Source organism: Cellulomonas sp. CW35, assembly GCF_052378485.1.
GTDB classification, from domain to species: domain Bacteria; phylum Actinomycetota; class Actinomycetes; order Actinomycetales; family Cellulomonadaceae; genus Cellulomonas; species Cellulomonas uda.
On the sequence record NZ_CP199000.1, the window covers coordinates 2,453,513 to 2,568,855 of the forward strand.

Genomic DNA, 115,343 nt, shown 5'->3' on the forward strand with positions numbered 1-115,343 from the left:
CGAGCGCGGCCCGGTGCCGATGTCACCCGTCCGGTGCAGGATGTCCCCTATGCGCCTGCCCGTGATGCCGCCCGTCGCGCCCATGCTCGCGAAGTCGGTCAAGGAGATCCCCGACACGGGACACGTCGAGCCCAAGTGGGACGGCTTCCGCACGATCGTGTTCCGCGACGGCGACGAGGTGGAGCTCGGCAGCCGCAACGAGAAGCCGATGACGCGCTACTTCCCGGAGCTGGTCGAGCAGATCAAGGAACACACGCCGCCGCGGTGCGTGCTCGACGGGGAGATCGTCATCGTCTCGGGCGACCGGCTGGACTGGGACTCGCTGACGAACCGCATCCACCCGGCGGCATCACGCGTGACGCTCCTCGCGGAGCAGACGCCCGCGAGCTTCGTGGCGTTCGACGTGCTGGCGCTCGGCGACGACGACCTGATGTCCACGCCGCTGGTCGACCGGCGCGCGCGCCTGACGGAGGCGCTGGCGGACGCCGGCGGTCGCGTGCACGTGACGCCCGCGACGGCGGACCTCGACGAGGCGCGGCGCTGGTTCACGCAGTTCGAGGGCGCGGGCCTCGACGGCGTGGTGGCCAAGCCGCTCGACGGCCGCTACCTGCCCGACAAGCGCTCCATGTTCAAGGTGAAGCACGAGCGCACCGCGGACTGCGTGGTCGCGGGGTTCCGGTGGCACAAGTCGGGTCCGGTCGTCGGGAGCCTGCTGCTCGGGCTGTGGAACGACGACGGCCGGCTGCAGCACGTGGGTGTGGTCGCGTCGTTCCCGATGGCCCGCCGCGCGAGCCTCGTCGACGAGCTCGCGCCCCTGCGGGACGGCGTCGAGGACCACCCGTGGGCGCAGTGGGCGGACGAGCAGGCGCACGCCGGTCAGCGGCTCCCGGGGGCGGTGAGCCGGTGGAACGCGACGAAGGACCTCAGCTTCGTGCCGTTGCGGCCCGAGCTCGTCGTCGAGGTCGCGTACGACCACATGGAGGGTGACCGGTTCCGGCACACGGGCCAGTTCCGGCGGTGGCGGCCGGACCGTGACCCGGCGACGTGCACGTACGCCCAGCTCGACGAGCCCGTCCGGTTCGACCTCGCGGACATCCTGGGCCTGCGCCCGTAGCGGTCCGCGCGGCCGAGGACGTCACGACGAGGGTGCGGTCACCAGCCGCCGCCTCCGCCTCCGCCCACGCCGCCGCCCGAGAACCCCCCGCCGGAGAACCCGGAGCCGCCCGACGAGCCGGGTGTGGGCGCGGTGAGGGACTCGGTCGCCACGGTCTGGAACCGGTCCATGGACGAGGCGAAGCCCGAGGCCCAGAACATCCCGGGCAGGGGGTCGTAGTAGCCGACGTACCAGCCGGGTGCGTCGAGCGCGCGCCCTTGCGCGGCGAGCTCGGAGAACACCCGCGCCCACCGCTCGGCGACGCCGAACACGATCGCGTAGGGCAGGTACCGGCTGAAGACGTCCTGCCCCTCCTCGAACCGGATCTGGTCGGCCTCGGCGGTGGTCAGGTACGTCCTGAAGCCGAGCGCCTGCGCGAGCACGGCCGTGCCGTCCTCGGTGCGCGCGGGTGCGTACCTGGCGCACACGAGCACGACGACGCCGACGACGCCGATCGCGAACGGCAGGAGCGCGAGCCCGCGCGCGGAGGTGGCGAGCGAGCTGTCCCCCACGCCGATCGCGACGGCCAGGACGAACCCCGCGGCGACGATCAGTGCGATCCCCGCGGCGATCCACCGGGCGCGCACGGACTTCGGGTTGGCGCGGAACCAGCCGAGGCGTGTCACCTGGTCGTACAGCGCGTCCTGCACCTTGCTCATCGACGTCGCGAACGTCTGCTTGAGGTCGGACAGCTTGACGGTCGAGCGCGCATCGAAGATGTCGCGCAGCAGCCGGGACTCGTACTCGAGCAGCGCGGCGTCGGGCGCGCGCAGCTGCACGAGCGTCCAGTCGTTCGGCTTCTTCTTCGGGTTCGAGCGCGGCACCTCCTCGATCCGCAGGTACCCGCGCACGGCGAGGTCGATGAGCGTCGCGGTCACGTCGACGGGGTCGGCCTTCTCGTCGACGAGCGTGCCGAGCTCGCCGGGACGCACGTCCTGCGGCGGGGTGAACTGCACGCTCACGGGCGTGCGCTTGTCGCGGTACCCGGAGCCGACCTCCTGACCGTGCACCGGGCGCAGGCCGGGCGTCAGGCCGAGGTAGGCGCGGTCACGTCCGGTGCGCCGCACGCGTCGCACGGCCAGCGCGCTGCCCCCGAGCGCGGCGAGGACCGCGAGCCCGCCCAGCGGCGACGCGGGCGCCCAGACAGCCGCCGGGTCGGGGCGCTCGACGAGGAGCGGCTCGGCGCCGACGAACGTGCCGCCGGGCCAGCCGGTGACGGTCGTGAACGGCTCCCGGGCTCCCAGCAGGTCCTGCGTGAACGTCGCGCTGCTCCCCCGCACGTCGGCCGACGTGCACGGCGTGGTCGAGCCCGACGGGCCGGCGAAGCAGACCGCACCCTCGACGGGTGCCGGTCCGGTCACGGTCGCGCTGACGTCCCCGATCGGGATCTCCCAGCCCTCGCCGATGACGCTCCAGTACAGCTCGTCGCCCGAGTGCTGCTCGTTCGCGGGGTTCACCAGGCCGTCGACCCGGTAGGTCAGGCGGTAGGTCTGCACGCCCGACACGTCGTCGACGTCCTCGTCGCCGATCCGCAGCGTGAGCCAGCCGTCGCTCTCCTCGCGGTGCAGGTCCGCCGGCGCACCGGAGGGGCTCGACACGCTCACCGCGCTGTAGCTGAACACCCGGTCGCGCGTCTCGTCGTACCCCTGACGCGTCGGCAGCGTGAGGTACGGACCGTGGCCGGGGTCGTCGCCGAAGTCGAAGTCGAAGTCGACGCTCACGTCCGCGGTCCCGGAGGAGTCCAGGGTCGCCGTCACGTCGTACCGCGTGATCTCGCGGCCGCTCGTCTGGTCCGGTGCCGCCGACGCGGCGAGCGCGGTGCCGACGAGCAGCGCACCCGACAGACCGAGGACGGCGACCGAGCGGCGCGGACCGCGCCCTCGCGGCGCGACGAGCTTCAGGAACTGGTGCACCGCCGCAACCTATCGCGGCCTGCGGTGGAGCGGCCGGGGACCCGCTCAGCGGTCGCGCAGGTCGCGCATCGCGCGCTGCGCCTCGAGGTTGTCCTGCCGCTCACGCAGCGCCTGACGCTTGTCCCAGTCCTTCTTGCCGCGGGCGAGGGCGATCTCGACCTTCGCCCGGCCGTCGAGGAAGTAGAGCGCGAGCGGGACGACCGTGTGTCCCTTCTCGCGCGTGCGGGACTCGAGGCGGTCGATCTCCTCGCGGTGCAGCAGCAGCTTGCGCTTGCGCCGCGGGGCGTGGTTGGTCCACGTGCCCTGCGCGTACTCGGGGATGTGCACCCCGTGCAGCCACGCCTCGCCGCCCTCGATCTCGCACCAGCCGTCGACCAGCGACGCGCGGCCGGCGCGCAGCGCCTTGACCTCGGTGCCGGTCAGCACCACGCCGGCCTCGAAGACGTCCTCGATCGTGTAGTCGTGGCGGGCCTTGCGGTTGGCGGCCACGAGCTTGCGCCCGGAGTCCTTGGCCACCGCGCACCCCTCCTCGTCCTCGTCCGCGGTCGTCGGACCACGGGCCCCCGTCGTGAGGGCCGCTCGAGCCTACCCGCCGCCCGCGCGGGTGGCGCAGCGGTTATCGGCTCACAGTGGCAGGTACGGCCGGGGGTTCGTCGTCGCGCCGTTGAAGTACACCTCGAAGTGCAGGTGGCAGCCGCCCGACATCCCCGTGTTGCCCGCACGTGCGATGAGCTGACCCGCCTTCACGTACGCGCCGGGGCGCACGACGAACGACGACAGGTGGTTGTAGCTCGTCGCGAGCGAGCGGCCGTTGACCGAGCCGTGCGTGATCATCACCTGGTTGCCGTACCCGTTGCGGTACTGCGTCCAGGCCACGGTGCCCGAACGCGCGGCGTACACGTCGTTGCCGCAGTAGTCGCGCAGGTCGATGCCCGCGTGCAGGCGCCAGTAGTGCAGGACCGGGTGGTAGCGCATCCCGTACTCGGACGTCACGTGGATGGGCCGCGTCTGGGTCGGGTTGACGAAGAGCGTCCCCGACGACGACGGCGGCGGGTCGCCGGGGTCCGGGTCCTTCGCGCGCTCGGCGTCGCGCTTCTTCTGCTCCTCGATCGCCTTGCGCAGGTCCGACTCGATGCGCTTGGACTCCCGGTCGATGCGCGCGAGCTGCGCGGTGATCTCGCCCTTCTTCGCGAGCAGCGCGGCCTGCTTCTCCTGCTCCTCGGCGAGCAGGGCGTCGAGCGTCGCCTTGGCGTCCTCGGCCGCCTTCTTCGCCGCCTTGGACTGCTCGACCTTCGCGTCGGCCTCGTCCTTGAGCTCGCCGATGCGCGTCTGGACGGCCTGGAGCCGCTCGGCGGAGTTGCGGTTGCCGGACTCGGTGGCCTGCAGGTCGTCGAGCACCTGCGCGCGCGTGCGCAGCGCCTGGCTCATGAGGTCCGCGCGCCGGATGAAGTCCTCGCTCGAGTCGGCGTCGAGCACCATGCTCACGCCCGAGACGTCACCGCCGCCGCGGTACGCCTCGCGCGCCATCTGCCCGATCGCCTCACGCAGGCGCGACGACTCGCTGGAGTCCGCCTCGATCGTCGCGGACAGGTCGTCGGCCTGCTCGCGCGCGTCCTGCAGGCGCGCCGCGACGATCGCGGCCTCGCGCGTCGCCTTCGCGTACTCGGCCTCGGCCTCCTGCACCGCAAGCCGCGCGGCGGGCAGCTGGGCCCGCACCTCGAGCAGGCGGTCGGAGACCGCGCCGAGCTCGCCCTCGAGACCCTCGAGGACCTCCTCGGCGTCCGAGCGCTCCTTCTCGTTGGCCGACTTCTGCCGCTCGGCGGCCTTGCGTCGGTCGTCGATCGCGTCGGCGTTCGCGGGCGCCGCGACCGCGCCGAGCACGATCGTCGCGACCAGCCCCATGATCGCGAGCAGCGCACCCGACCGGGACGCGCGCGCCCCGGGGCGTGCGGCGACGCCGGCGGTGCGCCGGTCGGTCGGCCGGCTCGGTCGGCTCGGTCGCGTGCGTCGGCGCATGCTCACACCTTCGTGTAGCGGCTCAGGGTCACGAGCGAGGAGATCGCGGCCAGCAGGATGCCGGCAACCACCAGGAGCGGCGCGACCGTGAGGACGTCGGCTGTGGTCACGTACGGGATCCAGGAGACCGTACCGCCCAGCCAGTCCGTGACCAGGTACTCCACGCCGAGCCACAGCCCACCGACCGCGAGGAGCGACCCGACCGTCGCCGCGAGCGCGCCCTCGAGCATGAACGGCAGCTGGATGAACCACGTGGACGCGCCGACGAGGCGCATGATCCCGGTCTCACGCCGTCGCGACATCGCCGACAGGCGGATCGTCGTGGTGATGAGCAGCACCGCCGCGACGAGCATGACGGCCGCGAGGCCACCCGTGAGCAGCGTCGCGCGGTCGATCACCAGGAACAGGCGGTCGAACAGCCGCCGCTGGTCCTGCACCGACTCCACGCCCTGCTTGCCGGAGACCACGTCGGCCACGACCTCGTACTGCGAGGGGTCGGTGAGCTTGATGCGGAAGGAGGAGTTCATGTCGTCGACGGTCGCGACCGACGCCCACGACTGGTCGCCGAACTGCTTCTTGAACGAGTCGAAGGCCTGCTGCTTCGTCTCGAAGAAGACCTCCTCGACGAGCGGCTTGATCTCCGGCTCGTCGAGCGCCGCGGTGATCGCGTCCTTCTGCTCGTCGGTGACCTCACCGCCCGCGCACGTGGGCTCGGGCGACGTCGCCGGGCACAGGAAGACCGAGACCTCGACCTTGTCGTACCAGTCGTCCTTCATCTTGCCGATCTGCAGCTGCAGCAGCGCGGCGGAGCCGACGAACGTCAGCGAGACGAACGTGACGAGGACGACCGAGATCGTCATCGACAGGTTCCGACGAAGACCGATGCCGATCTCGGAGAGGATGAACCGCAGTCGCATGTCGCCCTCGCCTCAGCGGTCCGAGCCGTAGACGCCGCGCGACTGGTCGCGCACGAGCTCACCGGTGGCGAGCTCGACGACGCGCTTGCGCATCTGGTCCACGATCTCGTCGTCGTGCGTGGCCATGACCACGGTCGTTCCGGTGCGGTTGATGCGGTCGAGCAGGCGCATGATCCCCAGGGACGTCGTCGGGTCGAGGTTGCCGGTGGGCTCGTCGCACAGCAGGATCTGCGGCCGGTTGACGAACGCGCGGGCGATCGCGACGCGCTGCTGCTCACCACCGGACAGCTCGTGCGGGCGGCGCTTCTCCTTGCCCGCCAGCCCGACCATCTCGAGCACGTCCGGGACGGTCGTCAGGATCTGGTGCCGCGGCTTGCCGATGACCTGCAGCGCGAACGCGACGTTCTCGAACACCGTCTTGTTGGGCAGCAGGCGGAAGTCCTGGAACACCGCGCCGATCTGGCGGCGCAGCTGCGGGACCTTCCACGACGACAGCGAGCCCAGCTCCTTGCCGGCGACGAACACCTTCCCGGCGGACGCCCGCTCCTCGCGCAGCACGAGCCGCAGGAACGTCGACTTCCCCGAGCCGGACGCGCCGACGAGGAAGACGAACTCACCGCGCTCGACCTCGAGCGTGATGCGGTCCAGCGCGGGGCGTGCGCCGCGCGCGTAGACCTTGGTGACGTTCTCGAACTTGATCACGCTGCTCGCTCGGGTTGCTCGCTGCGGCGGGTCCCGCACCACCGGACCGGGCGGGCCCGGTCACCGGACGGGTGCCCGGCGCGTCGAGACTAGGCACCGCCGCCGTGGGCCCGGTCCGCCGACACGCCGAGCGCGCGGGGAGGTCCGGTGAAGGTCGCCGGGCCGACCCGCAGCGATCGGGACGAACCGGCGCGAACAGGGCGGCGAACCGGCGTGCTGCGCGGCCCGGGCCGGTCACCGCAGCGCGTGCAGCCGGGGCTGGCGGCGCACCGTCGCGCCGGTGATCGCCGCGAGGACCTCCTCGTGGCTCGTCGTCGCCGCGTCGAACGTGCCGTTGTTGCGGCCGTGGCGCAGCACGACGATGCGGTCGGACACCGCACGCACGTCGGTCATGTTGTGGCTGATGAGGATCACCGCGAGCCCCAGCTCGCGCAGCCGCTCGATGTGCGTGAGCACCTCGGCGGTCTGCGCCACCGACAGCGCGGCGGTCGGCTCGTCGAGCACGACGATGCGTGGCTCGCCGATCAGCGTCCGCGCGATCGCCACGGACTGCCGCTGCCCCGCCGACAGGGTCGACAGCGGCGTGCGGACGGACGGGATGCGCGAGTTGAGCTTGTCGAGCACGCGCCGCGCGGTGGCCTCCATGTACCCGTCGTCCAGCAGCCCGCCCGTGCGCACCTCGCGCCCCAGGAACAGGTTGGACGTGACGTCGAGGTTGTCGCACAGCGCGAAGTCCTGGAACACCGTCGCGACGCCGAGCTGGTGCGCGGCCGCGGGCGTCGGGATCGTCGTGGGCTCCCCCGCGATCTCGATCAGGCCCGCGTCCGGGGTGTACGCGCCCGCGACGACCTTGGCGAGCGTCGACTTGCCCGCGCCGTTGTCGCCGACGAGCGCGACGACCTCGTGCGCGAACACGTCCAGGTCGACGCCCGCGAGGGCCTCGACCGCACCGAAGTTCTTGCTGATGCCGCGCATGGACAGCAGAGGCACCGATGCCGCGCTCATGTGCTCACCTGCTTCACGTCGATGTGTTGCGGTCAGTGAAGTCTCCCACTCCTGCGTCGTCAACGGTCCTCCACCGACGTCACCCCAAGCCCTCGACGTCGACGGTCTCGTCGACGCTCAGAGGCACGTCGGTCGACTGGACCGCGAGTGCCAGCGCCCCCACCATCTCCGCGCGTGTGCCGAGGCTCGCGCGCACCACCTCGAGCGGCGCGATCCGGTTCGGCAGCGCGTGCCGCGCGAGTGACGAGCGCAGCGGCGCGACGAGCGTCTCGCCCGTCTCCGCGAGCTCACCGCCCACGACGACGACCTGCGGGTTCACCGCCAGCACCAGCCCGGCGAGCGCCGCACCGATCACCGCACCGGCCTCCGCGATCGCGTCGCCGCAACGCTCGTCGCCCTGGTTGGCACGCTGCACGACGTCGCGCAGGCTCGCGATCCCCGGCACCGGACCGACCGCGTCGAGCAACGCACCCGCGCCGACGACCGTGTCGAGGCACCCCCGCCGGCCGCACCGGCACGGCTGACCGTCCGGGCGGACCGTGAGGTGGCCGATCTCCCCGGCCGTGCCTGCGAACCCGCGCAGCACCTGTCCGCCGAGCACGATCCCGGCCCCCACGCCGTACGACGCGCGCAGGAACAGGCTGTCGGCCCGGTCCCGTGCGGCACCCACGGTCGACTCCGCGAAGGCCGCCAGGTTGGCGTCGTTGTCCACGTACACCGGCAGCTCGAGCCGCTTGGACAGGACCTGCCCGAGGTGGACGTCGTCCCAGCCGGGCATGATCCCCTCGACCGAGATCATCCCCGTCGCCGAGTCGACCGGTGCGGGAACGCCCACCCCCATGCCCACCACGTCGCCGAGCGACGCCCCGACCCTCTCGAGCAGGTCGATCACCAGCAGCGCGACGCGGTCCAGCGTCGTGTCGACCCGGTGCTCGACCGGCAGCGGGAGCGTCTGCTCCGCGAGGATCTCGTGCGAGAAGTCACCGAGCGCGACACGCAGGTGACGGTGCCCGATCTGGACGCCGGCCGCCAGACCCACGCGGCGGGCGAGCGTGACCATCTGGGCACGCCGCCCGCTGCGCGTGGTCGCGACGGTGTCGACGACCCCCGCGGCGTACAGCTCGCGGACGATCGTCGACACCGTCGCCTGGGACAGACCGGTGGCCTCGGCGAGCTCGACCTGCGTCAGGCCGCCGTACCGCTTGACCGTCTGGACGACGAGCTGGCGGTTGGCCTCGCGCAGGGACGACTGGGAGCCGGCCGTGCTCGCTCGCCTGCTCACGCTCGCACCTTAGTGTCCGTCGGGCCGGGAGCCGGCCAACTGGGTCGGGTCAGCTGCTCGTGCCGGCCCGACGCTTGTTGATCAGGTCGAACGCCACCGCGAACAGCAGCACCAGACCCTTGATGGCCTGCTGCCACGACGGGTCGACCGACATGATCGACAGACCCATGTTCAGGACGCCCATGATGAGCGCACCGACGATGGCGCCCGAGATCCGGCCGATGCCGCCCGTGACCGCCGCACCACCGATGAAGCAGGCCGCGATCGCGTCGAGCTCGAAGTTCTGGCCCGCGGCCGCGACGGCCGCGCCACCGCGCGCCGTGGTGATGATCGCCGCGACACCGGCGAGCGCGCCGATGTTGACGAAGATCATGAAGTCGACGCGCTTGGTGCGCACACCCGACAGGCTCGCCGCGGGACGGTTGCCACCGACCGCGTAGATGTGCCGGCCGAACACCGTGCGACCCATGAGGAACGTGTACGCGACGATCAGGACGCCGACGATCACGAGGATCACGGGCATGCCGCCCGCCGACAGCGACAGCAGCACCGCGAGGATGCCCACGGCGATCGCGACGCCGACGATCTTCGCGACGAACGCGGCCATCGACTCCACGTGCAGGTCGTGCTTGCGCAGCTGCATCCGGGCGCGGAGCTGCGTGAACGCGAAGGCCGCGATCGTGAGCGCGCCGATCAGGAGCGTGACGACGTCCATGTCTCCGCTGAAGCCGAGGAAGTTCGGCAGCGAGCCGGAGACGATCGAGTTGAACGACGTGTCGTTCACGCGGATGGTCTGGCTGACGACGACGAGCGCGAGCCCTCGGAAGATCAGCATGCCGGCGAGTGTCACGATGAACGCCGGGATCCCGATGTACGCGATCCAGAAGCCCTGCCACGCGCCGACCGCCGCACCGATCGCGATGCCGATGAGCACCGCGAGCCACCACGGCAGCCCCCAGTCGGTGATGGTGACCGCGACGACGCCGCCGACGAACGCGACCACCGACCCGACCGACAGGTCGATGTGCCCGGCGACGATCACCATGACCATGCCGATGGCGAGCACCATGACGTACGCGTTCTGCTGGAACAGCGAGACCACGTTGTCCGGCTTGAGGAGCCGGCCGTCCGTGAGCCCCTGGAAGAGCAGGACGATCAGGACGAGCGCCGCGAAGATGCCGTACTGGCGCGCGTTGCCGCCGAGGCCCGACAGGCGCTGGCTCAGCGGGACGCGGGCCTGCTCACCGGGGGGCATCGCGGGGGCGAGGTTGGTGTCGGTGCTCATCGGGGAGTCACGTCCTTCTCCATGGTCATGTACTGCATGAGTCGCTCCTGGGTCGCGTCCTGCCGGGCGACCTCGCCCGTGATGCGCCCCTGGGACAGGGTGTAGATGCGGTCGCAGATGCCGAGCAGCTCGGGCAGCTCCGACGAGATGACGATGACGCCCTTGCCCGCGTCAGCCAGCCTGTTGATGATCGTGTAGATCTCGTACTTCGCGCCCACGTCGATGCCGCGCGTCGGCTCGTCGAGGATCAGCACGTCCGGGTCGGAGAAGATCCACTTGCTCAGCACGACCTTCTGCTGGTTGCCGCCGGACAGCTTGCCGACGAGCGCCTCGACGGTCGGCGTCCGGATGCCGAGGTCCTTGCGGAACCGCTCGGCGACCTTGAGTTCCTCGTTGCGGTCGATCACACCGCGCGAGGCGACCTTGTGGATCGCCGCACCCGAGATGTTGTCGCGGATGGTCGAGATCAGGTTCAGCCCGTAGTGCTTGCGGTCCTCGGTCGCGTACGCGATGCCTGCGTTGATCGCCGCGCTCACGCTGTGGAGCTGGACCTGCTGGCCGTCCTTGTACACCCGCCCCGAGATGTGCGAGCCGTACGAGCGGCCGAACACCGACATCGCGAGCTCGGTGCGGCCGGCGCCCATGAGCCCGGCGATGCCGACGATCTCGCCCCGCCGCACGTTGAGCGAGGCGCCGTCGACGACCTTGCGCGCCTGGTCGAGCGGGTGGTGCACGGTCCAGTCCTCGATGCGCAGCACCTCCTCGCCGATGGTCGACGTGTGCTCCGGGAACCGGTTGTCGAGCGGTCGGCCGACCATCCCGCGGATGATCCGCTCCTCGGTGACCCCGTCGCTGCGCATGTCCAGCGTCTCGATGGTCTGACCGTCGCGGATGATCGTCGTGGTGTCGGCGATCGACTCGATCTCGTTCAGCTTGTGGCTGATGATGATCGAGGTGATGCCCAGCTCGCGCAGGCCGCTGATCAGCCCGAGCAGGTGCGCGCTGTCCTCGTCGTTCAGGGCCGCGGTGGGCTCGTCGAGGATGAGCAGCTTCACCTCCTTGGAGAGCGCCTTGGCGATCTCCACGAGCTGCTGCTTGCCGACCCCGATGTCGATGATCTTCGTGTCGGGGCGCTCGTCCAGGCCGACGCGGGCGAGCAGCTTCGCGGCCTCGGAGTTGGTGTGGTTCCAGTCGATGACGCCGCGCGCCGCGCGCTCGTTGCCGAGGAAGATGTTCTCGGCGATCGACAGGAACGGCGACAGCGCGAGCTCCTGGTGGATGATGACGATCCCCACGTGCTCCGAGTCGCGCGTGCTGCGGAACTCGGCGGGGGTGCCCTCGAAGACGATGTCGCCCTCGTAGGAGCCGTGGGGGTAGACCCCCGAGAGCACCTTCATGAGGGTCGACTTGCCCGCGCCGTTCTCGCCGCAGATCGCGTGGATCTCGCCGCGTCGGACGGACAGGTTCACGTCCGAGAGCGCGAGCACGCCGGGGAAGCGCTTGGTGATGCCCCGCATCTCGAGGATGTGGTCGGGTGTTGCTGTGGTGTCCATCTGGTCCTCGGTCCTTGCCCGGTCACGACTGGTCCGCTCGTCACGGACTCTGACGGTGCCGCCCGGCGACGGGCGGCGGGCCTGGCGGGCCGCCGACGCACCACACGGGTGCGCCGGCGGCCGCCGTCAGGCTCGCGTCACAGACCGAGGTCGGACGCCTTGTAGAAGCCGGAGTCGACCAGGTCCTTCTGGACCGTGTCGGGCGTGACGACCTGCGGGTCGAGCAGCAGGGTCGGGACGACCTTCACGTTGTTGTTGTAGGTCTCGGTGTCGTTGACCGTCACCTCGGAGCCGGAGACGACCTCCTCGACCATCTTGGCGACCGCGTCACCCAGCGCACGCGTGTCCTTCCAGACCGTCATGGACTGCTTGCCGGCGAGCATGTTGAGCACGTTCGCCTGGTCCGCGTCCTGACCGGTCAGGACCGGCCAGCCCTCGCCGGCCTTGTAGCCCGCGCCGGTGAGCGCCTGCGCGATGCCGAGCGCGAGCGAGTCGTTCGGGGAGAGCACGACCTGGACCTTGGTGTCGCCGCCGTAGAACGAGTTGAGGCGGTTCTCCATCTCGGCCTGCGCGTCGTCCGAGCCCCAGCCGAGGATGCCGATGTTCGTCCACTGGTCGTCCGTCTTGGGCGCCTTGCCCGACGGCACGACGAGCTTCCCGTTCTCGACGTACTGCTTGAGGATGTCCCAGGCGCCCTGGAAGAAGAACTTGGCGTTGTTGTCGTCGGGCGAGCCGGCGAACGGCTCGAAGTTGAACGGGCCCTTGCCGTCCTTCAGGCCGAGGGTCTCCTCGATGAACTGGCCCTGCATCTGGCCGACCTTGTAGTTGTCGAACGTCGCGTAGTAGTCGACGTTCGGCGTCTCGTTGATCAGGCGGTCGTACGCGATGACCTTGACGTCCTTCGCGGCGGCCTGCTCGAGCACCGGGCCGAGCGTGGTGCCGTCGATCGAGGCGATGACGAGCACCTTGGCGCCGTCGTTGATCATGTTCTCGATCTGGCTGATCTGCTGGTCGGTCTTGTTGTCCGCGTACTGCAGGCTCGTCTCGAAGCCCGCGTCCTCCAGCAGCTCGACGAGGTGGGCACCGTCACGGTTCCACCGCTCGAGCGCCTTCGTCGGCATCGCGATGCCGATGAGGCCACCGCCCTCCGACGCGCCGGTCGTCGCACCCGGCGTCGCCTTCGTGTCGCTGTCGCTGTCGCGCTCGCTGCTGCACGCGGCGAGGGAGGCGGTGAGCAGGCCGACGGTCGCGATCGCGACCGACAGCTTCTTCCAGGTCTGGGACATCGTCGTCTACTCCTCTGGCACACCGTCCGGGGCGCGGCGGTGCGGCTGCGGCCGCTCCGTCCGTGCGTGGAGCCGTCTTTGACCCACCGCCCCGGAGTGATGGCTTGAATTCAAGACTCAAAGCCATCGAGAACGCAAGCGCCGTTACCAAAGCGTGTCCTGACTGTCGAGAGGCCGGTACGGTTCGGCCGCTTTGGCTTCGCTTCGTAACTCGAAGTCATCCTATGTGCTCTGCGTCACACTCGGTGGTTTCGGGGCCCGCGTGGCCCCGTGATGCTCCCCGGACCGGGACAATCGATGCGTGGCTGTGACCATCCGCGACGTCGCGCAACGCGCCGGTGTCAGCAAGACCACCGTCTCGCGCGTCCTCAACGGACGCGACGAGCTCGACGCGAGGACCGCCGCACGCGTCCGAGCCGTCATCGACGAACTCGGCTACGTCCCCAACGCCCGCGCCGTCGCGTTCGCGCGCGGCACCACGCACGTCGTCGCGATGCTCCTGCCGTCGCTGACCTGGCCGTGGATCGGCGAGGTCGTGCAGGCTGCCATCGAGGCCATCGAGGACGAGGGCTACGGCATGCTCGTCTTCACCACCACGCAGGGCGAGGAGTCGATGCGCCGGTTCACGGAGCACGTCTCCGCGCGCGCGTTCGACGGCCTGCTCGTCGTCGAGCCCGAGGGCACGCTCGACTACATCACGCGCCTGCACGACGAGGGCCTGCCCGTCGTGCTCATCGACGACCGCGGGCACGAGCCGCGCTTCGGATCCGTCGCGACGACCAACCGGCTCGGGGCGCTCGCCGCGGCCCACCACCTGCTCGGCATCGGCCGTCGCGCCCCGCTCGTCATCTCCGGCGACCCGCGCTTCGGGTGCGTGCAGGACCGGCTCGCCGGCTTCGCCGAGGGCTTCGCCGCCGCCGGCCGCACGCTCGACCCCCTGCAGGTCGTCGAGGGCGACTTCAGCTACGAGTCCGGCCAGGCCGCCGTCCACCGCGCCCTCGAGGCAGGGCTCGAGTTCGACTCGCTGTTCGTGCACAACGACACGATGGCGATGGCCGCGATGACGGAGCTGCGCCGCGCGGGGCTGCGCATCCCCGACGACGTCGCTGTCGTCGGGTTCGACGACCTGCCGTTCGCCGCGCAGACCGACCCGCCGCTCACGACCGTGCACCAGCCCATCCGCGAGATGGGTCAGGTCGCGGCGCGTGCGCTGCTCGCGAGCTTCCGCGGCACGCCCGTGCCGAACGAGCCGATCGTCCTGCCCACGTCGTTCACCGTGCGGGCCTCCACGGTCGGCTGACTCAGGAGGTCTGCGACTCCTGCGCGCGGCGCCAGCGGATGCCCGCCTCGATGAAGTCGTCGATGTCGCCGTCGAACACCGCGGCCGGGTTGCCGACCTCGTGCTCCGTGCGCAGGTCCTTGACCATCTGGTACGGCTGCAGGACGTACGAGCGCATCTGGTCGCCCCAGCTCGCCTTGATGTCGCCCGCGAGCTCCTTCTTCGCGGCGCGCTCCTCCTCCTGACGCTGCAGGAGCAGGCGCGACTGCAGGACGCGCAGCGCCGCCGCCCGGTTCTGGATCTGCGACTTCTCGTTCTGCATCGACACGACGATGCCCGTCGGGAGGTGCGTCATGCGCACCGCCGAGTCCGTCGTGTTGACCGACTGACCACCCGGGCCCGACGAGCGGAACACGTCCACCTTGATCTCCGACTCCGGGATCTCGATGCTGTCCGTCTGCTCGATCAGCGGGATCACCTCGACCGCCGCGAACGACGTCTGCCGGCGCCCCTGGTTGTCGAACGGCGAGATGCGCACCAGGCGGTGCGTGCCCGCCTCGACCGACAGGTGCCCGTACGCGTACGGAGCCTTGACCTCGAACGTCGCCGACTTCAGGCCGGCCTCCTCCGCGTAGGAGGTGTCGAGCACCGCCGTCGGGTAGCCGTGCCGCTCGGCCCAGCGCAGGTACATGCGCAGGAGCATCTCCGCGAAGTCCGCCGCATCCACGCCACCCGCGCCCGAGCGGATCGTCACGACCGCCTCACGCTGGTCGTACTCCCCCGCCAGCAGCGTGCGGACCTCGAGCTGGTCCAGGTCCTTGCGGATCTTGACGAGCTCCGTCTCCGCCTCGGCGAGCGTGTCCTCGTCCTCCATCTCCTGCCCCAGCTCGACCAGGGTCTCGAGGTCGTCGATGCGGGACTTCAGCTTGTCGACCCGCTCGAGCTCGCTCTGCGCCGACGACAGCGCGCTCGTCACCTTCTGCGCCGACTCCGGGTCGTCCCACAGGTCCGGCGCCGAGGCCTGCTCGGACAGGCGCGCGATCTTCTCCCGCAGCGCGGTCGGGTCGCTCACCGACTGGATGGACTCCAGGGTGGTGCGCAGCTCGCGGATCTCAGCGGGAAAGTCGGTGGTGGCCACGACCGTCCAGGTTACCCGCAACCTCATCCGACTCTCGCCGCGGCCCAACGCCGCCTCGGCCGCCCGTCGTCATCGAAGTACAACCGCCGCCGTCATTGCCTTTCATTGGCGGTGCTTGCTGGCGATTGCCGCTGATGTCGACATGTGCTTTAATGGTCCCAACGGAACCTCAGCACCGAGGAGATCTGATGTCGAACGATCTGCACTTCCACATCCCGCAGGGCTTCACTGGGACGATCACCGTTGGCCAGGACGGCCAGGTCACCGTGACCAGTGCCGCCCCCGAGCCGGCCGGCGCGTCGCACGCCTGGCCCGACCTCGCCGCAGAAACCGCCGAGAAGCTGGAGGAGATGCTCCAGCGCCAGAAGGACTACGACCCGTCGACTCGTTCGCGAGATGTCGCCAAGGTGCTCCTGGACCGAGGCTGGTCGCTCTACTCCGTGAACCTGAAGGGCGGCTACGTCCTGTTCACCTACGCGGGTGACGAACACGGAGTGTCGCTGTACCTCAGCTCGCTGGACCTCAACAACACCAAGGCGTCACAGCGCGAGTTCATGATGAGCCTCCCCGGGGTGGATGTGCACAAGTCCGACGTCCGGGTGCCCATCAACGGCAAGCACTTCGACCAGGCCCTCGACAGCATCGCCGCGATCGAGAAGTGGGCCGACGGATAGCGGAGGCCTGCATGGGCGCTCTTCCAACCCCGTGGGCGGAGGCGACACCGGCACCGCCCACCGTCGCTGGCACGCGGAAGTCGAGTCGTCTCCCGTCGACGATTGGTCGGGGACTCGGCTCAGCCAGGACCGACCTCGCGCAGCATCAGTCCGCGGTGGCGCTGGCCTCCGCGTGGATCGTGATGCCGTCCGTCCAGGCGCTCAGGACCCATGCCGTCGACGACGGACGGACGCGCGCGACGAGCCCGACCCGCGCCGTGCGAGGGCCGGCGGCGACGGCCTCGCTCACGGCGAACTGGCGCCAACCGGCGGTCTCGTCGGGGTGCGCGGCGAGGTAGTCGTCGACCGCGCCGCGCACAGAGCCGTCCGTCAGCGCCAGGCGCGCCTTGCCCTCGTGGCCGTAGTAGACGTTCTCGCCGATCGAGTCGGAGGCGTCGAGCGCCAGCATGTCCGCGAGCGCGACCAGCCGCTTGTGCTCGAGGTGCAGCTGCGCGGCCGACGCCACGACGAGGATGAGCATCGACGCGAAGACCACGACCCCGAACGTCAGGACGATGACCTGGCCGTCGTCGGCTCCGCCCGCGCGGTGCAGGCGACCGCGCAGCGCCCGCCAGACCCGGCTCACCTGATGCTCCGGTACTCGTCGACGACCGCGACGTGGCTCGACGACACGGGGATCTCGAGCGGGACGACGTCACGCACCATGTCGGGCACGAACGGCAGCGGGACGACGACCTGCACGCGTGCCTCGACGTGCGCGTCGGGCTGGAGGCACGGCGACTGCTCGCACGTCACGACGAGTGCCTCGGCCGGCTCGTCGTCGAAGCCCTGGTCCTGGAGAGCGACCCCGGTGACGGCCGCGGCTCGGGCGGCCGCCGACGTGGCGTCGTCCGCCGCGACGTACACGCGGGCCGCCTCGCGCGCGGCCGACTCGACCGCGTAGCTCGCGGCCTCGAGCCGCGCGAGGACCATCACGAGGTACACGAGCGGCAGCAGCAGGACGAACGCGAGGCCGAGGAACTCGACGATCGCGCTCCCGTCGTCGCGCGCGTCGCCGTGGCGGACCCGCGCCGCGAGGCGCGCGACGAGCAGGCGGAGGGCCGGCGGCACGGGCGTTCCGCCGCTCACGGCAGGTCGTCCTCGGCGATCGCGTGGCCCGTCACCGTGAGCCGGCCCGCAGGGCCGATCAGGCCGATCACCGGAAGCGGCGCGCGCACCTCGACCTCGATCATCTCCACGCCGTCGACCACGACGCGCCGCGCGGTCACGTCGGACGCGTAGCCGTCGGCCAGCGAGCCGGCGACCAGCTCCCGCGTGCGTCGTGCGGCGTCGCTCGTCGAGCGGCCGTCGAGCGCGCCGTACCGGGCGCCCGCGGACGCGCTGTCGACCAGCGTGTTGCGCACGTGCAGGCCGAGCGTGAGCTGCACGATCCCGAGCGCGATGACCACGATCAGGCCGCCGATGAGCACGAAGTCGACGACCGCCGCCCCCTCGTCGGCGCCGGCCACGGCCCGGACGGGGTGGCCGCGATCGTCGCTCAGGTCCGGTTCACGTCCTCGACCGCGCCGCGGAACATGTTCTCCAGCAGCGGGCGGGCGAGCGTCAGCAGCGCCACCACGAGCGCCGCGGTCATGAGCGTCACCAGCACCCACCCGGGCACGTCCCCCCGGTCGCGCCCGGCGGCCCGCAGCCGTCCGGTGAACCAGCCGTGCGTGCGCACCGCCAGCGTGAGCGTCGAGTCCTGCACGCGGTCCCGCACCCGGGCCACCCGCGCGCTCCCGTGCCGCAGCGTCGTCATCCGTACCTCCTCGTGAGACCCCGCCGTGCGGCGGGATGCCGATGGTCGCGACGCGCGGCCGGGCCGGCCGCGGCGTCGTGGTCTGGTCGTGCCTGTCCGTCGTGCCGGCGTTCGTCGTGCCGGTGCTCGTCATGCCGGTGCTCGTGGTGCTCGTCGGGCGGTTCACAGGCCCACCTGCAGCACGACGGCACTGGGGAAGACCGCGAACAGGACGGTCACGGGGAGGATGAGGAAGACCACCGGGATCATCATCAGGACCTCCTTGCGACCGCCCGTCTCCATGAGCAGGCGGCGACCCTCCTCGCGCACGTCCTGCGCCTGGGCGCGCAGCACGTCGGCGAGGGGTGCCCCGCGCTCCACGGCGACGGCGACGCCCTCGGCGAAGCGCGTGAGCGCGGGGACGCCGGTCCGGTCCGCGAGGCCGTCGAGGGCCTGCACGAGCGGCAGCCCTGCACGCGCGTCGGCGAGCGTGCGCTCGAGCTCGACGCTGAGCTCGCCGTGCGTGCTGCGCGTGACGCGCTCGAGCGCGCCGAGCGCCCCCTCACCCGCGCCGACGGCGAGCGCCAGCAGCTCCGCGATGGTCGGCAGCTCCGCGACGATGCGCGACTCGCGCTCCCGGACGCTGCGGCCGAGCATCCAGTCGGGCGCGAGGACCCCGACGACACCGCACACGCCGACGAGCACGACCAGCGCGACGGTCTGCGAGCCGCGCGTCGCGGCGAGCACCAGCGCCAGTGCCAGGCCCGCGGCCAGCCCGAGGGCGCCCGCGACCACCTGGCCCGCACGGAACTGCTCGACGGACTCCGCGCGACCCGCGCGCTGCAGTCGACGCTGCAGCTCGGCCGTCGGCGAGCCGATCCGGGTCACGAGGCGCACGCCGTCGGACAGGACGGGTGCGAGCAGGCGCTCGAGGACCGGAACCGGCCCACGGACCGACGGCAGCCCGAGCAGTCCGGAGCCGGCGCGCCGCGGTCGCAGGTACGGGGCGAGACGTTGGTCGAGCGTGATCCGGCGGCCGCGCAGCCGCGCCACCACCACGAGCACACCGCACGCGGCGAGCAGGCCCGCGAGACCGCCCTGCACCGTCGGGCTCATCGCAGCACCCGCGGGTCCTCGGGCAGCCGCGCGACGCGGAGCATCAGCGTGTACGCGACGACCGTGCAGGTGGCGCCGGTGAGCAGCACCGCGAAGCCGGCGGGGCTGTCGTACGCGCCGGCCGCCTCGGTGCGCGTCGCGAGCAGCGCGAGGACGATCCACGGTGCCGCGACCGCGAGGCGCGCGGCGTACACGGTCCAGCTCTGGCGCGCCTCGAGCTCGCCGCGCGTGCGCACGTCGTCGCGCAGGAACCCGGACAGGGTGCGCAGCAGCCGGCCCAGGTCCGTGCCGCCGACGTCCCGGGTGATCCGCAGCGCCTCGATCACCCGGTCGGCCACGGGGTCGGCGAGCCGCGCCTTGAGCAGGTCGAGGCTCTCCGCGAACCGACCGGTCGCGCGGTAGTCCTCCCCGAAGGCGCGGAACGGTGCGCGCAGCTCCTCGGGTCCGCGCTCGCCGACCTGGGCCACGGCTTCGGGGAGCGCGAGGCCAGCACGGATACCGGAGGCGAGGTGGTCCACCACCTCGGGCCACAGCTGGCGCAGCCGCGACCGCCGGCGCCGGGCGCGCCCTCGCACGACCGCGAGCGGTGCCACCGCGGCGAACGCCGCGAAGAACAGCGCGACGGTGGGCACGCGCGTGAGCCCGATCGCGAGGACGAGCGTCACGATCCCGAGCACCGTGCTCGCGACCGCGAGCCCGCCGGGCGTCACGCCCTGGACCCCGGCCTGCACGAGGTCGTCCTGCAGTCGCGCACGCCACCGCCCGGAGCGGCCCTCACCCGAGGTCACCTGCGGCCAGAACGACCACCACACGCACCCGACGCCCGCGCCCAGCACGAGCCCCACGACCACGTCCACGCTCAGCCCCTCGCCCGCAGGAGGGCGGCGAGGTCGATCCCGAGCCGTGCGAAGCGCTCGGCGTGCGGCGGGAAGCCGTCGCCCCGCACGAGCCGGTCGTCACGCCACGCAAAGATCTCCGCGGTCTCGACGACGCCCTGCTCGGTGCGTCCCGGGATGCCGACGATCTCGCGCACACGCCGCCGCCCGCGCGAGTCGTGCCCCAGGTGCACGACGAGGTCGACGCACGACGCGACGGTCGGCACCACGAACCGGTCGGAGACGTTCTCGCCCGCGAGCAGCGGCAGCGTGCACAGCTTGGTCACGGCCTCGCGCGCCGAGTTGGCGTGGATCGTGCACATCGCGGGGACGCCCGCGTTGAGCGCGATGAGCAGGTCCAGCGCCTCGGCCTCGCGCACCTCGCCGACGAGCAGCCGGTCGGGGCGCATGCGCAGCGCCTCCTTGACGAGCCGCCGCAGCGGGATCTCGCCCGTGCCCTCGAGGTTGGGCTGGCGGCACTGCATCGCGACCCAGTCGCGCGCCGCGAGGCGCAGCTCGAAGACCTCCTCGCACGAGATGATGCGCTCGCGCACCGGCACGGCGCCCGACAGCGCGTTGAGCATCGTCGTCTTGCCCGCCTGCGTGGCCCCCGACACGAGGACGTTGAGGCCCGCGCGCACCGCGGCCGCGAGGAACGCCGCCGCGTCGGGCGGCAGCGAGCCGAGCACGACGAGGTCCTCGAGGTGGTCCGCGCGCACGACGTACTTGCGGATGTTGACCACCCAGTCCTTGCGGGTGATGTCCGGGATCACGGCGTGCAGCCGCTCCCCGCCCGGCAGGGTCGCGTCGACGAACGGGCTGGACAGGTCCAGCCGCCGCCCGGACACCTTGAGCATGCGCTCGACCAGCTCGCGGACCTCGACCGCCGTGAGGATCGTCGTCGTCAGCTCCGGCTCACCGCGCCGCGCGACGAACACCTGCTGGGGGTTGTTGATCCAGATCTCCTCGACCTCCGGGTCGTCGAGGTAGCGCTGCAGCGGCCCGAACCCGGCCACCGCGTCGAGCACGGCCTTGTGCGCGGCGGCGCCGTCGACGAGCGGCGGCACGACCCCGAGCACCGAGCGCGCGTCGTAGTCCGCGATCGCGTCCTGCACGAGCGACGTGATCCCCGGGCGGTCGCGCACCGGGTCGATGCCGCGCCGACGGATCAGCTCGCGCACCTCGCGCTCGAGGATCCCGAGCCCTTCCATGCTTCCCCCTGCGTCGTCGCCCGTTCCCGCTCGCCGGTCCTCACCCGGCCGACATGGCGACCGCAGCCGCCGTTTCGCCCGACATGTCCGGTCCGTCGAGGCATGCGCACCCTACGGGAGACGCCTCGCTCCCCGCAGTCGGTTGTCCACAGTGCGGGTGCGCACCACCCGATCGGGCGCCGAGCCCCGGCTCCCGGTGCCGTCCGCCGGCCGTTGCGCAGGCCCGTGCGGGCCGCCGGTCCCGGACGTGGTCCCCGGGTACGGCTACGGTGTGCACGTGACCAGCGCTGCCGACGACGTCCGCACCACCCCTTCCCCCTCGGGCACCCAGCACACCCTGCGGCACGGCGACCAGGTCGCCGTCGTCGCGGCGGTCGGCGCGAGCCTGCGCGAGTACCGCGTGGGCTCACGCGACGTGGTGCTCCCGTACTCCGAGGACGAGATCGCCCCCGCCTTCTCGGGCGCGGTGCTCGCCCCGTGGCCGAACCGCCTCGCGGACGGCCTGTACGGCTACGCCGGCGGGACGTACCAGGTACCGATCACCGAGCCGGACCGCCTGAACTCGCTGCACGGGCTCGTCGGCTTCACGCCGTTCACCCCGGCGCAGGAGCCCACGGACGATGCCGTCACGCTCACGACGACGATCGTCCCGAACCCCGGCTACCCATGGCCCGTCCGCATCGACGTGACGTACGCCCTGGCCGACGACGGTCTGACGGTCACGACGCGCGCGACGAACCTGGGCACGACGAGCGCGCCCTACGGGCTCGGGTTCCACCCGTGGCTGTCCCCGGGCGACGCGAGCGTCGACGAGTGCACGCTGCAGCTGGGCGCGGACCGCCACGTCACGGTGGACGAGCGCCTGCTGCCCACGGGCACCGAGGAGCTCGAGGGTCCCTTCGACCTGCGGGAGCCGCGGGTGCTGCGCGGTGTCGACCTGGACGACGCGTGGCTCGCCCCCGTCCGCGACGACGCGGGCCTCACGTGGGCGCGCCTGACGACCCCCGACGGCCGCACGACGGCGATGTGGGCCGACGAGGCGTTCACCGCGTGGCAGGTGTGCACGGGCGACCACGTGCCCGGCATCCGACGCCGCGGCGTCGCGGTCGAGCCGATGACCTGCATCGCCGACGCGTTCCGCACGGGCGACCTGCTGGTCGAGCTCGCGCCCGGCGCGCACCACGAGGCGCGCTGGGGGCTGCGCCTCGAGCAGGACTGACCTGCGGGTCCCTCGCGGCGGCGCGTCAGTCGCCCGCGAGGGGCCTTGCTAGGGCCCTCCGCATCGACCGCGCAGCGGGCCGCCGGGTGGCGTCAGCCGTAGTACTCGCCGTCGGCCTGGACGCCCTTGGTGTACTCCCAGTGCCAGCGCTCGAACGGGCCGGAACCGCCCGGGCGCGCCCACGCGGGGTTCTCGAACCCGTAGGTCCCGGCGTTCTCGTTGAGCCACGCCCAGCGCGTGCCGGTGGTCATCTGGCTGCAGAAGTCGATCGCCAGGCCCCAGCCGTGGTTGCTCTTGCCGGGGGCGGCGGCGAGACCGCCGCGCTTCGCCTTGACGGCGTACTGCTCCTGCAGCGTGCGGTAGCCGGACGCGATGCACATGTCGGCACCGAACCGTGCGACGTACACGGCGTTCAGCTCGGCCAGCGCGGACGCCGCGTCCGCGCGCATCTGCGTGTGGCCGTCCCACAGCGTGCACAGGTCCTTGCGGGCGAGCAGGCCGTTGGAGCCCGCCGCACGGGCCGACGAGTCGCACCCGGGGATCGGCTCGCGCGTCCAGTCACGGCTCGCGAGCTCGGCGCCGCGGGCCTCGAGGATCGCGGAGTCGACGGTCGACAGCGACGCCGGGGGCGAGTCGGACGACGACTGGCCGGTGAGCGCGAGGACCGTGCTCGGCAGCGTGCCGTGGTCGCTCGGAAGGCCCGAGAGCACCTCGGTGCTGCCGAACGTCCCGCGCCCGAGCGGGACGGCGACGGTCACGGCCGCGAGCGCACCGACCACGCCGAAGCGGACCGCGTGACGCGCGCTGCGGTTGAGCGCACGTGCGCCGGTGTGGACGCGCACGACACGGTCCGGCGCCGGGCGCTGGGCCGAGCGGGACGCGGGGCGGGAGTCGGCGGGGCGGGAGTCGGCAGGGCGGGAGTCGGCAGGACGGGTCTGCGCAGCGCGGCTCTCGACGACCGGCTCGGTGGCCTGCTCCGCGCCCGCGGCGCGCGCCGGGCTCTCCTCGGCGGGGGCCGCGGGTGCTGCGATGAACGCCCACGACGGTCCGATCGGGGCCGCGGGCACCGCGGGGCCGGACGCGGCCGGGACGGACCGGTAGTCGGGCTCGTCGAGGTCGTCGAGGATCGGGGGGGCCATCACGACCGTCTCGTCGAGCATCCGCGGCGCGGGGTTCGACGGGACGTGGTCCGCGGCGGGACGTGCGGGGCGCTCGGCCTCGGCGACCCGCACGACGCAGGCAGCGGGCGCGTGCTGCAGCGCGGTGGCGACGGGCTCGCGGGTGCCGACCTCGTGCGCTGCAGCGACGATTGCCTGCACGGGGACCGCGCGGGACGCGCCCGCCACGGCGGGGCCCGTGTGCGGCGGCGCCGAGGGTGCGGGACCGGAGGGTGCCGGACGTGCCGCGGCCGGTCGCGTCGTCGGGATCGCGGACGTGGCGGCGGCACGCGAGGCGGGCGGTGCGGGGCGTGCGACCGGGCGGTGGTCCGTGGGGACCCAGCTGGGTGTCTGCGCGCCTGCGGCGTCGGGCCCGGAGCCGGGCTCCGAGTGGCCGGTGGAGGGGCCGGGGGACGCGCCGCGCGGGTCCCAGGCCGAGTGCGCGACGCGCGCAGCGGGGGCGGTGGTCGGAGCCGACCGCTGGGCGGACTGCTCGCGCTCCGCACGCTCGGCTGCGGCCCGCTCGGCCTCACGGATCTGCCGCCGCGTCAGGGGTGCCGCGGCGGCGGCGTGAGACTCGACCACAGCACCTCCCGAGGACGTCCGGGGCGCCCGGAGGGCACCGCTTGCACGACTGTCGCCGGCTGCAGGTCTGCCCCGTGCCCTGCGACGTTGCCGGCGATCACGAAACCATAACGGCTCACCCGCGCCCGTCCAAGCCCCTGGACGCCCGTCCAGTCGATCGGACGAACGCGCTCCCACGCCCCCGTCCGCGACACGCCGCGCGACACGCCGTCGAGGGGCGCATCGCGCGGCGCACATGTCGGAAAGGGGCCGCCAAAGACGGACATACCTCGCAGGATCCGGCCACGTGTGAAGGTTCCGTGCGCGTCAGGAGACCGACCGCTGCCGCAGCGCACCGCGCTGCATCGCGTCCCGGACCTCCCCGACGAGCTCCTCGAGGATGTCCTCCAGGAAGACGACGCCGACGGCACGCCCGTCGTCGTCGACCCGCGCCAGGTGCGCGCCCGTGCGCTGCATCGCCGCGAGCGTCTCCTCGACCTCGTCGTCCGGCGCCACGACCGCGAGCGCGCGCACGCGCCACCGCGGCACGGGCACGTCGCGGTCGTCGTCCTCGGCGTACAGGACGTCCTTGAGGTGCAGGTACCCGACGAGCGTGCCGTCGTCGAGCACCGGGAACCGCGAGAAGCCGGTGCGCGCGACCAGGTGCTCGATATGCGCGGGCGTCGCGTCGGGATCGACGGTGACGAGCGCGTCGTGCGCGACCATGACCTCCTGCGCGGTGCGCCCCGAGAACTCGATCGCCCCCGCGAGCAGGCCCTGCTCGTCCTCCAGCAGGCCCTCGGCCTGGGAGCGCTCGACGATCGACTGGACCTCCTGCGCGGTGAACGCGGAGGACACCTCGTCCTTGGGCTCGACCCCGAACAGGCGCAGCACGTGGTTGGCGAGCCAGTTGAGCGCGCCGATCAGCGGCCGCACGACGCGCGCGACCATGACGAGCGGCGGGCCGAACCACAGCACCGCCCGGTCGGGGCCGGAGACCGCGAGGTTCTTGGGCACCATCTCGCCCAGCACGACGTGCAGGTACACGACGACGAGCAGCGCGAGGACGAACGCGATGGGGTGCGTCCACGCGGACGAGACGCCCATGGCGTGCAGCGGGTCCTCGATGAGGTGCGCGATCGCGGGCTCCGCGACCACGCCGAGGCTCGTCGAGCACACGGTGATGCCGAGCTGCGCGCACGCGAGCATGAGCGACACGTTCTCCATCGCCCACAGCACGGTGCGCGCGCGCCGGTCGCCGGCCTGCGCACGCGGCTCGATCGACGAGCGCCGCGCGGAGATGATGGCGAACTCGGCGCCGACGAAGAACGCGTTCGCGGCGAGCAGCAGGACGGCGACGACGAGCGCGAGGGTGCTGTTCATCGCGCACCCCGTCCCGCGGCGCCGGCGGCGCCGGGCTCGTCGGCGTCGTCGTCGGGCTCCGTCCACACGTGCACGCGCTCCACGCGCCGCCCGGCCATCCGCTCGACCTCGAGGCGCACGTGCCCGACGGCGACGACGTCCCCGACCTCCGGGATGCGGCCCAGCCGCGCCATCATGAGCCCGCCGAGCGTCTCGTACGGTCCCTCGTCGGGGACGACGAGGCCGGTGCGCTCCGTCAGCTCGTCGGGCCGGGTGACACCGGGCAGGTGCCAGGACCCGTCGGCCGAGCGCGCCACCCCGGCGCGCGTGCGGTCGTGCTCGTCGGCGACCTCACCGACGAGCTCCTCGACGACGTCCTCGAGCGTCACGACGCCCGACGTGCCGCCGTACTCGTCGACGACGACGGCCATCTGCATGCCGTGGCCGCGCAGCTCGACGAGCAGCGGACCGAGGTGCACGGTCTCGGGCACGCTCGGCGCGTCGTCCATGAGCGCCGCGGCGGGTACCTCGCCGCGACGCTCGAACGGCACCCCGACGGCGCGGCGCAGGTGCACGAGCCCGACGATGTCGTCGCTGCCCTCCCCCAGCACCGGGAACCGCGAGTGACCGGTGCGACGCGCGAGGGCGACGACGTCGAGCGCCGAGTCCTCGCGCCGCACCGCGACCATGCGCTGACGGTCGGTCATGACGTCGACGGCGGTGAGCGTCTCGAACTCCAGCGAGTTGGTCAGCAACCGCGCGGTCGACTGCTCGAGCGTGCCGACCTCGGCGGAGCGGCGCACCAGGGCCGCGAGCTCCTGCGGCGAGCGACCGCCGGAGAGCTCCTCGCGCGGCTCCACGCCCATGCGGCGCAGCAGCCAGTTGGCGCTGCCGTTGAAGAACGCGATGACGGGCCGCAGCGCACGCGTGAACCCGCGCTGCAGCGGCGCGACCGCGCGGGCGGTCGCGAGCGGGTTGGCGATCGCGAAGTTCTTGGGGATGAGCTCGCCGACCAGCATCGAGAACCCGTTGACGAGGATCACGGCCGCCACGACCGCGACCGCGGTCGCGGCCGTCGCGCTCAGCACACCGTCGCCGAGCCAGCCGGAGAACAGGCGTTGCACCGCGGGCTGCGTCGTGTAGCCGAGCAGCACCGTGGTCGCGGTGATGCCGACCTGCGCGCCGGACAGCTCGGTCGACAGGCCGCGCAGCGCCTTGAGGACGGACTGCCCGCGCCGGTCGTCGGGCCGCGTCTGCTTCGCGACGACGCCCGGGTCGAGCGTGACGAGCGAGAACTCGCCCGCGACGAACAGCGCGGTGCCGAGCGTGAGCACGACGCCGAGCACGACCAGGAGCCACTCGGTCAGCACGGGCACCCCCGCCGGGGTGCGCGCCGTCGCGGGCCCCGGCAGCCGCCGGGCGCGTGGACGTGGTGGGGGTGGCGCCCGCGGGCGGCACCGGGTCTCAGGTGGGGGCCGGCATCGTCGGACCCGTCCGCCGCCTGCTCCGCGGGTGCGGTCTGCCGGTGCTGGACCGGTGCAGGGGTGAGGGTGGGACGCCGGCAGCTACTTGAGCTGCTCATAGTGGCGACATCATACGGGTGCGTCCCGCCGCGTGCCGAGGCCACGGCCGGGGGTGCTGTGCCACTCTGGGCACATGACGACGCTGGGGAGTGCGAGCAGCGCGGCGGTGAAGGCCGCACCGACGAAGGTGCTGGTCGTCGAGGACGAGCCGGCGATCGCGCAGGCGATCGTGCGACGCCTGTCGGCCGAGGGCTGGAGCGTCGAGGCCGTCGGTGACGGCCTCGCGGGCGTGGAGGCCGCGGCACGGCTGGTGCCCGACGTCATCGTGCTCGACGTGATGCTGCCGGGCATCGACGGGCTCGAGGTGTGCCGCCGCGTGCAGGCCGCACGTCCGGTCCCCGTCCTCATGCTGACGGCGCGCGACGACGAGACGGACATGCTCATCGGGCTCGGCGTCGGCGCCGACGACTACATGACGAAGCCGTTCTCGATGCGCGAGCTCGTGGCCCGCACGAAGGCGCTGCTGCGGCGCACCGAGCGCGCGGCGCGCGTGGTGGAGCTGCAGGCGGCCGACGCCCCCGCTCCCCCGCTCGTGATCGGCGACGTCACGGTGGACAAGGCGCAGCGGCGCGTGCTGCGCCACGGCGACGAGGTCCACCTCACGCCCACCGAGTTCGACCTGCTCGTCGCGCTGGCCTCGTCGCCGCGCACGGTGCTGACGCGCGAGCGGCTGCTCGCGGAGGTGTGGGACTGGGTCGACGCGAGCGGCACCCGCACGGTCGACTCGCACGTCAAGGCGCTGCGTCGCAAGCTCGGCGCGGACCTCATCCGCACGGTGCACGGCGTGGGCTACGCGTTCGAGCCCGCGGACGGCACGCAGGCCGGTGCGTCCGAGGGCGCCGGCGCCTGACACGATGAGCAGCGCGCGCGCCGCGGCGCGACCCCACCCCCGGCACGGCCGCGGGGCCGCCGTGCGGTCCCGCCTGCCCGACGTGCGCCCGCTCGACCGGTTCCGGTCGATCAAGATCAAGCTGGGCGTGCTCGTCGCGGCGACCGTCACGATGGCGTCGTTCATCACCTGGATCGGGCTCTCGTACGAGCTGGGCCCGTCACGCACGTTCCCGCTCGCGATCGTCATCTCGCTCGCGCTCACCCAGCTCCTGGCGCGCGGGATGACGTCGCCGCTGCGCGAGATGACGCACGCCGCCCGGGCGATGGCGGCGGGCGACTACACGCAGCGCGTGCGCGCGACGAGCGCCGACGAGGTGGGCCAGCTCGCCGAGGCGTTCAACACGATGGCCGACGACCTGCAGCAGTCGGACACGTTCCGCCGCGAGCTCGTCGCGAACGTGTCGCACGAGCTGCGCACGCCGGTGACCGCGCTGCAGGCCGAGCTGGAGAACATCGTCGACGGCGTGACGCCCGCCGACCCGGCGACGATGGAGGCGGCGCTCGCGCAGACCGAGCGCCTGGGCCGGCTCGTGGCGAACCTGCTGGACCTGTCCCGGCTCGAGGCGGGCGATGCGCCGCTGCAGCTGACGCGCCTGCGCCTGCAGGACTTCCTGCGCGAGGCGGCGGACGCGGCCGCGCTCGTCGGGGCGTCGAAGAACCTGCGGTTCGTGGTCGACGTCGAGCCCGAGGACCTCACGGTCGACGGTGACCCCGAGCGCCTGCACCAGGTGGTCGCGAACCTGCTGCACAACGCGGTGCGCCACTCGCCGCGCGACGACGAGGTGCGGCTCGTCGCCCGCCGGGTCGGCCCGGACGTGCGGATCGACGTCGTGGACCACGGGCCGGGGATCTCGCGCGCGGAGCGCGCGCACGTGTTCGAGCGGTTCGTGCGGGGCAACACGCCGGCGACCGGTCAGGTGTCGACGGGCGGCACGGGCCTGGGTCTGGCGATCGTGCGCTGGGCGGTCGAGCTGCACGGCGGCACCATCGAGGTCGCGGACGTGGCCGACGGGTGCACGATGCGCGTCACGCTGCCGGGCGGGCGACCCGCCACGGGAAACGCTTTGTTCTACCGCAACTAGAACTGTAGGTTGACGACATGCAGCCTGGCCCCACCAGCACACCGACGAGCACCTCGACGCCGGACGACGACCGGACGGTCCGCGTCGAGCACCTCACCAAGACGTTCGGCTCCGGTCCCCACGCCGTGCGCGCGGTCGACGACCTCAGCTTCGAGGTGCGCCCGGGCCGCGTCACCGGCTTCCTGGGCCCCAACGGCGCCGGCAAGACCACGACCCTGCGCATGCTGCTCGGCCTCGTGTCCCCGACCAGCGGCACCGCGACGGTCGGCGGCCGCCGGTACGCCGAGATCGCCCGCCCCGCGCACGTCGTCGGCGCGGCGCTCGAAGCCGCGAGCTTCCACCCCGGCCGCACGGCCCGCGACCACCTGCGCGTGTTCGCGCCTCAGGTCGGGGTGCCCGACACGCGCGCCGACGAGGTCCTCGCGCTCGTCGGACTGTCCGCGGTCGCGCAGCGCCGGGTCGGCGGGTTCTCGCTCGGCATGCGCCAGCGGCTCGCGCTCGCGACCACGCTCCTGGGCGACCCGCCCGTGCTCCTGCTCGACGAGCCCGCGAACGGCCTCGACCCCGAAGGCATCGCGTGGCTGCGCGGCTTCCTGCGCGCGCTCGCGCACGAGGGCCGCACCGTGCTGGTGTCGAGCCACGTGCTGTCCGAGGTCGAGCAGACCGTCGACGACGTCGTGATCATCGCCCGAGGGCGGCTCGTGCACGCGTCGCCGCTGGGCGAGCTCGCGCGCCTCGCGCGCCGGCGCGTCGAGGTGGCCTCGCCCGACGCGGCGGCGCTCGACGCGCTCGTCGCGGCCGGCGGGTGGGCGGTCGACGACGTCCGGCGCGGACCGGACGGCGCGACGTACGTCCTGCTCGACGTGGACACGCCCGCGGTCGGCGCGGCCGCGTTCGGCACGGGTGTCGAGCTGCACCGTCTCCAGGCCCGCGACGTCGGGCTCGAGGACGTGTTCCTCCAGCTCACCGCCCCGCCACCCGGCGCGGCGCAGCCACCGGCCGGCGCACCGGCGCCCGCTCGCCTGGACGGGGCCGCCTGATGCGCGCCGCGGTGGTGGCCGAGTACCGCAAGCTCGTCACGACGCGCCTGTGGTGGATCCTCCTGCTCACGATGGTCGTCTACATGGCGTTCATCGCGGGCGCGATGGGCTGGGTGCTGAGCCAGGGCCAGGCGACGAGCGGCACGGGCGACGAGGTCACGCTCTCGCCCCAGGAGGTCGTGCGCACGGTCTACACGATCGCCGTCTCGCTCGGGTACGTGTTCCCGCTCGTCGTCGGCGGCCTGTCGTACCCCTCCGAGGTGCGGCACAGCACGCTCACCCCGACCTACCTGTCCGAGCCGCGCCGCGGTGTGGTCCTCGGCGCGAAGCTCCTCTCGGGCGGCGCGCTCGGCCTCGTGTACGGCCTAGCCGGCACGCTCGCGTGCGTCGCGGCGGGCGGCGGCGTGCTGGCGCTGCTCGGCGAGCCGACGTTCCTCGGCGAGGCGAGCACGTGGCGCACGCTGGGCCTGTCGACGCTCGCGCTCGCGCTGTGGGCGCTGCTCGGCGTGGCGGTCGGGACGGTCGTCACCAGCCAGGTCGCGGTGGTCGTCGGCGCGCTGGCGTTCACGCAGTTCGTCGAGCCGATCGCGCGCGTCGCGCTGGGCCAGACCGCGTGGGGCGGCGACGTCGCGGCGTACCTGCCGGGCGCTGCGGGCGAGGCGATCTCGGGCGGGTCGTTCTACGCCTCGTCCGGCATGACCGGGGGTCTGCTCACGGCGTGGCAGGGGCTGCTCGTGATGCTCGCGTACGTCGCGGTCCTGTCGCTGGTCGGGCGCGCGACGACGCTGCGCCGCGACATCACCTGACGGCGCGCGCGGCGGCGGCCGGGTGCACATCGGACGCCCGTCCACATCGTGAGATGAGCGGGCGTGGACGTGTCGCGGTTCACCCGGACGGACCACGGTCGGCGACGTGACCTGCAGCAGGCAGGTTCCTACCGGTGCGAGGGCCGTGCACGGCGCTCCTTCGCCTCCGGGAGGAGCGGCCTTGCCCTGCACGACGGCGCGCCATTGCCCGTCGTTGACCCGCACCCCGGGACGCCGTCCGCGCGGGGTCCGACGAGGGCTCACGGCGGCGGGCCACCGGCGGGCCGAAGGTCCCGGAACACGTAATGTTGTCATCGACAGAACCGGCGTCGACGCGGTCCTGCGGGGCCGCAGCGGAAGTGGGCGATCCTCGCGTGTCCCAGAAGGCGGAGCCTGACTCGATCCGTGCCGTATTCGGCGCGAACGAGTGGCTCGTGGACGAGCTGTACGAGCAGTACCTCCAGGACAAGAACGCGGTGGACCCCGCGTGGTGGGACTTCTTCGAGGGGTACAAGCCCGACGAGAGGTCGCACGACCGGGCGGCGAACGGGGTGACGAGCAACGGCGGGGCCGCCGCCGCGGCACCGCCCGCCGACCGGAAGCCCCAGCCGGCGGCACCGGCCCCCGCGGCCGCACCCGCCCAGTCGTCGGCACAGTCGTCGGCACAAGCGTCGGCACAGCCGTCCGCGCAGGCCGCCGCGCAGGCGTCGGCGCAGGTGGCCGCGCAGGCCGCGGCGCGTGCGGTCCCCGCGCAGCCCGCCACCGCGGACGGGGCCTCCCCCGTGGCGACCGCGCAGCCCGCGACAGCGCCGTACGCGTCGGTCGCGCAGAAGCCGTCGCGCGCCGAGGGCCCCGAGGCGACGGACGACGTGCAGAAGCTGCGCGGCCCCGCCGCGCGCGTCGTCACCAACATGGAGTCGTCGCTCGAGGTCCCGACCGCCACGTCGGTGCGCGCCGTCCCGGCCAAGCTGATGGTCGACAACCGCATCGTCGTGAACAACCACCTGCAGCGCGGGCGCGGCGGCAAGATCTCGTTCACGCACCTCATCGGGTTCGCCCTCGTCGAGGCGCTCAAGGACATGCCGGCGATGAACGCGGCGTACACGCTCGTCGACGGCAAGCCCGGCGTCACGCAGCCCGCGCACGTCAACCTGGGTCTCGCGATCGACCTCGCCAAGCCGGACGGCACGCGCCAGCTCCTGGTGCCCTCGATCAAGAAGGCCGAGACCCTCGACTTCGCGCAGTTCTGGAGCGCGTACGAGGACGTCGTGCGGCGCGCCCGCGCGGGCAGGCTCACGGTCGACGACTTCGCGGGCACGACGATCTCGCTCACCAACCCCGGCACCATCGGCACGGTCCACTCCGTGCCGCGCCTCATGCAGGGGCAGGGCGCCATCATCGGCGTCGGCGCGATGGAGTACCCGGCGGAGTTCCAGGGGACGTCCGACGACCGGCTCAACGCGCTCGGCGTCTCGCGCGTGCTCACGATCACCAGCACGTACGACCACCGCATCATCCAGGGCGCGCAGTCGGGCGACTTCCTGCGCATCTTGTCGCGCAAGCTCCTCGGCGAGGACGGCTTCTACGACCGCGTGTTCGCGGCGCTGCGGGTCCCCTACGAGCCCGTGCGCTGGGTGCGCGACACCCCGAGCGACCCGGACGCCGAGGCCGCCAAGCCCGCGCGCATCGCGGAGCTCATCCACGCGTACCGCTCCCGCGGCCACCTCATGGCCGACACCGACCCGCTCGCCTACCGCCAGCGCAAGCACCCGGACCTGGACATCCAGAACCACGGGCTCACGCTGTGGGACCTGGATCGCACGTTCCCCACGGGCGGCTTCACGGGCCGGTCGCGCGAGACGCTGCGCAACATCCTGGGGCTGCTGCGCGACTCGTACTGCCGCACCACGGGCGTCGAGTACATGCACCTGCAGGACCCGCGGCAGCGCCGCTGGCTGCAGGAGCGGCTCGAGTCGGGCTGGGCGCGCACGCCGCGCGAGGACCAGCTGCGCGTCCTGCGCCGCCTCAACGCGGCCGAGGCGTTCGAGACCTTCCTGCAGACGAAGTACGTGGGCCAGAAGCGGTTCTCGCTCGAGGGCGGCGAGTCGGTCATCCCGCTGCTCGACGCGATCCTGTCGCGCGCGGCCGACTCGGGCCTCGACGAGGTCGCGATCGGCATGGCGCACCGCGGTCGGCTCAACGTGCTCGCGAACATCGCCGGCAAGTCGTACGCGCAGATCTTCAGCGAGTTCGAGGGCAACCAGGACCCGAAGTCGGTCCAGGGCTCGGGCGACGTGAAGTACCACCTCGGCACCGAGGGCGTGTTCACGGCCGAGTCGGGTGCGACGACGAAGGTGTACCTCGCCGCGAACCCGTCGCACCTCGAGGCGGTCGACCCGGTGCTCGAGGGCATCGTGCGCGCCAAGCAGGACCGCATCGACCTGGGTGGCGACGGGTTCTCCGTGCTGCCGATCCTCGTGCACGGCGACGCGGCGTTCGCGGGGCAGGGCGTGGTCTTCGAGACGCTCAACCTCGCGCAGCTGCGCGGGTACCGCACGGGCGGCACGATCCACGTCATCATCAACAACCAGGTCGGGTTCACCACGGGCCCGTCGTCGTCGCGCTCGTCGCAGTACGCGACGGACGTCGTCAAGGGCCTGCAGGTTCCGGTGTTCCACGTGAACGGCGACGACCCGGAGGCCGTCGTGCGCGCCGCGGAGCTCGCGTTCGAGTACCGCGAGCAGTTCGACCGCGACGTGGTGATCGACATGCTGTGCTACCGCCGCCGCGGGCACAACGAGGGCGACGACCCGTCGATGACGCAGCCGCTCATGTACAACCTCATCGAGGCGAAGCGCTCGGTGCGCAAGCTGTACACCGAGACGCTGGTGGCGCGCGGCGACATCACGATCGACGAGGCGGAGCAGGCCCTGCGCGACTACCAGTCGCAGCTCGAGCGCGTGTTCGCCGAGACGCGCGAGGACGGCTGGGCGGCCGCGGCGCCCACCGCCGAGGCCGTGGCCGGCCTCGAGCGTCCCGAGTCGCAGCTCGAGGACGCGGGCGTCATGGTCGGCTGGCAGACGGCCGTCCCGGCTTCGGTGCTCGAGCGGATCGGGCAGGCGCACGTGCGCCCGCCCGAGGGCTTCACCGTCCACCCCAAGCTCCAGCAGCTGCTCGAGAAGCGCGAGGCGATGTCGCGCGAGGGCGGGATCGACTGGGGCTTCGGCGAGATCCTCGCGTTCGGCTCGCTGCTCGTCGAGGGCACGCCCGTGCGCCTCGCGGGGCAGGACTCGCGCCGCGGCACGTTCGTGCAGCGGCACGCGGTGCTGCACGACCGTGAGACGGGTGCGGAGTGGACGCCGCTGCTGTACCTGTCGGGCGACCAGGCCAAGTTCTGGGTGTACGACTCGTCGCTCTCGGAGTACGCGTGCCTCGGCTTCGAGTACGGCTACTCGGTCGAGCGCCCCGACGCGCTCGTGCTGTGGGAGGCGCAGTTCGGCGACTTCGTGAACGGCGCGCAGACCGTGATCGACGAGTTCATCTCGTCGGCCGAGCAGAAGTGGGCGCAGCGCTCGTCCGTCGTGCTGCTGCTCCCCCACGGCTACGAGGGCCAGGGGCCGGACCACTCGTCGGCGCGCATCGAGCGGTTCCTGCAGCTCGCGGCGCAGGAGAACATGGTCATCGCGCAGCCGTCGACCCCCGCGTCGTACTTCCACCTGCTGCGCCGCCAGGCGTACGCGCGGCCGCGCAAGCCGCTGGTGGTGTTCACGCCGAAGTCCATGCTGCGGCTGAAGTCGGCGTCCTCGCCGGTCGCGGACTTCACGACCGGCACGTGGCGGCCCGCGATCCGCGACGAGCTCGCGGAGGCCAAGGCCGGGCAGGTCACACGCGTCCTGCTGTGCTCGGGCAAGGTGTACTGGGACCTGCTCGCGCACCGCGTGAAGTCCGGCGACGAGCAGACCGCGATCGTCCGCCTCGAGCAGCTCTACCCGCTCGACGAGGCGTCGATCTCCACGGCGCTCGCGCCGTTCGACGGCGCGGAGCTCGTGTGGGTGCAGGACGAGCCGCACAACCAGGGCCCGTGGCCGTACCTGTCGATGCACCTCCCGCAGCTGCTGGGCCGCCCGCTGCGTGCGGTGTCGCGGCCGGAGTCGGCGTCGCCGGCGACCGGTACCGCCAAGAAGCACCAGGCGCAGCAGGCGACGCTCGTCGAGGAGGCGTTCGCGCGCTGAGCCCGGCGCGAGCCGCGTCCACGGACGACGAGAGCCCCGACCCTGCGTGCCGGGGCGGGGCTCTCGTCGCGCTGGGTCAGGAGACGTCCTCGTGGCGCTCAGGTCGTGGTCGACGACGAGCCCGAACGCACCGCTGCTCCTGCTGGTGGCGCTGGCCGTCTGGACGGCGTTCCGCCTCGCGTTCCTGCTCCGCCGCGACGGCCTCGGCTCGCGGCGACCCCCGGCGTCCCGGACCTCCTGGTCGGACACCGCACACGGCCTGCCCAGCCACCCGTTCTGACCCGGTTCGCCGCCGGGCGCTCCCCACAGGTCCGCGACTCGCCCGTCGTTCTCGCCGTGCCACGCCTCCCGCGCTGGGAGGATGAGCGCCGGCACGACGGACAGGAGGACCCGTGGGAGAGCTACGGCTCGTGGTGGTCGGCGACGAGCTCGTCGCGGGCGCCGGCGACCCCAAGGCGCTCGGCTGGGTCGGGCGCGTCGCCGCCCGCACCCGTACGGACGACCGGCTCACGGTCCTGACGCTCGCCGTCCCGGGCGAGACGACGACCGAGCTCGGTCACCGCTGGGAGGACGAGGTCGCGCGCCGGCTCACGCCCGACGTCGACACGCGCCTGGTCATCGGCCTCGGCCGCCACGACCTGGGCGCGGGCCTCTCGCTCGCCCGCAGCCGCCTCAACCTGGCCAACGTCCTGGACGTCGCCGAGCAGCGGCGGCTGCCCGCGTTCGTCGTCGGACCGCCGCCGGGCGCGGCTACGGACGGCGACCGGCTCGCGGAGCTGTCGGCCGCGTTCGGCGACGTCGCGACCCGCCGCCGGGTGCCCTACGTCGACACCTACGCGCCGCTGGCCGCGCACGAGCAGTGGCTCGCCGACCTGGCCTCCGGCGACGGGCTCCTGCCCGGGCAGGCCGGGTACGGGCTCATGGCCTGGCTCGTCCTGCACACGGGCTGGCACACCTGGCTCGGGCTCCCGGACGACGCGGCCTGACGCGAGCACCGCGAGCGACAGCAGGAGCAGCGGTGCGGGCCGCCAGCCCGCGGGCAGCACGGCCGCACGGCCGCACCTCACCGCAGCGTCGAGCGCACCGCGGCCAACGCGGTGTCGAGCACGGTCCGCAGCGTGTCGACCGTGAGCCGCTCGACCTGCCCCGCCGCGTCCGCGCGCCGCAGCTCGGCGCGCACCTCGTCCCGGAACCGCGAGAGGAGCTGCTCGGCCTCGACCCGGTGCACGTGCGACGACGCGTGCTGGTCGGCGTGCGGCGCCTGGCCCGCCTGGTCGCGCGCCTGCTGCGCCGCCACGGCGAGGTCGGCCCGCAGGCCGTGCATCGTGCCGCGCACGTCCTCGCGGACCTGCGACGCGCGCTCGCGCACCGTCTCGGCGATGCCCTGCTCGAGGTCGGCCAGGTCCCCGCGCCGCGCCTGGAGCTCGGCATACCCGGCCTCCGTGAGCGCGTAGGTGCTCTTGCGCTCCTCGTCGTACCGGGTGACCAGCCCCTCCTCTTCGAGGCGGGCGAGACGCGGGTAGATCGTGCCCGCGCTCGGGCGGTACGTGCCCCCGAACCGGTCAGAGAGCGCCGTGATGAGCTCGTAGCCGTGCTTGGGCCCCGACTCGAGCAGCGAGAGCAGGTACAGGCGCAGCTGGCCGTGCGCGAACACCGGCGCCATCATCGGGCCACCTCGCCGCGCAGCACCGTCACGTGGCCGCTCACCGTGCTCGCCGAGACGTAGCACGCGCCGTCGCCGGTCGCGAGGTCCACGCGGCGCTGCCCGGCGCTCGAGCCCTTGTGCTCCTCGCCGTCGACGACGAGGCGGCCCGAGATCGAGTGCGCCTTGACGTGCAGGCCCTTGCCCTCCGGCAGCCGGACCGTGACGTCGCCCGAGACGGTCGTGGCGGTGACCGACGACGAGCCCGTCGTCACGTCGAGCGACAGCGCGCCCGAGACCGTGTTGGCCTGGACGAGCGACAGCTCGCCGGACGCCGCGAGCTCACCCGAGACGGAGTTGAGCTTGATCGGCCCGCCGTGGTCGCGCACGACGACCTCGCCCGAGACGGTGTTGGCGGACAGGCGGCCGCGCGTGCCGTCGGTGACGAGCGAGCCGGAGACCGTCGAGACCGACGAGTCCTCGAGCACGCCCACGAGCAGGCCGTCGGCGCTGACCGTGCCGAGCTTCGTGGCGACCGACCGCGGGATCGCGATGTGCACGTCGGCACGGTCCTTGTCCCGGAAGTTGCGGAACTTCTCGAGGAAGCCGTCCCACCCGGTGAGCGTGAAGCTGTAGCCCAGACGCAGCTCGCCGTCGGCCAGCCCGATCTCGAGCGGGCGGCCGTCGACGGAGTGCACCTCGATGCGCGCGCCCGGCTCGTCGTGCGCGACGACGTCGACGCGTCCTCCGACGAGCTGCACCCGCAGCGACGTGACGTTCTCGACCTCGATGATCTGCGGGCCGGCGACGACCCAGGACTCGGTGGCCATGAGAGCACTCCCCTTCGCGATATATCTTGTCGAGCAGTCACGCTATATCGCGTTTCTGCCGCGGTCAAGACATATCGCGTCTCACGCCGACCGGAGCCCGGCCGGCGCAGCGGTCACGTGACGATGCCGGCGGCGCGCAGCTCGACCGTGAGGTCGTGCGGGCTCGTGGACGCCCCGATGGCCTCCTCGTACGTGATCTCGCCGTCCCGCACCATGCGGAACAGGTGCTGGTCGAACGTCTGCATCTTGTAGTAGTCGCCCTCGCGGATGAGGTCCACCAGCGGCGCGCTGTTCTGCGGGTCGAGGATCGCCTCGGCCGTGCGGCCCGTGTTGACCATGACCTCCACAGCGGCACGCCGGCCCGAGCCGTCCGCCTTGCGCACCAGGCGCTGGGACACGACACCGCGCAACGCCTGCGAGAGCGCGACGCGCACCTGCTTCTGCTCGTGCAGCGGGAAGAAGTCGACGATGCGGTTGATGGTCTCGGGGGCGTCGATCGTGTGCAGCGTGGACAGCACGAGGTGGCCGGTCTCGGCCGCGGACAGCGCCGCTCGCACGGTCTCGATGTCACGCATCTCGCCGACGAGGATCACGTCCGGGTCCTGGCGCATCGCGGCGCGCAGCGCGACCGTGAAGTCCGCGGTGTCCTGGCGCACCTCGCGCTGCGAGACGATCGCCTTCTTGTCCTGGTGCAGGATCTCGATCGGGTCCTCGATCGTGACGATGTTGACCTCGCGGTAGCTGTTGATGAGGTCGACCATCGACGCGAGCGTCGTGGTCTTGCCGGACCCGGTCGGGCCGGTCACCAGCACCAGCCCGCGCGGCTCGAGCGCGAGCTCGCCCACGACCTCGGGGATCCCGAGCTCACCCAGCGGCTGGGCGCCCACCGCGACGCGCCGGAACACCAGCCCGTACGTGCCGCGCGCCTGGTACGCGTTGACGCGGAACCGGCCCACACCCGACAGCGAGTACGCGAAGTCCGCCTCGTGCGACTCGCGGAACGTCTGCACCAGGTCGTCGGGCAGGACCTCCTCGAGCATCGCCTCGGTGTCGCGCGGGGTGAGGTCGGGCACCTGCAGCTTGCGCAGCCGGCCGTCGACCCGCACGCGGGGGGCGGAGCCCACCTTGCAGTGCAGGTCGGAGCCGCCCGTGCTGGCCAGGGCGTGCAGGAACGGGATGACGGACTGCGTGGGCGCGCTCACGAGGGATGTCATCGGTCCGCCGCCCGAGCGACTTGAGAGGTACGTACCGTCCCGCGCGCCGCGGACCGGCGCCCGTCCGAGGCGTGCGCACGCGTCCGGGAGCACCCCGGGGATGTGGGACGATGGCATGCAACTCCGCGACCGAGGCCGACGAAGGGAAGCCCCATGAGCAAGCGTGGCCGCAAGCGCCGCTCCCGCGCCGGGAGCGCGGCGAACCACGGCAAGCGCCCCAACGCCTGAGCGCACGCTCAGCAGGGTCGCCGCCGACGCACCCGTACGAAGGCCCCGCACACCGACAGGTGGCGGGGCCTTCGTCGTGCGTGCCGTGCGGCTGCGGATGCCCGACGGCCGCGGACGTCCTAGGCCTGCGTGATCCGGATGGTCGTGAGCGTCGCGCGGATGCGCGCGTGCAGCTCGGCGGGCGCCACGTCCTCCTCCTGCCAGCAGCGGCGCACGAGCTTCTTCACGACGAGCTCGACGTCGTGCTCGCTGAGGCAGCCCGAGCAGCCCTCGAGGTGCGCCTTGACGCGCTGCGCCTCGACGGGCTCCAGCTCGGAGTCCAGGTACGCCCACAGCTCCGAGACCGCCTCGTCGCAGTCGCAGCCCGTGGACGACACCCGCGGCTCGGTCCAGTCGCTCCCGGTCATCACTCGCCCTCCTTCGACGAGCCGTGCACCGCGGGCACCAGCCCGCGCTCCCGCGCGTAGTCCGCGAGCAGCTCACGCAGCTGACCGCGGCCACGGTGCAGGCGGGACATCACGGTCCCGATCGGCGTCCCCATGATCTCGGCGATCTCCTTGTACGCGAAGCCCTCGACGTCCGCGAGGTAGACCGCGATCCGGAACTCCTCCGGGATGCGCTGCAGCGCGTCCTTCACGTCCGAGTCCGGCAGGTGGTCGAGCGCCTCGGCCTCCGCCGAGCGCAGGCCGCTCGACGTGTGCGACGCAGCCCGCGCGAGCTGCCAGTCCTCGATCTCCTCGGCGTGCGACTGCTGCGGCTCGCGCTGCTTCTTGCGGTAGGTGTTGATGTAGGTGTTCGTCAGGATCCGGTACAGCCACGCCTTGAGGTTCGTCCCCGGCTTGTACTGGTGGAACGCGGCGAACGCCTTCGTGAACGTCTCCTGGACCAGGTCCTCGGCGTCGGCCGGGTTGCGCGTCATGCGCAGCGCGGCGCCGTACAGCTGGTCGAGGTACACGAGCGCGTCCTGCTCGAACCGTGCGGCACGTGCGGTCTCGTCCTCGGCGTCGGGCGCGCGCGAGCCGCCCTCGGGCATCGGCTCGATGTCCGGGATCGCCGTGTCGGCCGGCTGGGGGTCGGGCGTCTCGTCGCTCATCGGGGCCGAGCCTATGCCCGCCACCCGTGCGTCACCGGCCGACGGTCGCGGTACGGACAGCGCGGCGACGAGGGTCGCGAGCGCACCCAGTGCGCCGCGGCCCGGCACGGGCGCACCGGCGGGGTGGCCGACGACCGCTGCGGCTGGCTCGGGGGCTCGCCCCGTGGCGGGCTCGGCGACACAGGTCATGGTGGGCGCAACACGCGCGGGCGGCGCGCGATTCCCGCGCGCAGTAGCGTGGGGACGACCGCTGACCGACGAGAAGGGGTCACCGTGCTGCTCCGCCGGATCGCCCGCCCGCTGTTCGCCTCGTGGTTCCTGACCGAGGGGGTCGACGCGCTGCGCTCCCCCGCGACGCACGTCGCCGCGGCCCGGGCGGCGGTCGACCGGGTCGGGAAGGCCGCGCCGGGCGCGCGCGTGGACGTGACCGACGAGCAGCTCACCGCGCTGGTCCGGGCGCACGGCGCGGCGGTCACGCTGGCCGCGGTCGCGCTCGCGGCCGGCAAGGCGCCCCGCACCGCCGCGCTCGCGCTCGCCGGGCTGACCGCGCCGCTCGTCCTGGTGAACCTGCCGGACCGCGCCGAGCGCACCCCGCACCAGAAGCGGGCGCGCCGGGACCGTCTGGTGCGCTCGCTCGCGTTCGCCGCGGGGGCGGTGCTCGTCGCCGCCGACCGCGAGGGACGGCCCGGTCTGCGGTGGCGCCTCGAGGACGCGCACGAGCGCCGGGTCGCGGCGAGGGCCGACGAGGCCTGACCCGCCGAGGTCCTGGCACGCCGAGGTCCTGGCACGCCGAGGTCCTGGCACGCCGAGACGCCCGGACCGTCCCGGCCGGTCGGACGGGACGGTCGGACGGGACGGTCCGGCGTCAGTGCGTCACTGCGTCACTGCGCGCGAGCCGTCAGCACGACCTCGTCGCCGACCGTGACGCGCACGTCCGCGAGGCGGATGCCCGCGGGCAGCTCGGACACGAGGTCGAACCGGCGCCCGTCGTAGCGCTCGACGCGGCTGCGCGCCGCGACCAGCAGCGCCGCGACCACCGGGTTGCGGCTCGTGACGCGCACGTCACGCAGCGTGACGCCCAGCGCGTCGTCGACGACCGCGGTCATGCCGGCCTCGACCGTGGCGGACAGCAGGGTCTTCTTGACCTGGGCCTCGACGGTGACGGCGACGCCGTTGTCGCCGGCCGGGGCGAGCCGGACGTCGAGCCGCGCGAGCGTGAGGCCGTTGGCGGCGGCGAGCTGCGCCGCGACGCGCTCGGCGGCCGCCTGGATCGCGCGCGCCGGCACCGTGAGGCGGGCGGAGCCGGTCACCGGGCTCGACGCGTCCGGCTCGACCCACGCGAGGCCCACCCCGCCGTCGGCGGTCTCGACCCACTCGAACGGCACCCCGGCGGCCTCGACCACGACGTCGACGGCCGCACCCACGACCGTGACCGGGTGCGCCTCGACGCGCAGCTTGCCCACGGTGCCGCGCTCGCGCGCCACGGGGTCCGGCGTACCCGCGGCGGCGCGCGACGCGCGCGCCTCGCGCGGCGAGACCGTGACGCCCGTGAGGTCGACGTCGAGCGTCGGGACGTCCGAGCCGGCGACGCTCGCCGCCACGCGCAGGTGCTCGGCGGACGCGGGCTCGACGCCCGCGGACGTGGTGAGCGCGGTGCGCAGGCGGGCGGTCAGGTCGTCGTCCGTGGCGGGGCGCGGAGCGGGACCGAGAGGGAGAATGTCCTGATTCTGCGTGTTCACGGCGTGAGCCTAGACCGTCCGTCCGGCTGCGCGTGACTAGCCTGGGCGCCATGACCGCGACCCTCCCGCCGACGTCCCTGCCGCTGTGGCCGGCGCCCACCGCGACCGCACCGCTCGACGCGCGCGTGGAGGTCCCCGGGTCGAAGTCGCTCACCAACCGCTACCTCGTCCTCGCCGCGCTCGCCGACTCCCCCGGACGTCTGCGCTCGGCGCTCCTGTCGCGTGACACGCGCCTCATGGCCGCGGCGCTCGGGCAGCTCGGCGTGCAGGTCACGCTGGACGACGACGTGCTGGTCACGCCCGGCCCGCTGCGCGGCGGCGTGCGCATCGACTGCGGGCTCGCGGGCACGGTCATGCGGTTCCTGCCGGCGGTCGCCGCGCTCGCCGACGGTCCGGTGCGCTTCACGGGCGACGCCGAGGCGCTGGTGCGCCCGATGGGTCCGGTGATCCGTGCGCTGCAGGCGTTGGGCGTGCGGGTCGACGAGGAGGGCGAGGCCGGGCGGCTGCCCTTCACGGTGCACGGGCACGGCTCGGTGCGCGGCGGCAGCGTCGACGTGGACGCCTCGGGGTCGAGCCAGTTCGTCTCGGGGCTGCTGCTCGCCGCCGCGCGGTTCGACCAGGGCCTCGTCGTGCGGCACACCGGGCCGACGCTGCCGAGCCTGCCGCACATCGAGATGACGGTCGAGACGCTGCGCGCCGCGGGCGTGCAGGTCGACGACTCGCGCCCCGCGATCTGGGAGGTCGCACCCGGGCCGGTCGCGGGCCGCGACGTGCGTGTCGAGCCCGACCTGTCGAACGCGGCGCCGTTCCTCTGCGCGGCGCTGGTCGCGGGCGGCACGGTCCGCGTCCCGGGGTGGCCCGCGCAGACCACGCAGCCCGGCGCGCTGCTGCCGGGGATCCTCGAGCGCATGGGCGCGACGACGGCGCTCGTGGGCGACGAGCTCGCCGTGACCGGCACGGGCGCCATCCGCGGCGTCGACCTCGACCTGCACGCCGCGGGCGAGATCGCGCCGACGATCGCGGCGCTCGCGGTGCTGGCCGACTCCCCGACGCGCCTGCGCGGCATCGCGCACCTGCGGGGCCACGAGACCGACCGGCTCGCGGCGCTCGCGAGCGAGATCACGCGCCTCGGCGGGCAGGCGGAGCAGACGGCCGACGGCCTGGTCATCACGCCGCGGCCGCTCACGGGCGGCGCGTGGCACTCGTACGCGGACCACCGCATGGCGACCGCGGGCGCGCTGGTCGGGCTGCGCGTGCCGGGGGTGCAGGTCGAGGACGTCGCGACGACCGCGAAGACCATCCCGGACTTCGTCGGGCTGTGGGACCGGATGCTGGCGGGTGACGCCCCCTCGTGACGAGGCGGAGGCAGTACGACGAGTCCGACGTGCGGATCCGGCCCGGCAAGGGGTCACGGCCGCGGACCAAGCAGCGCCCGGAGCACGCGGACGCGCAGCGCGCGATGGTCACGGGCGTCGACCGCGGCCGGTACGCGGTGCTGGTCGACGCGGACGGCCCGGACGAGCGTCCCGCGACCGCGATGAAGGCCCGCGAGCTTGGCCGCGAGCGCGTGGTGCCCGGCGACGTCGTCGACCTGGTGGGCGACACCACGGGCGCGCAGGGCACGCTCGCACGCATCGTGCGCATCACGGACCGCCGCACGGTGCTGCGCCGCACGGCCGACGACACCGACCCGGTCGAGCGCGTCATCGTCGCGAACGCCGACCAGCTCGTCGTGGTGACGGCGCTCGCCGACCCCGAGCCGCGCACGCGCATGATCGACCGGTGCGTCGCGGCCGCGTACGACGCGCGCATGGACGTGCTGCTCGCGCTGACGAAGGCGGACCTCGCGGACCCGGCCGCGCTCGTCGGGATGTACTCCCCCGTGGGGGTGCGCACCGTCGTGACGCACGCCGAGGGTCCGCACGGCGAGCGGGCGATCCACGGCCTCGCGGACCTGCGGGCGGCGCTCGCGGGGCGCACGTCCGTGCTCGTCGGGCACTCCGGCGTCGGCAAGTCGACGCTCGTCAACGCGCTCGTGCCGGACGCGCAGCGCGCGACGGGCGTCGTCAACTCCGTCACGGGGCGCGGACGGCACACGTCGACGTCCGCGGTGGCGCTGCGCGTGCCCGGGCCGGGCGCGCCCACGTGGGTGATCGACACCCCCGGAGTGCGGTCCTTCGGGCTCGCGCACGTCGACCCCGACCACCTGCTGCACGCGTTCGGGGACCTCGGGGAGGCGTCCGACGAGCGCTGCCCGCGCGGCTGCACGCACGCGGCGGACGCGCCCGACTGCGGGCTCGACGAGTGGGTCGCCGCGGCCGACGACGACGTCGAGCGGGCCGCGCGCGCAGCGCGCGTCGACTCGTTCCGGCGCATCCTGGCGAGCCGGCTCGGCACGAGCGAGGCGGACACGCCCGCGGCGTCGTGACCCGCACCGCTACGGTGGCGCCATGAGCCTGCGGACCGGGTACGACGACGACCTGCGCCTCGCCCACGTGATCGCGGACCAGGTCGACTCGCTGACCCTCTCGCGGTTCAAGGCGCTCGACCTGGTCGTGGAGACCAAGCCCGACCTCTCGCCGGTGTCGGACGCCGACCGCGCGGCCGAGGAGCTGGTGCGCTCGCAGCTGTCGCGCACCCGCCCGCGGGACGCGGTGCACGGCGAGGAGCTGCCCGACACGGGGCACGGGCCGCGCCGGTGGGTCGTCGACCCGATCGACGGCACCAAGAACTTCGTGCGCGGCGTGCCCGTGTGGGCGACGCTGATCGCGCTGCTCGACGGCGACGAGGTGGTCGTCGGCCTCGTGAGCGCGCCGGCGCTCGGACGGCGCTGGTGGGCCGCGAAGGGCTCGGGCGCGTGGAGCGGTCGGTCCCTCTCGCAGGCCACGCAGCTGCACGTCTCGCGCGTGGACCGGCTCGAGGACGCGTCGTTCTCCTACTCCTCGCTCACGGGGTGGGAGGACGTGGACCGGCTGCCGCAGGTGCTCGACCTCATGCGTACGGTCTGGCGCACGCGCGCGTACGGCGACTTCTGGTCGTACGTGCTCGTCGCGGAGGGCGCCGTGGACGTCGCGGCCGAGCCCGAGCTCGCGCTGCACGACATGGCCGCGCTCGTGCCGATCGTCACCGAGGCCGGCGGCCGGTTCACGTCCGTGAGCGGCGTGCCGGGGCCGTTCGGCGGCAACGCGCTGGTGACCAACGGGCTGCTGCACGACGAGGTCGTGGCACGGTTGGACCTGCCGGACTGAGCCACGACCGACGGGGGGCGGCATGACCGATCCGAGCCAGGACTGGCGCAGCGAGCTGCACCGGGTGCGTTCGTCGTCGTTCGGCCGCGGTGTCGAGGCGTACGCCGCGGCGCGGCCCACGTACCCCGCCGAGGCCGTCGCGTGGCTCGTGCCACCGGACGCGCGCGACGTGGTCGACCTGGGCGCCGGAACGGGCAAGCTCACCGCGGGTCTCGTGGCGCTGGGCGGGCTGCGGGTCACCGCGGTCGAGCCCGACGACGTCATGCGCGCCGCGCTGATCGCGGCGCTCCCCGGCGTCGACGCACGCCGCGGTACCGCCGAGGACACCGGGTTGCCGGACGCGTGCGCGGACGTCGTGACGGTGGGCCAGGCGTGGCACTGGTTCGACCCCGTCGCCGCCAGCGCCGAGGTGGCGCGCGTGCTGCGACCCGGCGGCTCGCTGTCCCTCGTGTGGAACGTCGTCGCCGAGGGCGTCACCTCCTGGGCGGACGCGTACTTCGAGATCGTGCACCGCGGCGACACGCTCGACTACTCGCGCCGCGAGGCGCCGCTCGCGGGGCCGCAGATCGGCCCGTGGCAGCGCACCGACGTCGTCTGGACGCGCACGATCACGGCGCCCGAGCTGCGGGCGTTGGCGGCGAGCCGCAGCCACCTCATCGCGATGTCCCCGGCGGAGCGCGACGCGGTGCTCGCCGAGGTGGACGCGCTGTGGACGACGCACCCCGACCTGGTGGGCCGCACCGCCGCGGAGCTGCCCTACGTCACGCGGTGCTGGCGCGCGACGACGCTGTCGTAGCGGGCCCGCCGGGCACGCCCAGGGCATCCGGCAGCTCGGCGAGCGAGCGGATGACCGCCACTGCGGTGACGGACGCCTCGTCGACCGGGTGCCGACGTGCGCCGGGCCGGTCGAGCCACACGCCGACGAGGCCTGCGTCGCGCGCCCCGAGCGCGTCGACGTCCGCCTCGTCACCCACGTACGCGGTGCGCGCCGGGTCCGTGCCGAGCCGGCGGCACGCCTCGAGGAAGACCCGGGGGTCGGGCTTGCCGAAGCCCAGGGTGTCCACGGCGACGAGCAGCGGCACACGGTCGACGAGGCCCGCGGCCGTGAGCTTGGCGGTCTGCATCGACGTCGCCGCGTTCGACAGCGCGCCGAGCGCCAGCCCCGCGTCCAGCAGCGCGCCGAGCACGGCCTCGGTCTCGGGGTGCGCGACCCAGGCGGCGCGGAACGCCGCGTCGAAGACCTCGTCCCACGCGGCGAACGCGGCCTCGTCGAGCTCGGGGCCGCCGTGCGTCGCGTGCAGCTCGTTGACGCGCGCCCGCTTCTGCTCGAGGTAGGGCACCTCGCCGCGGGTGTACCGGCGGTAGTGGCCGTTGGTGTCCGCGCGCCACATCGCCAGGAGCGCCTCGTCGCGGCGCACCGCCTCGTCGGGCGGCAGCGGCGGGAGGTACCGGGCGCCGACCGCCGCGAGGGCGGCGACGAACGCGCTGCGCGTGTCGACGATCGTGTCGTCGATGTCGAACAGCACCCCGTCGACCAGAGCGCCCGTCGTCGCGCGCGGTGCCGCGTCCCGCGTCGGGGCCGTCACAGGGACGCGCGCAGCGCCGCGATGCGGGCCAGCGTCGAGTCCTTGCCGAGCAGCTCGAGCGACTCGAACAGCGGCGGGGACACGCGTCGGCCGGTCACCGCGACGCGCAGCGGCGTGTACGCCAGGCGCGCCTTGATGCCGAGACCACCCTCGTCGACGAGCGCGGCCTGCAGCGCGGCCTGCGTGGCCTCGGTGGTGAAGCCGTCCGCGGGGAGCGCCTCCAGCCCGGCGACCGCCGCGTCCAGCACCTGCGCCGACTCCGCACGCAGCGCCTTGCGGCCGTCGTCCTCGACGTGCAGCTCGTCGTCCGCGACGAACAGGAAGCCGAGCATCCCGACGACCTCGCCGAGCAGCGTCATGCGCTCCTGCACGAGGGGCGCCGCCTGCGTCAGGAGGTCCTGGTGCTCGCGCGAGAGGTCGGCGAACGAGTCCGCGGGCACCAGGCCGGCGTGGTGCAGGTACGGGACCAGACGGTCACGGAAGTCGTCGGGCGCGAGCATGCGCACGTGCGCGGAGTTGATCGCCTCGGCCTTCTTCAGGTCGAAGCGCGCGGGGTTGGGGTTCACGTCGTGCACGTCGAACGCCGCGACGAGCTCGTCGACCGTGAAGATGTCGCGGTCCGCGGACAGGCCCCAGCCGAGCAGCGAGAGGTAGTTGAGCAGGCCCTCGGGGGTGAAGCCGTTCTCGCGGTGCAGGAACAGGTTCGACTCGGGGTCGCGCTTCGAGAGCTTCTTGTTGCCCTCGCCCATGACGTACGGCAGGTGGCCGAACTGCGGCATCACCTGCGCGACGCCGAGCTCGAGCAGCGCGCGGTACAGCACGACCTGGCGCGGGGTGGAGGACAGCAGGTCCTCGCCGCGCAGCACGTGCGTGATGCCCATGAGCGCGTCGTCGACCGGGTTGACCAGCGTGTACAGCGGGTGGCCGTTGGCGCGCACGACCACGAAGTCCGGCACCGAGCCGGCCTTGAACGTCACGTCGCCGCGCACCAGGTCGGTGAACGTGATGTCCTCGTCGGGCATCCGCACCCGGATGACGGGCTCACGGCCCTGCTCGCGGTACGCGAGCCGCTGCTCGTCGGTGAGGTCGCGGTCGTACCCGTCGTAGCCGAGCTTGGGGTCGCGGCCCGCCGCGCGGTGGCGCGCCTCGATCTCCTCGGGCGTCGACCAGGACTCGTAGGCGTACCCGCCCTCGAGCAGCTTCGCGACGACGTCGCGGTACAGGTCGTAGCGCTGCGACTGCCGGTACGGCTCGTGCGGGCCGCCGACCTCGACGCCCTCGTCCCAGTCGAGCCCCAGCCAGCGCAGCGCGTCGAGGAGCATGCGGTAGCTCTCCTCGGAGTCGCGCGCCGCGTCCGTGTCCTCGATCCGGAAGACGAACGTGCCGCCCGTGTGCCGCGCGTACGCCCAGTTGAACAACGCGGTGCGGACCATGCCGACGTGCGGCAGACCGGTCGGGGACGGGCAGAAGCGGACACGCACGGCGGAGCCGTCGACAGCGGGGGTGGTCACGGGTCCCAGGGTAGTCGGGCGCGTCCGCGCGCCGTGCTCGGGTCCGGCTCAGTGCCGGCGCAGCACCGGGTTGCGCAGCGTGCCGATCCCCTCGACCTCGCACTCCACGACGTCGCGGTCGACCACCGGCCCGACGCCGGCGGGGGTCCCCGTGAGGATGACGTCCCCGGGCAGCAGCGTGAACACCTCGCTGACGTACGACACGAGGTACGCGACGTCGAACACCATCTGCGACGTGCGCCCGTCCTGCCGCGGCTCACCGTTGACGCGCGAGCGCACCGCGAGGTCGTCGACGTCGAGACCGGGGACGATCCACGGGCCGAGCGGGCACGAGCCGTCGAAGCCCTTGGCGCGCGTCCACTGCGAGTCCGACCGCTGGATGTCCCGCGCCGTGATGTCGTTCGCGACCGTGAACCCGAAGACGTGGTCGAGCGCGCGCTCGGGCGTCACGCCCTTGGTGACCTTGCCGATCACGACCGCGAGCTCCGCCTCGTACGAGACCTCCTCCGTCCAGTCCGGCAGCACCACCGGGTCGTCGGGGCCGACGACGGACGTGTTGGGCTTGAGGAACAGCAGCGGCTGCGTGGGGAGCTCGTTGCCCATCTCCGCCGCGTGGTCCGCGTAGTTGCGCCCCACGCCGACGACCTTGGAGCGCGGGATCACGGGTGCGAGCAGGCGCACCGCGTCGTCGTCCAGGGGGATGCGCTCGCCCGTGGGCTGCACCGGCGTGTAGATGGGGTCGCCCGTGATGACCACGAGCTCCTCCGAGCCGGGCTCCCCCTCGACGAGGGCGAAGCGGGGATCCGAACCGATCGTGAACCTGGCGATGCGCACGTGCCCAGCCTAGGCGGCGTCAGGCGCGCGCGAGCACCTCGCCGTGCAGCACCGCGAACCAGCCGTCGGGCTGGCGGCCCCACTCGTGCCACGCGTCCGCGAGCTGCTCGAGCCCGACCTCGTCGGCCAGCCCGTGCGCGATCGCCTGCTGCGCGAAGTTCGACGCGACGCACCGGTCGGCCCACAGGCCGGCCCACCACGCACGGTCCTGGGGCGTCGCGTAGCACCACACGCCGGCGCTCGGGGCGACGCCCGCCGGGTCGAAGCCGGCCTCGCGCACCCACTGCAGCAGCCGGCGCCCGGCGTCCGCCTCGGCTCCGTTGGCCTGCGTGACCTCGTGGTACAGCGCGGACCACTCGTCCAGGCCCGCCGACGGCGGGAACCAGGTCATCCCCGAGTAGTCGCTGTCGCGCACCGCGACCACGCCGCCCGGGCGCGTCACGCGCCTCATCTCCCGCAGCGCCGCGACCGGGTCGGTGAGGTGCTGGAGCACCTGGTGGGCGTGCACCACGTCGAACGTGTCGTCGTCGAACGCCAGCTCGTACGCGTCGCCGACCTCGAACGTCACGTTGAGGGCGCCGGCGTCCGCGGCGGCCTTGCGGGCGATCTCGATGACGGCGCTCGACGCGTCGATCCCGTGCACCTCGCCCGGAGCGACACGCTGCGCGAGGTCGATCGTGACCGTGCCCGGACCGCAGCCCACGTCGAGCAGGCGCTGGCCGCGCTCGAGCACGGGCAGCAGGTACGCGGCCGAGTTCTCGGCCGTGCGCCACCGGTGGGAGCGCAGGACCGACTCGTGGTGGCCGTGCACGTAGACGTCGTCGCGGGTGCTCACACGCGAGGGTAGGCGCCGGGACGGGGGAATGATCAAGGCACGGGACGCGCTGGCCCATCATGCGAGACGACAGCGACTGTGCGCACCGCGAGCGACCGCCGCGCGCCGCCTCCCACGTCCGGCGGGTGCCGCACCGCCCGTCGTAGCGTCGGCACGTGGCACGGCTCGCGGGCATCGACGTCGCGCGCGGGACCGCCGTCCTCGGCATGGTCACCGCGCACGTCGGCCCCGACGCGCCCGGCCGCACCGCGACCGCCGACCGGGTCCTCGAGCTCGCCGACGGCCGGTCCTCCGCGCTGTTCGTCGTCCTCGCGGGGCTCTCGCTCGCACTGCTGTCCGGCGGCCGCGCTCCCGCGGTCGCCCGTGACCTCACCAGGGCACGGGTACGGATCGCGGCCCGCGCGCTCGTCGTGCTCGCCGTGGGGCTGGCGCTCGAGCGGCTGGACACGCCGATCCTCGTCATCCTGCCCACCTACGCCGTGCTGTTCCTCGCGGGCTGCGCGGTGCTCACCTGGACCGTGCGCACGCTCGTCGCGGCGGCGGCGACCGTGGCACTCGTCGCGCCGGCCGTACGCGAGGCGGTCGGCCTCGACGCCGACCCGGGCGCAGGGCTCCTGGGCGACCTCGCCCTGCTGCTCGTCGGACCGCACTACCCCGCGCTCGTCTGGTCCGCGTACCTGCTCGCCGGGCTCGCTCTCGGCCGCTGCGACCTGACCGCGCCCGAGGTGCAGCGCCGGACGGCACTCGTCGGCGGCGCGCTCGCCGTCGTCGGGTACGGCGGCGGGTGGCTCGGTCGGCTCCTCGCCGAGGACCCGGCCCTGCTGTCCACCCGGCCGCACGCGTCGTCCCCGGTCGAGGTCGTCGGGAACACCGGGGTTGCGCTGCTCGTCGTCGCCGCGTGCCTGGCGGCCGCACCGCGTCTGCCGCGCGCGCTCTCGCCGCTCGCCGCCGTCGGCGCGCTCGCCTTCACCGCCTACACGGCGCAGGTCGTCGTGGTCGCCGCCGTCGGGCCGCAGATCGTGTGGCAACCGCTGTGGACGTCGTGGCTCGTGGTCGTCGTCGCGACCGTCCTCGCCTGCTGGGCGTGGCGCGCCTGGCTCGGACGCGGACCGCTCGAGCGGTTGCTGCACGGCGTCTCCGCGCGCGTCGCCGAGCGCGTGGTGCCGCGCGCGGCACCGGTCGGCTGATCGCCGACGGCCACGTCCGGCTCAGACGAGCACGACGAGCGCCGCGACGACCGCGAGCAGCGGGACCGTCCCCTGCGTGGCCGCCGCCCGCGCCATGCGCCGGTCGCTCGCGACGAGCACCACGGCCGCCGCCAGCATCGAGCCGCACGCGAGCAGCACGAGCGCCAGCCCGGACGGGCGAGAGCCCTCCGCGAGCACCAGCGCCGCCCCGACCCCGGCGCCCACCGCGAGGAACAGGTTGTAGAAGCCCTGGTTGTACGCCCACGGGGCCACGGTCTCGACGTCCTGCGGCTGCGTGCGGAAGCGTCGGTGCACGTCCGGGCGGCGGAACAGCACCGCCTCCATCACGAAGATCACGACGTGCAGCACCGCGGCTGCCAGGGCGAGGAGCGCGCACACGACGACCATGCCCCCAGCATGCCCCCAGCCCGTCCCGCGTGCGGCGTCGGGCGCCCGCGCGTCAGGACATGACCGGCGCGTCCGTACCCTGGAGCGGTGACCACGCCCGCGACGACCACGCCCGCGACGCCGCCCGTCGAGCGCCCGCTCGTCGTGCTGCCGCACGCGACGTGGCGCCGGACCGCCGACGCGCACGCGGCCCGTGCCGACGCGGCCACCGCGGGTCACCGCGAGCGCCGCTCACGCCACGAGCGCCACGCGATCGAGGACTTCCTGTTCGAGTACTACCCCACCAAGCCCGCACTGCTGCGCCGCTGGCACCCGGGCGCGGGCGTCGCGCTCGAGCCCGGTCCCGACGGTCCCGCGCCGCACGCCGCGTGGCGCTGGTACATCGTGGACGACGACGGCCGCACGCGCCTCGACGTGGACGCGTTCCTCGCCGAGCGCGGGGAGACGGTCCGGTACGTGGCGACGATCGTCGGCGCCACCGCCGCACGCCCGGCCGCGACCGGCTGCTTCGGGCTGCACGAGTGGGCGATGGTCTACCGCGAGGCGGAGCACCGGCACCCGCTGCCCCTGCGGCTGGGCGGTCGCGGCACCGACGAGGTGGTCGAGGCGCACCGCATCCGGTGCACGCACGTCGACGCGTTCCGCTTCTTCACCCCCGACGCCGCACCCCGCAACACGCTGCAGCCCACCCGCGAGTCCCAGCCCGCCCTGGAGCAGCCCGGCTGCCTGCACGCCAACATGGACCTCTACAAGTGGGCGCTCAAGCTCGGTCCGCTCGTCCCCGGCGACCTGCTGCTCGACTGCTTCGAGCTCGCCCGCGAGATCCGCACGACCGACATGCAGGCGTCGCCGTACGACGTGTCGGCGTACGGCCTGGAGCCCGTCGCGATCGAGACCCCTGACGGCAAGGCCGAGTACGTCCGGCGCCAGCGCGACTACGCGCAGCGTTCGGCATCGCTCCGAGCGCGCCTCCTGACCGCCTGCGCATCGGCCGCGCCGACGACGTGACCGCGCGTGCCGGCGACGCGTCACGGTGCGTCACGGCTCAGCGGACAGCTGCGGTCGCCTTCGAGGTCGTCGTCGCGGTCACGTAGCCGGGTTTGGAGCCGGTGACCTTCACCGTGATGACCTTGCCCCTGTCGGAGGCCTTCAGCGTGTACGTCGTCGACGACGCCCCGCTGATCGCCTTCCCGTTCGCGTACCAGCGGTAGGAGAAGGTGGTGCCCGCCGTCCAGGTCCCGCGGTAGGCCGTGAGCCGCGCGCCGACCTTGGGCGTGCCGGTCACGGTGGGCCGGGCGGTCGTCAGCGTGCCCTTCACGACCGCGGCGGTGGCCTTCGACGTCCGCGTCGCCGTGACGTACCCGGGCTTGGTCCCGGTGACCCGGACGGTGACGGTCCGCCCGACGTCGGCCGCGCGCGGCGTGAACGTCGTCCCGGTCGCCCCGGCGACCGCCTTGCCGTTCACCGACCACTGGTAGGCGAACGACGTCCCCGTGGTCCAGGTGCCGCGCTTGGCGGTCAGCCGCACCCCGACCTTCGCGGTGCCGCTGACGGTCGGGGTCGCTGCCGTGAGCGTCGCGAAGCCGAGGTCGACCTCGACGTCCTGGTACCCGGTCCGCGCGGGCGGCAGGGTCACCGGTGCCGCGCTGAGGGTGGTGGTGCCGAGGTCCGCGTGCACGAGGTACGGGTTCACGCCGCCGTACAGCGCGCCGATGCGGTACCGGCCGTTCGCGTCGGTGACGGCCTGTTCGCTCTCGCTCGTCCCGAGCCCCGAGTAGCAGCCGGTCCCACCACCCCAGTCGGTGTCGGGCGCGGCGGGGTCCCACGACCGCTCCCGCGAGAGGTGCACCGTGGCGCCGGGCACGGGCCGGCCCCGCTCGTCCCTGACCGTCCCGGCCACCGAGCTCCCGCGGACCATGCGGACCGAGCTCTCGGCGGGACGCCTCGGGTCGTAGCCGGCCATCTCGACGTACACCCGGGCGGTGTCGAAGTAGAGCCGGCAGCCGCCGTAGGACCACCGACCGGTGTGGAACGCCCAGCCGTCGGCCTGGGTGACGGCCCGCCACCCGTACTCGCTGACGGCGATGCCGTCGAGGGCGCGGCCGCTCGCCGCGTCGTAGGCGTACACGTGGACGCTCGACGCCCGGCTCAGGGCCTGGTCGGTGCGGGCGAGCGGGCCGCCGACGTGGACGGGCGTCGCCCGCGAGGGCGAGTCGGACTCGTTGCTCAGCGGCTGCGTCGAGTGGTACTGGTCGAAGAGGTCGACGTAGCCCTCGGCCTGCGACTGCTCCCAGGTCTGCGCCGTGGGTGGGCCGTCGCTGAAGAACAGCAGGTACCCGCCGTCGTAGCTGCCGACGATCGCGTAGTACCCGTCGCTGTCGGTGCGGTCCATCGCCAGGCGCCGGTCGGACTCGCCGTCCCACCCGTCCGTCGTCCGCTCGAGCCAGACCTCGACCCCCTCGACCGGCTCGCCGTCACGGTCCGTGACGTACCCGTCCACACCCCCGCACGTGCCTGCGGTGTCGACGTGCACGACGACGCGGATCGTGCGGGGTGGTTCGAGGCCGGTCGTCACCGTGGTGACCAGCTCCCAGCGCCCTGCGGGGAGGGTGCCCGTGAGGCGACCGTCGTCGGCGAGGTCGAGCCGGTACGGCCCTCGGGTGAAGCCGTGCTCGGTGAACGTCGCGCCCGACAGCGCACCGGTCAGCAGCGCGGGCTCGACCGTGCGCCGCTGGGCGGCGGCACCCGCGGTGCTCAGGGCCTTGACGGGGACCGCGGCGGACACGTCGCCCGACGGGCCACAGGCCAGGACGGTCACGGTGCGGTGCTCGGGCACGACGAACCTCGACGCCCGCTCGATCGCGGGGCCGGCGAGCGCGCTCAGCTCGGGCACGTCGTACGCGGTGTGCACGGCGGTGCCGTACTCGACGAGCGCGGCTATGCCGACGATCGGTTCCCACGGCACCCCGGTGACCGGGGCGGCGAGGTTCGCGAACAGCCGCGCCGTGTCGCACACGAGGTCCTGCGAGGCGCACAGGTCGGTCGTGACGCCCGCGAGCGCGTGCGGCACCGCGGCGTACCCGAGCCCGGCCGGTGGTACCCAGGAGCTCAACCCGTCGCCCGGCATGGCGGTGCCGATGTTGTTCTGCCGGTCGCCCGCCGACCGTGACGGGTTCGCGACCAGCATGACGCCCGCGTACAGCTGCGGGTCGGGGAACTCGGGGAGCACCTCGCTGATCACCATCGCGCCCTGCGAGTACCCGATGAGCGCCCACTTCTGGTCCGGGCACGTCCGCCGGGCGGTGCTCAGCCGCTCGCGCAGCACCTGCGCCCCGGTCTCGATCGACCGGAAGTAGCTCCAGTCGGACGTGCCGGGCAGGCCGAGGTCGATGAGCTGGCGGAAGTCGTCGGCGAGCACGGACATGGCCGCCGCCGGGTACGGCAGCGTCTCGACCGTCGTCGTGCGCCGGCCGTCGACGCCGTCGAGGAACGCGTCACGCACGGCGCTCGTCTTCGTCGTGGACGTGGACTCCCCCGACCCGCGGACGCTCAGCACCAGCAGGTCGGTGCACCGCCCCGTGGGTGCGGGTGGGGACGAGGCCGGCGTCGCGGCCGACGGTGCGGCCACGAGCGCGACGACCAGCGGGAGCACGGCGAGCAGGGCGCTGGCTCTCGCACGCAGGGTCGGCACGCGGTCACGGTAGCGACCGGGACGAGCCGCGCATATGCCCGATTCGGGGTACGCGGGCGGGCACCCGGGTCTTTGGGACCAGATCGGCGCTCCCGGCGCGCCCTTGAATGGGTGACGGCAGCGCCGCCATCCCCGCGGCGTCCCTAGCGCCACGGAGCAGCGATGTCCCAGGTGTTCGAGTTCCTCGCCGAGCAGCCCGTCCTGCTGCTCTTCGCCGCGATCGGGATCGGCTCCGCGATCGGGCACGTCAAGGTGCGCGGCGTCGGCCTGGGTGCCGCGGCCGTCCTCCTGCTGTCGATCGGCCTCGCGGCGTGGGCCGGGTCGTACGACGTGCACCTGGAGATCCCCGAGGCGATGGGCACGCTCGGGCTCGCGCTGTTCACGTTCTGCGTGGGGATCATCTCCGGCGCCACGTTCTTCTCGTCCCTGCGCCGCAGCCTCGGGCCGATCCTCGCGGTCGCGGGCGTGCTCGTCGCGAGCGCCGCCCTCGCGGTCGCGGTGGGCGGTCTGCTGCACCTCGACGACCCCGTCGTCGCCGGCTCCTGGGCGGGGGCCGTGACCAACACCCCCGCGCTCGCCGCCGCGCGCGACGCCGCGGGCGACGACACCGGACCGACCATCGGCTACGCGGTGACCTACCTGTTCGGCGTCGTCGGGATGCTCGTCGCCGTGTCCGCCGCGCTGCGGCACCGCGGGCAGGACGCGGACGCGCCGCCCACGCTCGTGAGCCGCACCGTGCGCGTCGAGGTCGACGCCAACCTCAGCGTCCAGGAGCTCGAGGAGCTGCACGGCGACCGCATCAAGTTCTCCCGCGTGCGCCGCGGCGAGACGTCGCCGATCCGGACCGCCGGCGGCACCGACCTGCTGCTGCTCGACGACCTCGTCACCGTCGTCGGGCCGCACGAGGACATCGACGCCGTCACCCGCGAGCTCGGCCACACCTCGTCGCACCACCTCGAGACGGACCGCCAGTACCTCGACATGCGCCGCATCACCGTCTCCGCGGAGCACGCCGCGGGACGCACCGTCGGCGAGCTCGACCTGCTGCACCGGTTCGGTGCGACCGTGTCCCGCGTGCGGCGCGGGGACGTCGACATGCTCGCGACCGACGACCTGCAGCTGCAGCTCGGGGACCGGGTCCGGGTGATCGCGCCGCGTGAGCGCATGCCCGAGGTCTCGACGTGGTTCGGTGACTCCTCGCGCGGGCTGTCCGACATCGTGCCCGTGGTGCTCGGCCTCGGGATGGCCGCCGGGATCCTGCTCGGCACGATCCACATCCCCGTGCCGGGCGGTGTGTTCACCATCGGGTCGGCGTTCGGCACGCTGCTCATCGGCCTCGTCCTCGGCAGGATCGGCCGTATCGGCCCGGTCGTGACGGCGATGCCGTACACCGCGGCACAGGCGATGTCCGAGCTCGGCCTGCTGATCTTCCTGGCCCAGGCCGGCTCGCGCGCCGGCGGCCAGATCGGTGCGGCCTTCACGTCCGGCGAGTGGCTGAGGATCCTCGTGCTCGGCGTCGTCGTGACCGGCTTCGTGTCCGCGGGTCTGTACGTCGTCATGCGGCGGGTGTTCCGGGTCGGCGGCACGCGCCTGTCCGGGATCATGAGCGGCGCCCAGACGCAGCCCGCGATCCTCGCGTTCGCCAACGCGCGCACGCAGTACGACGCCCGTGTGGCGCTCGGGTACGCGCTGGTCTACCCGGCCGCGATGATCACCAAGATCGTCGTCGGGCGCATCCTCGGAGGCCTGTGACGCTCGGGCCGGTGACGCTCGGGCCTGTGACGCTCGGGCCTGTGACGCTCAGGCCGTCGTCGTCCCGCCCGGGGTGACGTCCGCCGGGCCCGCGACGAGCCGGCGCAGCGCGGTCAGGACGTCAGCCGCGGTCACGGCGCCGATCGGGGTGCGCCCGTCGTGCACGGCCGCCGCCCTCACCCCGTCGCTCGCGATCGCGTCGAGGACCTCACCCAGCTCGTCGCCGAGCTGCACGACGGGCGCTCCCGGGGGTGCGGTCGTCGCCGGGTCGACGTCGTCCCGGGCCAGGCGGCCGAGGGCGAGGAGGCGGGCGGTGCGCCCGCGGCCGACGAGGTCGGCGACCGCGGGCGTCGCGGGCCGGGCGACGACGTCGAGCGGGGGCGCGAGCTGCTCGACGTGGCCGCCGGTGCTCATGACCGCGACCCGGTCGGCCATGCGGACCGCCTCGTCGACGTCGTGCGTCACGAGCATGACCGTGGTGCCGAGCTCGCGCTGGATGCGCGCGAACTCGTCCTGCAGCCGGCGCCTGCCCACCGGGTCGACCGCGCCGAACGGCTCGTCCATGAGGAGCACGGGCGGGTCCGTCGCGAGCGCACGGGCCACCCCCACGCGCTGACGCTCGCCGCCCGACAGCTCGTGCGGGTAGCGCCGCGCGTACCGGTCCGGCGCGAGCCCGACGAGCTCCAGCAGCTCCGCGACGCGCGTGCGGGTACGCCCGCGGTCCCAGCCGAGCAGACGCGGGACGGTGGCGACGTTCTGCGCGACCGTGCGGTGCGGGAACAGGCCGACGTTCTGGATCACATAGCCGACGTGCCGACGCAGCTCGACCACGTCGAGCGTCGCGACGTCGCGGCCCTCGACGAGCACGCGGCCGCTCGTCGGCTCGACGAGGCGGTTGACCATCCGCAGCGTCGTCGACTTGCCGCACCCCGACGGTCCGACGAGCACGAGCACCTCGCCCGTGCGCACGTCGAGCGACAGGTCGTCGACCGCGGCGGGGGCGTGCGCGCGGGACGCCGACGAGCCCGCGGCGTAGGTCTTGGCCGCGTGCTCGAACCGGATCGCCCACTCGTCGTCCACGCGAGGGACGCTAACGGCGCGCACCGACAACCGCGAGCCCCCGCGCGTCGTCCGCCCTGGTCTGGCGCTCGCCGGGCGCGTGTCGGAGGGCGGGTCTACCTTCGCTGCCATGTCCACGACCGACGCGCCACCCAACCCGTGGTTCTCGTGGGACTACGTGGCGCGCAACTCCGAGGACATCCAGCGCGCGCTCGGCCAGCACGTGTCGCTCACCGTGCAGGCCGTGCTGCTCGCGCTCGTCGTCGCGCTCCCGCTCGCGTTCGTCGCGCACCTGCGGCCGCGGCTCGCCGGGCCGGTCGTCGGGACGGCCGGGGTGCTCTACACCGTGCCGTCCCTCGCCCTGTTCGCGCTGCTCGCGCCCTACACGGGCATCGGGCGCACGACCGTGCTCATCGGGCTCGTCCTGTACGCGCTGCTGGTGCTGGTGCGCAACGTGCTCGTCGGCCTGGCCGGGGTGGACCCGGCGGTCACGGACGCGGCGCGCGGCATGGGGTACGGGCGCGTGCGGATGCTGCTGCAGGTCGAGCTGCCGCAGGCGCTGCCGAGCATCGTCGCGGGGGTGCGTGTCGCGACCGTGACGACCGTGGCGCTCGTGACGGTCGGCGTGGTGGTCGGGTACGGCGGGCTGGGGCAGCTGATGTTCCGCGGGTTCCGCAGCGACTACCACGCGGAGATCATGACCGCGACGGTCCTGTGCGTGCTGCTCGCGCTCGTCGCCGACCTGCTCGTCGTGCTCGTGGGTCGGCTCCTGACGCCGTGGCGCGCGGTGCGGGACGAGCGGGTGCGGGCATGACGGGCCGCGGCCACCGGGGGTCCGCGTGGACCTGCTGACCGAGGCGTTCGCGTGGCTCAACGACCCGTTGAACTGGACGGGTCGCAACGGCGTGCTCGCGCTGACCGCCACGCACCTGCAGGTCACGGCGCTCGCCGTGCTGCTCGCCGCGGTCGTCGCGCTGCCCGCGGGCGTGTGGCTGGGACGCGCCCGGCGCGGCGGCACGCTCGGCGTGGTCGTCGCGAACACCACGCGCGCGCTGCCGACGCTCGCGCTCCTGACGCTGCTCGCCTCGGCCGGGCTGTTCGGCAACCCGGCGACCGTCGTCGCGTGCGCGGTCTTCGCGGTCCCACCGCTGCTGACCAACACCGTGACGGGTCTCGCGGGGGTCGACCGCGACGTCCTGGACGCCGCGCGCGGGCTCGGGATGAGCGGTGCCCGCCGGCTGTGGCTCGTCGAGCTGCCGCTCGCGGTCCCGCTCGTCGCGGCGGGCGTGCGCACGGCCGTGGTGCAGGTCCTGGCCACCGTCCCGCTCGCCGCGCTCGTCGGCGGGCGCAGCCTCGGGTCGGTCGTCGTCTCGGGGTTCGCGACGCAGCGTTACGGGCAGGTGCTCGCGGGCGGTCTGCTCGTCGCGGTGCTGTGCCTGGTCGCCGAGGGTCTGCTCGCGCTCGCCCAGCGCGCCGTCACACCGCGCGGCGTGCGCGACGCGGCACGCCGGTCCGGACCCCGGCGCACCCGCCGCGCCCTCACGGCCGCGGATCCCGTGCCACCGGTTGCCGCCGCCGGCGGCCGCCGTTCGAATGGGACCGCGCGATGAGCGCTCGTGAGGTCCGTCCGCTCCGCCTCGTCGTCCGCCCCGTCACCCGCCTCGTCGTCCGCCCCGTCACCCGCCGCCCTGGAGGCACCGTGTCCCCGAACCGCAAGCGCCTCGCCGTGCTGTCCCTCGCCGCGTCCCTGATCGCGCTCGCCGGCTGCGGCGACCCGGGCTCGGGCGGCGGCAAGGCGGACCCGACGAACGCGTCGTCCGCCACGGGCGGTGCCTGCGAGCCCGTCGCGGGTGAGCAGCTCGTCGTGCTGGAGGACGACAAGACCCTGCAGAACGCCGACAACGTCATCCCGGCGGTCAGCGCGTCGGTGGCCGAGGCGCACCCCACGCTCGTCCCGCTGCTCGACACGGTCTCGGACGCGCTCGACACCGAGCGCCTCATCGCGCTCAACAAGGCCGTCGACATCGACCGCCAGACGTCCAGCGAGGTCGCGGCGGCGTTCGTCGAGGACGAGGGCCTCGCGGCGAGCGAGCAGTCGGGTGAGGGCGCGTCGGTGGTCGTCGGCGCCGCGAACTTCTCCGAGAGCAGCACGCTCGCCAACATCTACGCCGAGGTCCTGCGCAGCGCCGGGTACCAGGCGCAGGTCCGGGAGATCGGCGCACGCGAGACGTACCTGCCGGCGCTCGAGTCGGGCGAGCTCGCGGTGGTCCCGGAGTACGCCGCGACGCTCGCGGAGTTCCTCAACACCACGGTCAACGGGGCCGACGCCGAGCCGGTCGCGTCGGGCGACGTCGACGCGACGGTCGCGGCCCTCGAGCCGCTCGCGAAGGAGCGTGGTCTCGTCGTGGGCACGGCGTCGGCGGCGCAGGACCAGAACGCGTTCGCGGTGACGCAGGAGTTCGCCGACGAGCACGGCGTCACCACGCTCTCGGAGCTCGCCGAGGCGTGCGCGGGCGGGCTCACGCTCGCCGGGCCGGCGGAGTGCCCGGAGCGCCCGTTCTGCCAGCCCGGGCTCGAGGAGACGTACGGCCTGGTGTTCACGGACTTCACGGCGTACGACTTCGCGCTCATCGGTGAGGCCGTGCGCAAGGGCGAGGCGGCGATCGGGCTGGTCCTGTCCAGCGACGGTTCGCTCGGCTGACGCCGCGGGCGCCCCGGACCCTCAGAGGCCGGCGCTCTCGGCGAACCGCAGCCACACCTCGCTGACCGTCGGGTACGACGGCACGGCGTGCCACAGCCGCGCGAGCGGCAGCTCGCCGACCACCGCGATCGTCGCCGCGTGCAGCATCTCGGCGGCGTCGGGCCCGACGAACGTGGCGCCGACGACCACGTCGTCGCGCGCGGTGTCGAGCACGAGCTGCGCCCGGCCCGCGTAGTCGGGTGAGATGACGCTCGCTCCCGCGACGTCCGCGAGCTCGTAGGCCACGGTCCGCACGGCGAGCCCCGCGTCCCGCGCGGCGCGCTCGGTCAGCCCGACCCACGCGACCTCGGGCTGCGTGAACACCACCTGCGGCACGGCCGCGTGGTCCGCGCTGGCCCGGTACCGGCTCCAAGGGCCCGCGGACGCCTCGGCGCGGCGCGCGGCCTCGTCGGGCCCGAACCGGGCGGCGACCACGTCGCCCGCAACCCGCGCGTCGTACTTGCCCTGGTGCGTGGTGCCGGTCCGGCCGGTCACGTCGCCGACCGCGAACAGCCACGGCACGCCGGGGAACCCGAGCGCGTCGTCGACCTCGAGCGGTGCGCCGGGCTCGAGGTCGATCGTCTCGAGGCCGAGGTCGCGGGTGCGCGGGTGGCGGCCCGTCGCGACGAGCAGCTCGTCGGCAGTGACGTCCTCGTCGTCGAGGGTGACGTGGACCCCGTCGGCGTCCCGGTGCACGCGTCTGGCCTGCGCCCCGAGGACGACGCGGACGCCGCGCGCGCGCAGCGACGCGAGCACGGCGGCGCCGGCGAACGGCTCGGCGCCCGCGAGCAGGGCGTCGCCCCGGACGAGCACGGTCACGCGGCTTCCGAGGCTCGCGAAGGCGGTGGCGAGCTCGCACGCCACGACTCCCCCGCCGAGCACCGCGAGCCGCGCGGGCACGTGCTGCCCGGACGTCGCGTCGCGGCTGGTCCACGGTCGCGCGGCGGCCAGCCCGTCGACCGGTGGGATCGTCGGCAGCGAGCCGGTCGCCACGACGACCGCGTGCCGCGCCTCGACCTCGACCGTCCCGTCGTCGGACTCGACGACGAGCGCGCGAGGTCCGGTGAACCGCGCGTGCCCGCGCAGCAGCGTGAGCCCCGCGCCCGCGACCCAGTCCGCCTGCGACGAGTCGTCCCACCGGTGCGTGATCTCGTCGCGCCGCGCGAGCACGGCGGCGACATCGAGGTCCCCGGGGTCACGCACGCCCGGCGTGCGGCGTGCGGCCTCGCACGCGGCGTCGGGCCGCAGCAGCACCTTCGACGGCATGCATGCCCAGTAGGAGCACTCGCCGCCGACGAGCGCCGACTCGACGAGCGCCACGTGGAGCCCGGTGCGCGACGCCCGGTCCGCGGCGTTCTCCCCGACCGCTCCCCCGCCGATCACGACCACGTCGAACGTCTGCTGCGCCTGCGTCATGGGGTCTCCCGTGTCCGCGCCGGCCGGGTCGACCGGTCCCGCCGCCACGCTCGCGCGTCCGGCGCCGCGCCGCAAGGGCGCGCGTCAGGGCGACGCCCGTGCGACAGGGGGGGTCAGCCGCGGGGCGCCCCGACCGCGCCGGGCTCCCGGCTGACGCGGCGCGCGTCGTCGGGGCCGAGCACGAACCGGATCGTGCGGACCGCCGCGTGCCCCGCGGCGAGCGCCGCGGGGCGACGCACCGGTCCGACGCGACGCAGACCCAGCTCGGCGACCGCCCACGCCGGGAGCGTCGCGACGGCGGCGGCGCTGAGCGCCGCGTACCCGGCGCGCATCGCCGGGGGCACGGGCGGCTCGTGGAGCAGGAACCGCGCGGTGTCGCGTGCCTGCTCGCCGACGGCGAGCACGGGCCGGTACCCGTCGATCGCGGCGGCGAGGTCACGGGTGGTCTCGGGCAGGTCCTCGGCACCGAGCGCGCGCCCGACGACGGCCGCGTCACGCAGGTACGCGTCGGCACCGGGCGCGTCGAGCGGCCGCGCGCCGAACCGCTGGTGGGCGCGCAGGAACGAGTCGACCTCGGCGACGTGCACCCACCGCAGGAGGTCGGGGTCGTCGGCGCGGTACGGCACACCCTGCGGCGTGCGCCCGCGGACCCGCGCGTGCACCGCGCGCACCTGGTCGACCGCCGCCTGGGCGTCGTCGGCGGTGCCGAAGGCGGTCACGGCGAGGAACGTGCTGGTCCGCGCGAGGCGGCCCCACGGGTCACCGCGGTATCCGGAGTGCCCCGCGACCCCGGCCATCGCGGCGGGGTGCAGCGACTGCAGCAGCAGGGCGCGCAGGCCGCCGACGAACATCGACGCGTCACCGTGCACGCGGCGGATCGCCGCGTCGGGCGGGAACCAGCGAGGACCGGGCGTGCCGTGGATGCGCTCACGGCTCGCGATGCCGTCGGGGCCCGCGACCCGCAGGAACAGGGCGGTGCCGACGCGGCGGCGCCAGGGTTCGAGGATCACGGTCCCATGGTGCGACGGCCGGGCCGCGCGCGCTCAACGACGCCGGTACCGCTCGACGAACGCGGCGAGGACGAGCGGCGGCGCCCACACGTCGGCTGCCCCGACCCGCGCGAGGACCTGCTCCTGCTCGTCGGGCTCGTAGTACCCGTACCCGCCGTAGACCCGGACGCGCGCGGAGATCCCGGGGACGTCGAGCTCGGGGTGGAACTGGGTCGCGTAGAGGTTGCGCCGGACGCGGAACATCTGGACCGGGCAGGTCGCGGAGGTGGCGAGCAGCGTCGCGGTGGGTGGCAGCACGCGGCACGCCTCCTTGTGGCCGACGAACGCGTCGAACGCGTCGGGCACGTCGGCGAGCAGCGGGTCGCGCCGCCCCTCGGGCGTGAGGGTGATGCGCACGGCACCGATCGGCTCGGCGTAGGTGCGGTCGATGACGCCGCCCTGGTGCGTGCCGAGCGTCCCGACGCCGTAGCAGGCACCGAGGAACGGCAGGTCCCGCGGGACGACCTCGTCGAGCAGCGTGGACATCTCCCGCTCCACCCGCAGCTGGGTCGCGGACTTGCGGTCCGCGGGGGTGCTCGCGTCGAACGGGCTCCCGCCGACGACGATCCCGCTGATCGCGTCCAGGTCGAGCGCCGGCATGGGTCCGGCCTCCAGACGGACGCGGACCAGCGAGCCCTCGTCGAGCCCGCCGAAGCGCAGCACCTGCGCGTACTCGTCGTCCGCGGCGTCGTCCTCGGCGCGCGAGGCCAGCAGCACGAACGGCTTCATACGCCGACGCTATCTCCGCGGGCCGCGTCCGTCCGGGTGACGGCCGACGCGCCTCGTGGCACCCGGGTGCGTCCTGTGCCAGTGTCACGTCCGCCGGACGACGACCGACGTGAGGAGACGGCATGCCGCGCCTGAGCGCGCCCGTGGTGATCGGTGCCGCCCTCGTCGCGGTGCTCGGCGGCGTCGCGGTCGCGGGCTGGCAGCTCGGCCGGCCGGACGACGCGCCGCTCGCGGTCGAGGTCCTCGGCCCCGCGAGCGTCGCCCTGAGCGAGACGTACACGGGCCCCGCGGGGGTGTGCCCGGGGTACACGGCGGACGTGCCGGTCCCGATGCGGTGGCACCAGGCCGACGGGGCGACGACGATGCTCGGTGACGACGGCCTGCTCCTCACGTGCTTCGGCACGGTCGAGGAGGTCGGGACCCTCGACGACCTGGTCGCCGACCGTCGCGCGCACGGCATCCGGGGCGAGACGAGCGACGACGCGAGCCACCCGCTCGTCGGCGCTCCCGTGCGGGTCGTGTCCCCGTTCGGCGACTCGGTGCGGTTCGAGTACGTCATCGGGCTGCGCACCATCACGGAGTGGGTGGTCGAGCGCGACGGCACGATCTTCGCGGTCGGCTACCTGCACGACGGGTCGGCGTCCCGGCTCGCCGAGGTGCAGGCCGTCATGGCGGGATGGCGCTGGGCCTGACGACGGGTGGGAGGATCAGGCGGTGCCCGCGACGCTCGCCGACCGGATCCCGGCTGACCCGACCGACCCCGACGCCCTCTACGAGGCGTTCACGGGGTGGGCGGCCGAGCAGGGGCTGCGGCTGTACCCGCACCAGGAGGAGTCGCTGCTCGAGCTCGTGACGGGCAGCCACGTGATCCTGTCGACCCCGACGGGATCGGGGAAGTCGCTGGTGGCGACCGCGGCGCACTTCGTCGCCCTCGCGCACGGGCGTCGCACGTTCTACACCGCGCCGCTCAAGGCGCTGGTCAGCGAGAAGTTCTTCGCGCTGGTGGCGGCGTTCGGCTCGGAGAACGTCGGCATGATGACGGGCGACTCGGCGGTGAACCCGACGGCGCCGATCATCTGCTGCACCGCGGAGATCCTGGCGAACCTCGCGCTGCGCGACGGTGCGGACGCGGACGCCGGCCAGGTCGTCATGGACGAGTTCCACTTCTACTCCGACCCGCAGCGCGGGTGGGCGTGGCAGGTGCCGCTGCTCGAGCTGCCGCGCGCGCAGTTCGTGCTCATGTCGGCGACGTTGGGTGACGTCACGTTCTTCGCCGACGACCTGCGGCGCCGCACGGGCGGCGAGGTCGCGGTCATCACCAACGCCGAGCGACCGGTGCCGCTGACGTTCTCGTACGTCGTCGAGCCGCTGCACGAGGTGCTCGACGAGCTGGTCACGACGCGCCGAGCGCCGGTGTACGTCGTGCACTTCACGCAGAAGGAGGCCGTCGAGCGCGCGCAGTCGCTGCTCTCGGCGAACCTCACGAGCCGCGAGCAGCGCGACGCGATCGCCGCCGAGCTCGGCGCGTTCCGGTTCGGCCCGGGCTTCGGCAAGACGCTGTCCCGCCTGCTGCGGCACGGCGTGGGCGTGCACCACGCGGGGATGCTGCCCAAGTACCGCCGGGTCGTGGAGCGCCTCACCCAGAAGGGCCTGCTGCCCGTGGTGTGCGGCACGGACACGCTCGGCGTCGGCATCAACGTCCCGATCCGCACGGTCGTCCTGACGAGCCTGGTGAAGTACGACGGTCAGCGCATGCGGCACCTGTCGGCGCGCGAGTTCCACCAGATCGCGGGCCGGGCCGGGCGCGCGGGCTTCGACACGGTCGGCGAGGTCGTCGTCATGGCGCCCGAGCACGTCATCGAGAACCGCAAGGCGCTGCAGAAGGCCGGGGACGACCCGCGCAAGCTCAAGAAGATCGTGCGCAAGCAGGCCCCGCCCGGGCACGTGAACTGGACGGACAAGACCTTCGAGCGCCTGCGCGACGCGCCCCCCGAGCCGCTGACCTCGAGCTTCGCGGTGACGCACGCGATGGTGCTGCACGTGCTGGCGCGCGGGGAGCGCGGCGAGGACCCGGTCCTCGCGATGACGCGCCTGCTGACCGACAACCACGAGCCCGAGGGCGCCCGCGGTCGCCACGTGCGCCGCGCGATCGCGGTCTACCGGTCGCTGCGGGCCGCGGGCGTCGTCGAGCACGTCGAGGTGGCGGACGCGTCCGCACCCCGCGGGCGTCGTCGGACCGTGCGCCTGACGCACGACCTGCCGCCGAACTTCGCGCTGAACCAGGCCCTGTCCCCGTTCGCGTTCGCCGCGCTCGAGCTGCTCGACCAGACCGACCCCGGCTACGCGCACGACGTGGTCTCGGTCCTCGAGGCGACGCTGGACGACCCGCGCCAGGTGCTCGCCGCGCAGGAGAACCGCGCCCGCGGCGAGGCGGTCGCGGCCATGAAGGCGGACGGTCTCGACTACGACGAGCGCATGGCGCTGCTCGAGGACGTCACGTACCCGCGCCCGCTCGCGGACCTGCTCACGGCGGCGTTCGCGACCTACCGCACGACGAACCCGTGGGTCGCCGACCTCGAGCTGTCGCCCAAGTCGGTGGTGCGCGACATGCACGAGCGCGCCGCGACGTTCGCCGAGTACGTGAGCGTGTACAACCTCGACCGCACCGAGGGCGTGCTGCTGCGCTACCTCGCGGACGCGTACCGCGCGCTGCGCCAGACCGTGCCGGAGGACGCGCGCACCGAGGAGCTGTGGGAGCTCGTCGAGTGGCTGGGCGACCTGGTGCGCCGCACGGACTCGAGCCTGCTGGACGAGTGGGAGCGCCTCGCGAACCCGCTCGACGAGCACGGTGCGGACGCACCCGGCGGCGTCGACGACGACACGCCGCAGCCCGTCACCGACAACCCGCGCGTGTTCCGCGCGCTCGTGCGCGGCGCGCTGTTCCGCCGCGTCGAGCTCGCCGCGCGCGAGCAGTACGGCGCGCTCGCGGCGATGGGCGACGTGGACGAGGAGGGTGCGCCGTGGACCGCGGAGCGCTGGTCGGCCGCGCTCGACCCGTTCTACGACGACCACGACGAGGTGCTCACGGGCGCCCCCGCCCGCGGCCCCGCGCTGTTCCAGGTCACGGCCGGACCGGCGACGTGGCGGGTGCGGCAGCTCCTGGACGACCCGGAGGGCGACCACGACTGGCGCATCGACGCCGTCGTGGACCTCGCGGCGTCGGACGAGGCGGGCGAGGTGGTGCTGCGCGTGGTCGAGGTGGGCGCGCTGTGAGCCCTCCCGACCGGCTGCCGGACGGCGTGTCGGCCGGGCGTCGCGCGGGGCTCACGAAGGGTAGGCACACCTGCATCTGCGCAGGTCAGGCCAGCCTTCCCAACGATGACAGCCCTCCGCGAGCGGCTTACCGTGACCGCATGGCCACGCTCTCGACGATCCTGCGTCCCGACTCGCGCCCCGTCGGCGAGCCGATCGACGGCATCGCCCTCAACGGTCTGCGCGCGGGCGTCCTGGGCGCGAACGACGGCATCGTCTCGATCGCCGCGCTGGTGGTCGGCGTGGCCGGCGCGTCGCCGGGCTCGAGCGCGATCCTCATGGCCGGTGTCGCGGGTCTGGTCGCCGGTGCGCTCTCGATGGCCGCCGGCGAGTACGTCTCGGTGAGCTCGCAGCGCGACGCGGAGCGCGTCGCGCAGCTGCCCGAGCACGAGCTCGTCCACCCGTGGCACGCGGCGTTCGCGTCGCTCGGCGCGTTCCTGCTGGGCGGGCTCGTGCCCTTGCTCGTGGCGCTCGTGCCGTGGGGCGGCGGCCTCGTGCCCGCGGTGTTCGCCGCGGTCGCGCTGGCCCTGGTGCTGACCGGCTCGGTGAGCGCCCGCGTCTCGGGCGCGCCCGTGTGGCCGGCCGTGCGACGCAACGTCGTCGGGGGCTCGGTCGCGATGATCGTCACGTGGGGCATCGGGACGCTCGTCGGCCTGGCGGTCTGAGACCGCCCTAGGCTGGTCGCGTGGCCAAGAACGTCAAGCACGCGCCTACCGGGACCCCCGCGCTCGTGGCGCTCGCCGCGGCGGGCGTCCCGCACACCGCGCACCCGTACGAGCACGACCCGGCGTCGGACGTCGGCTACGGGCTCGAGGCCGCGCAGGTGCTCGGTGTCCCGCCCGAGCAGGTCTTCAAGACGCTGATGACGGTCGTCGACGGCACGCTCACGGTCGCGGTCGTCCCCGTGACGGGCCAGCTCGACCTCAAGGCGCTCGCCGCGGCGGCCGGCGGCAAGAAGGCCGCCATGGCGCCGAAGCCCGACGCGGAGCGCGCGACGGGCTACGTGGTGGGCGGCATCTCCCCGCTCGGCCAGCGCCAGGCCCATCCGACGGTGGTCGACGAGACGGTGTGGCTGTTCGACACCGTGTTCGTCTCGGGTGGCCGCCGCGGGCTCGACGTCGAGCTCGCGCCCGACGACCTCGTGCGTCTCACGGACGCGACGGTCGCGGACATCGCCAAGGCCTAGGCGAACGGGCGGTCGCTCGGCACCACCCGCCGGCCGAGGGGCAGCAGCGAGACGGGGATCATCTTGAGGTTCGCGACGCCCAGCGGGATCCCGATGATCGACACGAACAGCGGGATCGCGGTGAGCACGTGCCCGATCGCGAGCCAGATGCCCGCGACGAGGAGCCAGATGACGTTGCCGATCGTGGACCAGGCACCCGCGGTGGGCTTGTCGACGACGGTGCGACCGAACGGCCACAGCGCGTAGCCGGCGATCCGGAACGACGCGATGCCGAACGGGATCGTCACGACGAGCAGGCAGCAGACGACGCCGGCGACGACGTAGCCGAGCGCGAGCCAGAGCCCGGCGAGCACGAGCCAGATGACGTTGAGCAGGGTCTTCACCCGCTCAGGCTGCCATGCGCGCGAGGGCATGGGGATCGGTGGACACCCTGGTCCGCCCCCGATCCCGGACGGGTTGGTCGCGACGGGCGAGGGTGGGCTAGGTTCGCTGGCCGTGGAGGACGACCTGCCCGCACGGCTCGCCGCGGTCCGCGAGCGCGTCGCACGCGCGTGCGCGGCCGCCGGGCGCGACGGCGTGCGCCTGCTCCTGGCGTCCAAGGCGCAGCCACTCGAGACGGTCCGCGCGGTGCTCGAGGCGGACGCCGCGGCGCGCGCGGCCGACCCGTCGCTCACCCCCGTGCTCCTCGGTGAGAACCGGGTGCAGGAGCTCGTGGCGAAGGCCCCCGCGCTCGTCGGGCACTCCCCCGCGTGGCACTTCATCGGCCCGCTGCAGTCCAACAAGGTGAACGCCGCGCTGCGCTGGGCGACGTGCGTCGAGACCGTGGCGTCGCTCGACCTGGCGCAGCGCCTCGCCGCGCGCGCGGGCGACGGGCTGGACGTGATGGTCCAGGTGAACGTCTCGGGCGAGCCGACCAAGAGCGGCGTGGCGCCGCACGAGGCGGCCGCGCTCGCCCGGGCGGTCGGGGCGCTGGCCGGGGTGCGGCTCGTCGGGTTCATGACGGTGGGTGCGCGGTCCGACGACGAGCGCGTGGTCGCCGCGGGCTACGACCGGCTGGCGGCGATCCGGGACGAGGTGGTCGGCAGCGGCGCACCCGGCACGGCGAAGGCGGTCGAGCTGTCGATGGGGATGAGCGGCGACCTGGAGGTCGCCGTCGCTCACGGGGCGACGATCGTGCGCGTCGGCACCGCGGTGTTCGGCAGTCGGCCCGCGACGACGAGCTGAGCGCGGACGCGGCGGACCCGGGGGCGTGCGCGGCGCAGTGCCGCCAGCTCGCGCGCGTGCAGCAGCGCCATGCGCCGCAGCTCGCGGTCGAGCGTCGAGCTCTCCTGCATCGGCCCCTCCCGTCCCTCGTCCCGTTCGTGTCGTGGGACCGCCGAGTCCTGCACACCAGGGGCGAGACGTGCGCGTCCAGATACGCACCGGCGCCCCGGGACCGCACAATGGCGGGGTGAGCGAGACACCCGACCGCCGTCGTCCCACCTGGGTGTACGGCCAGGGGGACGAGCCCGACGCGCGGTTCTCGCTCGCGAACGAGCGCACGTTCCTCGCGTGGGTGCGCACCTCGCTCGCGCTGCTCGCGGGCGGCGTCGCGCTCGAGGCGCTCGACCTTCCGGTCGAGGAGCGGCTGCGGCTCGCGGCGTCGGTCGTCCTCGTGGTCCTCGGCACGCTCACGCCGCTGCTCGCGTGGTGGGGCTGGGCGCGCGCCGAGCAGGCCGTGCGCCGCGGGGCTCCGCTGCCCGCACCGGTCGGCTTCTTCGTGCTCGTCGCGGGGGTGCTCGCGGCGGGCGCGCTCGTGCTGCTCGGGCTGCTGCTGCGATGAGCGGGCGTGCGCCCCGTGAGCAGGGGCTCGCGCTCGAGCGCACGCGTCTCGCGTGGCGCCGCACCGGGCTCGGCCTCGCCGCGGGATCGGTCGCGGCCGGGCGGCTGCTGCAGGAGCTCGTCGGGCCCGTGGCGTGGGTCGTCACGGTGCTCGGGCTCGTCGCCGCGGCGCTGGTGGTGCGCGTCGCGTTGCGCCGGTACACGGGGGGCGCGTGGCGCACCGCGGGCGGCGGTCTCGTCGCCGCCGTGGCGGTGGGCTCGGCGGTCGTCGGGACGGTGGCGCTGCTCGTCGTGCTGGCCGGCCAGGCGCGGCTCGTCTAGCGCGGCTCGTCCAGCGCGGCCCGTCCAGCGCGGCCCGTCCAGCGCGGCGCCCGACGCGTCACGGCACGCGGGCGGTCCACGACGGGTCCGCGAACTTCGTGCGGCGCAGCTCCTCGGCGCGCTCGAGCTCGTCGGCACGCAGCTCGCCGGGCACGCTCGGGTAGTGCGCGCGGAAGTGCGCCTCGAACGCGTCGATGACCGCCTCGCGCGGCAGGTGCGTCTGCGAGCGCACCGGGTCGACGCGCTTCGCGGCGCTGCGCGTGCCCTTGTCGGACACCTTCTCGCGGCCGATGCGCAGGACCTCGAGCATCTTGGCCGCGTCGATGTCGTACGACATCGTCACGTGGTGCAGCACCGCGCCGCCGACGACGCGCTTCTGCGCGGACCCGGCCAGCTTGCCCGCGGGTGACGCGATGTCGTTGAGGCCGGTGATCGCGGCCTGCACGCCCACGTCCGCGAGCGCCCCCAGGACCCACTGGTTGAGGAACGCGTAGGACTCCTCGAACGTCATGCCGTCGACGAGCGACGCGGGCACGACGAGCGAGAACGTGATGCAGTTGCCCGCCTCCATGAACATCGCCCCGCCGCCCGAGATCCGGCGCACCACGGTGATGCCGTAGCGCTCGGCGGCCTCGAGGTCGACCTCGTTGCGCAGCGACTGGAACGACCCGATGACCACCGCGGGCTCGTCCCACTCCCAGAACCGCAGCGTCGGGCCGCGACGGCCCGCCGCGAGGTCCTCGGTCAGCACCTGGTCGAGCGCGGTGTGCAGGGCGGGCGGCAGCGGGCCGGGGCGCAGCACCTCGAACGTGTGGTCCTCCCAGGTGGTGGACAGCCCGAGAGCGCGGCGCACCGCGACCGCCACCGCTCGCTCGTCGAACCCGACCATCGCGACCGGACCGAGCAGCCGCCCGGTGTCCTGCGCGTCGGCCAGCCGGGTGCGCACCGCCTCGGCGAGCCGGCTCGTCGTCGTGTCCCGCGGCAGGCCGGTCAGGGCGGCGTCGATCTCGGCGAGCGCCTCGTCGGGCTCGAGGAAGAAGTCTCCGGCGACGCGGACGTCGGCCAGGACGCCGTCGCGGACCGTCAGGTCGACGGTGACGAGCTTGCCGCCCGCCACCTTGTACTCACCGTGCAGCGTGGGCTCGTCGTCCGTCACGGCACCAGCCTAGGCGCGGCGACGGTGCGGTCACCCGAGCGCCTGCACCGCGTCGTGCGCGCGTTCCTGCACCATCGTCGACAACGACTCGGGTGTGCCGAGCGACGCGAGCAGCTCGCCGCGGTCACCCTCGCCGAGCGCGGTCGCCGTCCACGTCACGATCGTGTTCCCGACGAGCACGTGCCCGCGGTACGACGGCGCGTCGACACCCTCGGCGCTGTGCACCACCTCCTGCACCACCGCGGGGTACACCCCCTGCCCTTCGATCGCCGGCTCCGCGGTCCACGTGGCGCCGTCCATCCCGGGGTTGGCCTGCGAGTACGTCGGGCAGCCGTCGACCGTCGTCACCAGGTCGCGGAACGCCTCCTGCGCGGCCGCCGGGTCGGCGAGGCGCACGACCTGCTGCACGAAGTCGACCTTGTCGTTGACGTACGACCGCGCGACGAACCCGGGCGGCGGGTCCGCGACGACCGTCACGGCCACGGTGCAGTCGGCGGGCTCGACCGACGACCCCTCCGGCAGCCCCCACGCGAGCTCGCCCATCCCGATGCCGACCTCCACGCCGTCCGCGGCCGCGGGCACGTCGGCGACGAGGTCGGCCTTCTGGACGAGCAGGGTGCGCATGGTGCGGTCGTCGAACACGGCATCGGCTCCCGGGACGGGTGGTGCCGTCGGTGACGCGCTGGGCGTCGGCGTCGGCGCGGGCGTGGTGCCGGCGGCGCTGGACGCCGCGGCGGTGGCGGTCGGGACGACCACGGGCTCGGTCTCGTGGTCGGCCCACGGCTGGGCGACGAGCAGCGCGACGAGCACGAGCGCGAGCACGACGAGCGACGCGACGACCCACCAGCGGCCGCGGCCCGACCCCTCGTCGGGCCCGGGTGGGACGCCGGGACCGACCGGCTCGGAGCTCGTCACGCGCGTCCCTCCCCGCCCGGTCCACCAGGCTGATCGTTGCCCGCAGGCCACCTGCGCCGGCGGCCTGGTCCGAGGCTAGGCCGCTTCGCCCCGCACCGCTAACGCCGTCCCCCGGACGCGCGTCAGCGCGGGGCGACCCCGCGTCGACGCAGCCCCCAGATGGTCCCGTCGGTGAGCGCCTCCCACGACGCCTCGAGCAGGTTCGGCCCGACGCCCACCGTCTGCCACACGGCCTGGCCGTCGGTGTGCTCGATGAGCACGCGCGTGACGGCGTCGGTGCCGTGCATCGAGTCGAGGATGCGGACCTTGAAGTCGATGAGCTCGAAGTCCTCGAGCTCGGGGTACACGCCGACGAGCGCCTGGCGCAGCGCGTGGTCGAGCGCGTTGACCGGGCCGTTGCCCTCGCCCGTGGAGACGAACCGCTCACCACCCGCGTGCAGCTTGACGGTGGCCTCCGCGTTCGCGGGCGTGCCACGACCGCCCGCACGCTCGACGATCGTGCGCCACGACTCGACGGTGAAGTACTGCGGGCGGGCGCCCTCGATCTCCTCGACGAGCAGCAGCTCGAACGACGCGTCCGCCGCCTCGTACGTGTACCCGCGCGCCTCGGCGTCCTTGACGCGCTCGGTCACGCGCGACAGGACCTCGGGGCGCTGCGACAGGTCGAAGCCGAGCTCGCGGCCCTTGAGCTCGATCGACGCGCGACCGGCCATGTCGGACACGAGCATGCGCATGTCGTTGCCGACGAGCGCCGGGTCGGTGTGCTGGTACAGGTCCGGGTCGACCTTGATCGCCGAGGCGTGCAGCCCGGCCTTGTGCGCGAACGCGCTCGCGCCCACGTACGGCGACCGCGCGAACGGCGAGATGTTGGTGACCTCACTGATGGCGTGGGCGATGCGGGTCAGCTCCGCGAGTCCCGACGACCGCTCCTCGTCGCGCGCGAGCACCGGCAGGCCGTACTTGAGCTCGAGGTTCGCGACGACGGCGAGCAGGTCCGCGTTGCCGGTGCGCTCGCCGTACCCGTTCACCGTGCCCTGCACGTGCCGGCAGCCGGCCTCGACCGCGGCGAGCGTGTTCGCCACCGCGCACCCCGAGTCGTTGTGCGCGTGCATGCCCAGCACCGCGTCGGGCCCGACGGCCGCGCGCACGTCCGCGACGACCTGCGCGACCCAGGACGGCACCATGCCGCCGTTGGTGTCGCACAGCGCGACGACCTCGGCACCCGCCTCGAACGCCGTCAGCACGGCCGCGCGCGCGTAGGCGGCGTCGAACCGGAAGCCGTCGAAGAAGTGCTCGGCGTCGACCACGACCCGGCGCCCCTCACCGACGAGGAACGACACCGAGTCGGCGATCATCGCGAGGTTCTCCTCGCCCGTGGTGCGCAGCGCGCGCTCGGCGTGCCGGATGTCGCTCTTCGCGACGAGCGCGACGACCGGCGCCTCGGAGTCGACGAGAGCACGCACCTGCGGATCCCGCGACGCGCGCTGCCCGGGCTTGCGGGTCGCGCCGAACGCCGCGAGCTCGGCGTTGCGCAGGTCGAGCTCCTTGGCGGCACGCTTGAAGAACTCCGTGTCCTTGGGCACCGCACCGGGCCAGCCGCCCTCGATGAACCCGACGCCGAGCTCGTCGAGCAGGCCCGCGACCACGATCTTGTCGGCCACGGACAGCGCGATGCCCTCCTGCTGCGCGCCGTCACGCAGCGTGGTGTCGTAGACCTGGAACGCGCCTGCGGGCAGGGCGGGGCTGAGAGTCGTGTCGGAGGTCGGTGCGGTCACGGAGGTGCTCTCTTCAGGCGTGCGGGACTGCGGGGACGGGCTTCGTCGGACGGGTGCGTCCTCGTGAGACGGCCCCGGACCAACAAAAAGACCCCCCGGGGTACGGGAGGTCTGCGCGCCGGCGGGTGGGCCGACGCGCTAGTCGATAATCGAGGTCCACGGGGACATGCGGCCATGGTGACACACCCCACGCCCCGCGGTCACGCCCGCCGCGCGCCGGGTCCACCCTTCGGACCCGCACTGGTCCCCGCACTGGTCCCCACACCAGTCGCCGCACGACGCGAGGGGCGCCCCGGCCGGGACGCCCCTCGTCGTGCGCGCCGGCGCGTCAGGCCAGGCGGTGCAGCCAGCCGTGCCGGTCGGTCGCGCGGCCGTACTGGATGTCGGTCAGCTCGGCGCGCGTCCGCGTCGTCACCGCACCGGCCTCGCCGTCCCCGACGGTCAGGTCGAAGTCGGTGCTCTTGAGGCGGCCGATCGGCGTGATCACGGCGGCCGTGCCGCACGCGAACACCTCGGTGACCGAGCCGTCCTCGAGCCCCGCGCGCAGGTCCGCGAGCGCGAGGGGCGCCTCGCAGACCTCGTGCCCCGCGTCCGTCAGGAGCTGCAGGATCGACGAGCGCGTGACGCCCTCGAGGATCGAGCCCGACACGGGCGGCGTGGCGACCGAGCCGTCCGCCCGCACGACGAACACGTTCATGCCCCCGAGCTCCTCGAGGTACGTGTTGGTCGACGCGTCGAGGAAGCAGACCTGCTCGCAGCCCTGCTCGTACGCGTTCTGCTGCGGCAGGAGGCTCGCGGCGTAGTTGCCGCCGCACTTCGCGGCGCCCGTGCCACCCGCACCCGCGCGGTGGTACTCCTGGTCGACCCAGATCGCCACCGGCTTCACACCGCCCGAGAAGTACGGTCCGACCGGCGAGGCGATGACGAGGTACTCGACCTCGAGCGAGGGCCGCACCCCGAGGAACGACTCCGAGGCGTACATGAACGGGCGCAGGTACAGGCTGGTCTCGTCACCCGTGGGGATCCACGCGGCGTCGGTGCGCACGAGCGCCTCGATGGACCCGAGGAAGTCCGCCTCGGACAGCTGCGGGAGCGCGAGCCGCTCGGCCGACCGCGCGAACCGCTCGGCGTTGGCGTGCGGCCGGAACGTCCACACCGAGCCGTCGGCGTGCCGGTACGCCTTGAGGCCCTCGAAGATCTCCTGGCCGTAGTGCAGCACCGCGGTCGCCGGGTCGAGCTGCAGCGGGCCGTAGGGCTCGACGCGCCGGCCGTGCCAGCCCTCGCCGTGCGTGTAGGAGATGCGGGCCATGTGGTCCGTGAAGACCGTGCCGAACTTCGGCGCGGCCAGCAGCTCGGCGCGCTGGGCGTCGGGCACGGGGCTCGTCGTCGCGTGCACCTCGAAGAGGTCGGCGGACGTGGAGGAAGCGACGGTGCTCATGGGAGGGCCTTTCACCTGGGCTGGTCTGACGGTACCCGGCGGTGGCGGCCTGATGCACCGCCCCTCGCGCCCGTCGCGTGCGCGACGGACGTCAGGGACGGACCGGCCGTCCCGTCACCGGGGACCCGGGACGGGGAGCGACGGCCTTCGGCAGGACGGGAGGTCAGCCCGCGACGCGCGCGGCGAGGTCCTTGCCCACCTCGGCCGTCGACCGTACTCGCTCGGCGGCGCCGCGCTCGGCCAGGTCGGCCGCGACGGCGTCCTCGACGGCCTGCGCGTGGGTGTGCAGGCCGAGGTGGTCCAGCAGGAGCGCGACCGAGAGCACGGTGGCGGTGGGGTCCGCCTTGCCCTGGCCGGCGATGTCGGGCGCGGAGCCGTGCACCGGCTCGAACATGCTCGGCGCCGTGCGGTCCGGGTTGATGTTGGCGCTGGCCGCGAGGCCGATGCCGCCCGTGACGGCGGCCGCGAGGTCGGTGAGGATGTCGCCGAACAGGTTGTCGGTGACGATCACGTCGAACCGGCTCGGGTTCGTGACCAGGAAGATCGTCGCGGCGTCCACGTGCAGGTAGTCCACCGTGACGTCCGGGAACTCGGCGTTGACGGCCTCGACCGTGCGGCGCCACAGGTGACCGGCGTGCACCAGCACGTTGTGCTTGTGCACGAGCGTGAGCTTCTTGCGCGGGCGGGCCGCGGCGCGCGCGAACGCGTCACGGACCACGCGCTCGACGCCGAACGCCGTGTTGACGCTCACCTCGTTGGCGACCTCGTGCGGCGTGCCGACGCGGATCGCGCCGCCGTTGCCCACGTACGGGCCCTCGGTGCCTTCGCGCACCACGACGAAGTCGACGTCGCCGGGCGCCGCGAGCGGGCTCGTCACGCCGGGGAACAGCTTGCCCGGGCGCAGGTTGACGTAGTGGTCCAGCGCGAAGCGGAGCTTGAGCAGCAGGCCGCGCTCGAGCACGCCCGACGGGACGCTCGGGTCGCCGATCGCGCCCAGGAGGATCGCGTCGTGCGTACGGATCGCCTCGAGGTCACCGTCCGTCAGCGTCTCGCCCGTCGCGTGCCAGCGGCGCGCGCCCAGGTCGAACTCCGTGGTGCTCACACCGACGCCCGATCCCGCGAGTGCCGCGTCGAGCACGAGGAGGCCCTGCTCGACGACCTCGGTGCCGATCCCGTCACCGGCGACGACGGCGAGGCTGATCTGCGTGGCGTTGCTGCTCATGGCTCCACCCTACGCGGGACGTCCCACCAACCGGACACCCATCTCACCATCCGACCCGCGCGGCGGCGGACCCGTCAGTCCACCGGAGGCGTCGGACCGTGCGTCGGGTACACCAGCTCGTACGCCTCGTCGACCGCCGTGTCCGTCACCGTGACCTGGGTCGTACGGATCAGCGCGCGCGGCTCGCCCAGGCTGTCCAGCACGATCGCCAGGTCACCGACCCGCGGCAGGTCGTCACCCGCGGCGAAGTCCGCACGCGCGCTCGTCGTGCGCGAGCGCTCCCCCGCGAGGACCTCCCGGACCGCGTCGTCCGCCTCCGCACCCGACCCGTACGAGAACGACGGCGGCGGCACCACGTCGAGCGGCACGGCGCCCACGATCCCGTCCAGCTTGCCGAACCCCACGTGGCCACGCGCCGCCTGCCAGAACGCCGTGATCCGCTGGTCGCCGTCCGCCGCGACCTGCGCGTGCCCGGCCACACCCTCGTCGTACTCGCTCATGGACCTGCCCTCCGGAGTCGGTTGGTGCGGCCCATCCTGCCCTGGGACGACGGACGCCACACGTCCGCGCGCGTGCGCAGTCGTGTGGCGTCCGTCGACGTGGCGTCAGCGCGCGGCCGAGCCCTCGGTGTAGTCCTGGTCGGACGGCTTCACCCACGCGAACAGCTTGCGCAGCTCGCGGCCGACCGGCTCGATCGGGTGGTTCTGGCCCTTCTCGCGCAGCGCCTTGAACTCCGGCGCGCCGGCGTCCTGGTCGTCGATGAAGCGCTTGGCGAACGCGCCGTTCTGGATGTCGGCGAGCACGGCCTGCATGTTCGCCTTGACGTCCGGCGTGATGACGCGCGGGCCCGAGACGTAGTCGCCGTACTCGGCCGTGTCGGACACCGACCAGCGCTGCTTGGTGATGCCGCCCTCCCAGATGAGGTCGACGATCAGCTTGAGCTCGTGCAGCACCTCGAAGTACGCGACCTCGGGCTGGTAGCCCGCCTCGGTCAGCGTCTCGAAGCCGTACTGGATGAGCTGCGAGACGCCACCGCACAGGACGGCCTGCTCACCGAACAGGTCGGTCTCGGTCTCCTCGGTGAACGTCGTCTTGATGCCCGCGGCACGCAGGCCGCCGATCGCCTTGGCGTACGAGAGCGCGAGGTCCCACGCGGCGCCCGACGCGTCCTGCTCCACGGCGACGATCACCGGGACGCCGCGGCCGTCGACGTACTCGCGGCGCACCAGGTGCCCCGGGCCCTTGGGGGCGACCATGAGCACGTCGTGCCCCGCGGCCGGCTGGATGTAGCCGAAGCGGATGTTGAAGCCGTGGCCGAAGACGAGCGCGGCGCCGTCCTTGAGGTTCGGCTCGATCTCGTCGCGGTAGACGATCCGCTGGACCTGGTCGGGCGCCAGGATCACGACGACGTCCGCGTCCCGCACCGCGTCGGCGACCGACGCGACCGCGAGGCCCTGGTTCTCGGCCTTCGCCCGCGACGGGGAGCCCTCGCGCAGACCGACGGTCACGTCGACGCCGGAGTCGCGCAGGTTCAGCGAGTGCGCGTGCCCCTGGCTGCCGTAGCCGACGACGGCGACCTTCTTGGACTGGATGATCGACAGGTCGGCGTCGTCGTCGTAGAACAGCTCGGCCACGATGGGTCTCTCCTTCAGATGGGGTCGCTCGGGGTCCCGAGCGGGGTCGTGCGGACTGGCAGGTCTGGGAACGGTGTATCAGGCGGAGCGCGTGACGCGCTCGAGCGCCCGGTCCGTGATCGAGCGGGACCCGCGGCCGATGGCCACGGTGCCGGACTGCACGATCTCACGGATGCCGAACGGCTCCAGGGCCGTCAGGAGCGCGTCGAGCTTGCCCGGCGAGCCGGTCGCCTCGACGACGACCGTGTCCGGCACGACGTCGACGACGTGCGCGCGGAACAGCTGCACGACCTCGAGCACCGACGTGCGCTGCGTGACGTCCGCCTTGACCTTGACGAGCAGCAGCTCGCGCTGGACCGAGGCGGCGTCCTCGAGCTCGACGATCTTGATGACGTTGATCAGCTTGTTCAGCTGCTTGGTCACCTGCTCCAGGGGCAGCTCGTCGACGTCGACGACGACCGTGATCCGCGAGATCTCGTCGTGCTCCGTCGGGCCCACGGCCAGGGAGTGGATGTTGAACGCCCGCCGCGCGAACAGCCCCGCGACGCGCGTCAGCACGCCGGGCTTGTTCTCGACGAGCACGGACAAGGTGTGGCGGCTCATCAGTCCTCCCGGTCCCACGCCGGGGAGATCCCGCGTGCGTACTGGATGTCGTCGTTGCTCACGCCCGCGGCGACCATCGGCCACACCATCGCGTCGCGCGAGACGGTGAAGTCGACGACGACGGGCTGGTCGTCGATCTCGAGGGCGCGCTTGATCGTCGCGTCCACGTCGGCCTTCGTCTCGCAGCGCAGGCCCACGCAGCCGTACGCGTCGGCGAGCTTGACGAAGTCCGGGATGCGGCGGGTGCCGTGGCCGGTGTGCAGGTCGGTGTTCGAGTACCGGGACTCGTAGAACAGCGTCTGCCACTGGCGGACCATGCCGAGCGAGGAGTTGTTGACGACCGCGACCTTGATCGGGATGTCGTTGATCGCGCAGGTCGCGAGCTCCTGGTTGGTCATCTGGAAGCAGCCGTCGCCGTCGATCGCCCAGACGGTGCGGTCCGGCTCACCGACCTTGGCGCCCATGGCCGCGGGCACGGCGTAGCCCATGGTGCCCAGGCCGCCGGAGTTGAGCCACGAGTTCGGTCGCTCGTACTTGATGAACTGCGCGGCCCACATCTGGTGCTGCCCGACACCCGCGACATACGTCGCCTCGGGCCCGGTGAGCTCGCCGATGCGCTGGATGACGTGCTGCGGTGCGAGGTGACCGTCGGAGGGCTCGTCGAAGCCCAGCCCGAACGTCTCGCGCCACGCGTCCAGCTGGCGCCACCAGCCCTCGAGGTCCGGCTTGCCGTGGTGCGCGTGCTCGCGCTCGAGCTCCGGGAGCAGGTCGGTCAGGACCTCGCGCAGGTCGCCGACGATCGGGACGTCGACCGCCTTGTTCTTGCCGATCTCGGCGGGGTCGATGTCGGCGTGGACGACTGTCGCGTGCGGCGCGAACGACGAGAGCAGGCCCGTGACGCGGTCGTCGAACCGGGCACCGAGGGCGACGATCAGGTCGGCCTTCTGCAGCGCGGCGACGGCCGCGACCGTGCCGTGCATGCCGGGCATCCCCAGGTGCTGCGGGTGCGTGTCCGGCAGCGCGCCGCGGGCCATGAGCGTCGTGACCACCGGGGCGCCCGAGGCGTCGGTGAGCCGGCGCAGCTGCTCGGCGGCACGCGCGCGGATGACGCCGCCGCCGACGTACAGCACCGGGCGCCGCGACGTGGCGAGCAGGCGTGCGGCCTCGCGGATCTGCTTGGCGTGCGGCTTGGTGACCGGGTGGTACCCGGGCAGCGAGACCTCCTGCGGCCACGCGAACGTGGTGGACGCCTGCATCGCGGACTTCGCGATGTCGACGAGCACGGGCCCGGGCCGCCCGGACGCGGCGACGTGGAACGCCTCGGCGATGACCCGCGGGATGTCGGCGGGGTCGGTGACGAGGTAGTTGTGCTTGGTGATCGGGAGCGTGATGCCGACGATGTCGGCCTCCTGGAACGCGTCCGTGCCGATCATCGCGGCGCCGACCTGCCCCGTGATCGCGACCATGGGCACCGAGTCCATGTTGGCGTCGGCGATGGGCGTCACGAGGTTCGTCGCGCCCGGGCCCGACGTCGCCATGCACACGCCGACCCGGCCGGTCGCGGCCGCGTAGCCGGTCGCGGCGTGGCCCGCACCCTGCTCGTGCCGCACGAGGATGTGCCGCAGGCGGGTCGAGTCCATGAGCGGGTCGTACGTCGGCAGGATCGCGCCACCGGGGATCCCGAAGACGACCTCCGCGCCGACCTCCTCGAGCGAGCGCACGATCGACTTCGCGCCCGTGACCTGCTCGGTCACGCGCTCGACCCGCTCGGACGGAACGACCGGCGTGGGCGCGCTCGGGGGCGCGGGACGCGCGGTCGCGCCGACCACGGCGGGGCTCACGGGCATCCGCGGCGGTGCCGGGTGGGGGCCCTGGACCATCGGTGTCTCCCTGCTGCTGGTGGGTGCTGCGTGTGGTGCTCGACTGGCTGGTCCTGCAAACAGAAAACCCCTCGCGTCGGACGGGCCGACGGTGCGAGGGGTGCGCGCGCTGACGAAGCCTGTGCTGCTGGCCTCAGCCGGCGCGCTCAGGAAGTACTACGAGGATCGTCTGCACGAGGGCGAGGTTACGCCTCCGTCGGTTCGCCTGTCACGTCTATCCGCATCCGTCTTGCATGGTGGTGCACGCGTCCACCTGGTGGACGCTCAGGGCACGTCGCGGACCCGGAACGACACCGCGCCGAGGCCGAGGACGACGAGCGCCGCGACCAGCAGCACCCCCGCCCCCTGGACGGGGCTGACGACGTGCTCCACCACCGCGCACACCGGCGGCCCGTCGGCGCCGCCCACGCACTCCTCGACGCCGTACGTCGTCCCGCCCTCGAGCCACGCGCGCAGGCTCGTCGCGAGCGTGACGCCGCGCGCCGCCGGCACCAGGAGCGGCAGCGCGCTCTCGATCGCCGCGACCCACCACACCACGAGCCCCGCGACCCCCGCACCGACCCGCAGCGCGAACGCCAGCCCCACCCCGACCGCGACCGCCCACAGCCCCGCGGCGAGCGCGCGCGCCGTCGCGACCGCGACCACGCCGGCAGCACCCCCGGCGTCGCCGGTCGCCCCGTTGACCGCGACGACCGCCACGATCCCGACCAGCGCCGTCCCGAGCGCGACGAGCGCCACGGGCACGGCCGCCGCGAGCGCGGCTACGAGCCGGCTGACCAGCACGCGCCCGCGGCGCGGCGCGAACGTCAGCCAGGTCCCCATCGCACCCGAGCCGAAGTCCGCGGTCACCAGCGTCACCCCCATCACCAGGAGGCCGACGAGCACCACGACCGCCATCGGCGGGTACCGGTGCTCGAGGGTCTCCACCAGCGCGGGGCGGTACGGCAGCACCTGCTCGAGGGTCGGCGGGGTGCGCAGCGGGTCGCACAGCACGTGCGGGTCCTCGCCGTCACGCTCGGCGTTCTCCTCGCACACCTCGACCCACCCTGCGTGGTCCGACTCCCACCGGGCGGTCGCGGTGGCCAGCTCCTCCTGCGCCTGGGCGAGCGCGCCGGCCGACGGCGGGCGCGTGTCGTCCCACGCCGCGACGACGAAGCCGAGCGCGGCGACCACGAGCACCACCGCGGTCCCCCACACGACCGCGCGCGAACGCACGCGCAGGAGCTCGGCGCGCAGCAGCGGGCTCACGGGCGCACCTGCGCGACCCCGGGCACCCGGTCCGTCCCGCCCGTGCCCACGTGCGCGGTGAGCTCGAGGAAGACCGACTCGAGGTCGTCGCGCACGGTCCCGACCTCGGACGCGAACAGCCCCTCGCGTGCGAGCGTCTCGTTGACGAGCGCTGGGTCCGGGACGCCCGCGACGAGCAGCGCCCCGCCCTCGCGCGTCACGCGCCACCCGCGTGCGGTGAGCAGCGCGTGGGCCGCCGGGACGTCGTGCACGACGACGCGCACCTGGCCGCGGCCCCGGACCAGCTCGGCGACGGACCCGCTCGCCACCGACCGCCCGCGCGCCACGATCGACACCGTGTCCGCCACCTGCTGCACCTCCGCGAGGATGTGGCTGGACACGAGCACGGTCCGGCCCTCGTCGCCGAGGCGCCGCATGGTGGCGCGGACGTCGCGGATGCCCGCGGGGTCGAGGCCGTTGGTCGGCTCGTCGAAGATCAGCAGGTCCGGGTCCTTGAGGAGCGTCGCCGCGATCGCGAGGCGCTGCTTCATGCCGAGCGAGAACCGCCGGAACGGGTCGCGGGCGCGCTCGCGCAGGTCGACCTGGTCGAGGACCTCGTCGACGCGCGTTCGGGGCACGTCGATCGCGGACGCGAGCACCTCGAGGTTGCGACGCCCCGAGAAGCTCGGCACGAACTTCGGCTGCTCGACGATCGCGCCGACGCGTGCCACCACGGCCGGCAGCCGCTGCGGCACCGGCTCGCCGAACAGCCGGATCTCGCCCGAGTCCGGACGCGCGAGACCGAGCAGCATGCGGATCGTCGTCGTCTTGCCCGAGCCGTTCGGGCCCAGGAACCCGTGCACGCCGCCCGCGGGCACCTCGAGGTCGAGACCCTCGACCGCCACGACCTGCGAGAGGTCGAACCTCCGGAACGTCTTGCGCAGCGCACGCGTCGAGATCGCGGGGCCGTCCCCGTGCGTGCCGATGATCGGGCCTCCTGCGCTCGTCGTCCCCTCCTGCAACGACACGACGGCACGCGGTCCCGAGGGCACGCCGCCACGTTCGCCCGTCCGGAGCAGCCCGCCCGGAGCAGCCCGGGCGTCAGGACACGTCGCGCCGGCGGAACACGACCGCCGCGAGCACCACGACGACGAGCACGAGACCGCCGAGCACGGCCGCGCCGTGCCCCGCCGACACCGTGTGCGTGATCGACGTGCAGGACTGGCCGCCGGTCTCGGCGTCGAACCCGCACACGTCCTCGTACCACTGCGTGCCGTCGCGGACCCAGGCGTCGATGTTGGTCTGCAGCAGCCAGGGCCGCGCGCGCGGCGCGAGACCCGCACCGATCCCCTCGACGACGACGCCCCACGCGAGCACCGCACCGAGCACCGCCGCGGTGTGCCGCAGGAGGAACCCGAGCGCGGCGCCGAGCACCGCGAACGCGACCCCGAGCACCGCGATCCTGCCGCCCGCCGCGGCGGCGTCCGCGAGCGTGAACCCGCTGCCCCCCGACCCCTGCGGAGGGTTCGGGTTGTGCAGCGCGTCGTGCGCCGCGAACGCGCCCCACGTGCCGCCGACGAGCAGGGTCACGGCCAGCACGGCGGTGGGGGCGAAGCCCACGACGGTCGCGACGAGCTTGCTCGCCAGCACGCGGCCGCGGCGCGGGGCGAACGTGAGCCAGTTCCCGATCGCGCCCGTGCTGAACTCCGCCGCGACGAACGAGGCGCCGGCGAGCAGGGCCGCGAGCGCCAGGAACGACGCGACGCCCCACACGATCGACGCGCCCTCGGTGTCCCAGTACTGCCGCCACGGCAGGAAGTCCTCGACGGTCGGCGTCCACTCGCACTGGAAGTCGATCGTCGGGTCGCCCTGCGCCTCGCGCTCGCGCGCCTCGTCCGCGAGGCACGCGTCGACGTCCTCCTGGGCCGGCGGCTCGTACGCGTCGACCTGCTGCTGCGCGAGCGCACGGTCGGCCGCGCTCGCCTCGCGTGAGCCGTTGTACGCGCCGAGCGGCCCGAGCACCATGAGCGCGACGGTCGCGGCGCTCACCAGCCACAGCATGGTCCGCGCGAACCACCGCGCGACCTCGGTCGTCACGAGCCGGCTCATGCCGCACCCCCCGCCGCGCGGCGACCCGTCGGTGCCGCGTCCCGCTCGCCGTCCGGCGGGTGCGTCCCCGGTCCCTGGCCGGCCGTGAGGTCGAGGAACACCGACTCGAGGTCGGCACGCACCGGGACGAGCTCGTCGACGAACAGCCCCTCGCGCGCCAGCACCTCGGTGATGCGCGCGGCACCGGGCGCGCCGTCGACGAGCAGGTGCCGCCCGTCACGACGCACGGTCCAGCCCTGCGCCTCGAGCACGGCGCCCGCGGTGCCGGGCACCTCGATGCCGACGCGCACGCCGCCCTGCGACCGTGAGCCGATGAGCTCGGCGACGCGCCCCTGCGCGACCAGCCGGCCGCGCGCGACGATCGACACGGTGTCCGCGACCTGCTCGACCTCCGCGAGGATGTGGCTCGAGACGAGCACGGTCGTGCCGCGGGCGGCGAGCGTGCGCATGGTCTGACGGATCTCCCGGATCCCCGCGGGGTCGAGCCCGTTGGTCGGCTCGTCGAAGATCAGCAGGTCCGGGTCCTTGAGCAGGGTGGCCGCGATCGCGAGCCGCTGCTTCATGCCGAGCGAGTACGTGCGGTAGGGGTCGCGGGCCCGGTCGGCCAGCCCGACCTCCTCGAGCACGGTGTCGACCAGCCGGGGCTCGGCGCCGATCGCGCCGCTCAGCAGGCGCAGGTTGCGGCGTGCGGACATCGTCGGGAAGAACTTCGGCTGCTCGACGATCGCGCCCACGCGTCCGACGACGTGCGGCAGCCGCTCGGGCACCGGCTCGTCGAACAGGCGCATCGTGCCGGAGTCGGGGCGCACGAGGCCCAGCAGCATGCGGATCGTCGTGGTCTTGCCCGCGCCGTTCGGCCCGAGGAACGCGTGCACGCCACCGACCGGGACGTCCAGGTCGAGCCCCTCGACCGCGACGTGCCGGACGCCGCGGCGCCGGTACGTCTTGCGCAGCGCGCGCGTCGAGATCGCGAGCGCACCCGTGAACGCCATGCCTGCCCCCTCGTCGGTGCCGCACGGTCGGGGCACGCCCTGCGTACCGTACCGGCCCGGCACGCACCGCCGAGGGCGAACGCGCGGGTGACCGCGCGGACCACCCGACAGGGGGTCAGCCCGCCGCGGCGTCCTCGACGGCGTCGGGGTCCATGTCGAACGCCGGGAGCCCGTCCACGCTCGTGCGGTTCTTCAGGCGCCGGTAGTCCGCCCGGCCCTGCACGCCCTTGCGGGCCATGTACGGCGGCAGCAGGTCCCGCTCGCCCTCGTACGACAGGAGCGGGACGCCGTAGCCGCACGAGTCGGAGACGCGCTCGACGTCCACGACGACGACCGCCCGCACCCCGCGCGACTCGTCGAGCCCGCCGTCGAACCGGGCGAGCAGCGCGTCGAACCCCTCGTCGTAGAGCGTCACGAACCGCCCCCGGCCGTGCAGGCGGACGATGTTCGGCGGCCCCTCGAACGCGCAGAACATGATCGTGATGCGGCCGTTGTCACGCAGGTGCGCGATCGTCTCGGCGCCCGAGGCCGTGACGTCCACGTACGCGACCGTGTGCTCGTCGAGCACGGCGAACGTCCCGCCGATCCCCTTGGGCGAGACGTTGACGTGACCGCCGGGGCCGCTCGGCGCGGTCGCGACGAAGAAGACGTGCTGACGCTCGATGAACGCCCGCAGCCGCCCGTCGATGCTCTCGTGGACCTTCCCCATGCCGGGAACCTACGCGGGCCGGCCGTCCCCGCCGAGCCCCGTCCCGCCCGCAGAGACGGTGCGCCGCACGACGAGCGCCTCCCACGGGCGCAGCCGCACCGGCGTCTCGACCACGCGCGCGTCGTCGTAGTTGCCGAGCAGCACCTGCGCGTCCGTCCAGGCCGGGTCGACCAGCGCGAGCTGCTCGTCGCCCGAGACGTTCCCGAGCACGAGCAGCTCGACGTCGTCGAGCCGCCGGGTGAACGCGTACACGGCCTCGTCGTCCGCGAGGAGCATCGTGAAGTCGCCCAGCGCGACCGCGGGCTCGGTGTGCCGCAGCTCGACGAGGCGGCGGTAGTGGTGGAACACCGAGCGCGGGTCCGCCCGCTCGGCCGCCGCGTTCACGGTGACGTGGTTCGGGTTGACGTCGATCCACGGGGTGCCGGTGGTGAAGCCGGCGTGCAAGGTGGCGTCCCACTGCACCGGCGTCCGCGCGTTGTCGCGGCTCATCGCCGCGAACGCCGCGAGCAGCTCGTCGTCCGTGCGGTAGCGGCGCGCCTCCGCGAGGTGGTTCAGCGTCTCGATGTCGCGGTAGCCGTCGAACGACGTCAGGTGCGCGTTCGTCATCCCGAGCTCCTCGCCCTGGTAGATGTACGGCGTCCCGCGGTGCAGGTGCAGCAGCGTCGCGAGCATGGTCGCCGACTCGCGGCGCCAGGCGCCGTCGTCGCCCCACCGCGAGACGATGCGCGGCTGGTCGTGGTTGTCCCAGTACAGCGAGTTCCAGCCGCGCCGGGCGAGGCCCGCCTGCCAGCGGCCGAAGCTCGCCTTGAGGTCGGTCAGCCGCAGCGGGCGCGGGTCGAACTTCCCTCCGGGGCCGTGGTCGAGCCCGACGTGCTCGAACTGGAACACCATGTCGACCTCGCGGCGCTCCGGGTCGGTGAACAGCTGCGCGTCCTCGAGCGTGACGCCGGGCGTCTCGCCGACCGTCAGGAACGCGCCGTCGCGTCCCGCGAACACCTCGCGGTGCATCTCGGCGAGGAACTCGTGGATGCGCGGGCCGCTCGTGTAGAACGGGCTGCCGTCGCCCAGCCGGCCGTCGTGGGTGATCCCGTCGGGCAGCGAGCCGTCGTCGTGCACGGCCTTCGAGACGAGGTTGATGACGTCCATCCGGAAGCCGTCGACCCCGCGGTCGAGCCACCAGCGCATCATCGCGTACACGGCGTGGCGGACCTGCGGGTTCTCCCAGTTGAGGTCGGGCTGCTTGCGGCTGAACAGGTGCAGGTAGTACTCCCCCGTCGCCTCGTCCCACTCCCACGCGGGCCCCGAGAAGAAGCTCGCCCAGTTGGTCGGCTCCGCGCCGGGGGTGCCGGGTTCCATGCCGGGACGCGCGGGCCGCCACCAGTACCAGTCGCGCTTCGGGTTGTCCGACGACGAGCGCGACTCGACGAACCACGGGTGCTCGTCGGACGTGTGGTTCACGACGAGGTCCATCAGCACCTTCATGCCGCGCGCGTGCAGCGCCGCGATCACCTCGTCCAGGTCCGCGAGCGTCCCGAACAGCGGGTCGACGTCCTGGTAGTCGCTGATGTCGTAGCCGTTGTCGTCCTGCGGGCTGCGGAAGACCGGCGAGAACCACACCACGTCGACCCCGAGCTCGGCCAGGTGGTCCAGGCGCTGCAGGACGCCGCGCAGGTCACCGACGCCGTCGCCGTCCGAGTCCTGGAACGAGCGCGGGTAGACCTGGTAGACGACGGCCCGCGTCCACCACGGCGCGTCCTGCTGCGTGAAGCCCATGCCTCACCGTAGGCAGCACGCGCGCCGGCCGCCCGCGCTCGTCGGCCCGCTCCGCTCCCGTGCCCCCACGGTCAGGACAGGACCGCGCCGCGGCTCGCCGACTGCACGAGCTTGGCGTACTTCGCCAGGACCCCGCGGGTGTACCGCGGCGGCAGCGGTGCCCAGCCCTCGCGGCGGCGCGCCAGCTCGTCGTCGTCCACGAGGAGGTCGAGACGCGCGTGCGCGACGTCGAGCCGGATGCGGTCACCGTCGCGCACGAACGCGATCGGGCCGGCGTCGACCGCCTCGGGTGCGATGTGCCCGACGCACAGTCCCGTCGTGCCACCCGAGAACCGGCCGTCGGTCACGAGCAGCACGTCCTTGCCCAGCCCCGCACCCTTGATCGCGCCCGTGATGGCGAGCATCTCGCGCATGCCCGGCCCGCCCTTGGGGCCCTCGTAGCGGATCACGACGACGTCGCCCGCCTGGATGGTGCCGTCCTCGAGCGCGTCGAGCGCGCCGCGCTCACGCTCGAACACGCGCGCGGTGCCCTCGAACACGTCCGAGTCGAAGCCCGCGGACTTGACCACCGCGCCGTCCGGCGCGAGCGAGCCCGACAGGATCGTGATGCCGCCCGTGCGATGGATCGGGTCGTCGAGCGCACGCAGGATCTTGCCGTCGGGGTCGGGCGGGTCGAGGTCGGCGAGGTTCTCGGCGACCGTGCGGCCCGTGACCGTCAGGCAGTCGCCGTGCAGCAGGCCCGCGTCCAGCAGCGCCTTCATGACCACCGGCACGCCGCCCACGCGGTCGACGTCGTTCATGACGTACCGGCCGAACGGCTTGAGGTCGCCCAGGTGCGGGACGCGACGCGCGACGCGCGAGAAGTCGTCGAGCGTGAGGTCGACCTCGGCCTCGTGCGCGATCGCGAGCAGGTGCAGCACCGCGTTGGTCGAGCCGCCGAACGCCATGACGACCGCGATCGCGTTCTCGAACGCCTCCTTCGTCATGATCTGGCGCGCGGTGATCCCGCGGCGCAGCAGCTCGACGACGGCCTCCCCCGACCGCTGCGCGAACTGGTCGCGACGCCGGTCGGCCGACGGCGGCGCGGCCGAGCCCGGCAGCGACATGCCCATCGCCTCGGCGACCGACGCCATCGTGTTGGCGGTGTACATCCCGCCGCACGCGCCCTCGCCCGGGCAGATCGCACGCTCGATGCGGTCGAGGTCCTCGCGGCTCATGAGACCGCGCGCGCACGCGCCGACGGCCTCGAACGCGTCGATGATCGTCACGTCCTTCTCGGTGCCGTCCGAGAGCTTGACCCAGCCCGGCATGATCGAGCCCGCGTACAGGAACACCGACGCGAGGTCGAGCCGCGCCGCGGCCATGAGCATGCCGGGCAGCGACTTGTCGCACCCCGCCAGGAGCACCGAGCCGTCGAGCCGCTCGGCCATCATCACCGTCTCGACCGAGTCGGCGATCACGTCGCGGCTCACGAGCGAGAAGTGCATGCCCTCGTGGCCCATCGAGATGCCGTCCGAGACCGAGATGGTGCCGAACTCGAGCGGGTACCCGCCGCCCGCGTGCACGCCCGCCTTGACCGCCTTGGCGAGCCGGTCGAGCGAGAGGTTGCACGGCGTGATCTCGTTCCACGAGCTCGCGACGCCGATCTGCGGCTTCGCGAAGTCCTCGTCGCCCATGCCGACGGCGCGCAGCATGCCGCGCGCCGCCGTCGCCTCGATCCCGTCGGTGACCTGCCGCGACCGCGGCTTGACGTCGGGTGCATCCAGATCGGTCATGCGCCCACCGTAGGAGCGGGGCCCGCAGCGCGCTATCGGCGGGGCGCGCTACGGGCGGGCGCCGAGCGCCGCGACCGCGACGTCCGGGTTGTCGCTGAACAGCCCGTCGACGCCCGCCCCGACGAACGCGCGCACCTCGGCCGCGAGGTCGCCCGTGCCCGCGGGGTCGTCGCCGCGACGCAGGTCCGTCGGCAGGAACGTGTTCTCGCGGCGGAACGTCCACGCGTGCACGGTCAGGTGCTCGCGGTGCGCGTCGCGGACCACCGACGTGGGCCGGGCGAGCCTGCCGTCCGGCGTGCGCGGGATCACGCGGTCCTTGCACAGCCCGACGCCGTCCGCGTAGCGGGCGACCTCCCGCAGCCCGGTGCGCGTCACGAGGTCGGCGTACGTGCGCGGGTCGCCGGCCGCGACCAGGTCGTACGGCGCGCCCGAGCAGTCGACGAGCTGCACGAGCGGGACCTGCGTCCGGCGCGAGAGCCAGCGCAGGTTGCCCGTCTCGAAGCTCTGCACGACGACGGGCGCGTCGGGCCGGTCCAGCCCGGCCGCCCGCAGCGCGCTCAGCAGCCGCCCCTCGAGCGGCAGGCCGATCGACGCGAAGTACGTCGGGTGCTTGGTCTCGGGGTACACCCCGACCTGCCGGCCCGCGCACGAGACCGACCGCCGCGCGAGGTCGAGCACCTCGTCGAGCGTCGGCACCTCGTAGCGCCCGTCGAACGCGGCGCTGCCGGGGCGCAGCTGCGGCAGCCGCTCGACCGCGCGCAGCGAGCGCAGCTCGGCGAGCGTCAGGTCCTCCGTGAACCACCCCGTGACCGAGCGGCCGTCGATCACCTTGGTGGTGCGGCGGTCGGCCAGCTCGGGCCGCAGGGCGACGTCCGTCGTCCCGCTGATCTCGTTCTCGTGCCGCGCGACGAGCACGCCGTCCTTCGTCGCGACGACGTCGGGCTCGATGTAGTCGGCGCACTGCCGGATGGCGAGCTCGTAGGACGCGAGCGTGTGCTCCGGGCGGTAGCCGCTCGCGCCGCGGTGACCGATGACCGTGACCGGGTGGCTGCGCACGCGCTCCCGCCGCAGCTCGACGATCGCGAGCTCGGTGTCGTCGGGCGTGCCGGGCCGGCGGGCGGCGTTGCCCGGGTAGTTGTTGTCGTTCGCGATCAGAAGCCGCCCGTCGCGCAGCTGCACGACCGTCTCGAACGACTGCACCGGCAGCGACCACGGGTCACCCGTGCCGTACCCGCCGTCCGCGTCGAGCCCGTGCGGGTTCGCGACGTCGAGCGCGTCGAGCACCAGCTCCTTCGCCAGGAACCCGTCGCGCTCCGCTCGGCGCAGGTCGACGCGGTACACGCGCTTCGTCACCGCTGCCGCACCCTCGAAGTCGTCGCGCTCGACGACGAGCAGCTCGTGCGCGCTCGTCGCGAACGCGTCGCCCACCACGTTCGCGTCACGGTCCGTCTCGTACGACCAGGTGCGGCCCGTGTACCGACCGCGCTGCGTGTCGAACTGCGCGACCGTGCGCCGCCGCTGCAGCGGGTCGTCGACGAACGCGCCCTCGGTGACCGGGTAGAGGTAGCGACCGTCCGGCGAGCCGGCCATCGCCTCGAACCCGCGGCTCGCGGGCAGACGCGGCGTCTCGCCCGGCTCGAGGTCGGGGCTCTGGGGCGAGCGCACGCCCGGCATGGGCACGGGCGCGCTCAGGAGCCGGCCGGTGCGGTCGACGTGCAGCAGGAACGGCCCGAACTCCTCACCGATCCAGAACGAGCCGTCCCGGGCCTGCACGAGCGACTCGATGTCGAAGTCCGCGCCCGTCAGGTACCGCTGCGCGGTGTCGCCGTTGACGATCGGGAAATCGATCCGGCGGTCGGGGTCACGCAGCTGCACGAACCCGTCGACCCGCACGTCGCCCGCACCTCCGCGCGCCGTCTCCCACCGCGGCGTGATGCGGTAGATCCGCAGCAGGAAGTCCGCCGAGTTCGCCTTGCTGCCGAACCCGTTGTCGGGCTGCGCCCAGAACGACCCGTCGCCGGCGTCCACCACGGCGGAGAAGCCGGGGATCACCTGTCCCGCGAACGGTCCGCGGCGCCCGTTGGCGGGCGTCGCCTGGGCGCCCGAGGGCGGCCCGGGCTCGAGGTGGTCGGCCGGCAACGTGGCGTGCGCCACGAGCGTGGGCTCGGTGGTCCAGGTGACGGCCGGCCGCGGGTCCCGGTCACCGAGGGCCGGCTCGTCGTGGTCGCCGCCCGTCGCATGCGCGGGCGCGCTCACCAGGGTCGACACGAGGGCCGTCGTGAGGACGGCGACGGTCGCGGCTCGGCGGCCCGCACGTCCGGGGGTCCGCATGCGTGAGGAGGTCATGACCCGAGCGAACCGGACGAAACCGACGCCCCGCGGACGCGCGGGCGAGCGGCCCGTGACGAGCACGTGAAGCCCGGCCGACCGGGGAGCGAGCCCTTCCGTCGCGCGGCCGAGCGTGCAACTATAAGGCTCTGCTTATGAAAGGGGTTCGCCATGGCCATCTCGGTCGATCCGATCGCCACCGCGGGGCTCGTCACGCGCGAGGTGCGCACCGGCGAGCGTGCCGGTGCGCCGACGCGCGTCGCGGTCGCCCGCCGGACGTACGCCACCGACCCGGCCGACCTGTGGGACGCCCTCACCGACCCGCAGCGCATCCCCCGGTGGTTCCTGCCCGTCAGCGGTGACCTGCGCGTCGGCGGGCGCTACTCGCTCACGGGGAACGCATCGGGTGTGGTCGAGCGGTGCGACGCGCCGCGGCTGCTCGCGCTCACGTGGGAGATGGGGCCGCAGGTCTCGTGGGTCGAGGTCGAGCTCACGCCGGTCGACGACGGCACCGGCGACCGGACGCGTCTCGAGCTCCGCCACGAGGCGCCCGTCGACCCCGAGTTCTGGACGCAGTACGGCCCGGGTGCGGTCGGTGTCGGGTGGGACCTCGCGCTGCTCGGTCTGGGCCTGCACCTGGACACGGGCGAGCCCGTCGACCCCGACGACGGCGCCGGGTACGCACTGACGGCCGACGGCAGGGCGTTCGTGCGCGCGTCCGCCCAGGGATGGACCGCGGCCGCGGTCGCGGCGGGCGAGGACGCCCGGGACATGCAGGCGGCCGGGGACCGGACCGTCACCTTCTACACCGTCGACCCCTCGCGGCCGTCCACGGAGGAGACACCGACCGGGGAGACACCGACCGAGTGAACGCGCGTCCGCTCCCGGCCGAGGCGGCGCTCGACGCGCTCGGCCACCCGCTGCGCCGGGTGCTCCTGCGCCTCGTCGCGGCGCAGGAGCAGTCGGTCGGCGAGCTCGTGCACCGCGTGCAGCCCGTGCGGCCCGTGTCGCAGCCCGCCGTGTCGCAGCACCTCGGTGTGCTCCGCGAGGCGGGCCTGCTGACCGTGCGGACCGAGGGCACGCGACGGATCTACGGGCTCGACCCCGCGGGGCTCGCCGACGTGCGCGCGTGGCTCGACGAGCTCGTCGACCCGCTCGCACCGCTCGCCCAGCCGCTCGACGCGCTCGCGACCGAGGTCGCCCGGGGTCGCCGTGCCCGGCGTGCGTCGCAGCCGGAGCGGGTCAGCCGCGGCGAAGGCGCGTGACGTCGCGGACGGCGCCGCGGTCGGCGGAGGTCGCCATCGCGGCGTACGCCTGGAGCGCCGGGGACACGTAGCGGTCGCGGTCCTTCGGCTGCCACGGGGTCTCCGAGGCCTCCATCTTGGCGCGGCGCTCCGCGAGCACCTCGTCGGGCACGTTGACGCGGATGAGCCGGGACTCGACGTCGATCTCGATCTCGTCGCCGTCCTCGACCAGGCCGATCGTGCCGCCGGCCGCGGCCTCGGGCGAGACGTGGCCGACCGAGATGCCCGACGAGCCGCCCGAGAACCGGCCGTCCGTGATGAGCGCGCAGACCTTGCCCAGGCCGCGGCCCTTGATGAACGACGTCGGGTAGAGCATCTCCTGCATGCCCGGGCCGCCCGCAGGGCCCTCGTACCGCACGACCACCACGTGGCCGGGCTGGACCTGCTTGGTGAGGATCTTCTCGACCGCCTCGTCCTGCGACTCGCACACCAGCGCGGTCCCGACGAAGTGGAAGACGTCGGGGTCGATGCCCGCGGTCTTGATGATCGCGCCGTCGTCGGCGAGGTTGCCGCGCAGCACCGCGAGCCCGCCCTCGACCGTGTACGCGTGGGCGACGTCGCGGATGCAGCCGTTCGCCTGGTCCGTGTCGAGCGACTCCCACACGTTCGTCGTCGAGAAGGCCTGCGTGGTCCGCACGCCGCCGGGCGCCGCGAGGAACAGGTCATGCGCGCGCTGCGTCGCCTTGCCGCCGCGGATGTCCCAGTCGTCGAGCCAGGCGCGCAGCGTCGGGGTGTGCACGCTCGTCACGTCGTGGTCCAGCAGGCCGCCGCGGTCGAGCTCGCCCAGCAGCGCGGGGATGCCACCGGCGCGGTGCACGTCCTCCATGTGGAAGCTCGGGTGGTTCGGCGCGACCTTCGCCAGGCACGGCACACGGCGTGAGATCGCGTCGATGTCCGCGAGCGTGAAGTCGACCTCCGCCTCCTGCGCGGCGGCGAGGATGTGCAGGACGGTGTTCGTCGAGCCGCCCATCGCGACGTCGAGCGCCATCGCGTTGCCGAACGCCGCCTTCGTCGCGATGCCGCGGGGCGCCGCGGTGTCGTCCTCGTCCTCGTAGTAGCGGCGGGCCAGGTCGACGATCGTGCGTCCGGCCTCCAGGAACAGCTCCCGACGAGCCGCGTGCGTGGCGAGGGTCGAGCCGTTGCCCGGCAGCGACAGGCCCAGGGCCTCGGTGAGGCAGTTCATCGAGTTCGCCGTGAACATGCCCGAGCACGACCCGCAGGTCGGGCAGGCGTTCTCCTCGACGGCGTCGAGCGCCTTGTCCGAGACGTTGTCGTCGGCCGAGTAGTTGATCGCGTTGATGAGGTTGAGCGGCGTGGCCGCCACGCCGTCCGCGACGACGGCCTTGCCGGCCTCCATGGGCCCGCCGGACACGAAGATCACCGGGATGTTCAGCCGCAGCGCCGCGTTGAGCATGCCGGGCGTGATCTTGTCGCAGTTGGAGATGCACACGAGCGCGTCCGCGCAGTGCGCGTTGACCATGTACTCGACCGAGTCGGCGATCAGGTCGCGGCTGGGCAGCGAGTACAGCATCCCCGCGTGGCCCATCGCGATGCCGTCGTCCACCGCGATCGTGTTGAACTCCTTGGCCACGCCGCCGGCCTCGCGGATCGCGCCCGCGACCAGGTCGCCCATGTCCTTGAGGTGCACGTGCCCGGGGACGAACTGCGTGTACGAGTTCGCGATCGCGACGATCGGCTTGCCGAAGTCCTCGGAGCCCATGCCGGTCGCGCGCCACAGCGCGCGGGCACCGGCCATGTTGCGACCGTGGGTCGAGGTCCGAGAGCGCAGCGGACGGCTCATCGTGTTCACTCCTTCGTCACGCACCTCGGGTCAGCACCGGTCGATCGCGGCGGGGGCAGGTGCGCTGCCCGAGAGCCTACGTCCGTCCCACGGCGCGGATGCGCCCGCGTCCACGACTCGGCCCGCGCCCCCGGACGTGCGCAGGCCCCGCGCCCCCGCACCGCCCGTGGAGGAGTGGCGGTGCGGGGCGCGGGGCCGTGGAGGCTCGCGTCCCGGGAGGTCAGGGCGCGAGGACCTCCGTGGCCGTCCAGCGGTCGTCGTCGTCGACCGTGTGGACGGGCCCGACCAGGCGGACGCTGGTGGAGGCGGCACGTTCCGCACTCGTGCCGACCCACAGCTCCAGGTCGCCCGGCTCGACGATGCGTGCCAGGTCGCGGCCGCTGAACGCGACGCGCGTCGTCGGGACGTCGAACCGCACGACGACCGACTCCCCCGCCGGGACCGCCACACGGCGGAACCCGACGAGCTGCGCGACCGGACGCGTCACGCTCGCGACGACGTCGTGCGCGTACAGCTGCACGACCTCGTCACCGTCCCGGTCGCCCGTGTTGGTCACGCGGACCGCGACGCGTACGCGCCCGTCCGTCGCGACCTCGGCCGACTCGGCCGTGAGCTCGTCGTACGCGAACGTGGTGTACGACAGGCCGAAGCCGAACGGCCGCACAGGACGCGACGGCAGGTTGGTGACGTCGCCGTCGCCGCCCAGCGCCGGGTGCAGGTACGTGTACGGCTGCGACCCCGCCGCGCGCGGCAGGCTCACGGGGAGCCGACCGGACGGATTGACGCGGCCCGACAGGACGCCCGCGACCGCGGGACCGCCCTCCTCACCCGGGAAGAACGCCTGGACCACGGCGGCGCACCGCTCGACGGCCCAGCCGATCGCGTACGGCCGGCCCGTGAGCAGCACGAGCACGACGGGCGTGCCCGTGCCGAGGACGGCCTCGACGAGCTCGCGCTGCACACCCGGCAGCTCGAGGTCGTCCCGGTCGCAGCCCTCACCGACGGTCCCGCGGCCGAACAGGCCCGCGCGGTCGCCGACGACGACCACCGCGACGTCCGCGCCGGACGCGGCCTCGACCGCGGCGGCGAAGCCCGACCGGTCGTCGGTGTCGACGTCGCAGCCCCGCTCGGCGACGACGTCGACGCCGACCAGCTCGGAGCGCAGCGACGCCAGGACGGTCGGTACCTCGATGCCCGTCTCCACCTCGGGGTGGTGCTCGAGCACGTGGTTGACGAACGAGTAGCACCCGAACATCGCCTCGTGCCGGTCGGCGTTGGGACCGACGACCGCGACGCGCGTCGGCGCCGGACGCGACCCGCCGAGCAGCGGCAGCACGCCGTCGTTCGCGACGAGCACGACCGACTCCTGCGCGAGCCGCGCGGCGACCTGCCGGTGCGCGGGCGAGTCGAGCTCGACGCCCGCGGGGGGCTCGCCCTCGAACGTCGCGTCGAGCAGGCCGAGCTCCGCCTTCTGGAGCAGCGCCCGCGTCACGGCCCGGTCGACGAGCGCCTCGTCGACCTTCCCGGCGCGGATCGCCTCGGCCAGCGGCTCGAGGTACGCGTCACCCGTGGGCAGCTCGATGTCGACGCCCGCGGCGAGCGCGAGGCCCGCGGCCTCGCCCAGGCCGTCCGCCACGTGGTGGAGGATGTCGAGGAACGCGACGCCGAAGTAGTCCGCGACGACGACCCCGTCGAACCCCCACCGCCCGCGGAGCAGGTCGGTGAGCAGCGTCGGGTCGGCGGCCGTCGGGACACCGTCGATCTCGGTGTACGCGTGCATGACCGACCGCACGCCGCCGTCCCGGACCGCCATCTCGAACGGCACGAGCAGCACGTCGGCGATCTCCCGCGGACCCGCGTGCACGGGCCCGAAGTTGCGGCCCGACTGCGACGCCGAGTAGCCGACGAAGTGCTTGAGCGTCGCGTGCACGCCCGCGGCCTGCAGGCCACGCACGTACGACGTGCCGATCTCGCCGACGAGGTACGGGTCCTCCGCGATGCACTCCTCGACCCGGCCCCAGCGGGGGTCGCGGATCACGTCGAGCACCGGGGCGAGGCCCTGGTGCACGCCGAGCGCGCGCATCGAGCCGCCGATCAGGTCGGCCATGCGGCCCACCAGCTCGGGGTCGAACGAGGCGCCCCACGCGAGGGGCGTCGGGAACGTCGCCGCCTGCCAGGCCGACAGGCCCGTCAGGCACTCCTCGTGGACGAGCGCCGGGATCCCGACGTTCGCGACGAGCGCGCGCTGCCGGCGCCAGAGCCAGGCGGCACGCTCGGTCGGGTCGACCGGGCGCGTGCCGTAGACGCGCGTCAGGTGGCCGAGCCCGTGGCGCACGGCGTCGTCGAGACCGCCGTCACGCGTGAACTCGCCCTGGAGGGGTGCGACGACCTCGCCGTCGCCCTTCTCCCAGAACCCGACGATCTGCGCGAGCTTCTGCTCGAGCGTGAGCCGCTCGAGGATCCGTGCCACACGCTCCGCGTCCGAGACGAACGTCTCGGGCGCCGGGGGCGGGCCGGTCGTGGGCACAGGGGTAGCCATGGTGCTCTCCGTCATCGTGGCTCAGCCCTTGACCGCGCCCTGGAGGCCGCTGACGATCCGCTTCTGCATCGCGAGGAAGAAGATCAGCGCCGGGATCATCGCGACCGACGTGAACGCGAACACGCCCGCGATGTCGGTCGAGTGCTCCGCCGAGTAGTCGGCGACGCCCAGCGGCAGGGTCTTGTTGTCGGACTGCAGCAGCAGCAGCGGCAGCATGTACGCGTTCCACGAGCCGACGAACGCCAGCACGCCGGTCGTGATGAGGCCCGGCCCCGACAGCGGCAGCAGCACCCGCCAGAAGAACCCCAGCCGGCTCGCGCCGTCGAGCTGCGCGGCCTCCTCGAGCTCGTTCGGGATCGCCTGCAGGAACGGACGCAGGATCACGACCGTGAGCGGCAGCGCGTACGCCGCCTGCGGCAGGGCGATGCCCCACCACGTGTTCGACAGGCCGAGGTCGCGGATGAGGATGAACAGCGGGATGACACCAACGGTCGCGGGGAACAGCAGACCGGCGACGAACACCGTGAACAGGCCCTCACGGCCGCGGAACTGGTAGCGCGCGAGCGGGTACGCCGCCATGACGCCGCAGACCACGACGAGCGAGGTGGTGATCACCGCGATCGCCACGGAGTTGCCCGTGTACGTCCAGAACTGCGGGTTCTTGAAGACCCCGACGTAGTTGTCGAGGATCCACGGGTTCGGCATGCCCGACGGGTTGAGGATCAGGTCGCCGTTCTTGCGGAAGCCCGAGATCACGCCGTACAGCACGGGGCCGAGCGACAGGGCGATCACGATCAGCGCGATGAAGTAGATCAGCGGGCTTCCGCCGCGCATCGCGTTGGTCGACCGTCGACGGGACTTCTGGGCAGCGGCCGCGGCGGCACCCTTGGGTGCGGCGAGTGCGGTGCTCATCGGGAGACCTTCTTCCGACGGACGACCGTGACGGTGTTGTCGCGGTTCATGACGAAGCGCTGGTACGTCAGCGCCAGGACGAGCGCGACCACGAAGAGGATCACGGAGGCAGCGGCGGCGATGCCGTAGTTGGACCGCTGCGTGCCCTGCTGGATGAGGAACGTGGCCATCGTGCTGGTCGCGTTGGCGGGGCCGCCCCTGGTGAGGACCCAGACCATGTCGAACAGCTGCAGCGACCCGATCATCGACAGGAACGCCCACGTGCGCAGCGTCGGGCCGAGCATGGGCACCGTGATGCGGCGCTGGATCTGCCACCAGGAGGCGCCGTCGAGCTGCGCGGCCTCGTAGAGCTCCTCGGGCACGCCCTGCAGGCCGGCGAGGAAGAGGATCACCGCCATGCCGAGGTACTTCCAGGTCAGGACCACCACGAGCGCGGGGAGCGCGGTCTCGAGGGTCCCGAGGAACCCTTGCTGCGGTCCGCTCAACCCGATCTTGTCGAGGATGGTGTCGAGGAGGCCCTCGTTCGGGACGAACATCTGGTACCAGATGACACCCGCGATGACCTCGGAGATCACGTACGGCACGAAGATCAGGGTCCGGATGGTGCCCTGGAACCGCATCTTGCGGTTGAGCAGCAGCGCGATCGCGAGGCCCAGCGGCAGCTGGATGGCGATCGAGGCCACCACGATGATCATGTTGTGCTGGAACGCCTCGATGAACTCGGGGTTGTCCAGGACTCGCCGGTAGTTGTCGAGACCGACGAACTTCTCGAAGTCGCCGAACCCCTTCCACTTGAAGAAGGAGATCTGCACCGCCCGAGCGATCGGGACGGCCACGAACAGCGTGAGGAGTGCGAGGGCGGGCGCCACGAAGAGCGTGATCTCGAGGCCCTTGCGGATGGATGCACCATTCCCGCGGCGTCCGCCCGGCCGGCCGGCCACCGGCCGCGCCGAAGCGCGACCGGTGACCGGAACCGTCGGGGTGGACGTCGCAGGCGAGGCGGGGGCGCCCAGGCGGGCGGTCGCTTCGTCTGCCACGTCGATCACTTCTCCAGGTCAGCCGCCGCCTGCGTGGCGTCGACGATGTCCTGCGGGCTGGCCTTACCGGCGAACAGGTCGACGATCTTGGCGTTCATGGCGTCGCCGATCGCCGGACCGAAGGCCGTGTCGAAGTACAGCTGGATGAACGGCGACGCGTCGCGGACCTCGAGGAGGCTCGCCAGCGCGGCGTCGGACACGTACTTCGATGCGCTCGCGTTGGTCGGAAGACCCATGTCGAGCTCCGCGAAGCCCTTCTGGACCTCGTCGGACAGCAGGTACGACGCGAAGTCGACCGCGGCGTCGGGCGCGTCCTGCGACACGGCCCAGGCGTCACCGCCACCGAGCTGCGCGGCGGGGTCGCCCTCGCCACCCGTCACGGCCGGGAACGCGAACCACGCGAGGTTCTCGCCGATGCCGGCCTCACCGATCTCGTCGGTGATGCCCTGCATCACGCCGGGCTCCCAGTGACCCTGGAGCTCGATCGCGACCTTGCCCGTGGCGAGCAGGCCGGACGCGGACGTCGCGCCCTTCTGCGCGACCGTCGACAGGAAGCCGTCGTTGAACGGCTGCGCGTCGAGCAGCTCCTTGAGCGACTCGCCCGCACGCACGAAGCACGGGTCGGAGAAGTCGAGCGAGGAGACGGCCGAGGTCAGGACGTCCTGCTTGCACTGGCGCAGCGCGAAGTAGTACCAGTAGTGCGCCGCCGGCCAGCCGTCGCCCGCACCGACCGAGATCGGAGCGATGTTCTTCGCCTTGAGCTTGTCGATGGCGTCGTACATCTCGTCCCACGTCGTCGGCGGGGCCTCGATGCCCGCCTCGGCGAAGAGTGCCTTGTTGTACCAGAAGCCCACGACGCCGATCGAGAACGGCAGCGCGTACGTCTTGCCGTCGACCTGGAAGCCCGCGACGGTGCCGCCGAGCTTGGCGATCGTGTCCGCAGCCGGCTCGGACAGGTCCTTGGTCAGGCCCGCCTCGACGTGGTCGGCGAGCTCGCCGCCACCACGCTCCATGTAGATGTCGGGCATGTCGCCCGACTGCATGGCGGCCGCCAGCTTGTCGACCATGTCCTCGTGCTGCATGGCGTTCACCTTGATGGTGACGCCCTCGTGCGAGGCCTCGAAGTCCTTCGCGACCTTGTCGTAGTAGACCTTGCCGTCACCCGTGTTCGAGTTGTGCCACCACTCGAGCGTGACGGCCTCGCCCTTGGCGCCACCACCGGAGGTGGTGCCGTCACCGGACGGGGTGTCGCCCCCGCTGCTGCAAGCGGCAAGGAGAGCGATCGTCGTCGCGAGCGCGATACCGGCGCCCGCACGGCGCATGCGTGCCATGTCTGGTCCCTTCAGTCTTCGTTGACCCACCTGGACGACGACGAGAGTGCCAAAGTTTCGAGGCGGGTGTCAATCGTTATCGAAACCGATATCGACACCGTTATGAAACCGATGCCATATAGTCACCGCGTGGAGCACTCCGGTCGGGTCAAGATGTCCGACGTCGCCCGCCGAGCGGGCGTGTCGGTGGCGACCGTGTCGAAGGTCGTCAACGGTCGCTACGGGGTCGCGCAGGCCACCCTGGACCGGGTCCAGCAGGTCATCGCCGACCTCGGGTACGAGGCGAGCCTCGGTGCGTCCAGCCTGCGCTCGCACCGCACGCACGTCGTCGGGATCCTCGTCGCCGAGTTCGAGCCGTTCAGCACCGAGCTGCTCAAGGGTGCGTCGGAGGCCATCGGGTCGACCGAGTACGAGCTGCTCGCCTACTCCGGCGGCGGCCGGCGCACCGACGTCGGGTGGGAGCGGCGCTACCTGTCCCGCCTCGGCGGCACGCTCATCGACGGCGCGATCATCGTCACCCCCACGGTCGTCGACGCGCACAGCGTGATCCCGGTCGTCGCGATCGACCCGCACACGGGGCCCACCGGCCTGCCGACGGTCGACTCCGACAACTTCGCCGGCGCGGTCATGGCGGTCGAGCACCTCGTCGCGCTCGGGCACCGGCGCATCGGCCTCATGGGCGGACGCCCGGACCTGGAGTCCGCACGGCTGCGCGAGGCGGGGTTCCGCGCGGCGCTGCAGGCCGCGGGCCTGGAGGTCGACGAGTCGCTCGTCGTGAACGGCGGGTTCCGCCCCGAGACGGCGACGCAGCCCGCGCGTGAGCTGCTCGACCGGCCCGACCGCCCGACCGCGATCTTCGCCGCGAACGACCTCTCGGCCATCCGGACCATCGAGGTCGCGCGCGAGCTCGGGCTGCGCGTGCCCGACGACCTGTCGGTCATCGGGTTCGACAACGTCCCCGAGTCGGCGCTGTGCGAGCCGCCCCTCACGACGATCAGCCAGCCGCTGCGCGACATCGGCGCACGCGCCCTGCACCTGCTCATCGACCTGCTCGACGACAAGCACGACAAGGACGTCCCGACGCACCTGCAGCTGCCGACCGCGCTCGTCGAGCGCTCGTCCTGCCGCGCGCTGGCCTGACCCCGCACGGCCGGTCCGACGCTAGAGGACCGTCGCGTCCTCGGCGTCCTCCTCACGCGAGCCCTCGCGGATGTGCCGCGTGACCCAGGGGGCGATCGCGAACATCCCGCACGCGAACACGAGCGCCACGGCGCCGATCCAGCCGAAGTAGGCGGTCGGGCCCACGTCGCTCGTCGCCTGCACCACCTGTGCGGTGATCGCGTTGCCCGCGCTCGTCGCGAGGAACCACAGGGCCATCGCCTGCCCGCGGAACGCCCGCGGCGCGAGCAGCGTCGTCGCCGCGAGACCCACGGGTGACAGGCACAGCTCGCCGACGGTCTGGATGACGTACACGAGCACCAGCACCCACCAGGGTGTGCGCCCGTCGCCCGCGATCGCGGACGCGCCCGCGAGGAACAGGAACGACAACGCCGCGGACGTCAGACCGATCGCGAACTTCACGGCGGTCGGCGGCCGGTCCTCGAGCCGGACCCACAGCCACGCGAAGACGGGCGCGAGGACGATGATCGCGGCGGGGTTGACCGACTGGAAGAACGCCGGCGAGACCTCGACGCCGAGGATCGTGAGCTCCGTGTGGTCCCGTGCGTACTCGGACAGCGTGCTCGCGGCCTGCTCGAAGATCATCCAGAACAGCATCGCCGCGACGAACAGCGGGATGTACGCCCGCAGCCGCGTGCGCTCCGCGCGCGTGACCTTCGGCGAGCGGAACATCACCCAGAACGTGGCCACGGGCGCGGCGAGCGCGATGTACGACAGCGCGTCGATGAACGTCGTCGTCGTGAACCCGCCGGACACCGCCGCCGCGACGCCGACCGCGACGAGGCAGCCCACCAGGACGGCACCCACGAGCCGCACGAGCGGCCCGCGGTCCGCCGCCGTGAGCGGGTTCGGCGCCTCGTCGCCGGCGCCGCCGAGCAGACCCCGCCCTGCGACGAAGAACACGAGCGCGATCGCCATGCCGACCGCCGCCACGGCGAACCCCGCGTGGTACCCACCGATCTCCCGCGCGACGCCCACCAGGATCGGCGCGAGGAGCGAGCCGATGTTGATGCCCATGTAGAAGATCGAGAACGCCGAGTCGCGGCGCGGGTCGTCGCGCGAGTACAGCTCGCCGACCATGCTCGAGACGTTCGGCTTGAGCAGGCCCGTGCCGAGCGCCACCAGCACGATGCCGAGGTAGGAGAACCGCGAGCCGGGGACCGCGAGGCTCACGTGACCAGCCGCGATGACCACGCCGCCGTACAGCACCGAGCGCCGCGCGCCGATCACCCGGTCCGCGAGCCACCCGCCGATGACGGACAGCAGGTACACCGACGCGCCGTACACCGCGACGACCGCGTTGCCGAGGTCGTCCGAGAGCCCGAGGCCGTCGTTCGCGATCGTGTCGGTGAGGAAGTACAGCAGGATCGCGCGCATGCCGTAGTAGCTGAACCGCTCCCACAGCTCGGTGCCGAACAGCGTCATGAGCCCCAGCGGGTGCCCGAAGAACGCGCGGTCGCGCGGCACGACCCCGTGCGCCTCCCCGACGCGCACGGACCGTGCGTCCAGCCGCGCGTCCCCGGGTGCCGGGTCGCGGGGCTCCATGCGGCGACGCGGGTGGCCCGGCGGCTCGTCAGGTGCGCGCATGCCCCCATCGTCGTGGGGCTCCCGGCGCGCCACCAGTCGGAGGCGGCAGCGGTGTCAGCGGTCCGAGCCCAGCTGGCCCGCGCGGTACTCGTCCTCGAGCAGACCCATGTCGATCGCGTCGCACCACCGGTCGCCGTCGCGGTAGGCGTCGCGGCGGCGCCCCTCGACCCGGAAGCCGAGGTTCTCGTACAGCGACAGCGCGCGGGAGTTGACCGACAGCACGTCGAGGCCGACCCGGTGCAGCCCCAGCCCGTCGAACGCGAACCCGAGCACCAGCTCGATCGCCTCCGTGCCGTAGCCGCGGCCCCGGTACCCGGGGCGCATCACGAGCCGCAGGTTCGCGCTGCGGACGACGTCGTCGATGTCGTTCAGCACGATCTCGCCGAGGTACTCGTCCTGACCCGCCAGCGTGATCGCCAGGTCGACCCGGCCCGGCAGGTCCGCCACCGTCGCGCACCAGCGGTCGACGTCCTCGCGGGCGAACGTCGCCGTGGTCCCGGTGAGGCGCTTGCCCTCGGGGTCGGTGACCACCTCCCAGACCGCGGCGGCGTCCGCGGCGCGGATCGGTCGCAGCGTGAGCATCTCACCCTGCAGGGTCGGCTTCTCGCTGCTCGTCGTCTGCTCGGTCATGCGCGACGCCCCTCCCGGCTCGGTGAGGCGAGGCTATTGCACCGGTCCGCGCCACCGCACCGACCCGCCGAGGACCGCCCGGGAACGACGAGGCGGCGTCGCCGCGGAGCTCAGCCATGCTCCGCGGCGACGCCGCCGGTCCCGTCGGGTCAGCGCAGCGTCAGCAGCGCTCCCCTGCTCGTGACCGTGCCGGCCACGTTGTGGACCACGGCCCGGAACGTCGAGCCGTCACGCGACGCGGTCGCGTTGATCCGCAGCGTCGTCTTGGTGGCACCCGAGATGGCGAACCACTTCGTCGACCCCTTGGGCTGGACGTACCACTGCACCTTCGGCGCGGGGTACGCGGTGGCCGCCACGGTGAAAGTCGCGACCGTGCCCGGCGCCGCCACCACCGACCTCGGCTGCGCCGTGATCGTCGGGGCGACCTTCGTGGCGGTGATCGTCGCCACCTTCGTGGTGACCGTGCCCGCGCTGTTCTTGAACACCGCGCGGACCTGGACGCCGTCGACCGTCGGCGTGAGCGAGACGCTCACCGTGGTCTTGGTGGCCCCGTTGATCTTCGTCCACGACGACGAGCCGGGGAGCTTGCGCTCCCACTGGACCGCCGGCGTCGGGTAGCCCGACGCCTGGGCCGTGACCTTGACCACCGAGCGCACCGGAGCCGTCACCGACTTCGGCTGCACCGTGACCTTCGGCGCCACGCGCTGCACCTTCAGCTGCGCGGTGCGCGTGATGGCCGTGCCGTGGCTGTTGGTGAACACGGCGCGGAAGCTCGCCCGGTCGTTGACCGCGACGGCCTTGACCGTGAGCGTGCTGCTCGTGCGACCGGACAGGTTCGCCCAGGTCGTCGAGCCCGGCAGCTTGCGCTGCCACTGCACCGTCGGCGTCGGGTTGCCCGTCGCCGCAGCCGTGAACGTCACCGTCGAGCCGAGCGTGCCCGTGGTGGTGACCGGGTGGGTCACCACGACCGGCGCCGTCTCGACCGGCGGCTCGGACGCGGCGACCAGCTTGGCGACGCCCCAGCGGGCCGTCGACTGGTAGCCCGTGCCCGTCGGGTCCGCCCAGTTGGTGACGGCGTGCCGGCTGCCGCCCGCGGCGTCGTTGACCTGGACGTCCAGGCCCTGGAACGTCCCGAGGCCGCCGTACTCGAGGAGGCTGATCGCCGCCTCGACCCGGTACCCGGTCGCCGTCGGCACGACGGCCGACTGCAGGCGGTTGCGCTGGAACGCCTCGTCGCCCGTGCCGAACGAGACCGCACCGGTCGCGTCGATCCGGATCTGCGTGTCGTCGTAGCGGTACGCGCCGTTCTTGAAGTTCCCGCCGTCCACGTAGATCTCGACGGAGTCCTTCGTCCACGGGTCGCTGCCCGACGTGTCGACCTCGGGGTCGGTCACGTCCGCCAGCAGGTACAGCGTGTTGTCCTTCCACAGCGTGCGGAAGGTGCCCTGCGCACCACCCGTGCCCAGCGTCGGCTTCTCGGTCGTGACCGAGCCCGCACCGGACCACACCGCGTCGACGTCGCCGTCGATCGTCGGGGCGGTCGCGGTCGCCGGCACCTCGGTGTACGACAGCGGCTCGACGAGCGTGACGCTGCCGAGCACGCCGGACGTGTTCCACGCCGACGTCGTGTCCTGGTCGACGACGCGCACGTCGAGCTCGACCACGTCGCCGCGGGCGGCGCCCGACAGCGGCACCGTGGCGACGACGGACCAGCCACCGGCACGCTCGACCGCACCCGACGAGCCGCGCGCGATCGTCGTCACGCCGTCCGGCGTCTCGAGCAGCACCGCGTCGCCCGAGTCAGCCGACGCGTCGTCGACGTCCACGTAGGCCAGCAGACCGTCCGGCGTCCAGCGCAGCTGGAACCGGCCGTTCTCGCCCACCGCGTGCAGCGGGAGACGACGCCACTCGTCGGAGCCGACCGCGTAGTCGCCCTCGGCGTCGGCCGCGAACGCGTTCGCGCTGCGGATCGCCGGCGGGAGCTCCTGGTCGGCCGCGCCGTAGTACGCGGGCTTGGCCTTGAAGTAGTCGTCGAACAGCAGCGGCTTGCCGTTGTTCGACGCCCGCCACGACCGTCCGTCGGTCAGGCCCCAGACCGTCACCGAGAACAGGTCGTCGGCGTGCGCCCGGAACGCGTCGAACGCGGCCTGGTAGTAGTACCCCTGGTCGACGGACTTCGCGGTGTCGGGCGAGCCGACGAACACGTCGAGCTCGGTCACGGCCTGCACGAGGTCGCGGCCGTCCGCCGTCTTCATGCCCTCGAAGTCGTCGATCGCGGCACCGAGCGTGCTGACCGGCGTCGACAGCGCGACGTGGAACTGGTGACCCACGCCGTCGATCGGGACGTCCCGCGCGATCAGGCGCTCGACGAGCGCCTTGTAGCGCGCCCGCTTGCCCGTCTGCTCGGTGTTGTAGTCGTTGATGAACAGCGTGACGGGGTGCTCAGCGCCCTCGGCCGCGTAGACGTCGTTGAACGCCTCGTTCGCGTACTCGAACGCCGAGTCCACGAAGCTCTCGCCGAGGATCTGGTACCACGTGGAGCGGCGCATGCCGTCCTCGTAGGCGGTGCCGTCGTCGATCACCTCGTTGACGACGTCCCACGCCTTGAGCGGGTTGGTCGGCGAGCCGAACGGGCCGTACTGGTCCGAGATCGTCTCGGCGATCGCGAAGATGTGCTCGCGCAGGCGCGCACGCATCGCGTCCGGCCCGAGCAGCGCACCCTCGTCGTCCCGGTAGAACCAGTCCGGCGTCTGGCTGTGCCACGCGAGCACGTGCCCGTACACCCGCAGCTCGTTCTCCTGCGCGTAGTCCAGGAGCGCCTTCGCCTCCGGGTGCATGCGGAACGTGTCCACACCCTCGCCCGAGTACCAGGCCTCGACCTTCATGTAGTTCTCGGCCGTGAGCTGGTTGAAGTGCTTGAGCAGCAGCTCGGAGGCCGAGCCGTTCATCTCGCGCGAGTCGACGGCCGCACCCATCGGGAACGTCACCGTGTCCTTGAGCGGCGTGAGGTCCTGGATCTCCGAGACCGGGGTCGACTTCACCGTGACGTCGTCGACGACGAACGTCGAGGTGTTGCCGGCCTCGCCCTGCGCCCACTTGGTCTCGAAGTAGATCTCCGCGGCGGTGTCGAACGCCGGCATCGTGAACGTGCCCGTCACGTTGACCCACTGGCTCGACGACAGGCCCGTGAACTGGGCCAGGTTCGAGAACGCGGCCGAGTCCTCACCCGTCACCGTGCGCGACGAGAGCGTCATGTCGCCCGGCGTGCCCTCGAACTTGACCCACGCCGAGACGTCGTACGACGCACCGGGCGTGGCCTTGTCCGTCACGTCGAACTGGATGCCCTGGCCCTGCGAGACGCGGTCCGAGACCCGGACGGCGTACGTCGAGTCGTGCGCGACCTCGTCCTGCACGACGACCGTCGGGGCGCCCTTGCCGTCGTCGCGCGGGGACCAGCCCTGCGGCGTGCCGTCCTCGAAGTCCGTGTCGACGAGCGTGACGCCCTTGGGCGCCGCACCGCCGGCGGGCAGCGTGAACGTCCAGCCGTCGGCGAGCAGCTCGGCGACCACGGTCTTGACCGCGTTCACGCCCGCCGTGCGGTTGCCGCCACCGTCGTGCACCAGGACGATCTCGCCCGGGTTGGACGTGATGACGTCGCGCAGCGCGGCCGTGAGCTTCGCCTCGTCGCCCGCGTTCTCGGCGCCGTCCCAGTCGAAGATCAGGTTGTCGACCGCGAGCGGCTGCATACCGAGCGCGACCGCGACCTGGTTCGTCCGGCCCCAGTCACCGTTGGGCGCACGGAAGTAGGGCACCTCGGCCTCGGGGTCGCCCAGCGCGTCCCGGATGATCGCCAGGTTCGCCTTGAGCTTGTCCGCGACCTGCGCCTTCGTCAGCGAGCCCATGCCGTCGTAGTCGGTGCTGTGGTTGCACAGCGTGTGGCCGTCGGCCACGATCCGCTTGAGCACGTCGGCACCGCCGGGCGCCTGCACGTTCTGGCCGATGACGCAGAACGTGGCCTTGACGTCGTTCTCCTCGAGGAAGTCGAGCAGCGCGGTCGTCGTGGCGCCGTTCGGGCCGTCGTCGAACGTGAGCGCGGACGTCTTCGTCGTGCCGCGCGCGGCCGAGACGGGCGCCTCGGACGGGTTCAGCGCACCGCCCGGCACGAAGCTCGGGTCGGTCTCGACGTAGTCGTCCCCGCTACCGGCGGCACCGGTGACGCGCACGTCGTCGACGAGGAAGCCCGGGTGGACCGTGCCGATCGCGGACGCCTCGAAGTAGAGGATCACCGAGGTGAGGCCGGCAGGCCGCGTGTACGACCCGGAGACCTCGACCCACTCGTCGGCCGTCACGTCGGCGGCCGTGGCGACGGTCGCGTACGAGTCGTCACCGCCGCTGTTGCTCTGGGCCGTCACCTTGATGGTCGACGCGCCCTCGGTCCCCGCCGGGAGCTTGACCCACGCGGAGAAGTCGGCGGACTGCCCCGCGACGAGCGTCGACGTCAGGTCGGCCTGCGTGCCCGCCCAGTCGGCGGTGCGGTTCGCGACCAGCAGGCTCTGCGCGCCGCCGTGGAACTCGGTCCCGGTGAGGGAGGTCACCGAGCCGCGGTCGCCCCAGGGCGACTTCGTCGACTCGAAGTCGTTGCTCAGCACGACGGTGGGCTCGCTCGCGGGGGTGGCGGCGGTCACGACGACGTCGTCGAGCTGGTAGGTGAACGCCAGCGCGGGGGTCGGCTCCGGGTAGGGCCCGGTGCCGAGGTACAGCTCGCTCTCGGCGCCCGTCGCGGGGATGGTGTAGGTCCCGGTGACGGTGGTCCACTCGTCGGTCAGGGTGGTGCTCGAGAGCCAGGTGAAGCTCGGCTTGGTGACCCAGCGGGCGCCGACGTTCGTGTCGCCCGCGACGATGCGGGCCTGCGCCGTCACGGTGACGACCGTGCCGGCCTCGAGGCCCTCGAGGAGGTCGGCTGGGGTCGAGACCCCGTCGGAGTTGGCGCCGCGGACGACCTGGTAGACCTTGTCGCCGTCGCCGAGGTCGACGAACGTGCCCGCCGCGCCCGACTGCGTGAGGCCGCCGAGGGTCCCGTCGTCGAACGACGCGGTGAGCAGGGACGTCGTCCCGTCCGCCGCGCCGGCGGCGCTCGCGCCGACCGTCACGGCTGTCAGCGGTGCTGCCAGCAGGGCGAGCGTCGCGAGTCCCGCGACCCCTCGTCTGCTGTGCACCCGTGTTCCAGTAAGCATCGACGCTCCTTTGCGTGACGTGGTTCCGGTGGCCGTGAGGCTAACGCGGTGTTGCGACCGGAGGGAACTATCTTTCGGTAACGATTTCGATACCGTTCCACACCCGGTCGTCGCACACACCCGACATCTCGGACAGCCGCCTGCGGGACGGCCGCTGGACCGATCCGCACCACCACCTGGAACAACACCCGAAGGGAGCAATCTCCGGGGAAAGCGAAGACCCCGGTCGGTGGACAGCCGACCGGGGTCTTGACGCCCGATGGTCCCGTCTGGAAGGGGTCGGGACCTAGAAAGTTTCGATCAGGACGAGACTCTCTCGAGGACCAGTTCGCGGACGCGTGCGGCATCCGCCTGACCACGCGTCGCCTTCATGACGGCACCGATGATCGCCCCGACCGGGCCCAGGTTGCCCGAGCGGATCTTGTCCGCGACGTCCGGCTGGGCCGCGAGCGCCGCGTCGATCGCCTCGAGGAGCGGACCGTCGTCGGAGACGACCTCGAGCCCCCGCGCCACGACGACCTGCTCCGGCCCGCCCTCACCCGCCAGGACGCCCTCGAGCACCTGCCGCGCGAGCTTGTCGTTGATCCGGCCCGCGTCCACCAGAGCCTGCAGCTCACCGATCTGCGCGGGCGTGATGGGCAGGTCGCCCAGCTCCACCTCACGCTCCTTCGCGGTGCGGGCCAGCTCGCCCATCCACCACTTGCGCGCCGCGGCCGGTGCGGCGCCCGCCGCGACGGTCGCCTCGATGAGCTCGACCGCCCCCGCGTTCACCACGTCGCGCATCTCCGCGTCCGCGAAGCCCCACTCGCCCTGCAGGCGACGACGACGCGCCGCCGGCAGCTCGGGCAGCGCGGCACGGATCTGCTCGACCCACGCCCGGTCCGGCGCGATCGGCACCAGGTCGGGCTCCGGGAAGTACCGGTAGTCCTCCGCGTCCGACTTCACGCGGCCGCTCGTCGTGACCCCCGTGTCCTCGTGCCAGTGCCGGGTCTCCTGGACGATCGCACCACCCGCGTCGAGCACCGCGGCCTGCCGCGAGATCTCGTAGCGGACCGCACGCTCGACCGAGCGGAACGAGTTGACGTTCTTGGTCTCGGTCCGCGTACCCAGCGGGCTGTCCGGAGTCGGGCGCAGCGAGACGTTCACGTCCGCGCGGACGTTGCCGCGCTCCATGCGCGCCTCGGAGACCTCCAGCGCGCGGAACAGGTCACGCAGGGTCTGCACGTACGCGCGCGCGACCTCCGGCGCGCGCTCGCCCGCACCCGTGATCGGGCGCGTCACGATCTCCACCAGCGGGATGCCCGCACGGTTGTAGTCGACGAGCGAGTACTCCGCCCCGTGGATGCGGCCCGTGGCGCCGCCCACGTGCGTGTTCTTGCCCGCGTCCTCCTCCATGTGCGCGCGCTCGACCTCGACGCGGAACACCGTGCCGTCCTCGAGCTCGACGTCGACGTAGCCGTCGTACGCGATGGGCTCGTCGTACTGCGACGTCTGGAAGTTCTTCGGGACGTCCGGGTAGAAGTAGTTCTTGCGTGCGAACCGGCACGTCTGCGCGATCGAGCAGTTGAGCGCGAGCCCGATGCGGATCGCGTACTCCACCGCCGTGCCGTTGACCACCGGCAGGCTCCCCGGCAGGCCCAGCGACACGGGAGTGACCGACGTGTTCGGCTCCTCGCCGAAGCCGGCGGGCGCCGCGTCGAACATCTTCGTGCGCGTGCCCAGCTCGACGTGCACCTCGATGCCGATCACCGGGTCGAAGCGCGCCACCGCGTCGTCGTAGTCGACCAGGGCCGCGGTCGTGCCGCTCATCGCGCCACCTCCAGCTCCGGGGCCTGCGCCAGCAGCGGACCGCCCCACTCGTTCTCCAGCAGACGCTCCAGCGCGGCACCGACCCGGTACAGGCGGTCGTCCGCCTTCGCCGGCGCGAGCACCTGGAAGCCGACCGGAAGGCCGTCGTCCGACAGCCCCGCCGGCAGCGACAGGCCGGGGACGCCGGCGAGGTTCGCCGGGATGGTCGCGACGTCGTTCAGGTACATCGCCAGCGGGTCGTCGAGCTTCTCGCCCAGTTTGAACGCAGTCGTCGGCGCCGTGGGCGAGACGAGCACGTCCGCCTGCGCGAACGCGGCCGCGAAGTCACGCTGGATGAGCGTGCGGACCTTCTGCGCGCTGCCGTAGTAGGCGTCGTAGTAGCCGGCCGACAGCGCGTACGTGCCGAGGATGACGCGGCGCTTGACCTCGTCGCCGAAGCCCGCACCACGGGTCGCCGCCATGACGCGCTCCGCGGTGACCGGGCCCTGCGTGGGCTCGACCCGCAGACCGAACCGCATGCCGTCGAACTTCGCGAGGTTGCTCGACGCCTCCGCCGGCAGGATCAGGTAGTACGCCGCGAGCGCGTACTCGAAGTGCGGGCACGAGACCTCGACGACCTCGGCACCCGCGCGCTGCAGCAGCTCGAGCGACTCGTGGAACCGCGCGAGCACGCCCGGCTGGTACCCCTCGCCCTGCAGCTGGGTGATCACCCCGACGCGCACGCCCGACAGGTCCCCCGACGCGCCCTGGCGAGCCGCCGCGACGAGCGGCGGCAACGGCTCCGCGATCGACGTCGAGTCACGCGGGTCGTGGCCACCGATGAGCTCGTGGAGCAGCGCCGAGTCGAGCACCGTGCGCGTCACCGGGCCCGCCTGGTCCAGGCTGCTCGCGAGCGCGATCAGGCCGTACCGGGACACCGAGCCGTACGTCGGCTTGACGCCCACCGTGCCCGTGACCGCCGCGGGCTGGCGGATCGAGCCACCCGTGTCCGTGCCGATCGCGAGCGGCGCCTCGTACGCGCCGACCGCCGCGGCGCTGCCGCCGCCCGAGCCGCCCGGGATCCGCTCGAGGTCCCACGGGTTGTGCGTGTTGCCGTACGCCGAGTGCTCCGTCGACGAGCCCATCGCGAACTCGTCCATGTTCGTCTTGCCGAGGATCGGCAGCCCCGCGGACTTGATGCGCTCGACGAGCGTCGCGTCGTACGGCGGCACCCAGCCCTCGAGGATGCGCGAGCCGGCGGTCGTCGGGACACCGCGTGTCACCACGACGTCCTTGACCGCGATCGGCACGCCCGCCAGCGGGTGCAGGTCCTCGCCCGCCGCGCGGCGGGCGTCCACGTCGGCCGCCGTCGCGAGCGCGGCCTCGTCGGACACGTGCAGGAAGGCGTGCACGGCGCCGTCCACGGCAGCGATCCGGTCGAGGTGCGCGCGCGTCGCCTCCACCGACGAGACGTCGCCGGCCTGGAGGCGGTCCGCGAGCGCGGCCGCGGAGATCCGCGTCAGGTCCTCGCTCATGCGTCCTCCCCCAGGATCTGCGGCACCAGGAACTTGCCGTCCTCGCTGGCCGGCGCCGCGGCGAGCACCGCGGCGCGGTCCACCGGGGGCTCGGGCACGTCGGCACGGAACACGTTCGTCAGCGGCAGGGGGTGGCTGGTGGCCGGCACGTCCGGGGTGGCGATCTCGCTCACGCGCGCGACCGACTCGACGATGACGTCGAGCTCGCCCGCGAGCCGGTCGAGCTCGGCGGGCGACAGGTCGATCCGGGCCAGCCCTGCCACACGCGCGACCTCGTCGCGGGAGAGGGTGGACATGCCACGGAGTCTAGACGTGCGTCAGGTCCGGTCGACCGCCGCCTCGATCAGTGAGAGGAGCGCGAGCGCGTACGCGTCCTCCGCGTGCGGCGCGGTGAACACCTGCTCGGGCCGTCCCGCGAGCTCGACGAGCACCTGGAAGCTGCCGTCCGTCGAACGCGCGAGCGACCGGAACGTCCCGCCCAGCAGCTCGCGCAGCTGGTCCTCGCGCGGCAGCCACACCGCGTCCTGCAGCTCGACCGAGTCCAGCGCCCACTCCGTGGTGCCGTTGAACCCCAGGACCGTGCCCGTCGCGTAGTGGTGCGCCTCGATCGTCATCTCGCTCACCGTGAACACCTCGTCGACGCCGTCGACCAGCATCCCGAACCGGTCGCCCGAGGTCGGGTGCCAGTGCAGGCCGGTGGTCCGCAGCCGCAGGGCCAGGTCGCGTGAGATCACACGCCCAGTATCGGGCCGGGACCATCTGCCCGCGAGCACGCGGGGGCAGCGGGCGATCCTGACGGACGTGCGTGTCATCCCGGTGTACTACTACTCGTCCGCGAGCGGCCTCGTGCGGTCCTTCGCGCAGCGGCTCGAGCGGCCCGTGCACGACCTCGCGCAGCGTGAGGTCCGCCTGTCCGAGGCCGACGGGCCCTGGGTCCTGCTCACGCCGTCGTACAAGACCGGCAACGACGCGAACGACACCGTGCCCGAGGCCGTGCGGCGGTTCCTGCGCTCGGCGGCCAACCGCCGCCGGCTCGTCGGCGTGATCGGCTCGGGCAACCGGAACTTCGGCCGCTACTACCAGGACGCCGCGCGGCTCGTCGCCCGCACGTCCGGCCGGCCCGTGCTGTTCGAGTTCGAGCTCGCGGGCACGCCGTGGGACGTCGAGGAGTGCCGGCGGCTGCTGGCCGACCTCGACGCCGCGCTCGACGCCTCCCGCGCCGACCGCCCGCTCGACGAGGGACCGGCGGGGACCGGTCGGCCCGAGGAGCGCTGAGCGCGGACCCCGGGCCGACCGGCGCCGATCAGGAGCGGGTGTCCGTGTGGTTGCCGCCCTGGTGGTTCAGCACGCCCGCGGCCACGCCGCCCGCTGCGCCCGAGAGCACCGCCGCGATGTCGATGCCCGTGAGCGACTTGACGACCTCCTGGCCCTCACCGAGCACCTGGCCGACGGTCTTGGTGACCGCCGACGCGCCGTCGGTCGAGACCACGGTCAGCTGCTTGATCGCGGCGATCGGGTCGGACGCCGCGCGCACGATCTCCGGGAGCACACCGATGACCTGCTGCGCGAGGATCGCCTCGCCCTGCTCGCGCAGCGCCTCGGCCTGCGCCTTGGTCGCCTCGGCGGCGGCCAGACCCTCCGCCTTCGCGGCGGCGGCCCGTGCGAGACCCAGGGCCTCGACCGCCTGCGCCTCGGCGAGCTGCCGGTCGCGCTCGGCGTTACCGGCACGGATGGTGGCCTGCGCGGCAGCCTCCGCGTCGTTCACCGCCGCGACCTTGTTCGCCTCGGCGATGCGCGTGCGCTTGAACGCGTCCGCCTCGGTCGCCGCGTTCGCGGCGTCACGCTCACCGGTCGCCTGCTGGACCGCGGCGTACGCGGCGGCCTCGGCCGGCTTGCGCACGTCGATGTCGAGCTGCTCCTCGGTGACCTTGGCCTTCTCGGCGAGCGCCTCACGCTCCTGGAGGGCGACCAGCTTGTCCTGCTCGGCGCGTGCGAGCCGGCCCGCGGCGTCCGCCTCCGCGTTCGCGCGGTCGGTCTCCGCCTTGATGGTCGCCTGCTTGAGCGCGAGGTCGCGCTGGCGCTCGGCGATGGCCTCGGCCGCGACGATCTTCGCGAACTCGGAGACCTGCTGCGCCTCGGCCTCCTTCACCTCGGCGACCTGCCGCGCACGGGCCGCCTCGGCGCGCCCGAGGTTCGCCAGGTAGTCCGAGCCCGGCGTGGAGATGTCCGAGATGTTGAGCAGGTCGACCTGCAGGCCCTGCTCCGCGAGGTCCGTCTTCGTCGAGGCGACCACCGCGTCCTGCAGCGACTTGCGGTCGGAGATGATCTGCTCGATCGTCATGTCGCCGATGATCGAGCGCAGCGAGCCCTCGAGGGACTCC

At 73.3% G+C, this 115,343-nt stretch carries 103 protein-coding genes (1 of these 103 cut by a window edge); 34 read left to right on the forward strand and 69 right to left on the reverse strand.

The window, feature by feature from the left end; translation table 11 throughout:
- Positions 1-49 precede the first annotated feature (49 nt).
- The gene (locus ACT17Q_RS11270; RefSeq protein WP_094179560.1) at positions 50-1,114 is read left to right on the forward strand and encodes an ATP-dependent DNA ligase; all 1,065 of its coding nucleotides are present in this window, start codon (positions 50-52) and stop codon (positions 1,112-1,114) included.
- A gap of 38 nt (positions 1,115-1,152) precedes the next feature.
- Here ACT17Q_RS11270 and ACT17Q_RS11275 read toward each other — a convergent pair whose 3' ends face one another.
- From ACT17Q_RS11275 to chvE, 10 genes are all read right to left on the reverse strand, one after another.
- Positions 1,153-3,066 (reverse strand): DUF2207 domain-containing protein, encoded by a 1,914-nt coding sequence (locus tag ACT17Q_RS11275; protein WP_444662490.1) that lies wholly within the window; start codon positions 3,064-3,066, stop codon positions 1,153-1,155.
- A gap of 45 nt (positions 3,067-3,111) precedes the next feature.
- A complete protein-coding gene (gene smpB / locus ACT17Q_RS11280; RefSeq protein WP_094179558.1) occupies positions 3,112-3,582 on the reverse strand; it encodes an SsrA-binding protein SmpB in 471 nt (156 codons plus the stop codon).
- 108 nt (positions 3,583-3,690) lie between these two features.
- Positions 3,691-5,082 (reverse strand): peptidoglycan DD-metalloendopeptidase family protein, encoded by a 1,392-nt coding sequence (locus ACT17Q_RS11285; RefSeq protein WP_444662493.1) that lies wholly within the window; start codon positions 5,080-5,082, stop codon positions 3,691-3,693.
- Positions 5,083-5,084: 2 nt separating this feature from the next.
- Positions 5,085-5,999 (reverse strand): permease-like cell division protein FtsX, encoded by a 915-nt coding sequence (ftsX, locus tag ACT17Q_RS11290; protein ID WP_094179556.1) that lies wholly within the window; start codon positions 5,997-5,999, stop codon positions 5,085-5,087.
- Positions 6,000-6,011: 12 nt separating this feature from the next.
- A complete protein-coding gene (ftsE, locus tag ACT17Q_RS11295) occupies positions 6,012-6,701 on the reverse strand; it encodes a cell division ATP-binding protein FtsE (protein WP_094179555.1) in 690 nt (229 codons plus the stop codon).
- 234 nt (positions 6,702-6,935) lie between these two features.
- On the reverse strand, positions 6,936-7,706 hold the full coding sequence (locus tag ACT17Q_RS11300) for an ATP-binding cassette domain-containing protein (protein WP_094179554.1): 771 nt from the start codon (positions 7,704-7,706) through the stop codon (positions 6,936-6,938).
- Positions 7,707-7,785: 79 nt separating this feature from the next.
- A complete protein-coding gene (locus ACT17Q_RS11305; protein WP_444662496.1) occupies positions 7,786-8,988 on the reverse strand; it encodes an ROK family transcriptional regulator in 1,203 nt (400 codons plus the stop codon).
- 49 nt (positions 8,989-9,037) lie between these two features.
- Entirely contained in the window at positions 9,038-10,273 is a 1,236-nt protein-coding gene (mmsB, locus tag ACT17Q_RS11310; RefSeq protein WP_268533782.1) for a multiple monosaccharide ABC transporter permease, read from the reverse strand.
- On the reverse strand, positions 10,270-11,826 hold the full coding sequence (gene mmsA / locus ACT17Q_RS11315; protein ID WP_444662498.1) for a multiple monosaccharide ABC transporter ATP-binding protein: 1,557 nt from the start codon (positions 11,824-11,826) through the stop codon (positions 10,270-10,272). Before mmsA ends, mmsB begins: the two co-directional genes overlap by 4 nt.
- A 137-nt stretch (positions 11,827-11,963) precedes the next feature.
- The gene (chvE, locus tag ACT17Q_RS11320) at positions 11,964-13,112 is read right to left on the reverse strand and encodes a multiple monosaccharide ABC transporter substrate-binding protein (protein WP_444662500.1); all 1,149 of its coding nucleotides are present in this window, start codon (positions 13,110-13,112) and stop codon (positions 11,964-11,966) included.
- Between the two features lie 301 nt (positions 13,113-13,413).
- Here chvE and ACT17Q_RS11325 point away from each other — a divergent pair, with 301 nt between their 5' ends.
- Positions 13,414-14,412 (forward strand): LacI family DNA-binding transcriptional regulator, encoded by a 999-nt coding sequence (locus tag ACT17Q_RS11325; protein WP_444662502.1) that lies wholly within the window; start codon positions 13,414-13,416, stop codon positions 14,410-14,412.
- A 1-nt stretch (position 14,413) separates the two neighbouring features.
- Here the strand turns inward: ACT17Q_RS11325 and prfB are convergent, their stop codons facing one another.
- Positions 14,414-15,529 carry a peptide chain release factor 2 gene (prfB, locus tag ACT17Q_RS11330; protein WP_444662504.1) on the reverse strand — a complete coding sequence of 372 codons (1,116 nt, stop codon included), beginning with the start codon at positions 15,527-15,529 and terminating at the stop codon, positions 14,414-14,416.
- A gap of 188 nt (positions 15,530-15,717) precedes the next feature.
- Between prfB and ACT17Q_RS11335 the strand changes: the two genes are divergently transcribed.
- Entirely contained in the window at positions 15,718-16,203 is a 486-nt protein-coding gene (locus ACT17Q_RS11335; protein WP_141321646.1) for a hypothetical protein, read from the forward strand.
- Between the two features lie 145 nt (positions 16,204-16,348).
- On the opposite strand, the gene ACT17Q_RS11340 is transcribed toward ACT17Q_RS11335, so the two are convergent.
- The 7 genes from ACT17Q_RS11340 to ACT17Q_RS11370 form a co-directional block, all read right to left on the reverse strand.
- Complete coding sequence (locus ACT17Q_RS11340) at positions 16,349-16,828, reverse strand: hypothetical protein (RefSeq protein ID WP_141321648.1); 480 nt, start codon at positions 16,826-16,828, stop codon at positions 16,349-16,351.
- Entirely contained in the window at positions 16,825-17,331 is a 507-nt protein-coding gene (locus tag ACT17Q_RS11345; RefSeq protein WP_307722683.1) for a TadE/TadG family type IV pilus assembly protein, read from the reverse strand. Before ACT17Q_RS11345 ends, ACT17Q_RS11340 begins: the two co-directional genes overlap by 4 nt.
- Positions 17,328-17,711, reverse strand: a complete 384-nt coding sequence (locus ACT17Q_RS11350; RefSeq protein WP_444662507.1) for a TadE/TadG family type IV pilus assembly protein — start codon at positions 17,709-17,711, stop codon at positions 17,328-17,330. Before ACT17Q_RS11350 ends, ACT17Q_RS11345 begins: the two co-directional genes overlap by 4 nt.
- Positions 17,712-17,740: 29 nt before the next feature.
- Entirely contained in the window at positions 17,741-18,001 is a 261-nt protein-coding gene (locus ACT17Q_RS11355) for a hypothetical protein (RefSeq protein ID WP_444662509.1), read from the reverse strand.
- A 162-nt stretch (positions 18,002-18,163) separates the two neighbouring features.
- Positions 18,164-19,096: a type II secretion system F family protein gene (locus ACT17Q_RS11360; protein ID WP_268533795.1), complete on the reverse strand. Its 933-nt coding sequence runs from the start codon at positions 19,094-19,096 to the stop codon at positions 18,164-18,166.
- The gene (locus ACT17Q_RS11365; RefSeq protein ID WP_094179542.1) at positions 19,093-19,953 is read right to left on the reverse strand and encodes a type II secretion system F family protein; all 861 of its coding nucleotides are present in this window, start codon (positions 19,951-19,953) and stop codon (positions 19,093-19,095) included. Before ACT17Q_RS11365 ends, ACT17Q_RS11360 begins: the two co-directional genes overlap by 4 nt.
- Before the next feature lie 2 nt (positions 19,954-19,955).
- Positions 19,956-21,182, reverse strand: a complete 1,227-nt coding sequence (locus tag ACT17Q_RS11370; RefSeq protein ID WP_094179541.1) for a CpaF family protein — start codon at positions 21,180-21,182, stop codon at positions 19,956-19,958.
- Positions 21,183-21,459: 277 nt separating this feature from the next.
- Here ACT17Q_RS11370 and ACT17Q_RS11375 point away from each other — a divergent pair, with 277 nt between their 5' ends.
- On the forward strand, positions 21,460-22,401 hold the full coding sequence (locus ACT17Q_RS11375) for an aldose 1-epimerase family protein (RefSeq protein WP_444662512.1): 942 nt from the start codon (positions 21,460-21,462) through the stop codon (positions 22,399-22,401).
- A 92-nt stretch (positions 22,402-22,493) separates the two neighbouring features.
- On the opposite strand, the gene ACT17Q_RS11380 is transcribed toward ACT17Q_RS11375, so the two are convergent.
- The 3 genes from ACT17Q_RS11380 to ACT17Q_RS11390 form a co-directional block, all read right to left on the reverse strand.
- On the reverse strand, positions 22,494-24,143 hold the full coding sequence (locus tag ACT17Q_RS11380) for a D-alanyl-D-alanine carboxypeptidase family protein (protein ID WP_444662514.1): 1,650 nt from the start codon (positions 24,141-24,143) through the stop codon (positions 22,494-22,496).
- A 306-nt stretch (positions 24,144-24,449) separates the two neighbouring features.
- Positions 24,450-25,505 carry a hemolysin family protein gene (locus ACT17Q_RS11385; RefSeq protein ID WP_268533803.1) on the reverse strand — a complete coding sequence of 352 codons (1,056 nt, stop codon included), beginning with the start codon at positions 25,503-25,505 and terminating at the stop codon, positions 24,450-24,452.
- The gene (locus ACT17Q_RS11390) at positions 25,502-26,854 is read right to left on the reverse strand and encodes a hemolysin family protein (protein ID WP_198303559.1); all 1,353 of its coding nucleotides are present in this window, start codon (positions 26,852-26,854) and stop codon (positions 25,502-25,504) included. Before ACT17Q_RS11390 ends, ACT17Q_RS11385 begins: the two co-directional genes overlap by 4 nt.
- A 286-nt stretch (positions 26,855-27,140) precedes the next feature.
- Between ACT17Q_RS11390 and ACT17Q_RS11395 the strand changes: the two genes are divergently transcribed.
- The 7 genes from ACT17Q_RS11395 (at position 27,141) to ACT17Q_RS11425 (ending at position 36,104) form a co-directional block, all read left to right on the forward strand.
- Entirely contained in the window at positions 27,141-27,917 is a 777-nt protein-coding gene (locus ACT17Q_RS11395) for a response regulator transcription factor (protein WP_094179536.1), read from the forward strand.
- Positions 27,918-27,921: 4 nt separating this feature from the next.
- Positions 27,922-29,040: a sensor histidine kinase gene (locus ACT17Q_RS11400; protein WP_444662517.1), complete on the forward strand. Its 1,119-nt coding sequence runs from the start codon at positions 27,922-27,924 to the stop codon at positions 29,038-29,040.
- 17 nt (positions 29,041-29,057) lie between these two features.
- Complete coding sequence (locus ACT17Q_RS11405) at positions 29,058-30,080, forward strand: ABC transporter ATP-binding protein (protein ID WP_444662518.1); 1,023 nt, start codon at positions 29,058-29,060, stop codon at positions 30,078-30,080.
- Complete coding sequence (locus ACT17Q_RS11410) at positions 30,080-30,886, forward strand: ABC transporter permease (RefSeq protein ID WP_444662520.1); 807 nt, start codon at positions 30,080-30,082, stop codon at positions 30,884-30,886. Before ACT17Q_RS11405 ends, ACT17Q_RS11410 begins: the two co-directional genes overlap by 1 nt.
- Positions 30,887-31,260: 374 nt before the next feature.
- Complete coding sequence (locus ACT17Q_RS11415) at positions 31,261-35,118, forward strand: multifunctional oxoglutarate decarboxylase/oxoglutarate dehydrogenase thiamine pyrophosphate-binding subunit/dihydrolipoyllysine-residue succinyltransferase subunit (RefSeq protein WP_444662522.1); 3,858 nt, start codon at positions 31,261-31,263, stop codon at positions 35,116-35,118.
- Between the two features lie 91 nt (positions 35,119-35,209).
- A complete protein-coding gene (locus ACT17Q_RS11420; RefSeq protein ID WP_141321671.1) occupies positions 35,210-35,398 on the forward strand; it encodes a hypothetical protein in 189 nt (62 codons plus the stop codon).
- Positions 35,399-35,510: 112 nt separating this feature from the next.
- On the forward strand, positions 35,511-36,104 hold the full coding sequence (locus tag ACT17Q_RS11425) for a GDSL-type esterase/lipase family protein (RefSeq protein ID WP_444662524.1): 594 nt from the start codon (positions 35,511-35,513) through the stop codon (positions 36,102-36,104).
- Positions 36,105-36,181: 77 nt separating this feature from the next.
- On the opposite strand, the gene ACT17Q_RS11430 is transcribed toward ACT17Q_RS11425, so the two are convergent.
- The 3 genes from ACT17Q_RS11430 to ACT17Q_RS11440 all read right to left on the reverse strand — a co-directional run bounded on the left by ACT17Q_RS11430 (position 36,182) and on the right by ACT17Q_RS11440 (position 38,792).
- Positions 36,182-36,781 carry a PadR family transcriptional regulator gene (locus ACT17Q_RS11430; RefSeq protein WP_444665390.1) on the reverse strand — a complete coding sequence of 200 codons (600 nt, stop codon included), beginning with the start codon at positions 36,779-36,781 and terminating at the stop codon, positions 36,182-36,184.
- Complete coding sequence (locus ACT17Q_RS11435) at positions 36,781-37,590, reverse strand: DUF4097 family beta strand repeat-containing protein (protein ID WP_094179529.1); 810 nt, start codon at positions 37,588-37,590, stop codon at positions 36,781-36,783. Before ACT17Q_RS11435 ends, ACT17Q_RS11430 begins: the two co-directional genes overlap by 1 nt.
- A gap of 113 nt (positions 37,591-37,703) precedes the next feature.
- Positions 37,704-38,792, reverse strand: a complete 1,089-nt coding sequence (locus ACT17Q_RS11440; protein ID WP_268533818.1) for a PilT/PilU family type 4a pilus ATPase — start codon at positions 38,790-38,792, stop codon at positions 37,704-37,706.
- A 165-nt stretch (positions 38,793-38,957) separates the two neighbouring features.
- Between ACT17Q_RS11440 and ACT17Q_RS11445 the strand changes: the two genes are divergently transcribed.
- On the forward strand, positions 38,958-39,032 hold the full coding sequence (locus tag ACT17Q_RS11445; protein WP_118766687.1) for a 50S ribosomal protein bL37: 75 nt from the start codon (positions 38,958-38,960) through the stop codon (positions 39,030-39,032).
- A gap of 119 nt (positions 39,033-39,151) precedes the next feature.
- On the opposite strand, the gene rsrA is transcribed toward ACT17Q_RS11445, so the two are convergent.
- Both rsrA and ACT17Q_RS11455 read right to left on the reverse strand, forming a co-directional pair.
- Positions 39,152-39,439: a mycothiol system anti-sigma-R factor gene (gene rsrA, locus ACT17Q_RS11450; protein WP_444662527.1), complete on the reverse strand. Its 288-nt coding sequence runs from the start codon at positions 39,437-39,439 to the stop codon at positions 39,152-39,154.
- Complete coding sequence (locus tag ACT17Q_RS11455) at positions 39,439-40,314, reverse strand: sigma-70 family RNA polymerase sigma factor (protein ID WP_444662529.1); 876 nt, start codon at positions 40,312-40,314, stop codon at positions 39,439-39,441. Before ACT17Q_RS11455 ends, rsrA begins: the two co-directional genes overlap by 1 nt.
- 84 nt (positions 40,315-40,398) lie before the next feature.
- On the opposite strand from ACT17Q_RS11455, the gene ACT17Q_RS11460 reads away from it, so the two are divergent.
- Positions 40,399-40,878: a DoxX family protein gene (locus tag ACT17Q_RS11460; RefSeq protein ID WP_444662531.1), complete on the forward strand. Its 480-nt coding sequence runs from the start codon at positions 40,399-40,401 to the stop codon at positions 40,876-40,878.
- A 128-nt stretch (positions 40,879-41,006) separates the two neighbouring features.
- On the opposite strand, the gene ACT17Q_RS11465 is transcribed toward ACT17Q_RS11460, so the two are convergent.
- Entirely contained in the window at positions 41,007-41,864 is an 858-nt protein-coding gene (locus ACT17Q_RS11465) for a hypothetical protein (RefSeq protein ID WP_444662533.1), read from the reverse strand.
- Positions 41,865-41,914: 50 nt separating this feature from the next.
- On the opposite strand from ACT17Q_RS11465, the gene aroA reads away from it, so the two are divergent.
- The 4 genes from aroA to ACT17Q_RS11485 are packed head-to-tail and all read left to right on the forward strand — an operon-like array spanning position 41,915 to position 45,908.
- Positions 41,915-43,219: a 3-phosphoshikimate 1-carboxyvinyltransferase gene (gene aroA, locus ACT17Q_RS11470; RefSeq protein ID WP_444662535.1), complete on the forward strand. Its 1,305-nt coding sequence runs from the start codon at positions 41,915-41,917 to the stop codon at positions 43,217-43,219.
- Positions 43,216-44,292 (forward strand): ribosome small subunit-dependent GTPase A, encoded by a 1,077-nt coding sequence (gene rsgA, locus ACT17Q_RS11475; RefSeq protein ID WP_444662537.1) that lies wholly within the window; start codon positions 43,216-43,218, stop codon positions 44,290-44,292. The genes aroA and rsgA overlap by 4 nt, the downstream gene beginning before the upstream one ends.
- Before the next feature lie 22 nt (positions 44,293-44,314).
- Entirely contained in the window at positions 44,315-45,112 is a 798-nt protein-coding gene (locus tag ACT17Q_RS11480; RefSeq protein WP_268533823.1) for an inositol monophosphatase family protein, read from the forward strand.
- A gap of 22 nt (positions 45,113-45,134) precedes the next feature.
- On the forward strand, positions 45,135-45,908 hold the full coding sequence (locus ACT17Q_RS11485; protein WP_094179523.1) for a class I SAM-dependent methyltransferase: 774 nt from the start codon (positions 45,135-45,137) through the stop codon (positions 45,906-45,908).
- Here the strand turns inward: ACT17Q_RS11485 and ACT17Q_RS11490 are convergent.
- From ACT17Q_RS11490 to ACT17Q_RS11505, 4 genes are read right to left on the reverse strand one after another with little or no spacing between them, the layout of a single operon-like run.
- On the reverse strand, positions 45,874-46,698 hold the full coding sequence (locus tag ACT17Q_RS11490; RefSeq protein ID WP_444662539.1) for an HAD family hydrolase: 825 nt from the start codon (positions 46,696-46,698) through the stop codon (positions 45,874-45,876). The two genes, ACT17Q_RS11485 and ACT17Q_RS11490, sit on opposite strands and share 35 nt — an antisense overlap.
- Positions 46,695-48,209, reverse strand: a complete 1,515-nt coding sequence (gene gltX / locus ACT17Q_RS11495; protein ID WP_444662541.1) for a glutamate--tRNA ligase — start codon at positions 48,207-48,209, stop codon at positions 46,695-46,697. The genes ACT17Q_RS11490 and gltX overlap by 4 nt, the downstream gene beginning before the upstream one ends.
- Positions 48,210-48,257: 48 nt before the next feature.
- On the reverse strand, positions 48,258-49,043 hold the full coding sequence (locus ACT17Q_RS11500; RefSeq protein WP_141321441.1) for a fumarylacetoacetate hydrolase family protein: 786 nt from the start codon (positions 49,041-49,043) through the stop codon (positions 48,258-48,260).
- A 19-nt stretch (positions 49,044-49,062) separates the two neighbouring features.
- On the reverse strand, positions 49,063-49,878 hold the full coding sequence (locus tag ACT17Q_RS11505) for a methyltransferase domain-containing protein (protein ID WP_094179519.1): 816 nt from the start codon (positions 49,876-49,878) through the stop codon (positions 49,063-49,065).
- A 155-nt stretch (positions 49,879-50,033) separates the two neighbouring features.
- Here ACT17Q_RS11505 and ACT17Q_RS11510 point away from each other — a divergent pair, with 155 nt between their 5' ends.
- Positions 50,034-51,065, forward strand: coding sequence for an acyltransferase family protein (locus ACT17Q_RS11510; protein WP_444662544.1), 1,032 nt, complete (start codon positions 50,034-50,036; stop codon positions 51,063-51,065).
- A gap of 21 nt (positions 51,066-51,086) precedes the next feature.
- Here the strand turns inward: ACT17Q_RS11510 and ACT17Q_RS11515 are convergent, their stop codons facing one another.
- Positions 51,087-51,473, reverse strand: a complete 387-nt coding sequence (locus tag ACT17Q_RS11515) for a DUF1304 domain-containing protein (protein WP_094179518.1) — start codon at positions 51,471-51,473, stop codon at positions 51,087-51,089.
- An 87-nt stretch (positions 51,474-51,560) separates the two neighbouring features.
- On the opposite strand from ACT17Q_RS11515, the gene ACT17Q_RS11520 reads away from it, so the two are divergent.
- Complete coding sequence (locus ACT17Q_RS11520; protein ID WP_444662547.1) at positions 51,561-52,481, forward strand: 3-methyladenine DNA glycosylase; 921 nt, start codon at positions 51,561-51,563, stop codon at positions 52,479-52,481.
- A gap of 37 nt (positions 52,482-52,518) precedes the next feature.
- Here the strand turns inward: ACT17Q_RS11520 and ACT17Q_RS11525 are convergent, their stop codons facing one another.
- Positions 52,519-55,164: a cutinase family protein gene (locus ACT17Q_RS11525; protein WP_444662549.1), complete on the reverse strand. Its 2,646-nt coding sequence runs from the start codon at positions 55,162-55,164 to the stop codon at positions 52,519-52,521.
- Between the two features lie 162 nt (positions 55,165-55,326).
- On the opposite strand from ACT17Q_RS11525, the gene ACT17Q_RS11530 reads away from it, so the two are divergent.
- Entirely contained in the window at positions 55,327-56,916 is a 1,590-nt protein-coding gene (locus ACT17Q_RS11530) for an aspartate:alanine exchanger family transporter (protein ID WP_444662551.1), read from the forward strand.
- Between the two features lie 48 nt (positions 56,917-56,964).
- Here ACT17Q_RS11530 and ACT17Q_RS11535 read toward each other — a convergent pair whose 3' ends face one another.
- Positions 56,965-57,996 (reverse strand): ABC transporter ATP-binding protein, encoded by a 1,032-nt coding sequence (locus tag ACT17Q_RS11535; protein ID WP_444662553.1) that lies wholly within the window; start codon positions 57,994-57,996, stop codon positions 56,965-56,967.
- A gap of 109 nt (positions 57,997-58,105) precedes the next feature.
- Between ACT17Q_RS11535 and ACT17Q_RS11540 the strand changes: the two genes are divergently transcribed.
- From ACT17Q_RS11540 to ACT17Q_RS11550, 3 genes are all read left to right on the forward strand, one after another.
- Positions 58,106-58,789 (forward strand): ABC transporter permease, encoded by a 684-nt coding sequence (locus ACT17Q_RS11540; RefSeq protein WP_141321431.1) that lies wholly within the window; start codon positions 58,106-58,108, stop codon positions 58,787-58,789.
- Between the two features lie 25 nt (positions 58,790-58,814).
- Entirely contained in the window at positions 58,815-59,585 is a 771-nt protein-coding gene (locus ACT17Q_RS11545) for an ABC transporter permease (RefSeq protein WP_094179514.1), read from the forward strand.
- An 89-nt stretch (positions 59,586-59,674) separates the two neighbouring features.
- Positions 59,675-60,676, forward strand: a complete 1,002-nt coding sequence (locus tag ACT17Q_RS11550) for a glycine betaine ABC transporter substrate-binding protein (protein ID WP_444662556.1) — start codon at positions 59,675-59,677, stop codon at positions 60,674-60,676.
- Between the two features lie 21 nt (positions 60,677-60,697).
- Here ACT17Q_RS11550 and ACT17Q_RS11555 read toward each other — a convergent pair whose 3' ends face one another.
- The 3 genes from ACT17Q_RS11555 to ACT17Q_RS11565 form a co-directional block, all read right to left on the reverse strand.
- Positions 60,698-62,131 (reverse strand): dihydrolipoyl dehydrogenase family protein, encoded by a 1,434-nt coding sequence (locus ACT17Q_RS11555; RefSeq protein ID WP_444662558.1) that lies wholly within the window; start codon positions 62,129-62,131, stop codon positions 60,698-60,700.
- 113 nt (positions 62,132-62,244) lie between these two features.
- Positions 62,245-63,141, reverse strand: coding sequence for an oxygenase MpaB family protein (locus ACT17Q_RS11560; protein WP_444662560.1), 897 nt, complete (start codon positions 63,139-63,141; stop codon positions 62,245-62,247).
- Between the two features lie 33 nt (positions 63,142-63,174).
- On the reverse strand, positions 63,175-63,909 hold the full coding sequence (locus ACT17Q_RS11565) for a glutamine amidotransferase (protein ID WP_094179510.1): 735 nt from the start codon (positions 63,907-63,909) through the stop codon (positions 63,175-63,177).
- A 122-nt stretch (positions 63,910-64,031) separates the two neighbouring features.
- Between ACT17Q_RS11565 and ACT17Q_RS11570 the strand changes: the two genes are divergently transcribed.
- The 4 genes from ACT17Q_RS11570 to ybaK all read left to right on the forward strand — a co-directional run bounded on the left by ACT17Q_RS11570 (position 64,032) and on the right by ybaK (position 68,407).
- Entirely contained in the window at positions 64,032-64,601 is a 570-nt protein-coding gene (locus ACT17Q_RS11570; RefSeq protein WP_094179509.1) for a hypothetical protein, read from the forward strand.
- Between the two features lie 22 nt (positions 64,602-64,623).
- The gene (locus tag ACT17Q_RS11575; protein WP_444662563.1) at positions 64,624-67,182 is read left to right on the forward strand and encodes a DEAD/DEAH box helicase; all 2,559 of its coding nucleotides are present in this window, start codon (positions 64,624-64,626) and stop codon (positions 67,180-67,182) included.
- A 140-nt stretch (positions 67,183-67,322) separates the two neighbouring features.
- A complete protein-coding gene (locus tag ACT17Q_RS11580; RefSeq protein WP_094179507.1) occupies positions 67,323-67,886 on the forward strand; it encodes a VIT1/CCC1 transporter family protein in 564 nt (187 codons plus the stop codon).
- 20 nt (positions 67,887-67,906) lie between these two features.
- Positions 67,907-68,407: a Cys-tRNA(Pro) deacylase gene (ybaK, locus tag ACT17Q_RS11585; RefSeq protein WP_094179506.1), complete on the forward strand. Its 501-nt coding sequence runs from the start codon at positions 67,907-67,909 to the stop codon at positions 68,405-68,407.
- On the opposite strand, the gene ACT17Q_RS11590 is transcribed toward ybaK, so the two are convergent.
- Positions 68,404-68,790: a YccF domain-containing protein gene (locus ACT17Q_RS11590; RefSeq protein WP_094179505.1), complete on the reverse strand. Its 387-nt coding sequence runs from the start codon at positions 68,788-68,790 to the stop codon at positions 68,404-68,406. The genes ybaK and ACT17Q_RS11590 overlap by 4 nt on opposite strands.
- A gap of 112 nt (positions 68,791-68,902) precedes the next feature.
- Here ACT17Q_RS11590 and ACT17Q_RS11595 point away from each other — a divergent pair, with 112 nt between their 5' ends.
- Positions 68,903-69,631: a YggS family pyridoxal phosphate-dependent enzyme gene (locus ACT17Q_RS11595; protein WP_444662566.1), complete on the forward strand. Its 729-nt coding sequence runs from the start codon at positions 68,903-68,905 to the stop codon at positions 69,629-69,631.
- Here ACT17Q_RS11595 and ACT17Q_RS11600 read toward each other — a convergent pair.
- Positions 69,565-69,741: a hypothetical protein gene (locus tag ACT17Q_RS11600; RefSeq protein WP_157732465.1), complete on the reverse strand. Its 177-nt coding sequence runs from the start codon at positions 69,739-69,741 to the stop codon at positions 69,565-69,567. The two genes, ACT17Q_RS11595 and ACT17Q_RS11600, sit on opposite strands and share 67 nt — an antisense overlap.
- A gap of 116 nt (positions 69,742-69,857) precedes the next feature.
- On the opposite strand from ACT17Q_RS11600, the gene ACT17Q_RS11605 reads away from it, so the two are divergent.
- Positions 69,858-70,229 carry a YidH family protein gene (locus ACT17Q_RS11605; protein ID WP_094179503.1) on the forward strand — a complete coding sequence of 124 codons (372 nt, stop codon included), beginning with the start codon at positions 69,858-69,860 and terminating at the stop codon, positions 70,227-70,229.
- The gene (locus ACT17Q_RS11610) at positions 70,226-70,549 is read left to right on the forward strand and encodes a DUF202 domain-containing protein (protein ID WP_444662568.1); all 324 of its coding nucleotides are present in this window, start codon (positions 70,226-70,228) and stop codon (positions 70,547-70,549) included. The genes ACT17Q_RS11605 and ACT17Q_RS11610 overlap by 4 nt, the downstream gene beginning before the upstream one ends.
- A 58-nt stretch (positions 70,550-70,607) precedes the next feature.
- Here ACT17Q_RS11610 and ACT17Q_RS11615 read toward each other — a convergent pair whose 3' ends face one another.
- The 17 genes from ACT17Q_RS11615 to ACT17Q_RS11695 all read right to left on the reverse strand — a co-directional run bounded on the left by ACT17Q_RS11615 (position 70,608) and on the right by ACT17Q_RS11695 (position 92,103).
- Positions 70,608-71,684, reverse strand: coding sequence for a lipoate--protein ligase family protein (locus ACT17Q_RS11615; protein ID WP_141319073.1), 1,077 nt, complete (start codon positions 71,682-71,684; stop codon positions 70,608-70,610).
- Between the two features lie 51 nt (positions 71,685-71,735).
- Positions 71,736-72,620, reverse strand: a complete 885-nt coding sequence (locus tag ACT17Q_RS11620) for a hypothetical protein (protein ID WP_444662570.1) — start codon at positions 72,618-72,620, stop codon at positions 71,736-71,738.
- Between the two features lie 122 nt (positions 72,621-72,742).
- Positions 72,743-74,395 carry a citramalate synthase gene (cimA, locus tag ACT17Q_RS11625; RefSeq protein ID WP_444662572.1) on the reverse strand — a complete coding sequence of 551 codons (1,653 nt, stop codon included), beginning with the start codon at positions 74,393-74,395 and terminating at the stop codon, positions 72,743-72,745.
- Positions 74,396-74,723: 328 nt separating this feature from the next.
- Positions 74,724-75,833: a branched-chain amino acid aminotransferase gene (locus tag ACT17Q_RS11630; RefSeq protein WP_444662574.1), complete on the reverse strand. Its 1,110-nt coding sequence runs from the start codon at positions 75,831-75,833 to the stop codon at positions 74,724-74,726.
- A gap of 163 nt (positions 75,834-75,996) precedes the next feature.
- Positions 75,997-77,055, reverse strand: coding sequence for a 3-isopropylmalate dehydrogenase (locus ACT17Q_RS11635; protein ID WP_094179500.1), 1,059 nt, complete (start codon positions 77,053-77,055; stop codon positions 75,997-75,999).
- 74 nt (positions 77,056-77,129) lie between these two features.
- The gene (locus tag ACT17Q_RS11640; RefSeq protein WP_094179499.1) at positions 77,130-77,555 is read right to left on the reverse strand and encodes a hypothetical protein; all 426 of its coding nucleotides are present in this window, start codon (positions 77,553-77,555) and stop codon (positions 77,130-77,132) included.
- A 105-nt stretch (positions 77,556-77,660) separates the two neighbouring features.
- Positions 77,661-78,689 (reverse strand): ketol-acid reductoisomerase, encoded by a 1,029-nt coding sequence (gene ilvC / locus ACT17Q_RS11645; RefSeq protein WP_094179498.1) that lies wholly within the window; start codon positions 78,687-78,689, stop codon positions 77,661-77,663.
- A gap of 78 nt (positions 78,690-78,767) precedes the next feature.
- On the reverse strand, positions 78,768-79,292 hold the full coding sequence (ilvN, locus tag ACT17Q_RS11650; RefSeq protein ID WP_094179497.1) for an acetolactate synthase small subunit: 525 nt from the start codon (positions 79,290-79,292) through the stop codon (positions 78,768-78,770).
- Positions 79,292-81,172 (reverse strand): acetolactate synthase large subunit, encoded by a 1,881-nt coding sequence (locus ACT17Q_RS11655; protein ID WP_094179496.1) that lies wholly within the window; start codon positions 81,170-81,172, stop codon positions 79,292-79,294. Before ACT17Q_RS11655 ends, ilvN begins: the two co-directional genes overlap by 1 nt.
- A gap of 264 nt (positions 81,173-81,436) precedes the next feature.
- Positions 81,437-82,420, reverse strand: a complete 984-nt coding sequence (locus tag ACT17Q_RS11660) for an ABC transporter permease subunit (RefSeq protein ID WP_444662578.1) — start codon at positions 82,418-82,420, stop codon at positions 81,437-81,439.
- Entirely contained in the window at positions 82,417-83,358 is a 942-nt protein-coding gene (locus ACT17Q_RS11665) for an ABC transporter ATP-binding protein (protein ID WP_444665391.1), read from the reverse strand. The genes ACT17Q_RS11660 and ACT17Q_RS11665 overlap by 4 nt, the downstream gene beginning before the upstream one ends.
- A 142-nt stretch (positions 83,359-83,500) precedes the next feature.
- On the reverse strand, positions 83,501-84,508 hold the full coding sequence (locus ACT17Q_RS11670; protein ID WP_444662580.1) for an ABC transporter permease subunit: 1,008 nt from the start codon (positions 84,506-84,508) through the stop codon (positions 83,501-83,503).
- Complete coding sequence (locus ACT17Q_RS11675) at positions 84,505-85,500, reverse strand: ABC transporter ATP-binding protein (RefSeq protein ID WP_444665392.1); 996 nt, start codon at positions 85,498-85,500, stop codon at positions 84,505-84,507. The genes ACT17Q_RS11670 and ACT17Q_RS11675 overlap by 4 nt, the downstream gene beginning before the upstream one ends.
- 115 nt (positions 85,501-85,615) lie before the next feature.
- The gene (locus ACT17Q_RS11680; RefSeq protein ID WP_094179492.1) at positions 85,616-86,209 is read right to left on the reverse strand and encodes a pyridoxamine 5'-phosphate oxidase family protein; all 594 of its coding nucleotides are present in this window, start codon (positions 86,207-86,209) and stop codon (positions 85,616-85,618) included.
- A gap of 9 nt (positions 86,210-86,218) precedes the next feature.
- On the reverse strand, positions 86,219-87,982 hold the full coding sequence (locus tag ACT17Q_RS11685) for a glycoside hydrolase family 13 protein (protein WP_444662583.1): 1,764 nt from the start codon (positions 87,980-87,982) through the stop codon (positions 86,219-86,221).
- A gap of 71 nt (positions 87,983-88,053) precedes the next feature.
- Positions 88,054-89,757 carry a dihydroxy-acid dehydratase gene (gene ilvD, locus ACT17Q_RS11690; RefSeq protein WP_444662585.1) on the reverse strand — a complete coding sequence of 568 codons (1,704 nt, stop codon included), beginning with the start codon at positions 89,755-89,757 and terminating at the stop codon, positions 88,054-88,056.
- A gap of 48 nt (positions 89,758-89,805) precedes the next feature.
- On the reverse strand, positions 89,806-92,103 hold the full coding sequence (locus ACT17Q_RS11695) for an esterase-like activity of phytase family protein (RefSeq protein WP_444662587.1): 2,298 nt from the start codon (positions 92,101-92,103) through the stop codon (positions 89,806-89,808).
- Between the two features lie 153 nt (positions 92,104-92,256).
- Here ACT17Q_RS11695 and ACT17Q_RS11700 point away from each other — a divergent pair, with 153 nt between their 5' ends.
- Together ACT17Q_RS11700 and ACT17Q_RS11705 are read left to right on the forward strand one after the other, a co-directional pair.
- Positions 92,257-92,955 (forward strand): SRPBCC family protein, encoded by a 699-nt coding sequence (locus ACT17Q_RS11700; protein ID WP_444662589.1) that lies wholly within the window; start codon positions 92,257-92,259, stop codon positions 92,953-92,955.
- Entirely contained in the window at positions 92,952-93,350 is a 399-nt protein-coding gene (locus tag ACT17Q_RS11705; protein WP_444662591.1) for an ArsR/SmtB family transcription factor, read from the forward strand. Before ACT17Q_RS11700 ends, ACT17Q_RS11705 begins: the two co-directional genes overlap by 4 nt.
- Here the strand turns inward: ACT17Q_RS11705 and ilvD (ACT17Q_RS11710) are convergent.
- From ilvD (ACT17Q_RS11710) to ACT17Q_RS11730, 5 genes are all read right to left on the reverse strand, one after another.
- A complete protein-coding gene (gene ilvD / locus ACT17Q_RS11710) occupies positions 93,328-95,190 on the reverse strand; it encodes a dihydroxy-acid dehydratase (RefSeq protein WP_444662593.1) in 1,863 nt (620 codons plus the stop codon). The two genes, ACT17Q_RS11705 and ilvD (ACT17Q_RS11710), sit on opposite strands and share 23 nt — an antisense overlap.
- 220 nt (positions 95,191-95,410) lie before the next feature.
- Positions 95,411-97,729 (reverse strand): beta-xylosidase/alpha-l-arabinosidase, encoded by a 2,319-nt coding sequence (locus tag ACT17Q_RS11715; RefSeq protein ID WP_444662595.1) that lies wholly within the window; start codon positions 97,727-97,729, stop codon positions 95,411-95,413.
- A 21-nt stretch (positions 97,730-97,750) separates the two neighbouring features.
- Positions 97,751-98,641 carry a carbohydrate ABC transporter permease gene (locus ACT17Q_RS11720; protein WP_268533860.1) on the reverse strand — a complete coding sequence of 297 codons (891 nt, stop codon included), beginning with the start codon at positions 98,639-98,641 and terminating at the stop codon, positions 97,751-97,753.
- Positions 98,638-99,678, reverse strand: coding sequence for a carbohydrate ABC transporter permease (locus tag ACT17Q_RS11725; protein ID WP_094182046.1), 1,041 nt, complete (start codon positions 99,676-99,678; stop codon positions 98,638-98,640). Before ACT17Q_RS11725 ends, ACT17Q_RS11720 begins: the two co-directional genes overlap by 4 nt.
- Before the next feature lie 5 nt (positions 99,679-99,683).
- Positions 99,684-101,009, reverse strand: coding sequence for an ABC transporter substrate-binding protein (locus ACT17Q_RS11730; protein WP_444662597.1), 1,326 nt, complete (start codon positions 101,007-101,009; stop codon positions 99,684-99,686).
- A 153-nt stretch (positions 101,010-101,162) separates the two neighbouring features.
- Here ACT17Q_RS11730 and ACT17Q_RS11735 point away from each other — a divergent pair, with 153 nt between their 5' ends.
- On the forward strand, positions 101,163-102,149 hold the full coding sequence (locus ACT17Q_RS11735) for a LacI family DNA-binding transcriptional regulator (protein WP_141319067.1): 987 nt from the start codon (positions 101,163-101,165) through the stop codon (positions 102,147-102,149).
- A 21-nt stretch (positions 102,150-102,170) separates the two neighbouring features.
- Here the strand turns inward: ACT17Q_RS11735 and ACT17Q_RS11740 are convergent, their stop codons facing one another.
- The 7 genes from ACT17Q_RS11740 to ACT17Q_RS11770 form a co-directional block, all read right to left on the reverse strand.
- Entirely contained in the window at positions 102,171-103,775 is a 1,605-nt protein-coding gene (locus tag ACT17Q_RS11740) for a peptide MFS transporter (protein ID WP_444662599.1), read from the reverse strand.
- A gap of 54 nt (positions 103,776-103,829) precedes the next feature.
- Positions 103,830-104,405 carry a GNAT family N-acetyltransferase gene (locus ACT17Q_RS11745; RefSeq protein ID WP_141319025.1) on the reverse strand — a complete coding sequence of 192 codons (576 nt, stop codon included), beginning with the start codon at positions 104,403-104,405 and terminating at the stop codon, positions 103,830-103,832.
- A 149-nt stretch (positions 104,406-104,554) separates the two neighbouring features.
- On the reverse strand, positions 104,555-109,639 hold the full coding sequence (locus ACT17Q_RS11750) for an endo-1,4-beta-xylanase (RefSeq protein ID WP_444662601.1): 5,085 nt from the start codon (positions 109,637-109,639) through the stop codon (positions 104,555-104,557).
- Between the two features lie 300 nt (positions 109,640-109,939).
- Positions 109,940-111,448, reverse strand: a complete 1,509-nt coding sequence (gatB, locus tag ACT17Q_RS11755; protein ID WP_444662603.1) for an Asp-tRNA(Asn)/Glu-tRNA(Gln) amidotransferase subunit GatB — start codon at positions 111,446-111,448, stop codon at positions 109,940-109,942.
- Positions 111,445-112,962 carry an Asp-tRNA(Asn)/Glu-tRNA(Gln) amidotransferase subunit GatA gene (gene gatA, locus ACT17Q_RS11760; RefSeq protein WP_094179481.1) on the reverse strand — a complete coding sequence of 506 codons (1,518 nt, stop codon included), beginning with the start codon at positions 112,960-112,962 and terminating at the stop codon, positions 111,445-111,447. Before gatA ends, gatB begins: the two co-directional genes overlap by 4 nt.
- On the reverse strand, positions 112,959-113,258 hold the full coding sequence (gatC, locus tag ACT17Q_RS11765; protein WP_094179480.1) for an Asp-tRNA(Asn)/Glu-tRNA(Gln) amidotransferase subunit GatC: 300 nt from the start codon (positions 113,256-113,258) through the stop codon (positions 112,959-112,961). Before gatC ends, gatA begins: the two co-directional genes overlap by 4 nt.
- Positions 113,259-113,279: 21 nt before the next feature.
- Positions 113,280-113,696 carry a pilus assembly protein CpaE gene (locus ACT17Q_RS11770; protein WP_094179479.1) on the reverse strand — a complete coding sequence of 139 codons (417 nt, stop codon included), beginning with the start codon at positions 113,694-113,696 and terminating at the stop codon, positions 113,280-113,282.
- 67 nt (positions 113,697-113,763) lie between these two features.
- Between ACT17Q_RS11770 and nrdI the strand changes: the two genes are divergently transcribed.
- Positions 113,764-114,237, forward strand: a complete 474-nt coding sequence (gene nrdI, locus ACT17Q_RS11775; RefSeq protein WP_444662606.1) for a class Ib ribonucleoside-diphosphate reductase assembly flavoprotein NrdI — start codon at positions 113,764-113,766, stop codon at positions 114,235-114,237.
- A gap of 28 nt (positions 114,238-114,265) precedes the next feature.
- On the opposite strand, the gene ACT17Q_RS11780 is transcribed toward nrdI, so the two are convergent.
- Positions 114,266-115,343, reverse strand: the 3' portion of a protein-coding gene (locus ACT17Q_RS11780; RefSeq protein ID WP_094179477.1) for an SPFH domain-containing protein. It continues 401 nt past the right edge of the window; only the last 1,078 of its 1,479 coding nucleotides appear in the window; its start codon lies off the right edge, out of view; the stop codon is at positions 114,266-114,268.

Coding starts and splice junctions, on each gene's coding strand:
- ACT17Q_RS11400 (WP_444662517.1), top strand. CDS start 27,922: ATGAGCAGCGCGCGCGCCGCGGCGCGACCCCACCCCCGGCACGGCCGC.
- ACT17Q_RS11735 (WP_141319067.1), top strand. CDS start 101,163: ATGTCCGACGTCGCCCGCCGAGCGGGCGTGTCGGTGGCGACCGTGTCG.
- gatC (WP_094179480.1), bottom strand. CDS start 113,258: ATGTCCACCCTCTCCCGCGACGAGGTCGCGCGTGTGGCAGGGCTGGCC.
- ACT17Q_RS11640 (WP_094179499.1), bottom strand. CDS start 77,555: ATGAGCGAGTACGACGAGGGTGTGGCCGGGCACGCGCAGGTCGCGGCG.
- ACT17Q_RS11730 (WP_444662597.1), bottom strand. CDS start 101,009: ATGGCACGCATGCGCCGTGCGGGCGCCGGTATCGCGCTCGCGACGACG.
- gatB (WP_444662603.1), bottom strand. CDS start 111,448: ATGAGCGGCACGACCGCGGCCCTGGTCGACTACGACGACGCGGTGGCG.
- ACT17Q_RS11655 (WP_094179496.1), bottom strand. CDS start 81,172: ATGGTCCAGGGCCCCCACCCGGCACCGCCGCGGATGCCCGTGAGCCCC.
- ACT17Q_RS11385 (WP_268533803.1), bottom strand. CDS start 25,505: ATGAACAGCACCCTCGCGCTCGTCGTCGCCGTCCTGCTGCTCGCCGCG.
- ACT17Q_RS11335 (WP_141321646.1), top strand. CDS start 15,718: ATGTCGAACGATCTGCACTTCCACATCCCGCAGGGCTTCACTGGGACG.
- ACT17Q_RS11675 (WP_444665392.1), bottom strand. CDS start 85,500: ATGGCGTTCACGGGTGCGCTCGCGATCTCGACGCGCGCGCTGCGCAAG.
- ACT17Q_RS11695 (WP_444662587.1), bottom strand. CDS start 92,103: ATGACCTCCTCACGCATGCGGACCCCCGGACGTGCGGGCCGCCGAGCC.
- ACT17Q_RS11700 (WP_444662589.1), top strand. CDS start 92,257: ATGGCCATCTCGGTCGATCCGATCGCCACCGCGGGGCTCGTCACGCGC.
- ACT17Q_RS11565 (WP_094179510.1), bottom strand. CDS start 63,909: ATGAAGCCGTTCGTGCTGCTGGCCTCGCGCGCCGAGGACGACGCCGCG.
- ACT17Q_RS11435 (WP_094179529.1), bottom strand. CDS start 37,590: ATGGCCACCGAGTCCTGGGTCGTCGCCGGCCCGCAGATCATCGAGGTC.
- ACT17Q_RS11720 (WP_268533860.1), bottom strand. CDS start 98,641: ATGAGCACCGCACTCGCCGCACCCAAGGGTGCCGCCGCGGCCGCTGCC.
- ACT17Q_RS11750 (WP_444662601.1), bottom strand. CDS start 109,639: ATGCTTACTGGAACACGGGTGCACAGCAGACGAGGGGTCGCGGGACTC.
- ACT17Q_RS11685 (WP_444662583.1), bottom strand. CDS start 87,982: ATGGGCTTCACGCAGCAGGACGCGCCGTGGTGGACGCGGGCCGTCGTC.
- ACT17Q_RS11515 (WP_094179518.1), bottom strand. CDS start 51,473: ATGGTCGTCGTGTGCGCGCTCCTCGCCCTGGCAGCCGCGGTGCTGCAC.
- ACT17Q_RS11485 (WP_094179523.1), top strand. CDS start 45,135: ATGACCGATCCGAGCCAGGACTGGCGCAGCGAGCTGCACCGGGTGCGT.
- ACT17Q_RS11530 (WP_444662551.1), top strand. CDS start 55,327: ATGTCCCAGGTGTTCGAGTTCCTCGCCGAGCAGCCCGTCCTGCTGCTC.
- ACT17Q_RS11540 (WP_141321431.1), top strand. CDS start 58,106: ATGTCCACGACCGACGCGCCACCCAACCCGTGGTTCTCGTGGGACTAC.
- ACT17Q_RS11405 (WP_444662518.1), top strand. CDS start 29,058: ATGCAGCCTGGCCCCACCAGCACACCGACGAGCACCTCGACGCCGGAC.
- ftsX (WP_094179556.1), bottom strand. CDS start 5,999: ATGCGACTGCGGTTCATCCTCTCCGAGATCGGCATCGGTCTTCGTCGG.
- ACT17Q_RS11580 (WP_094179507.1), top strand. CDS start 67,323: ATGGCCACGCTCTCGACGATCCTGCGTCCCGACTCGCGCCCCGTCGGC.
- chvE (WP_444662500.1), bottom strand. CDS start 13,112: ATGTCCCAGACCTGGAAGAAGCTGTCGGTCGCGATCGCGACCGTCGGC.
- mmsB (WP_268533782.1), bottom strand. CDS start 10,273: ATGAGCACCGACACCAACCTCGCCCCCGCGATGCCCCCCGGTGAGCAG.
- ACT17Q_RS11715 (WP_444662595.1), bottom strand. CDS start 97,729: ATGGCTACCCCTGTGCCCACGACCGGCCCGCCCCCGGCGCCCGAGACG.
- ACT17Q_RS11455 (WP_444662529.1), bottom strand. CDS start 40,314: ATGACCTGTGTCGCCGAGCCCGCCACGGGGCGAGCCCCCGAGCCAGCC.
- ACT17Q_RS11360 (WP_268533795.1), bottom strand. CDS start 19,096: ATGAGCCCGACGGTGCAGGGCGGTCTCGCGGGCCTGCTCGCCGCGTGC.
- ACT17Q_RS11370 (WP_094179541.1), bottom strand. CDS start 21,182: ATGGAAGGGCTCGGGATCCTCGAGCGCGAGGTGCGCGAGCTGATCCGT.
- ACT17Q_RS11600 (WP_157732465.1), bottom strand. CDS start 69,741: ATGCAGGAGAGCTCGACGCTCGACCGCGAGCTGCGGCGCATGGCGCTG.
- mmsA (WP_444662498.1), bottom strand. CDS start 11,826: ATGGACACCACAGCAACACCCGACCACATCCTCGAGATGCGGGGCATC.
- ACT17Q_RS11395 (WP_094179536.1), top strand. CDS start 27,141: ATGACGACGCTGGGGAGTGCGAGCAGCGCGGCGGTGAAGGCCGCACCG.
- ACT17Q_RS11555 (WP_444662558.1), bottom strand. CDS start 62,131: ATGACGCAGGCGCAGCAGACGTTCGACGTGGTCGTGATCGGCGGGGGA.
- ilvD (WP_444662593.1), bottom strand. CDS start 95,190: ATGAGCCGTCCGCTGCGCTCTCGGACCTCGACCCACGGTCGCAACATG.
- gatA (WP_094179481.1), bottom strand. CDS start 112,962: ATGAGCGAGGACCTGACGCGGATCTCCGCGGCCGCGCTCGCGGACCGC.
- ACT17Q_RS11630 (WP_444662574.1), bottom strand. CDS start 75,833: ATGAGCACCGTCGCTTCCTCCACGTCCGCCGACCTCTTCGAGGTGCAC.
- ACT17Q_RS11670 (WP_444662580.1), bottom strand. CDS start 84,508: ATGAGCCGGCTCGTGACGACCGAGGTCGCGCGGTGGTTCGCGCGGACC.
- rsrA (WP_444662527.1), bottom strand. CDS start 39,439: ATGACCGGGAGCGACTGGACCGAGCCGCGGGTGTCGTCCACGGGCTGC.
- ACT17Q_RS11610 (WP_444662568.1), top strand. CDS start 70,226: ATGAGCGGGCGTGCGCCCCGTGAGCAGGGGCTCGCGCTCGAGCGCACG.
- ACT17Q_RS11740 (WP_444662599.1), bottom strand. CDS start 103,775: ATGCGCGCACCTGACGAGCCGCCGGGCCACCCGCGTCGCCGCATGGAG.
- ACT17Q_RS11270 (WP_094179560.1), top strand. CDS start 50: ATGCGCCTGCCCGTGATGCCGCCCGTCGCGCCCATGCTCGCGAAGTCG.
- ACT17Q_RS11355 (WP_444662509.1), bottom strand. CDS start 18,001: ATGACGACGCTGCGGCACGGGAGCGCGCGGGTGGCCCGGGTGCGGGAC.
- ACT17Q_RS11285 (WP_444662493.1), bottom strand. CDS start 5,082: ATGCGCCGACGCACGCGACCGAGCCGACCGAGCCGGCCGACCGACCGG.
- ACT17Q_RS11745 (WP_141319025.1), bottom strand. CDS start 104,405: ATGACCGAGCAGACGACGAGCAGCGAGAAGCCGACCCTGCAGGGTGAG.
- ACT17Q_RS11570 (WP_094179509.1), top strand. CDS start 64,032: ATGCCGCGCCTGAGCGCGCCCGTGGTGATCGGTGCCGCCCTCGTCGCG.
- ilvD (WP_444662585.1), bottom strand. CDS start 89,757: ATGACCGATCTGGATGCACCCGACGTCAAGCCGCGGTCGCGGCAGGTC.
- aroA (WP_444662535.1), top strand. CDS start 41,915: ATGACCGCGACCCTCCCGCCGACGTCCCTGCCGCTGTGGCCGGCGCCC.
- ACT17Q_RS11430 (WP_444665390.1), bottom strand. CDS start 36,781: ATGGCGCCGGTGTTCGCGCACGGCCAGCTGCGCCTGTACCTGCTCTCG.
- ACT17Q_RS11410 (WP_444662520.1), top strand. CDS start 30,080: ATGCGCGCCGCGGTGGTGGCCGAGTACCGCAAGCTCGTCACGACGCGC.
- ACT17Q_RS11680 (WP_094179492.1), bottom strand. CDS start 86,209: ATGGGGAAGGTCCACGAGAGCATCGACGGGCGGCTGCGGGCGTTCATC.
- ACT17Q_RS11480 (WP_268533823.1), top strand. CDS start 44,315: ATGAGCCTGCGGACCGGGTACGACGACGACCTGCGCCTCGCCCACGTG.
- ilvN (WP_094179497.1), bottom strand. CDS start 79,292: ATGAGCCGCCACACCTTGTCCGTGCTCGTCGAGAACAAGCCCGGCGTG.
- ACT17Q_RS11635 (WP_094179500.1), bottom strand. CDS start 77,055: ATGAGCAGCAACGCCACGCAGATCAGCCTCGCCGTCGTCGCCGGTGAC.
- ACT17Q_RS11300 (WP_094179554.1), bottom strand. CDS start 7,706: ATGAGCGCGGCATCGGTGCCTCTGCTGTCCATGCGCGGCATCAGCAAG.